Genomic DNA, 115343 nt, shown 5'->3' on the forward strand with positions numbered 1-115343 from the left:
TGGGATTGGGACTTTCAAAGCAATGAAGTTTATTTTTCAAAACATTGGAAGAAAATGCTCGGTTATGAAGAACACGAGTTGCCGAATGAATTCAGTGAATGGCGTAAACGAATACATCCTCAAGATGTCTCAAAAGTCGATTCGGAGATAAAAGAACATCTTCAAAATAAAACAGAAATTTTTGAATCTGAACATCGTTTATTGCACGCTGATGGAACATACCGTTGGATTTTGGATAGAGGAAAAGCTGTAAAGAGAGATCGACGGGGAATTGCCAAGCGCATGATTGGAACTCATATCGATATTACCGAGAGGAAAGAAATAGAAAATTTATTACATAAGCGTAACGAGGAATTGGAACGTTTGGTTGAGGAAGTAAAAGAACTTTCAATTACCGATCACTTAACGACACTGTTTAATCGGCGAAAAATGGTCGAGGAAATCAAGGAAGCCCAAAAACGATTTGAAGTACATGGGCAACCTTTCACTTTAGCGATATTGGATTTGGATCATTTCAAGAACATCAATGATCGATATGGACATACATTTGGAGACATTGCTCTTCAAACGTTTGCCAATCTCTTAAAAGGCCGAATTAGTGAACCTAATATCGTTGCTCGATGGGGTGGGGAAGAATTTATTATCCTTTTCCATAATAGCGATGGGCAGGAAACGAGAAAACAATTGCTTTCCTTACAAGATTGCTGCACAGCCGATTTGTTGAAATACCGCATGGATTCAGTCAAGTTATCATTTTCGGCGGGTGTATATGAATACACGTTTCAGCAGTCGCGAGAAAACTTATTGAGACATGCTGATCAAGCGTTATATTTGGCCAAGTCACTTGGGCGTAAACAAATTATTCTTTATAAGGAAGGACTTCCAATTGCTTAAGTGGAAGTTCTTTTTTTCTTAGCCATGCTTCAACCCATCTCATTTCGAGTGAAGACTTGCGATTGATATAGGCAGGCAAAGTCTGTAATTCCTCATTTATTAGTAGTTCCATTTCAACATAATCTTTTCTCGTTGGGTATCGATCGGCGACGGATCCTTTGGTAGTAAAGACAAAATAATAGGAACCTATCGTTCTGAAAATGAGAATCATATCTGGAAATTCATCAAAAATGGCCTTCACTTGATATCTTTTCGTATAACTCCATTGAATAAGTTTCAAAATAAGTCATCCTTTCATAATTTATTGTACAAATTTCAGAAAGGGAACACAAGTTTGCATGTGTTAAAAGTGACAATCACATTGTTGTGGTCTGACGTCTGATATGATATTACTTATTATAGAACAATTTAAATAATAGAAGGACTGAGATCATGAATCCCCATAAATCAATGACATCATTATTAATTGCCATCTTTTTAATCGCCTTAAATTTACGACCAGCTGTTACTTCAATTGGACCTTTGTTGGATACTATCCGTAACGATTTGAATCTAACGAACAGTGAAGTCAGTTTGTTAACTGCAGTACCTGTGATTTGTATGGGATTATTTGCTCCACTAGCTGTACATTGGCTCAATAAATTTGGGCAAAAAAGAGGCATTTCATTATTAATTGCTTTAATCGGTCTTCTTACCTTGGTCCGAGCATGGCTTAATGATTACGTATCTCTTCTAGTTACCGCTTTTGTAATAGGTGTAGCCATTGCAATTATCGGACCAATTCTTTCGTCGTTAATTAAAGAAAAATTCCCTACCCGAACAGCTTCCGCAATTGGCGTATATTCTCTTGGAATGGGTGCAGGTGCAACATTGAGTGCTGGTTTAACGGGTGTATTATATGTATCAATCGGTGAAGAATGGGAGTATGCACTTGCATTCTGGTCTTCCTTGGCTTTATTGGCGTACTTGGTATGGTTCGTTGCAATGAAACCTGAAAAAAATGAAGCCACAATCGAAATTGAACGGAAGCAAATCGTAACTTCATTCCGATCTCCATGGACAAATTCGAGGGCTTGGCTCATTTTATTATTCTTTGGTTTTCAAGCTTCATTATTTTTCTCATTGACTACATGGCTTGCATCAGCTGCAAGTGAATTAGGGTTTAATGTGATTGAAGCAGGATCGGTAATCAGTGTTTTGACCGTATCACAAATTGTCGCCAACATCTTTATTCCTTTGTTGCTTGAGAAATTTCCGAATCGGTCTTTCTGGATTTATTCTTCGCTCTTTATTGGAACCATCGGTATTGTCCTATTGTTAACAGGAAATGTTGCGCTGATCTGGCCGGCATCTATTCTGTTAGGCTTAACTCTTGGCGGATTGTTCCCACTTGCATTATTATTGCCTTTGGATGAAACGACGGATGCATTTGAAGCAAATGCATGGACGGCAATGGTGCAAACAGGTGGGTTTATTATGGGAGGACTTGTTCCTTTAGCAATCGGGATTTTGTACGATTGGAGTGGAACGCATCAAATGACTTACTATGTGATGCTTGTTTTGATTGTGGGAATGTTTGTGGTCACAGTCCTGTTAAATAAAGGGAATGTAAAAGCTCTTGTCAACGATAAACAATAGTTTTGATAAACAAAGCAAATAAAAAAGCCTTGCATCCGCAAGGCTAGAAATCGAATTACTTCTTCCAATTCTCTTGGATGAATTCGTCACGTCCGGACATTGCGCGATCTTCTGTGTAATGATCCGGTTCTTTTTTATAGTAATCCTGGTGATAATCTTCCGCGATATAAAACGTTTCCGCAGAACGAATTGGTGTAACGATTGGTTTAGAGAATCGCCCACTTTCTGCAAGTGCTTGTTTCGACTTATTAGCCAATTCTAGTTGTTTATCGGAATGTGTAAAAATCGCTGTTTTATAAGATTCTCCACGATCTTGGAATTGACCGCCATCATCTGTCGGGTCAATTTGCTGCCAGAAGATCTCAAGTAGTTGTTCATATGTAAAGATGGAAGGGTCAAATTGAATTTGTACCACTTCTAGATGGCCTGAATCGCCTTTTTTAACGTCTTCATAAGTAGGATTTTCGACATGTCCACCCATATATCCGGATATTACGGATTCTATTCCGTCCCATTGATCAAAGGGTTTGACCATACACCAAAAACAACCGCCTGCAAATGTAGCTCTTTCCATTTATAAAACTCCTCTCAAACGTGCATAAACCGTATTGTAGCACTTGCATCATCATGGCTCAACAACTATGATTGAGGAGATAAAAAAGCAACCTTTTTGGTCCTAAATCGTTCTATTATACGAAAGTGAAAGAAAGGGGGGAGCGTTTTGGAAGAACAAGTTCCAAATCTTCGTTCCATGAGAAAGAAAAGAAAGTTTCGGTATGGTCGATTTTTTATGACTGTATTATTTTTAGCTTTTATAGGAATCGCCATATATTCGGTCGTTCAATTCAAAGCTGGTCAAGAGCTGGCTTCCCATAAAGAAAAAAACAATGTCGAGTTTACAGGTGATCCACTTGATGTGAAAAACCCAGCCATCGAAAATATTTTAGTATTGGGTGTCGATACTCGAGGAGAGGAACAATCACGCACAGACACGATGATGCTTGTTTCGTGGAATAAAGAAACCGATGAAGTAAATGTAGTATCATTCATGCGGGATATTTATGCTCAAATTCCAGGGTACAAATCCGATAAGTTGAATACAGCTTACTACCTGGATGGCGTACAACTTGTTAAAGATACGATTTCAAGTATGTTTGGAGTACCAATCCATCATTACGCGCTCATAGATTTTAAAAGCTTTGAGTCACTGGTTGACATTGTCGCACCAAATGGTGTTGAAATAGAAGTCGAAAAGGCAATGTCAGAGAAAATAGGTGTATCACTTGAACCTGGAGTTCAGCAGTTAAATGGAAAAGAACTCTTAGGATATGCAAGGTTCCGTGCGGATGCTGAAGGCGATTTCGGCCGAGTTGCAAGACAGCAGAAAGTAATGGAAGCACTAAAGGATGAAATACTAAGTCCTACAAATTCTGTCAATTACCCAAAATTTGCAGGGGCTATTCAAGGGTATGTCCAATCTGATTATTCATCCAGCGAAGAAGTCAAACGTGTTCTAAGCCTTGCTTTTAGTGGGGGAGTAGACATTAATAAAATGACGATTCCTGTAGAACATAGTTATGATTATGGTTCTTATCCAGGGGTAGGTTCTGTCATAGAAATAAATGTTGATGAAAACAAACAGGCTTTAAGTGAATTTCTTGGGATGCGATTGCGTTGATAAATTGATTATCAACGCAATTTTCCTGTAGAATTAAATTTATCCTAATCTGTCTTAAGATTATGAGAATTCGAAAGTGGGGACATGAGATGCAACCAGAAAAACCTTCTTTTTTTTCTACTAGATTCATTCATTTTCTAGGGGGAAGGAACACACTTTTTTTAATGCTGTTGATTCTATTACTGGGTTTGATTATTTGGATCTTCGATATCGTTTCGTTTGTTTTCTATCCAATGCAAGTGCTATTAGCGAATGTTGTCTTGCCTGTCATTTTAGCAACCATCGGGTATTATCTTTTCCGGCCATTGCTGCAGCTATTGATGCGTGTGAAAATACCGAAAATATGGGGCATTCTTATTATTTTCTTGGCGTTAATCGGACTTCTTACATTATTAATTGTTTTGGTGTTTCCATTTTTGAAAACGCAGTTAACGAATTTGATTCAAGATTTCCCTGAATATTTCAAGAAACTTGTGATCGATGCGGATATGTTTTTACGGACATCTATATTTTCAAGTTATTATTTAAATCTGGAATTTGATGTAGAAAAACTAATGCAGCAACTTCCAGAAAATATTGGCAACACACTCCAAAATGCTGTTGGAGGAGTAGCGAATGGAATCGGAAAAGTAATCTCCACACTTACCGGACTAATACTGGCAATTGTGACAGTTCCATTTATCCTGTTTTACTTGCTGAAAGACGGAGAAAAGTTACCACAATATATTCTTAACTTATTACCTCCACGGATGAGAGAAGATGCACTTCAAGTCATGAAAGATGCAGACAAACAAATCAGCGCGTATATTCAAGGGCAAATTCTGGTCGCCATTTGCATTGGATGTATGGTGTTTATCGGATTTCTCATCATCGGAATGGACTATGCATTACTTTTAGGCGTCCTGGCTATGATTACGAGTGTCGTGCCATATTTAGGGCCAATTATTGCGATTATCCCGGCAGCTGTTATCGCGATCGCAACTGCACCATTTATGCTAGTGAAATTGGCTTTAGTATGGACAGTTGTACAATTAGTGGAAGGGAAGTTTATTTCTCCCCAAATTATGGGTAAATCACTACATATACATCCAATTACGATTATTTTCGTATTGTTGACGGCCGGTTCATTGTTTGGCGTTCCTGGCGTAATTTTAGGAATTCCAGGGTATGCTTTACTTAAAGTGTTAATCACGCATATGTATAAATTATTTAAGCGTAGATATAATCGACATGAAACTGAACTGGATCATCATTATGATTAAAAATTGTTTTAAGTAAAATGATAACAAGATGGGTGTAATGGTTTCGAAATGACAGGGAGGAAGAAATGATGTTGAAAAAGTTTTTGTCCACAATCGGAATTGGTACGATGAAAGTCGATACGATTGTCGACAAACCTGAAATTGCTCATGGTGAATCACTATCAGGAAAAATTTATATTGATGGTGGTCAAAGCGAACAGGTTATTGAATTTATTAAACTGGAAGTATTAATGCGAAAAGAAGGGCACCGTGAAGATAGTGATTTTGACGTAACTGAAGAGTGTGTGGCTAAACACACAATAGAAATGGTTGGATCAGTCAAATCAAAAGAAACCCGTATGGTACCTTTTGAAATGATGCCGGATGAAAGATGGGAATCCACTGATGAAACCGCAAAACTGTATTTACGAACATCTATACATATTATTAATGCTGTGGATGTAAGGGACGAAGACGAAATTGTATACGGTAAGGATTTAGTGTAAAAATTGGAACCATTCCTTATAAATGAGGAGTGGTTTTTCTTTTGGCTTATAGTTGCGAATTGCAACAATATTCACTCATAATTATTTGCTTATTACAAGTATTGTTGTATTGTTGTATTATGCAAGTTTAATCACTTTGATTAAGTTGCATATTGCAAATGTATTTAAAAGATAGTCTTTTCTAAGGAAACCTTAAATTATTAAATGATAAATAGAATTGTTAAGTTCAATTATTTGAAGTGTTCATTAAAAAACGAGAGAATGGGAAAGGGTAATAATATGTAGAAAGAGGAGGATTTATTAATATGAAAAACGATTTACAAGCTTGTACAACTTTACATAATGGCGTTAAAATGCCGTGGTTCGGCTTAGGCGTTTTTAAAGTGGAAGAAGGAACAGAAGTAATCGAGGCTGTGAAAACGGCAATTTCAAAAGGTTATCGCAGCATAGACACTGCAGCTGTTTATCAAAATGAAGAAGGTGTGGGTGAAGGAATTCGTCAAGGAATGAAAGCAGCCGGAATTTCACGTGAAGAATTATTTATCACATCGAAAGTGTGGAATGCAGATTTCGGATATGAATCGACTTTGGAAGCCTATGAAACAAGTCTGAAGAAATTAGGCTTAAAATATCTAGATCTTTACTTAATTCATTGGCCAGTCGAAGGGAAATATAAGGACACATGGCGTGCACTTGAAACACTTTATAAAGAAGACCGCGTAAAAGCAATCGGAGTCAGTAACTTCCATATTCATCATCTGCAGGATGTAATGAAAGACGCAACAATCGTCCCGATGGTCAACCAAGTTGAGTATCACCCTAAATTGACTCAAGAAGACCTGCGTGCGTTTTGCCAACAAAACCATATTCAATTTGAAGCCTGGTCGCCTCTTATGCAAGGTCAATTACTCGAAGAAGAAAAACTAAAAGAAATCGCTGATGCTAAAGGTAAATCCGTTGCTCAAATTATCTTGCGTTGGGATCTTCAAAATGATGTTGTGACCATTCCGAAATCAATTAATGAACATCGAATTGTTGAAAATGCATCTATTTTTGATTTTGAACTGTCAGCTGAAGAAATGGAGAAAATTTCTTCACTAAATGAAAATAAACGTGTAGGTCCAGATCCAGATAACTTTGATTTTTAATCGTACCTTTTCACACCGCTTGATAGAGTGGTGTTCAGACTAACGACAAACAAGTGGTGCAAAGGTTAAATTAATAATCAAAAGAGGCTGCTAATTTGAAATTAAATTAGCAGCCTTTTGTTTTATGTAAATATCAGGTTTTCAATAAAAAACGCTTCTTTTATTAGGTGAATTAATAACTAAATTCGAACCGTTAATCGGTTGAAATTTCTAGCAAATTTAAAAAACCACACATAGTTTTCTTGTATAAATTTATATAAGCTTAGACATATAATATTCATCGACGAATTCGCCGTCAATGTAAAGCGAATCCCTTTTTATACCTTCGATTTCGAAACCCATTTTTTTATAAAGCCCAACTCCTACTTCATTTTTAGTTATAACAGTTAATTCTAAGCGATGAATCTTCTGGTTTAGAGCCCACTCTTCTAATTCCATAAATAATTTAGTCCCAATACCCTGTCCTCTGTATTGATTTAAAATACCAATAACAATGTAGGAAGAGTATTTTGTTCTATTTGCTTGTCCACCGATAGCAAATAAGTATCCTATTAATTTGTTGTCTTCTTCAGCAACAAATATTTCTGACTTATCTTCCTGTTTTATTGATTCAATTCTTTGTCGTTGTCTTCCTGAACTTATTTCTCTTTCACCTGCTTCAAAGAGCATATAGGGAGATTCGCTTTCAACTTTACCAATTAATTTTGAAAGCTCCTCTGCATCCTTAACTTCAATTTGTCTTATTATCATTATATCTCTCTCCTTTTTTTTATTATTTTTTCTTCTTTTATTTTACACATTACACTTTATTTCATAGTGAAAATATGGAAATTTTCTAATACAATACATCGCTAAATGCGATGCTAATTATATTTATATTCTTGGGCATTCCTCAAACCACTTTTCTTTCTGCACATATCCTATAGAACATCTTGAAGTGGGGATACCCGTCTTCAAACAAAAGGATGCAAGAAAGGAGAAGAAATCTAATGGGTGTTGAACTAACAGCGTTGCATTGGATTTATGTCGTATTTATCTTCTTAATTATCGGCTTTATGGTGATGAGACGTGATACGACCATTGTAAGTATCATTGGTATTTTTCTAATTGCTATTACAGCCACCGGATCATTAAGCGGCTCAATCAGTAGTATTTTCAACAGTTTCATTTTCGCGATTACAGAATTATTACCCACCATACTGGTTATTTCCATCATTGTTGCAATGAGTAAAGTTTTAACAACGACCGGAATCAATGATGTGATGATTTCACCGTTTTCGAAACTCATTAAAACGCCTGCGCTGGCTTACTGGACCATTGGGATTTTAATGATGGTCATATCTTGGTTTTTCTGGCCGTCTCCAGCGGTAGCGTTAATGGGGGCTGTGTTGCTTCCAATCGCCCTTCGAGTGGGTTTACCTGCACTTGGGGTCGCCATGGCAATGAATCTATTTGGGCATGGTATTGCTTTATCAGGTGATTTCATTATTCAAGGGGCACCAAAACTAACTGCGGATGCTGCAGGGCTTCCAGTAGGTGATGTCATCAGCGCGAGTATTCCTCTAGTTATTGTAATGGGGCTCGTTACTACCATTACCGCTTTTTATTTCTTGAAACGGGATTTGAAATCAGGTCTATTAACGGCATCAACAGGATTAACAACCACGCTATCAGCGGAACCGACAGAACATCAATTAACGTTGCTTTCCACAGGACAAAAACGCTTCTTTGCACTCTTGATTCCTGTACTATTTGCACTTGATGTGATTGCCATGTCTATCCTTAATTTGCAGGGTGGCGATGCGACGGCTTTGATAGGCGGTACATCAGTTTTTATTCTCTTACTCATTACAATGGTCAGCCATAAAAATAAAGGTCTTGAAAAAGCTACGAGTTACTTTATCGAAGGTTTTCATTTCGGTTTTAAAGTGTTTGGGGCAGTCATTCCAATCGCCGCATTCTTCTATCTAGGCGATGCTGGATTTAATAAAATAATAGGTGAGCTATTGCCGAAGACATCTCACGGAATTGTCAATGACCTTGGAGTTGCTCTTGCTTCGCTCGTTCCGCTAAGTAAAGAAGTCGGTGCCGTTACTTTGACAATTGTTGGCGCGATAACTGGTCTCGATGGCTCAGGGTTTTCCGGCATTTCACTCGTAGGTTCGGTAGCCACTATCTTTTCTACGGCAATAGGTGCCGGAGCAGCAACTCTTACCGCACTTGGCCAAATCGCAGCAATATGGGTTGGAGGCGGTACGTTGGTTCCATGGGCACTTATTCCAGCTGCGGCCATCTGTGGTGTCGATCCATTCGAACTTGCGAGAAGAAATCTTCTGCCTGTAACAATCGGTCTCGTTGTGACAACAATCGTAGCCATGTTTTTAATATAAGAATTAGATAATTCCTAAGTCGAGCGTCGAGTCTTCTCGGCGCTTCGCTTTTGCGTGGTCTCGACTGTTTGGCTTTTCCATCAAGATTCTTTTGGGTGCTGCCCCATTTCCTCTAATAAAAATAGTCATTGTAAAATGAGGAGTCCGTATTTACTTCAGTCATACTGTGGTTTCAAATAAATGCTAAACTAGTTCATAGATATGTCAGTGACACGGAGGATTTCAAATGATTAAGAGATTGGTCATAACGGGGTACAAACAGCATGAAATTGGGGTTTTTGACGATAAACATCCAGGAGTAGGTTATATAAAGAAGGCTTTAGAAAATCGCCTGCTGGAACTGATTGACGATGGTCTGGAATGGGTGATTCTCAGTGGACAATTAGGGGTTGAAACATGGGCTGCCCAGTTGGTCATTGAGTTGAAACAATCATTCCCAGATTTAAAATATGCCATCATCACTCCTTTTCTTGAGCAAGAAAAGAATTGGAATGATAATAAAAAAGAAACGTATCAAATGATTTGTGCGAATGCAGATTTTCAAACTAGTGTGACAAAAAAACCATATGAAGGTCCATGGCAATTTATCGAAAAGAATAAATTCATCATACGGAATTCTGACGGTCTACTCATCATTTATGATGAAGAGAATGAAGGTTCTCCGAAGTTCATGAAAGAACTGGCTATGAAATATGCAGAGAAAAATGACTATCACATCATGTCAATTTCTGCAGATGATTTACAATTGGTTGCAACGGAAGAACAGCAGAACCAGTGGTCTGAATAAATAAACCTAACTTTCATAATAAAATAATTTTTCTTGTTGTCATAAATGAAATAATAGTAAACTATTTATGAGTAGACGTAATTACACGATCACATAATCGGCGGATTACGATTTGAAATAAGTAGGGGATGGTTTTCAATGGTTACAAAATTTGAGGATTTTACGTATACACGACCTGTATTCGAAGAAATTGAAGCACAGTTTAATGATGCATTGGTTCAGTTTACGACTGCTGATACAGTTGAAGCTCAAAGTGATGCGATGAAGCTAATCAACAATATAAGAAATCAGGTTGGAACGATGATGAATATTGTTTATATCAGAAATTCCATTGATACGACTGATGAATTTTATAAAACGGAACAGGATTACTTTGATGAACTAAGCCCAAAGGTAGATGATTTAGTAACAAAATATTATAAGGCACTGGTAAGCTCATCTTTTCGTAAAGAGCTAGAAGAAAAATGGGGCACTCAATTATTTGCCATTGCGGATGCGCAAATCAAATCTTTTTCTTCAGAAGTCATTCCGTTGATGCAAAAAGAGAACAAACTGTCTTCCGAATACCAACAATTGATTGCATCTGCAAAAATTCAATTTGAAAACGAAGAACGCACACTGGCACAAATGCAGCCATTTACTGAATCAACTGACCGTGATATGAGGAAACGGGCGAAGGATGCCTTCTTTAGCTTTTTCGCTGAAAATGAAGAGCAACTCGACCGTATTTATGATGATCTAGTAAAAGTCCGCACAGAAATTGCCCGTACATTAGGTTATAAAAACTTTGTGGAACTGGGTTATTATCGCATGATTCGTACAGATTATGACGCGAAAATGGTGAAAAACTTCAGGGATCAAGTCAAAGACTTTATTGTTCCTTTGGCAGGCAAATTAAAAGAACGCCAACAGGCACGTATTGGGGTTGACGAATTTAAATACTACGATGAATCAATCAATTACAAATCTGGAAATGCCACACCGAAAGGTTCTCCTGAGTGGATTATTGAAGGTGGTAAGAAGATGTATGATGAATTGTCTCCGGAAACAAGTGAATTCTTTGATTTCATGATTGATAACAACTTGATGGATCTTGTTGCGAAAAAAGGGAAAGCGAGCGGTGGATATTGTTCATATATTGAAGAATACAAAGCACCTTACATCTTCTCTAACTTCAACGGTACTTCTGGAGATATCGATGTTCTGACACATGAAGCGGGTCATGCGTTTCAAGTGTATTTGAGTCGTCATTTTGAAATTCCTGAATATAACTGGCCGACATACGAAGCATGTGAAATTCACTCGATGAGCATGGAGTTCATTACTTGGCCATGGATGGAGAATTTCTTCAAGGAAGATACAGACAAGTATAAATTCTCCCATTTAAGCGGAGCACTTGAATTCTTACCGTATGGAGTGGCCGTGGACGAATTCCAACATTTTGTTTATGAAAATCCTGATGCAACGCCAGCTGAACGCAAAAAAGCTTGGAGAGAACTCGAGGAAAAATATTTACCGCACCGTGATTATGACGGCAATGATTATTTAAACCGAGGTGGGTTCTGGCAGCGCCAAGGTCATATCTATCAAAGTCCTTTCTATTATATAGACTATACATTAGCTCAAATCTGTGCATTCCAGTTCTTTAAACGTGCGATGGAAGACCGTGATCAAGCTTGGGCTGATTACGTACATCTTTGTAAAATAGGTGGAAGTCTATCGTTTACTGGCCTTGTAAAAGAAGCCAACTTGATTTCCCCGTTTGAAGATGGTTGCGTTGAATCGGTCATCGGTCCGATTGAACAATGGTTAAACTCGATTCAAGATAAGGAACTATAAGAGCATTCAAAAAACCCGAAGATCAGGATTCTGCCTGACCTTCGGGTTTTTGTGTGCTTGAAATTTTATACTCTTCATTAATTGGAATTTTCAGAGATTTTTGTTGACTTCTTAGTAATGCCCTATTAATCTATAAACATATTACAAAATTTGTTTATATCGTTGTTAAAATGTTATGTAAATCAACATAAAGCATTCTACCGCTAAAATGGATTAAGGATTCTTTGTCTAAATTCAACATTACATTTAGGAAATAGAGCAATTTTTTTATATAGCCGTGATTAACATCTACATAATTTAATCTAATGAGCGGAATAAAAACCTTATACATAACGTGTGTTCATATATCCGTAATGTAATTGTTATGTCAGAGAATACAAACACATATATTAAACAAAGGAGGAGTTGGAATGGCGAGTTTTAACACGGTCTCTGAAGAAAATCAGTTCACGAACTTTATGCAGCGTATTGAAGCTGGAGAAAAAATCGAAGCAGATGATTGGATGCCTGAAGATTACAGACAGACATTAATCAAATTGATTTCAATGCATGGGATGAGTGAAATTATGGGGGCTCTACCAGAGAAAGAATGGGTTCCTAAAGCGCCGTCACTTTATAGAAAACTTGGCATTATGGCAAAAGTTCAGGATGAAATGGGTCATGGCCAGCTCCTCTTACGGGTAACTGAAGACTTATTAAAACCTTATGACAAAAATCGTGCAGATTTAATGCAGGATTTATTTAATGGAGATTTGAAATTTCATAATGTCTTCCATATGGAAACGAAAACGTGGGCAGATGCAGGAATTATCGGATGGCTAGTTGACGGAGCGGCGATTATCACACAGACAGACATGCTGAAGGCTTCGTACGGTCCTTACGCCAGAGCACTTCAACGTATTTGCGCTGAAGAAGTTTTCCATGCACAGCACGGTGAATCAATAATCATGGCGTTAGCAGAAGGAACTGATCAACAAAAGGCTATGATTCAAGAGGCGTTGAATAGATGGTGGGAACCTCTTCTTATGTTCTTTGGCCCAGCGAGTAAAGAAACGACGGGTTCATCCAAACAAGACTTGACGATCAAATATAAAATCCGGACAAAAACAAATGAAGAGTTCAGACAGATTTTCTTTGATAAATATATACCTCGAATAATTTCATTGGGATTGACCATACCTGATCCAACACTTCGTTACGACAAAGACAGCAATTTATGGTCGTATCAGCAACCAGACTGGAATGAATTCAAAAAAATCATAAAAAATCAGGGACAACGTTCGGAAGCGAGACTGAATTTACGTCGTCATTCTTATGAATATAATTCATGGGTCCGTGATGCACTCAGCGCAACTATCAGTTAAAGAGAGGAGTCAGGGGAAGTGAACAATGAAAAAACCTTTTATCACGAATATGAAATTTTTAGTAAACGGACGCCAAGTTCTGCATTTCAGCACCAATTCAGCTTACTGGCTCCAAATGAAGAAATGGCGCTCATTATGGCACAGGAAAACTTTATGCGCCGTGAACCAGTTGCCGACATTTGGATTGTCAATCGCAAGCATATCAAACGAATGAATGCTGAGGAAAAATTGACGCTCGGCCGACTTGAAAATAAAGAGTACCGCACGACAAAAGGGTACGGATATTTAAAAAAGAAATGGCGTCAATATGAACAGGAAATGTTGGATGAAAAAGAAATCCTGTCTTGGGGAGGCGAGAGAAAGTGAATGATTCTGTAATGAGCTCGGAATATACAGAAGCGGTAAAAAATTTATTATTCCAGTTAGCAGACGATGACTTCATGTACTCTTTTCGTGGCTCTGAATGGCTAGGTCTCGCTCCTCATATTGAAGCGGACATTGCTTACTCTTCCATCAGCCAGGACACGATGGGGCATGCTGCGATGTATTATACCCTTTTAGAAAATCTTGGAGCAGGAAAAGCAGATGACCTCGCTCATTGCCGCCCTGCTTCGGAGAGAAAAAACAGTATTTTGACCGAGCGGGTGAACGGTAGCGGATACTACTTGGATACTCCTCATTATGACTGGGCATATGCCGTGACAAGAAGTTATTTCTATACACAGGCCAAAAAGGTGAAGATCGATTCTTTATGTGAGAGCACCTATAAGCCACTGGCGGAAGTAGCTGTAAAGCTGAGGATGGAACTTTATTATCACCGATTGCACTGGGAAACCTGGTTCAAACAATTGATGAGTTCCACTGATGTGGCTAAAAAGAAAATGAATGAAGCGATTGACCTTGTAATGGCAGATTTCGGTGATGTTTTTTCTTATGGCCAACAAAAGGTAGCGATTGAAAGTAATGGTCTAATCGGCAGTGAAGAAGCATTGAAACAAAAATGGGAAATGAGCATCGAACCTTTGATGACTTCATTGCAAATGCAAATGCCTAAAATTCCAGATCAACCAGTCAAAAACGGAAGAAAAGGTGAACATACAAAAGATCTGGACGAAGGGTTAACCACTCTTTCAGAAGTTTACAAGTTCGACTCAGCGGCGGCCTGGTGATCAGGCTAGGGAAAGGAGGAGACAACATGACTGCATTAACAGAACTAACGGTCGAGATGGTGTACGAAGCATTGCTGAATGTGAAAGATCCTGAAATAAACACAGTTAGCATCTTTGATCTCGGTATGATTGGTGAAGTTACGATGAATGGAAATCATGTGAAAGTTGTTCTTCTGCCAACTTTCCTAGGTTGTCCCGCCCTTGAAATTATCAAGAAAAATACAGTAAATGCAATAAAAGAATTACCGGAAGTCACAGAGGTTGAAGTGAAATTTACCTATTATCCACCATGGACCTCTGATCGCATTACGGAAAAAGGTCACCAGAATTTAAGAGCGTTTGGAATTGCGCCACCTCCGCGTCATTTTAAAGAAGACGGAAGCTGGCATGTGGATTGCGCTTATTGTGGGTCCACCTATGTAACGATGGACAATATCTTTGGACCGACCGCCTGTCGTAGCATCCTATATTGCAAGAGTTGTAAAAACGTATTTGAGGCCATGAAACCGGTCTCTACCAACATGTAAAGTGAGGAGAAAATAATGGCTAAATTAATCGCGTTATACAAACACCCTGAAAACAAAGAGGCTTTCGATGATCATTACTTCAACGTTCATGGACCTCTGACAGCAAAAATCCCTGGTCTGCGTGAAATGAAAGTAACAAAATTCACTGGTTCACCAATGGGTGGAGAAAGCAAGTATTACCTTATGTGCGAAATGATCTACGATGACATGGAATCAATGCAACTAGGAATGCGTTCTGCTGAAGGAAAAGCGTCCGGCAAAGACCTCATGGGGTTTGCAGGGAATCTAGTAACGTTAATGATTGGTGAAGATGCGTAATGAACGCGTATGAATTCATTGAAACTTCCATTGAAGACAGCGTGGCGTTAATCGGACTGAATCGTCCCCGTCAATTGAATTCCCTGAACCGAAAAATGGTCAGAGAACTGGTCGAGGCAATGGAAAGTTTCGATCGGGATGACCAAGTGCGAGTTATCGTGTTGGCGGGTAAGGGCCGAGCGTTCTCTGCTGGAGCGGACATTGATGAAATGACGAATGATGATTCAATCAGCCTGGAACTCTTGAATCAATTTGCTGACTGGGATCGGTTGGCTCTTATTAAAAAGCCTATCATTGGCGCGGTAAAAGGATTTGTTTTCGGTGGAGGATTCGAACTAGCGCTGTGTTGCGATGTTCTGATTACTGCCAGTGGAACAGAGTTCTCGTTCCCGGAAGTGGGTCTTGGTGTCATGCCTGGCGCAGGTGGCACGCAGCGCTTGACTAAACTTGCCGGACGCACGAAAGCTTTAGAATGGCTATGGACAGGCGAGCGCATTTCTGCGGAAGCGGCACTTAAATATGGTGTGATTAACAAGATTGTCGCACCGGAACTACTGATGGAAGAGTGTATGAAGTTCGCAAACACTCTTGCCAAGCAGCCGCCTCTTTCCTTACGTCTGATCAAAGATTCGGTAAACAAGGCGGTTGATGCTTCTTTATCAGAAGGCATGCAGTATGAACGTAAAAACTTCTATTTGTTGTTTTCAACTCAAGACCAAAAAGAAGGAATGAATGCGTTTATTGAAAAAAGAAAACCGGATTATAAAGGGAAATAAGGAGTGTGTTGAATGTTTGAGACGATCCGTTACGACGTCAAAGACGGTATTGCATGGCTCTACTTAAATAGACCTGAAAGTTTGAATGCATTCGTCGCTCAAATGAATCGTGAAGTAAAAGAAGCTATCAAAGCTGCGTCCAATGATGAACACGTTCGTTGCATCGTTATTACAGGCGAGGGACGGGCATTTTGTTCGGGACAAGATTTATCGGAAGTCGATGAAAAGATGGATCACGGCCAAGTATTGCGTGACCATTACGGTCCCATGATTAAGCAAATCAGGCAGTGTGAAAAACCAATTATTGCTGCTGTGAATGGGGTAGCGGCGGGAGCCGGGTTCAGCCTTGCACTTGCTTGCGATTTCAGACTGGTATCGGAACGTGCAAGTTTTATCAATGCATTCATCCATGTCGGTCTAATTCCGGACTCAGGAAATCTATATTATTTAACACGCCTAGTGGGGGAAGCGAAGGCTTTAGAACTTTCGATATTGGGTGAGAAAGTGAAAGCTGAAGATGCACTAAATATGGGGCTGGCTACACAGCTCATTTCAGCAGAAAGCTGGGAAGAGGATGTATCTGCTTTTGCAAAACGTATTGCTAATTTACCGACAAAAGCAATCGGATTGATTAAACGTTACTTGAAGGCGATCCCAGAAAACACCTTTGAAGATTACCTTGAACAAGAAGCTCAAGGTCAGCGGATAGCAGGTCTTACAAAAGATCATCGTGAAGGCGTTAAATCATTTATGGAAAAACGAAAACCTGTCTTTTCAGGACAATAGGGGGATTATCACATGGCTACAATCCGAGAAAACGAACTTGAAAAAGAATCGATGAAACGTGATTTTTATCATTTAATTATTAATGGTGAAAAAGTGAAGAGTAGTACAGGCGACACGATCAAAACATTTAATCCAGCAACTGGTGAACTGATAGCGGAAGTGGCAAAAGCTTCTAAAGAAGATGCTGAAAAGGCTGTTGAAGCGGCACGCAATGCTTTTGATCACGGAAAATGGAAGCTTTTCCCCATTGGTCGACGTGCACAAGTACTGAATAAAATCGCTGCCATTATGCGATCTCGTTTCAATGAATTAGTGGAAATTGAAATGTTGGATACTGGTAAAGCGCTTCATGCAGCCCAAGGTCAAGTGTCGCAAGCAATCGAAGATTTCGAGTTTTATGCTGGCGCAATCGTTGGGCATCGTGGAACTGTCAACAACGTGCCGGGACAATTCCACAACTATACGGAGAAAGAGCCTGTTGGAGTTTGTGCACAAATTATTCCTTGGAACTATCCATTAATGATGGCGGCATGGAAAATCGCACCTGCGATTGCTGTAGGATGTTCAGTAATTGTTAAGCCTGCATCACTCACACCACTGACGGCAATCATCCTGGGAGAGATTTGTCTAGAAGCAGGAGTTCCTGCGGGTGTCGTGAACGTGATTCCAGGTTCGGGATCGGAAGTCGGAAACTTCTTAGTGGAGCATCCGCGAGTAAATAAAGTTGCATTTACCGGTTCTACACCAATCGGAAAAGACATTATGGGCAAAGCATCTGACACGTTAAAACGTGTGACACTGGAGCTTGGAGGGAAATCACCTAGTCTTGTATTCGAAGATGCAGATATCGATGCGGCAGTCGATGGTTCGTTATTTGGTATCTTCTATAATTCAGGCCAGTCATGTGAGGCGCGTTCCCGTCTTTACGTCCATGAAGATATTTACGATGAATTTATGAGCAAGTTTGTGGAAAAAGCAAAAAAATTACAGATGGGCAATCCATTTGATAAAGGTACACATGTTGGAGCTATTATTGATCAAGGTCAACTAGACACGATTGATGGGTACGTCCAATCCGCGAAAAAAGATGGTGCTGAAATTCTAGTTGGTGGTAACGCCGCAAAACCTGAAGGGTTTGAAAATGGGTTCTGGTATGAGCCGACAATCATAGCTAACGTCACTCATGACATGAAAGCAGTAACAGATGAAATTTTCGGACCAGTCGTTGTAGTCATGAAATTTAAAGATGAAAAAGAAGCAATCCGACTAGCTAACGATACAGAATTCGGATTAGGTTCAGCCGTCTGGTCAAAAGATGGGGCTCGTGCGACACGCGTTGCCAATCAGATTCAAGCGGGAATCGTTATGGTCAATTGCCCGTTTTCCGCATTCCCGGGAACACCTTTCGGAGGGTATAAGCAATCTGGCTTCGGACGAGAATTATGCATCGAAACGCTGGATCTTTATACAGAAACGAAAAGTATTCTATCCTACTACGGAAGTCGTCCTTTGAATCCGTTCGGTCTATAAGAAAAGCAGAAAGCGATTCGTTTCCTTTGCTTTCAACTGAGGGACTGGCGCTTGAAGCTTCCTATAGAATCATTAAAAACTAAGGTAGATAATCTTTTACTTTCTGACTCGTATAAGAATCCATAAATGACGGACAGGGAGTTATACAACCCCCTGTCCGTATTCTTTCAGCTCAAAAGGAGGAATATTACGTGATAAACCGTATTGTTGTTGTCGGTTCAGGTTTGATGGGCAGAGGAATTGCTTATGTCGGCGCAGTTGGTGGTTTTAATGTAACGGTAGTCGACATACATGAAACGGCCTTGGAAAATGCAAGAAATGAGATTGAACGCATGTTCGAAAAAGGTGTTTCCATCGGTAAAATATCTTCTGATCAGGCTACGCAAGCACTAGGTAACTTAAGCTATATCCCAGAGTTATCCAAAGCAGCTTGTAATGCTGATTTAATAATAGAAGCTGTACCTGAAGAACTAACCATAAAAAAACGAGTGTTTGAAACGATGGAAGAACATGCATCTGCTCATTGTTATTTTGCAACAAATACATCAACGATGAGTCCGACAGAAATTGCTTCTTTTGCAAAACGTCCTGAAAGAACGATTGCGATGCATTTTTTCAATCCTGTACATAAAATGCCACTTGTGGAAATTGTCCGCGGCTTGGAAACGAGTGACGAAACGGCCGAAGTAATCAAAGAAGTAGCAAGGAAGATGGGGAAAGAAACGGTCGTCATCAATGAATTCCCTGGTTTTGTTACTAGTAGAATCAGCGCCCTCGTTGGCAACGAAGCATTTTTCATGCTACAAGAAGGGCTTGGTACACCTGAAGAAATAGATAAAGCGATTAAACTTGGCTTGAACTATCCTATGGGCCCTTTCGAACTTGTAGATTTGGTGGGACTCGACACACGCCTTAACAACTTAAACTATTTACATTCAAAACTAGGGGAGAAGTACCGCCCTGCGCCTCTCCTTGAACAATATGTCAAAGCAGGACGTCTTGGTCGAAAAACGGGTAAAGGTGTTTACGACTATACAATAGAAGAAGAGTGGGTCAAGAAATGAGAGAAGTCGTTATAGTAGATGCTGTTAGAACACCTATCGGTAGATATAACGGTGCATTAAAAGATGTACGCCCGGATGATTTAGGTGCGGTCGTGATCAAGGCACTTATTGAGCGAAATCCAGCTGTGATCGCTTCAGAAATCGAAGAAGTTGTTTTAGGAAATGCCAATCAGGCAGGAGAAGATAACCGCAACGTGGCCCGTATGTCCGCATTGCTGGCGGGACTGCCGGTTGAAGTGGCAGGGACAACCATTAATCGTCTTTGTGGTTCCGGGCTTGATGCAGTTATGTACGCGGCCAGAGCTATTGCAGTAGGTGACGGTGATATTTACATTGCGGGCGGAACGGAAAGCATGACTCGTGCACCACTTGTCATGGCCAAACCATCTCAGGCATTTCCTAGAGGCAACATGGAAATGATGGATACAACAATTGGCTGGCGTTTTACAAACAGCAAGCTAAAAGAAATGTACGGCACGGATTCTATGCCTGAAACAGCTGAAAATGTGGCCCGACAGTACAATATTTCGCGTGAAAGTCAGGATCTGTTTGCTTTTGAAAGTCAACGACGTGCTAAAAAAGCGTTGGAAGAAAACCGGTTTGCTGATGAAATTGTGCCGGTAGTTTATATGGACCGAAAAGGAAATGAAGTAATTGTGGTTCAGGATGAGCATCCTAGACCTGATACTACATTGGAGAAACTCAAGCAGCTGAAACCGATTTTTAAAGATGGCACAGTTACGGCAGGGAATGCATCAGGTGTCAATGACGGTTCGTCAGCTTTGTTGCTGATGAGTGCAGAAAAAGCGAAGGAATTGAACTTGCAACCTCTGGCTAAATATGTGGCAGGGGCTACAGCGGGTCTTGAACCAAATGTAATGGGACTAGGTCCGATTTACGCCTCCCAAAAAGTATTGGCACGAACTGGGATGACCATAACGGAAATCGGCCTGGTTGAACTGAATGAAGCTTTTGCTTCTCAATCAATTGAGTGTATACGTCAATTAGAATTGGATGATAAAAAAGTGAATGTCAATGGTGGCGCTATCGCTTTTGGACATCCACTCGGTGCAAGTGGAGCTCGAATATTGACCACACTTTTATATGAAATGAAAAAACAGAACGTTCAATATGGTCTAGCTACTATGTGTATTGGAGTTGGGCAAGGAATTGCTGCGATTATTGAAAATGTAACGGAATAAGACCACAAATATGGCTGTCCCTCCAGAAATGATTCTGTAAACGAATTATTGCGGGAGTTGGACAGCTTTTAATGAAGGAGAGTACGTATGTCAACGATTCTGTATAGAAAAAATAATCATATCGGCTATGTAACGATAAACAGAGAACAAGCTTTAAATTGCTTTAACTTCGAAACACTCCGGGAACTACAGTCAGTAACAGATTCAATTTCTCTAGATCCAGATGTGCGAGTTGTCATTTTTACAGGAGCTGGAGAGAAAGCATTCAGTGCTGGAGCGGATTTAAAAGAACGTAAAACACTGACAGAAACGGAAGTCCGGAGAAATGTGAAAGCCATTCGAGACGTATTTAACAGCATCGCAAATCTACCTCAGCCGACGATTGCTGCAGTGAATGGCTATGCGTTCGGTGGTGGATTTGAATTATTGATTGCTTGTGATTTTTCGATTGCAGCGCAAGATGTACAGATGGGATTGACTGAAACCAGCTGGGCAATAATTCCTGGAGCAGGAGGAACTCAACGTCTTCCTAGAATTGTTGGAGAAATGAAAGCGAAGGAATTGATATTCACCGCAAGAAAGTTCTCCGCACAAGAAGGCGTCAACCTTGGCATTGTATTAAAAGTGGTAGAGAAAGAACAGTTGCTTGAAACATGCGAGCAACTTGCTTACGACATGATGAAAAATGGACCCGTTGCGATTAAGCAGGCAAAATATGCCATTACGAACGGAATGAACACGGACTTGCAAACTGGACTGGCTATTGAATCAAAAGCATACGAATTGGTCATTCCAACTTCTGATCGAATGGAAGCTTTAAACGCATTCAGTGAAAAGAGGAGCCCGGTATTCTCGGGGAATTAATTTTCATTTTCTTAATATAACGATATAATGAAATACAGCATATAGACTGAAATATGTAAAAGAGCATAAAAAGAAAGAGTGAAATACATTGGCAAACACACAATCCATGATTTTTACAATATATGGTGATTACATTCGGCATTACGGAAATAAAATATGGATTGGCAGTTTAATTCGACTTTTAAAAGAATTCGGGCATAACGAACAATCTGTTCGTGTAGCGGTTTCCCGAATGATGAAGCAAGGATGGATTGAGTCTGAAAAAAAGGGCAATAAAAGTTATTACTTTTTAACCCCACGTGGAGAAGCCCGTATGGAGGAAGCTGCAGTCCGGATTTTCAAGTTAACCCCAGATGACTGGGACGGAAAATGGCGTATGCTGATGTATACGATTCCTGAAGAAAAAAGACAAATTCGCGATGAACTACGTAAAGAACTTTTATGGAGTGGCTTTGGCAGCTTTTCAAATGGTTGTTGGATTTCACCGAACAATCTTGAAAAAGAAGTAAACCTGCTTATTGAAAAGTATGAAATTCAATCCTATGCAGATTTTTTCATCTCTTCATATAAAGGACCTCAAGCTGACAAATCACTCGTCGAAAAAAGCTGGCCTCTCCAAGAGATCGAAGCTAAATATCAGGAGTTCATTGCTACTTACAGCAAGCAATTTATTGTCCATCAAAGCATGATGAACAAAGGTCAAATGACAGACGCGGAATGTTTTGTTGAGCGGACCAAGCTCGTGCATGAATACCGGAAATTCCTTTTTGCGGATCCAGGATTACCGAAAGAATTGCTACCGGAAATTTGGAATGGACATCATGCAGCGCTCTTATTCGAGCAATACTATAAACTGCTCGCTCAATCGGCAAGTCAGTTTTTCGAAGAGGTATTCCAGGAAGACAATGACATGCAGTGGAAAGATAAAGAATATGATGCTGATGATCATCCATTAATGAGTGAATGAATATTTAACATTTGAACATAGCATTAATATGTAATAGAATGTGACCAACAAATTTTAAAATAATTTGTTGGTCATTTTTTTGTTCAAAATAACGTACTCACTAGCAAAACTTTTCTCAACATTTAACAGCTTCCTTCACTATTGATATCAAGAAATTCACAGACGTTTTTTACGTATTGCGCCTTTGGATACGTGTTGTATAAGGTACTGGACATACGTATAGGATCTCCAAAAAAGTACCGTTCGTACTGAATTTGTCTAGTGCCAAATGAACTCATTGTTAAATCCCAAGCCAATCGGAATATCTTTATACGCTCTTCTGCAGTTCTGTCTGAACCTTGAAGATAGTGGTTAATATCAGAGCCAATTAAAGAATTAATTGCTTTTTCAGTGGGCAAAGTCACCATACCGCTTGCACCGATTATTTGGATGATTTCACAATATCGTGGATATATGTTAGGGAAAATATTACTGGCAATTTGAAGAGGAGGTAAATGTGGACGCATCGTACAGAATTCATCTAATTCGCTGTTTTGCTCAGATTTCTCAAGAAGAGCCTTCATTGTTTCAAGTCCAATGATAAATTCTGATAGCTTTTCATGAATATGCTGATACTCGCCCACATCAATGGTCTCCACAAGAAGTTGAGCAATCCCTAACATGAATTCGGATTTAACAATTTGTCTGGTTATGGTTTGATGTAAGGCAAAACAATGAAAGGAACTTTTTAAAAGGAAGTTGACCGATGCTTCTATATTTCCATAATAGAATACACGGTTCCAAGGGACTAAAACATTATCAAAGACAACTAGAGAATCCATTTCTTCGAATCGTGAACTAAGTGGATGATTAAAAGTGGAATCGCCACCAACAAAAGATTCCCTGCAGATAAATTTTAACCCTGGAGTATCGGAAGGAATCGAGAAAGCATATGCTTCATCCTCTTCTAAGAAAAAATTCGGTGTACTAAAAACGAGGACTTCATCCGTTAAACCTCCTTGAGTAGCAAGTAGACGTGCACCTTTTATGACTAACCCTTGCTCGTTGTTATCGATGACTTTGGCTGCAATTGGTTCCTTTGAGGAATGATAATTAAATAAAGAACGGTTCACTTGAGGGGTTACAAATGTGTGAGTGAATGTTAGGTCTTTACTCATGGCTAATTCATATATAGATTGAATGTTCTCGGGAAAACACTTTTCTTTTCCTTTTAAAAATGAAGCAGAAGAAGCAAAAGCCATGATCACTGAGTTGATATAATCTGGACTTCTCCCCATCATCCCTTTGGTCTGTCTTGCCCAATGTTCCATCATTTTTCTTTTCTTCACTAAATCTTCTTTTGTTTTAGGTTGTAAATATGAAAGACCTGTTGGTTTATTGGTATCAGGTGAAATAAACGTCAATTCATTTGTAACACTGGGATCCAATTGCAGGTCGTACAAAGATGCTTTTGTCTCGAGAATACCTTTAAAAGCAGGATGCTTTGAAATCTTTCCAGTGATCTTTTCTCCATCGAACCATATTTCGCTTTTCAATTGGTCTAAACGGTTAATTAATTCCTTTCCATTAACTGCTCCCATTATTTCACTCCTATTGGTCAGTCCAAAATGAAATCAATTTATTATATTCATCTGCCCAGTTTGTGGTGTTTTTATTTGCAATTGTAATAATAGAACCTTTTCCTTTTATTTTTTTCTATGTTAAAGGAAAAAGTTGATTCATCGTAAAATGGTATGGTGACAACTACCCTAAATCTGATTTAATTATTTTCTCCCTAACTGGATATATATGTTAAAATAAGGGTGAGTTTGTGAAGATTTACACTTAAACTAACGGTGTTAGTTGAAGAAGAGGTACTTGCAATTAAGGGAGTTGAAGTTAAAGAATGAATAGTAAAATTAACATACAAAAACAGTTTTATAAAATTTATAAAGGACAGATTAGTATTTCAGAATTTGAAGAATGGCTTTATAAAACACAAGAAATTGAAAGTATTTTTGGCAATGATTTTTACTTCAGCTTACTTGATTTGGATTATCGAAATAAGAATATAAAAATTGAATTAGAGAAACTTATTGAAATGAAAATTCCATTTGATGAATTTGAACAGACACGGATTATTTCACTTTTGGAAAATATTAAATATGAAAAAGATGACATAGTAGAGATATTGGAACAATTATACGATGATTATTGTAGCGGATACTCATTTCTCCGATATTTAGGGCTTACCTATATTACTGGAATTGATGAACTTCCTAAGCTACAACAAAAAGATGAATGGGATAAAAAAGAATTTGATAGTAAAAGAGAAATACTAAATAGTATTAAACCTAAGATTATAAATGAAGCTATGCGGTTATTGTCTTTTTTTCAAGAAGGACTACTAAAGATAATTGAGGTCAATGATTATAGTGATTATCGAAAAGAAGAAGAAAAAATAGAACTTAATAATATTGAAAGAATGTATAAATGAAAAATCCTTATTGTGTTAAACGGGTGCTTTAATTGAACAAGAAAAAGAAAGCTAACGTCTGAGAAAAGACATTAGCTTTCGGTATTTATAGGTATGCTTTGCATGTACCGCTTTAACGCAAATAATCCGCCAATCTAGAAATGCCCAAAACTCTTGACATATAAGGGTTTTGGGCATTTTTCTTTAGGTGTTAAAGTTAATGGAAGAAGGATATTTCCTGTTTTAAGCGAATTAGAATTTCAAACAAACTTTACACGAATACAGGTATTGAAAATAACAGGAACATAGGAGGTATCAGATATGAAGATCAATAGAATAGATCATGTGAGTATAAACGTAAATGATCTTTCAGAGGCTAAAGCGTTTTTTCTTAATTTAGGACTTGAAGTGCGAGCGGAATGGGAATTGGCTGGTGAACAGTTGGATAGAATAGTTGGGCTTAATGATGTTAAAACGGCATGTGTAGGATTGGGGATGCCAGATGGTCAGACATGGATAGAGCTAGTCAAATTTTATACGCCATCAGATGAAAAAGATATTCAGCTACCTTTTGCAAATACGCTGGGTATCCGACATATTTGCTTTGCTGTTGAAGATATTGAAGCTATTGTTGCAAAATTGAAAAAGAGGGGTACGGAAATCTTTAGTGAGATACAGCAATATGAAGAAAGTTATAAGTTATGCTACGTTCGTGGTCCAGAAGGTATTATTTTAGAATTGGCGGAGAAACTCAGATAATATTGAATAGACTTTAAATAATTTAGATTTCAAACTTTTATGAAACTTAAAATGGCAATAAGTTGCTTGTAATTTTTGTATCGTCATCCAAGCAGGGATAGGTAATCCTTTGTCAGCGTGTTGAAAGTTTTATTTTCAATAAAAGAAAAAGCACCGCAAATACGGTGCTGAAAAAATGATTAACTAGTGTTTTGGGACATGCAACATGGACCTTTTGGGGACCTGATTGTGTTATTTATTCGTTATCAGCATTTTGAAGAATCTCTCGGTAATCGTATCCTTTTTGAACATACGTATCAATGGAGAGTTGAATAATTGCAAAATCTTTATCATTCAATTCTCTTACCACTTTTCCTGGTGATCCAACAACGAGGGAACGTGGTGGGATTTTTTTGCCTGGTGGAATTAACGTATTGGCACCAATGATGCATTCTTCTCCAATTTCAGCATGATCGAGAATAGTGGAACCCATCCCAATAATCGAGCGTCTTCCAACCTTGCAGCCGTGTAAAATAACATTATGGCCAACGGTTACTTCATCTTCAACCATGACTGGCGCATCTTCATATAAATGAATCGTTGAATTGTCCTGAATACTGCATCTTTTTCCAATCGAAATAAGTCCTTCATCTCCACGCAAGACTGCATTGAACCAAATGGTCGATTCTTCTCCTACTTGAACTTCACCGATTAGTTTAGCTCCAGGTGCCAAGAAAACGGTTTTAGCCAGTTCAGGCGTTTTCCCTTTAAAAGGAATGATCAAAATAATACCCCCCAATACAAATTAACGCAATTGTCTTTCAACTAGTATTACTATAACATATTCTAGTAGAGGTGAATGAAAAATGAAATATGTTTGTGAGATGTTACAAATTGATTACCCAATTATTCAGGGTGGGATGGGGAATATCAGTAATGCCCAGTTAACTTCCGCAGTTTCTGAAGCAGGAGGTTTAGGTACAATCGGTTGCGGTACGATGACACCTGATGAAGTGGAACAAATCATTCTTCAAACGAAGAAACTGACCGATAAGAATTTTGCGATTAACATCGCCATTAATGTCTCTCCATATACAAAAGAACTTATTGATCTTGTCATCAAATATCGTATTCCGATCGTTTCCCTGTCAGCAGGTAACCCTGTTCCTTTTATTTCGACTTTACATGAAAATGGCGTAAAAGTGATTGTACTTGTAGCATCAGTAAAACATGCTCAAAAAGCGGAGGCTGCTGGGGCAGATATTCTCGTTGCGGAAGGTTTCGAAGCAGCTGGAATCAACTCCAATCTTGAATTGACGACATTTTCGCTTATCCCTCAAATCGTGAAGAATGTCAAACTGCCAGTGATTGCTGCTGGGGGGATCGGTGACGGAAAAGGACTGGCTGCGGCACTTATGTTAGGTGCAAGTGGTGTACAAATCGGTACACGGTTAATTGCCACAAAAGAAGCGCCGTTCCATGACAATTATAAGCAAAGCTTAGTGAATGCCAGTGATACTGAAACCATCATCGTAGGGCGTAGCGTTGGAATGTTAAGAAGAATGTTGAAGACACCCTATTCAATGAAACTGGAAGAGAATGAAAGGGAAGGTATGACGCTTGTTCAATACGGTGAAATGACAACAGAAAAGCAACACGTCAAAGGTGCTATCGAAGGTGACCTGGAAAATGGATTTATTAGTAGTGGACAGATCGCAGGATTAATCGATGAGATTCCGAGTGTCAAAGACTTGTTTAAAACGATGATAAATGATGCCAATCTACAAATGAGCAAAACTTCGCGCGAGCTTGAATTATTAATGAATAAATGAATAGATTATACGATTCATTTTTTTCAGAACAAATTAGTAGGAACGAGACTTTTTAGACAAGAGCCCCTTTCAAGTTAATCAACTTGGATGGGCTCTTTCTTTATGGGTAATTATCTACTTCATGAGCAACTTTCGCGTGGTTAAAAAAGTAGTTTTAAATTAAGTTTCTATTAATTCCAAAAATAAAGAGTTTTCCGATTATTGTGTTGACTATAATATTACGTTTTGATAATATTACGTTGAAATAGTGTTATACGATGAAACGCGTCATACACTATATGAGTGAAATGAAATTAAATGTACACATAAATATATTATGTAATCTAAATGGAAATCGTTTCATCTTTAACATAAAAAACACTTGAATTTTATGTGATTCCTAAGGGGGATTGATGGATGGAAATACTAAAAAATATCCCATCGACTGGCGATTTTGAGTTGTTTGAAAGAATGGCAGAGCATGAACAAGTAGTCTTTTGTAATGACCCATCAACTGGTCTAAGGGCAATCATTGCCATACATAATACGACAGTTGGACCCGCGTTGGGTGGCTGCCGTATGCATCCGTATGGAAGTGTGAAAGAGGCACTCGAAGACGCCTTACGATTGTCCAAAGGAATGAGTTATAAATGTGCGGCTGCCGACGTGGATTTCGGTGGAGGAAAAGCCGTGATTATTGGGGATCCAAAATTAGATAAATCACAAGAGTTGTTTCGGGCATTCGGCCAATTTGTTAATTCATTAAACGGCAGATTTTATACAGGAACCGATATGGGCACTACTATGGAAGATTTTATACAGGCTTCAAAAGAGACCCCTTACATTGTAGGGCTCCCAGCGGCATATGGAGGAGGAGGCGATTCTTCTGTACCAACTGCAGCAGGAGTTCTTTATGGAATTAAAGCAACAAATCAAAGACTTTTTGGCAAACCTGATTTGGGCGGAGTTACTTACGCCATTCAAGGGCTTGGAAAAGTGGGAGCAAAAGTAGCCGTTGGGTTACTGGAAGAAGGAGCTCATCTTTTTGTGACTGATATCAGTAATGAAAGCCTGAGAACAATAGAAGAAATCGCTGCCACTACACCGGGATCCGTAAAGGTTGTGGCAAGTGATGAGATCTATTCGCAGGAAGCGGATATTTTTGTACCATGCGCTCTTGGAGGAATCATCAATGACCAGACAATTAATCAGTTCAAAGTGAAAGCAATTGCAGGATCTGCAAATAATCAACTTTTACATGACACTCATGGCAAAAAGCTTCAGCAAAAAGGGATTCTGTACGCGCCGGATTATATTATCAATTCCGGTGGGTTAATTCAGGTAGCTGATGAATTATATGGAATTAACCATGCAAGAGTTCTTGCCAAAACAAAACATATTTATGATGCCATTTTGGAAGTATATGAGATGGCGATGAAGAATGGCATATCAACAATGGAAGCCGCTAATAAGATATGTGAGAAAAGAATCGGTTACAAAGGGAATCGCAATAGTTTTTTCACAGTTGCAAGTAAACCTAAATGGTCATTCCGTTGAAATCAACCTCGTTTTGTAAGCGTTTTCATATTTAGCCTGGTTATATGAATCTTTTGCGTTAGTAGAAACTTTTTTCTATTAATCTGCAATTTGATTCATATCATATACATAAACTAAATGGTAAGTGGGAGATAGAATATGAAACTGGGATTGGCGTTAGGCAGAGAAGAATCAATCAAAATTACAGTGACAGAGGACATGTATGCCGCCTTTGAAGGGGAAGTTATACATCCTGTCTATTCAACAGTAGCGATGACCTATCATATGGAATGGGTTTCCAGGAAAATCATTCTGCCTTTTTTAGAAGAACATGAAGAGGGAATGGGTGCATCCGTCCAATTGAAACATATTGCGGCATCCCCTCTTGGGTCAGTGGTTTCCTTAACAGCTACTGTGATTGAGCTACGTGACAATTTTGTAAAGACAAAAGTGACCGCACAAAATCATTTAGGTGTCATTGGAAAAGGTGAAGTAGTGCAAGTAATTCTTTCAAAAGAATCCATAGCAAATAAGTTAAAACAAGCGTCTATCTTTAGTTAACCGATCTCAAGGAGGCCTTTCGAATGAAACTGGCAGAAAGAACATCAATGGCAAAAGAATTTGAACTCTTCGATAAAATGAGTGGGCATGAACAAGTGGTCTTTTGTAATGATCCATCCACGGGCTTGCGTGCCATCATTGCAATTCATAATACAACGCTTGGCCCAGCACTTGGAGGATGTCGGATGCAGCCATACAACAGTATGGATGAGGCTCTAGAAGATGTTCTTCGTCTTTCAAAAGGAATGACATATAAATGTGCAGCAGCTGATGTGGATTTTGGAGGCGGAAAAGCCGTTATTATCGGGGATCCGAAAACAGATAAGTCACCTGAACTGTTCCGTGCGTTCGGTCAATTTGTCAATTCGTTAGGTGGCCGTTTTTATACAGGAACAGATATGGGCACAGCAATGGATGATTTCATTCACGCTTCAAAAGAAACCAATTTCATCAACGGACTCCCTGTTGAATATGGTGGAGGCGGCGATTCTTCCATCCCAACAGCTGCAGGTGTCCTGTATGGCATAAAAGCAACCAATCGCATGCTCTTTGGAAATGATGAATTGGGTGGACATTCCTATGCCATTCAAGGTCTGGGGAAAGTAGGGTTCAAAGTTGCAAGCGGTCTTCTTGAAGCGGGTGCAGACATTTTCGTGACAGATATTCATCAAGAAAGCTTGTTGGCTATTGAAGCAGTAGCTTCAAAGACAGCAGGAAAAGTGACCATTATTGCAAAAGAAGATATTTACTCACAAGCTGCGGACCTTTTTGTTCCATGTGCATTTGGTGGAATCATCAATGACAATACAATTGCTCAATTTAAAGTGAAAGCCATTGTCGGTGCTGCTAACAATCAGCTGTTAAATGACACACACGGTAAAATGTTGCACGAAAAAGGGATATTATACGCCCCTGATTATATCGTCAATTCCGGTGGTCTGATTCAAGTGGCCGATGAATTATACGGTATTAATCATGAACGTGTACTTGCCAAAACAAAACATATTTACGATGCACTTTTAGAAGTATTCAATGAAGCAAGCATAAGCGGTAAAACAACAGAAGAATCCGCAAATCAGATGTGTGAAAAGCGAATTGCGGAAAGAGCGAAACGAAACAACTTCTATACAGCACCTGCGAAACCAAAGTGGTCCATACGCAACCTATCCTGAATGGAGGCAAGTTAAGTGGAACAAAACTATCCAATTAAACGAATAATAGATGATAAAGGTGTTCTGATTGATGCGAGTTATGAACAGACGATTAATGAAAATCTTGTAAAAGATTTGTATTACAACATGCTGCGGATTCGTACCTATGACAGGAAATCAATTAACTTGCAACGTCAGGGGCGACTGGGTACATACGCTCCTTTTGAAGGACAGGAAGCAGCGCAGGTAGGCAGTGCATTGGCACTTGAGGATAATGACTGGGTCTTCCCAACGTATCGTGACCACGGCGCGACCCTGACATTCGGCAAAAGTATGACCAGAACCTTCTTGTACTGGAACGGAAGAGTCGAAGGATGTGTACCACCTGAAGGAAGAAATATTTTCCCACCGGCTGTGCCAATCGCAACCCAACTGCCTCATGCTGCAGGAGCAGCGTGGGCTGAAAAACTGAGAGGCACAAAAAATGCGTCCATTGCTTATTTCGGCGATGGTGCCACATCGGAAGGTGACTTCCATGAAGGTCTAAATTTTGCTAGCGTTTTCAAGGTTCCGGTAGTCTTTTTCAATCAGAATAACGGCTATGCAATTTCAGTGCCAATGGAAAAACAAATGAATTCAAAGACGATTGCACAAAAATCAGTTGCATATGGTATGCCGGGGATCAGAATTGACGGAAATGACTGTCTAGCCGTCTACTTTGAAACGAAAAAAGCATTTGATCGTGCGCGTAATGGTGATGGACCGACTTTAATTGAAGCTGTTACATGGCGTAAAGGTGCCCATACGACGGCTGATGATCCTTCAAAATATCGTCCGGCAGAACAAGGTCAGCATATTGTAGATCCTATGGAACGTATGGAACTATTCATGAAGAATTATGGTTACTGGGACGAACAGTGGATTGAAGAAATGAAAGAAAAAACCATGAATGAAGTAGAAACGGCAGTAGATGAAATGGAAAACTACCCTGCACCAAACGTAGAAGATGTTTTCGATCATGTGTACGCTGTTATGCCTGATCAACTCGCTGAACAGAAAGAATCATATCTTGCACATTTAGAGAGGCGGTGACAGGATGACGAAAATGAAAGAGTCAAATCATGAAGAGGTAATGACAACCCAGATGACGATGATCCAGGCAATCAATGACGGCATGCGCTTATTGCTCGAAGAAGATGATCGTACCATTATCCTGGGTGAAGACATCGGGAAAAATGGGGGCGTCTTCCGTGCGACAGAAGGACTTCAGGAAAAGTTTGGCGCCGACAGAGTAGTGGATACTCCTTTGGCAGAATCCGGAATCATCGGAACATCTATTGGGCTGGCTGTAAATGGATTCAGACCGATCGCGGAAATCCAGTTTCTTGGATTTATTTATCCTGCATATGAACAAATCATGACTCATGTATCCCGTATTCGGATGCGTTCAATGTCCCGCTTTACTGTTCCTATGGTCATTAGAGCCCCATACGGAGCGGGTATTCGTGCACCTGAAATTCATTCTGATAGTACTGAAACGCTATTCACGCATATGCCGGGCATAAAAGTTGTCTGTCCATCAAATCCATACGATGCAAAAGGTTTGTTAATTGCTGCGATGGAAGATCCAGACCCCGTGCTAGTACTCGAAACAATGAAAAACTATCGTTCGCAAAGAGAAGAAGTCCCCATTGGAAAATATACAGTGGAAATTGGCAAAGGAAACATTGTCCGTGAAGGGTCGGATGTCACTTTGATTGCCTGGGGAGCCATGATTGCAATCGCTGAAAAAGCGGCAGGTCAGGCAGAGAAACAAGGCATCAGTTGTGAAATTATTGACCTTCGTACACTTTATCCGATTGATCGTGACATTATTGCGAAGTCCGTCCAAAAGACGACCAGAGCGGTTATTATTCACGAAGCGCATCATACCGGTGGGCTAGGTAATGATATTGTGTCGATCATCAATGACTCTTCGTTCCTATACTTACGTGCTCCGATTGAAAGAGTGACGGGCTTTGATGTTCCTGTTCCTTTCTTTACTTTGGAAGAACATTATCTTCCTACGCCGGCCCGTGTTGTTGAAGGGATTGAAAAAGTGGTTCATTTTTAAGGGGGAAGTGCAATGCTCGAAGTAAAACTACATGATATTGGTGAAGGGATGACAGAAGGAGAAATCATCCATTACCTGGTCAAGGTTGGTGATTCGGTAAAAACGGATCAACCTCTTGTGGAAGTACAGACAGACAAAATGGTTGCAGAACTTACTTCTCCCTGCTCAGGAGTCGTTAAAAAAATCATTATCGATGCCGGTGAAACCGTTCGAGTCGGAACCAGCCTGATTTACATAGAAGCGGATGAATCCTTAAAAATAGAACAAAAAACATCCTCTGAAATGAAACAGGACGTAAAAAAACAAGCGTTTTCGCCAGTGATGCTTAAGGAAAAAAATATGACGATGACCTTCAACCGAGTTCTAGCAGCACCTTTCACACGAAAAATCGCACGTGACAACAATATCAATATTGAAGATGTTCCCGCTTCTGATCCATCTGGAAGAGTGACAGAAGAAGATGTTTACCGATTCCTAAAAGGTCAGCAGACAGAAACACCAAAAGAGACCGTAGTGGCGGTTTCGAAAGAAGCAATTAACCAGGAAACACCGGACGAAATTCCGTTTAAAGGAATACGTAAAAAGATTGCTGAAAAAATGACGAAATCATTGTTTACGATTCCGCATGTTACTCATTTTGACGAAGTAAACATGACGAACTTATTTAAAATGAGAGAAGAATTGAAAGCCTCTGGTGAATCAGTCAGTGTATCTGCTTTCCTCATTAAAGCTTTAGTCATTTCATTGAAGGACTTCCCGATCTTTAATGCCGAGCTTGATGAAGAAAACAGTCGGATCCTTCTTAAGAAAAATTATCATATCGGCATTGCAACAAATACGGATAGCGGGTTGATTGTTCCAGTGCTACACGACGCGGATAAGAAATCAATCAAAAGTATCCATGCAGAAGTCAAAGGGTTAACGGAGAGAGCAATCGCCGGGAAACTTCAGCCTTTTGAAATGCAGAACAGTACATTTACTGTGAGTAACGTAGGGCCTTTAGGCAGCACAGGTGCTACACCAATTATTAATTATCCTGAAACGGCATTGATTGCTTTCCATAAAACGAAGAAACAGCCAATCGTTAATGAACGGGATGAAATTGTCATCGGTCATATCATGACCCTGTCCATGGCATTTGATCACCGAGTTGCAGATGGTGCAACCGCAGTGGCGTTTACCAACCGCTTTGCAAGTCTTATTGAACACCCACATAAACTGATGATGGAGATGATATAGATGGTTGTCGGTGAAATCAGTCAACAACGAAATCTCATCATTATTGGCGGAGGGCCAGGCGGATACTCGGCTGCCATTCGTGGTGCCCAGCTTGGTCTTTCAGTCACATTAATTGAACAGGGTGAAATGGGCGGAGTGTGTCTGAATAAAGGATGTATTCCGTCCAAAATCTTTACCCACGCTGCGGCAAAAAGAGCAGATACTGCTCATTTGAACGAACTGGGAATTGAATCTGGCGGTATTACATTCAATTATCACAAGCTTTTAAGTTATAAAGACAAGACCATCAACGGGCTTAGAACCGGTGTGGAAAGTATTTGTAAGAATAATAAAATCGAAGTGATTCAGGGGAAAGCTACTTTCCTCGGAGCGGAAAAAATCGGCGTGGAAAATGGGCACCAGTTCGATATTTTTAAATTCGATCAGGCGATTATTGCAACCGGAAGTAGTCCGATTCTTCCTTCTTATATTAAAGAAAAAGGCAACCGGATTCTCTTGTCACACGAAATATTTGAACTTGAAGAAATGCCTGAACATTTGGTGGTTTCAGGTCAGGACTATATTGCTCTGGAAGTTGCTTCTAGTTTCGCAGCACTCGGTGCCAAAGTAAGCATTCTCCTTGAAGACAAAGCGAGTTTTGATTTTGATGAGTCCATCCATAAAGAAATGATGCGACTATTTAAACGCAGCAAAATAAATGTCTATAAAGAAGCTCAACTAATTTCCACTAATGAGAGTGAAAGTGATATCTCGATCACTTTTAAAAACGATAAAAACGTCGAAGAGACAATTCAAGGAACCCACCTATTCGTAACTGGATTGCGTAAACCGAATGTAGATTCACTTGGCATCGGCCGCATTGGGCTTGCACAAACGAACGAAGGTTTTATCCATGTCGACGCCTATATGCGGACATCGAGTCCATCCATTTTTGCGATTGGTGACGTAACAGAAGGACCTTTGCTAGCGATCAAAGCCATAAAACAAGGAAAAGCTGCGGTTGAAGCGATTGCAGGGCATAAACCTGAAGTAGACATTACGTTTATGCCAGTTGTTGCACATACCATCCCACCAGCCGTTTCAGTAGGTCTTACTGAACAAAATGCACTCGACTTTGGACTCAAGGTTCGAGTCAGTCAGTACCCTCTCGGTGGCAATGGGTATGCTTCCATTACCGGGAAAAAAGATGGCTTTATTAAAGTCATTTCCGATCCAGCAACTGAAATTATCAGTGGAATTCATATGATGGGCGAAGGGGCAATCGAAATGTCTGGTTCTTTTGTTCAGTTGATGGAAATGGCCGCAAAAGAAGAGGATGTAAAATTCCCAATGTATGCACATCCAGGGTTAGGTGAGGGGCTGTTAGAAGCTGTGGAAGGATTGATCGGACAGGCCATCCATGCCCCGCCTGCCAAAAAGAAAGATTTATCCATCATCTGATTCTAGATACAATTTTTCACAGTAGCATTCGTTCCTTTGGTTTCAAGTTTGAAAATAAAACTAATCTTGTAGGGGGAATTGTAATGAAGAGTGGATTGAAAAAAATGGGAGTCGTTCTTCTCAGTTCTGCATTGCTTTTAGGGGCATGTGGCGATGGAGAAAAGACGAATTCATCAGGTGAAGATAAGACATTTAAAATCGGTGTAACACAAATCGTAGAGCACCCTTCCTTAAACGCAGCTTATGATGGCTTTAAAAAAGCGTTGGAAGACGCAGGAATTGAAGCAGAGTATGATGTGCAAATTGCACAGGGTGATGCTAGTGCCAGCAAAACTATTGCAGCCAATCTTGTAAGTTCAAAAGTAGATTTAATTTTTGCAAATTCAACTCCAAGTGCACAGTCAGCTTTAAGTGAAACAACCGAAATTCCGATTGTCTTCACGTCAGTAACAGATGCAGTAGGGGCTGAGCTTGTAGAATCAATGGAGAAACCTGGCGGCAATGTAACCGGTACAATCGATAGTCATCCAGACGCAATTTCTAATACGATGAAATTCCTGAAAGAGGAATTAGGTGCCAAAAAAGTCGGAATGGTATTCAACGCTGGAGAACAAAACTCACGTTCCCAAGTGGATGCAGTTAAGGCCATGTTGAAAGATATGGATATGACGGTTGTAGAAGCATCGGTTGCAACGTCAGCAGATGTAAAACAAGCAACAGAATCTTTGATTGGCAAAGTTGACTCTTTATACATCATTACAGATAACACAGTGGTATCTGCTCTTGAATCTGTTGTGGCAGTAGCAAATGAAAATAAATTACCTATGATGGTCGGTGAATTTGACTCTGTGAAACGTGGTGGTTTAGCTGCATACGGATTTGAATACTATGATATCGGTTACGAAGCTGGTCAAAAAGCCGTTAAGATTCTTAAAGGTGAAAGTAAACCCGGCGATCTACCTGTAGATATTCCACAAAAATTAAAGTTCATCATGAACAAAGATACAGCATCTACAATCGGACTTGAGATAAAAGACGAGTGGAAAGCTGAATTCAGCAAATAAATCAGGAGGTGATTCTACATGTTTTTTGCAGTATTTGGCTCTGTAGAGCAAGGAATCATCTATGCAATCATGGCACTTGGTGTATATATATCATTTCGTGTTTTGGATTTTCCGGATTTAACAGTTGACGGAAGCTTTGTAACTGGAGCTGCGGTTGCTGCCACGATGATTATCTTAGGATATCATCCAATGGTGGCAACGGCGCTTGCCGTCATTATCGGTTTTCTTGCAGGTTGTGTGACGGGTCTTTTACATACGAAAGGGAAAATCAATGCACTACTATCCGGGATTTTGATGATGATTGCGTTGTATTCCATCAATCTTCGAATAATGGGACTGACCTCGGAGAATTCCATTGGTCGTCCGAATATTCCTTTACTGAATGCTGAATCAATTTTTACTCAATTCCTGTCTTTTTGGGGTTCTTTAGGAATCGATTCCGCAGTGAATAATTTCTTCAGCATGCTGGGGGTACAGTATTTACCAGCTACTTGGGGCATTATGTTCCTAATGACGCTTATCGTTTTGTTTATTAAATTAGTGGTTGATTGGTTCTTGAAAACTGAAGTTGGCTTGGCGATCAGAGCGACCGGAGATAATAAGAGAATGATTCGGAGCCTATCTGCCAATACGGACACGCTTATAGTTGTCGGGCTTGGTTTTTCCAATGCTTTGGTTGCATTCTCAGGTGCACTGATTGCTCAATACGGGAAGTTTGCCGATATTGGGTTGGGAATCGGAATGATTATTATCGGACTGGCTTCGGTCATTATCGGAGAAGCGATATTCGGGACAAAAACTATTGTTCGCACAACATTTGCTGTTATTGCAGGAGCCATCATATACCGGATTGTACTTGGTATGGCACTGAGAGTGGACTTCCTTGATACAGGAGATATGAAATTGATTACAGCAGTTATTGTTATTTGTGCTTTGATTCTCCCTCAATACATTGAAAAGCGGAGAGAGAGAAGTAGAAAAGCCAAACGTCATGCGGAACGTTTAGTACAGTATCATTCGCTTTCAAAAGGAGGAGCTACCGTTGCTGAAACTCGTCCAGATTAACAAATTGTTCAATGAAGCCACACCTGATGAAAAAATCGCTTTGGATCAAATTAATCTTCATTTAAATCCAGGTGATTTCATGACAGTGATTGGAAGTAATGGTGCAGGAAAATCAACGATGTTGAATATGATTTCAGGCGCGCTGTCCCCTGATTTTGGTGAGATTGAAATCGCCAACAATAATGTTACAAAATTACCCGAATATAAACGTTCCCAGATGATTGGTCGGGTATTTCAAGATCCGATGGCTGGTACAGCCCCTTCGATGACCATCGAGGAGAATCTGGCTATGGCCTATTCACGCAATAAGAAACGTGTATTAAGAATTGGTGTAGACAGAAAACGCAGGGAGTTATTCCGAGCATCTCTTGAAACACTACATTTAAACCTCGAAAACCGATTGAATGCGAAAGTGGGTTTGCTTTCCGGTGGTGAAAGGCAGGCTCTTTCTCTTTTGATGGCAACCTTTACACAACCATCGATTCTGCTTCTGGATGAACATACAGCTGCACTGGATCCATCCCGTGCGGAACTGATTACCAAATTAACAAAACAGCTGATTGAAAAAGATCAGCTCACCACGTTGATGATTACGCATAATATGCAGCAAGCATTGGATTTAGGAAACAGGCTGATCATGATGGACAAAGGACAAATCATCTTAGAATTTAATGCGGAAGAGAAAAAGAAATTGACCATACCGAAACTCATGGATGAATTCCAGCGAATTCGTGGCGAAAAACTAAACAGCGATAAAGCTTTATTGTCTGTTTAATTATTAGTTTTCTCGAAGAATCATATTTTACTAATATTCAATTTATAAATCTTATAGTTATTGAACCGATCGATAAAAAGTTTAATAACTTAAGGAGTGGTATGAATGATGAATGCAAAATTCAAACGAACAGATTCAAGGGAATTTATTTCTACAGTTGTAAGTACAGAAACAAACTCAATCAAACTTGAAGACAATGAGATAAATATAAGCGATATTCCGTTGGACAATCCAGTAACCGGAACGGTATACGGCACATTATTAAACTTTCATGGTGCCCTTGAGCGTTTAGGTGATTCTGTCAATGACAAACCCTATCTAGCGCCACCAGTTGCACCTGTTCTCTATATTAAACCTGCAAATACATTCAATCGATACGGGGCCGGCATACCGGTTCCAGAAAACGAATCACATCTTGAAATGGGGGCGGCACTCGGGATTGTCATCGGCAAGACCGCGGTGGGGTTAACGCAAGAAACAGCCATGGATTATGTAGCAGGTTATTCGATTGTTAATGATGTGAGCGTTCCGCATGCAACCTTTTTCCGACCAGCAGTGCAACATAAATGCCGCGATGGATTTTGTCCAATCGGCCCGTGGATTATTGATCGGGATGAGTTGAAAAATCCGGATGATGTAACCATCCGCGTATACATCAATGATGAGTTGAAACAGGAAAATTCAACAAACAACCTAATCCGACCGGTTGCCCGTCTACTTGTGGATGTGACTGAATTCATGACACTAAGTCCAGGCGATGTCTTGCTCGTAGGGGTACCAGAAGATGCACCACTTGCAACAACCGGAGATAAAGTCCGGATTGAGATAGAGGGCGTCGGCAGTCTGGAAAATGTACTCGTTGACGAAAAATCTTTCAGCCGGGGGTGGACGCAATGAGAAAAGCGCGGATATCCTTTGGAGGCGCCATTCATGAAGCTATTGAATGGGAAGGCCGACTGAAGTTGGATGATGGACGGATTGTTGAAGAACGTGAAGTGGAGTGGTTAACGCCAATCATTCCGCGGACGGTATTTGCTTTGGGGCTTAACTACGCTGATCATGCAGCAGAACTGGCATTTGATGCACCAACGGAACCACTTGTTTTCCTGAAAGGTCCAAATACATTAATTGGTCATCATGGGTTTACTCGTCGCCCGGGTGACGTCACGTACATGCATTATGAATGCGAATTGGCCGTCATTATCGGCAAGAGAGCTCGACATGTAAAAAAAGAAGAGGCTTACCAATATGTAAAAGGCTATAGTGTCGCGAACGACTATGCCATCCGGGATTATCTCGAAAACTACTACCGCCCTAATTTGCGTGTCAAAAACCGTGATACGTGTACACCATTTGGTCCATGGCTCGTCGATGCGAACGAAGTAGCTAATCCGATGAATCTGAAGTTAACAACACATGTCAATGACAAGCTCGTACAAGAAGGAACGACAGCAGATATGATCTTTGATATCCCGACGCTGATCGAATATTTTAGCAGCTTTATGACATTGAGTGAAAATGATGTCATTCTAACAGGTACACCAAAAGGATCCGTCGATACAGCTGTAGGTGATGTAGTCGTGACGGAAATTGAGGGAGTCGGTCGGCTCGTTAATACCATTATCGGAGATGAGTCCTTTCTGAACCGGTAACTTGGACAGGAGGAAATCTACTTGCCGCATTTTACAGTAGAGTATACAGACAACATAAAAAATGAAATGAATATCGACAAGCTCTTCGAGGAAGTCCATAAAGTATTGATCGCCAGGGGCTCGGTTTTCCCAATAGGGGGAATTCGCTCTAGAGCGATTCAATTAACAGAGTACAGGATTGCGGACGGGGCAGAAGACGATGCATTTGTCCATGCTGTGCTAAAAATAGGGGCAGGACGGTCGGCAGAAATCAAAAAAGAAGCTTGTGATGCGCTGTTTGACGTGTTAAAGAATCATTTTTCAGAACTCATGTCCAACCGCTACCTGGCATTGTCAATGGAACTAATGGAGTTTAGTGAAGCTGGCACATATAAGCAAAACAATATCCACTCACGATTTAAAAAGAATTAAATCGGTTTATGTAGAGGGAACTTTCCACTTGATCGTTTTGTGGTTAACTATTGTGAGTCCTTGCGTTATTTTAATTCTGAAAATTTAGAACCTTTGGTACTTTTCGATGGATAATACATGAAAGAACTTGAAATATAGGAGGGAATTACATGGGGGCACGTACAGGAAAAGAATATATCGACGGCATTAAAAAACGGAATTCGGAAGTATGGATTCACGGGGAGAAAGTAGAAGACGTAACAACGCACCCTGCCTTTAAGAATGTAGTGGAAAGCGTTGCGGGTCTGTATGATCTGCAACATGAAAAGCCAGAGAAAATGCTCTATACTTCACCAACCTCAGGCAAGAAAGTGGGACTCTCCTTCATTGCTCCGAAAACAAAAGAAGATTTAATTAAAAGACGTGAAATGCACTCGGAATGGGCTGGTTTTTCCGGCGGTATGATGGGTCGTTCTCCCGACTATTTAAATACGAGCATTATGGCTTTTGGTACTGCCAGTGAATTTTTCGCACAAGAAGGAGGCAGTAAACAATTTGCCAAAAATGCCAGAGACTATTATGAATACGCTCGTGAAAATGATATCAGTTTGACACATACATTAATCCATCCACAAGTGAACCGATCGACGTTGACCCAATCGGACCAAAAAGACCCTACCCTCTCTGCCCGTATCACGAAAAAGACGCCAGACGGAATTATTGTGAACGGATGCCGTCTGTTAGCTACTTTAGGCGGGATCACGGATGAGCTTGTCGTTTTCCCTTCTACGATTAACCGAACACCAGGAACAACGGACGATCCATATGCATTCGCCTTTGCCATTCCAAATAATACAGCGGGACTTAAATTCTTATCCCGTGAATCTTTCGATTATGGTAAGAGCAAATGGGATCACCCACTTGGTGCCCGATTTGACGAAAGTGATGCCATCATCTCTTTTGAAGATGTTTTTGTCCCATGGGAAAGAGTATTCGTAAGCGAAAACACAAATATTTGTAATCGCACGTATACAGAAACGAATGCGGTCATACATATGACGCATCAAGTCATCGCCAAGAACACAGTAAAAACAGAGTTCATTCTCGGTGTGGTCGTCAATATGATGGAAGCAATCGGAATCGACCAATTCATGCACGTAAAAGAAAAGGCGAGCGAAATCATGGTCATTCTCGAAGTGATGCGTTCTCATCTTTACCGTGCTGAACATAATGCCAAGATTGACCAATATGGCAATATGACACCAGACTTCGAACCGTTGAACGCGGCGCGAAACTGGTACCCGAAAATGTATCAGCGTATGAATGAAATCATCAAAATTTTAGGCGCATCTGGTCTGATGGCATTGCCGACGGAAGCAGACTTCAGCAACACGGATGTCGGTACGTTAGTACATCGATACACTCAAGGAGCCAACATTAACGGTGAGGAAAAAGTTCAACTATTCCGTTTGGCCTGGGATATTTCAATCAGTGCATTCGGTAACCGTCAAGCCCTTTATGAATACTATTTCTTCGGAGATCCAGTACGTATGTCCAATGCTTATTACGATCAATTCGATAAACAACCATATAAAAACATGGTGAACGACTTCCTGAACCGCGCGAAAAAAGAAGCGGGCATTTTAACCTGATCAAGTAATAAATACTCGAAAAGTTAGTGGAAGGGAGATTGGAATATGCACAACGGAGAACATGAAGTGGATGATCGACTGTTTCGCAATGCGATGGGCAGTTTCGCTACGGGGGTAACAGTCATCACAACCGAAGTTTCTGGAGAAGTCCACGGCATGACCGCAAACGCGTTTATGTCGATATCTTTAAACCCGAAGCTTATTGCTGTCAGCATTGGAGAACGCGCTAGAATGCTGCAACACATAAAAGAAGCAAAACAATTCGCTGTTAATATCCTGACGTCCAATCAAGTAAATGAATCAAAACAATTTTCAGGTCAGCTTAATCTAGAGGAAGAAATAACGTTCTCTTCTTTTAAAGGAGTTCCTATTCTGCCAAATTCACTAGCGGTTGTAACGTGTCAACTGCATAGCGAATATGTAGCAGGTGATCATACGATTTTTATCGGGCAAGTTACGGGCGTCAAACTGGAACAACATGACCCGTTACTTTACAGCCAAGGTAAATACCGTGAACTGAAAGAACTTCAGGACTAACATTCACTAACTTTAATCCCTTAAAGGAGTAGATAACATTGGCATACGAAGAAGCAAAAAGAAAATTAAGAGGGTCCATTTGTCCGGTTGTTACCCCGTTTACAGAAGACGGTGCAATTGATGAAAAAGCATTTGTTGAGCTTATTAACTGGCAAATTGTAAGTGGCAGTCACGGAATTTCTGTTACTGGAACAAGTGGAGAACCAAGCTCACTGACAATGGAAGAGCGAAAAAGAGTGATGGCCCTTGCAAAAGAAACGATTGATGGCCGTGTCTTTTTCGCACCTGGAACAGGGTCGACAAACCATGATGAAACGATGGAACTGACAAAATACGCTGAAGAGATCGGTGCCGACGCAGCGATGGTCATTGTACCTTATTACAATAGACCAAACCAGGAAGCCCTTTACCAGCACTTTAAAACAGTCGCTGATTCAGTGTCTACCCCAATTATTATCTATAATATTCCCGGTCGTTCGGCCGTCAATATGGAAGTAAGCACAATGAAGCGTTTAGCTGAAGATTGCCCGAATATCGTCGGTGTCAAAGAAGCAAATAAAGACTTCGAGCATGTCAATCGTGTATTGCTAAATTGCGGTAGAGACTTCCTGTTGTATTCAGGAATTGAACTACTTTGCTACCCGATGCTTGCGATTGGCGGCGCAGGATTCATCAGCGCTACTGCAAACGTTGAGCCGGTTAAAGTGGCGGAACTATATAATGCATGGGAAGCTGGCGACGTGGCAAGGTGTCAGGATTTACACTTTGAATTAATGCCATTGAACGACGTGTTATTCAAAGATACGAACCCAGGCCCCGCTAAAGTAGCGCTTGGAATGATGGGCAAAATCAATCCGATGCTTCGACTGCCTTTAGGATTCCCTTCCGAGGCACTGAAAAAAGAAGTGCGTGAGACGCTTATCGATCTTGGTAAACTTCCGAAAGAAGCGGCTGTAAATTAAGAACTTCGTTGATAAACACAACAAACTTAAGAATATAGGTGATTAGTATGGTATCTTCCCGCGAAAAAGTGGCGTTAAAACATGAGACGCAAGACAATATCCTCCTCTATATCAATGGGGAATTCACTTCTGCTGCAGGAAACAAAACGATCATTAATATGAACCCATTTACCAATGAACGAATCAATGAAGTAGCTGAAGGACAAGCAGAAGACATCAATAAAGCGGTAGCTGCTGCACGTGAAGCGTTTGACCATGGTCCTTGGAAAACAATGAAAATTACGAAAAGAATGGAATACATTTATCGAATTGCGGACCTGATCGATGAAGAAGTCGAGCGAATCGCTTACTTAGAAGCGCTCGATACGGGACTTCCAATCAGTCAGACTAAAAAAATGGTTGGCCGCGCTTCAGAAAACTTCCGATTCTACGCACGCATGGTGGAAAGCCGCCTTGTCGGCGATGCCTATCAAGTGGATGATGAATTTATTAACTATACAATCAACACGCCTGTTGGGGTTGCTGGGTTAATCACTCCATGGAATGCACCATTTATGCTTGAAACGTGGAAAGTGGCACCTGCTCTGGCAACTGGCAATACTGTTGTGTTGAAGCCAGCTGAACTGTCGCCACTATCGGCGAACTTGTTAGCTGAAATCATTCATAAAGCAAATTTGCCAAAAGGTGTCTTCAATGTGGTTCATGGTTACGGTGAAACGGCAGGAGATGCACTCGTTAAGCATCCAGATGTTCAACTTATTTCATTTACCGGGGAAACGAAAACGGGATCTACCATCATTAAAAATAGTGCAGATACACTTAAAAGCTGTTCCATGGAACTTGGCGGGAAGTCACCGATCATTGTGTTTGACGATGCAGACTTCGACCGAGCAATGGATGCCTGTGTATGGGGCATTTATTCCTTCAATGGAGAAAGATGTACAGCGAACTCCCGCTTGTTTGTTCAGGAATCAATCAAAGATGAATTTGTTGATGCGCTGAAAAAACGTGTAGCGAAAATCAAGGTGGGGGACCCGCTGGAATCTGCCACAGAAGTAGGACCATTAATTGATAAAGGGCATTATCAAAAAGTGAAAAGCTATTTGGATATTGCCAAAGAGGAAGGCGCAGAAGTGATTACCGCTGATATTCCGGAAGAAATGGCCAAAGGGAATTTTGTGGCTCCGACACTCCTACTTAATGCAGAGAATCATATGCGAATTGCACAGGAAGAAATTTTCGGACCAGTTTTGACGGTCATGACCTTTAAAGATGAAGAAGAAGCGATAAAACTTGCAAACGATATCAATTATGGACTGGCAGGTTATGTCTGGACAAATGATATTAAACGTGGTCACCGCGTAGCGCATAAAGTGGAAGCCGGGATGTTATGGGTCAACGCTCAAAATGTAAGGGATTTACGCACTCCTTTCGGTGGATCAAAGTATTCAGGAATTGGCCGTGAAGGCGGACATTATGGATTCGAATTTTATACCGAACAGAAAATTATTCATGTTTCCATAGCGGATCATCATATTCAACAGTTCGGAAAATAACAGCAGGTGGTGAACACAATGGATTTTTCAATCATTCGTATTGCTAGAACGGTTCTGCATGTAACGAATTTACAAGCATCCCGAGAATTTTATGTCGATGGTTTAGGCATGATTGAAACCGAATGTGATGACCAGCATATCTTTTTAAGAGGACTGGAAGAACACGCTCATCATAGTTTGGTTTTGAAAAAAGCACAAAAAGCGACGGTGGAAGTACTGAGTTACAAAGTAGCAAAAGAACAGGACCTCGATGAAATTGAAAAGCTTTTTGCTTCCAAAGGTTTGAAAACAAAATGGATGCCTTCAGGAACTCAACATGCTATGGGAAGAACACTTCGTGTGCATGATAACTCGGGAATTCCGCTTGAGTTTTTCGCGGAAATGACAACTGTCAACCGCATGCTTCAACGATATGACCTGTACCGTGGAGCGAAAATTCAACGGATTGACCACGTCAATTGTGCAGTACCAGATGTTCAAAAAGCATATGATTTCTATGTTGAGAATTTAGGCTTCTCGTGTTCGGAATATACCGAAACTGAAAAAGGAGACTTGTGGGCGGCCTGGCTTTATCGTAAGCCAACCGTTCATGATCATGCCTTCATGAGTGGCCCGGGACCAAAACTCCATCACTTTGCGTACTCCCTATCAGACCGCTTAAGCATTCTTGACTGTTGTGACGTTCTCGCAAGTATGGGCTATGCACAATCCATTGAACGTGGTCCAGGCCGACATGGATTATCCAATGCATTCTTCCTGTATTTACGGGATCCGGATGGCCATCGCATTGAACTTTATACTGGTGATTACTTAACAACAGATCCGGATTTGAAGCCTAAACGCTGGGATTTAAATGATCCTCTTCGCCAAACATTTTGGGGACATGAAGCGCCAGACCGCTGGTTCAATGAAACAAGTTCGTTTATTGACATAGAGACGGGAGAAGAAATCATTTATCAAGAACCGTTACTAGAACAAAGAAAACCGAAAATCATGGTTTAAGAGAATGAAGATTGAAGAGTTGGCGAAGTCCTTTTTTAAAGGATTTCGCCTTTTTCTTTTTCTCCTGATATACAATAGATTGTGAGAATCTTTTTTATATGAAACCAATGGGAATGACAACCGTATAAGTATTGATAAGTTTTTGAAAGGATGGATGAACAAGTGAATACTTCACTTGAATACCGTTTGTATGACCGTACCAGCTCATATAAACCTTTGTTTCACTATGAAGAAATCGATTTACATCAAGTTCTTGCACGTAGAGAATGCGATTTTTACGTAAAAGAAGGAACCGTCTATAAACAGACTTCCTCTGCCATAGAAGGAGATTGGCATGTGATTTATGTAGAAAAGCACGAAGAAGGCGAAAAGGAAAAAGAAGAATTCAACCTGAACAATACGTTGAAATTGGAAATGCGGAGATTTAATGAAAGAGAAAACTATCCGCTGCTACAAACACTGGAATTCGAACACCATATCGACATTCTTTCTCGAATCGGTTCTGTTTACCATTACATCAATGGTCAGGAATGGGAAAAAGATTCCGCGGAAATAGATGAGGATCGTCGTGTCTACGTTCTTTACCTAATGGAGACCGGATATAAAATGGAGGGAATCAACACATGAATAAGACAAAAAAATTGATGGCAGGCGTAGCGACGTCGGTTATGGCTTTAGGGATGACCGGATGCGGACAAAATGAATATGAACCATCCAATTCGTCATTGCCAGCCGAACCTACTGAATACGATTGTGATGACTGGGAATGGGATGAAAATGAAGCAACCTACTATTGTGACGATAGCAGATCCTCACATTTTGGTGCCTATTATCTCTTCGGCACCATGTTCAATAACAAATCAGCGTTAAGGAAATCACCAAATTATACAAGTAACTTCAACAACTACAATAACGCACAAAGCGGCAGTGGCTATAAGTCGGGGATCGGCAGTGGCTCCAAAGGAGGATTTGGCGGGTGATTGACCCACAATTTCAACTGGAAAGACAGAAAGTATATGAACAAGTTCCATACTTTTTTCCAGATTTATATGAAGTGGAATATGCTCTACTGGACATAAAGAAACATTCTTTAGCTGAAATAAAAGATATCCGGAAAGCAGCGGAACAAGTCGGAGCTGTTTTCAGAAAAGTTGTACCACTTTTAAGAGAACTGGATGACGAAACCCTGCTACAGCTTGGTATTCCGACTGAAGCACTGGCGTATTGTCGTCTTAAATTAATACCCCAGGATACCATTATTGGTCGCCTTGATTTTGTTGTTTCAGACTCTGGCATCAAGTTGATGGAATTCAATTCCGACACGCCGACGTTCATTAAAGAAGCATTCCAGGCGAACGCCTTCGTATGTAATTACTATGGGGTTGAAAATCCCAATGAAACATGTGTGGACTTGTTACGTAAGGAAATGAGAAAAGCGGTAGCCGCTTCCTGGAATCATTTAAACCGTGCAGGTACGCCTAAGATCGTCTTCACGTCTCATGGCGACAATATAGAAGATTTGTGGACCACACGTTTCTTACAGGAACACCTCGATTTGCCATCGGAATACGTCAGTCTGGACCAGCTTCAAATTTTGACAGAACCAGTCGAGGAGAATGGGGTCATCACTGATTCAGGTCTTTTTACACCCAGTGGCGAACGGATAGATATTTTATACCGTCAAACTTATCCAATCGAACATTTGGTAAATGATAAAGAACCCATGACCGACGAAAACATTGGGCAGGAACTAATCAAACTCATTATTGAGAACAAAGTGATGGTTCTCAATCCACCTTCTGCTTTTTTGTTGCAGTCAAAAGCCGTCCAGGCACTTATTTGGGGGCTGCATGAGGAAAATCAATACTTCACAGCTGAAGAACAGCAAGTGATTGGACAATACTTTTTACCAACCTATTTGGAGCCGGATAAATTTTTAACTATGAATATGCCCTATGTCCGAAAGCCTGCATTTGGACGCGAAGGTGATACGGTAGAAATATTTAACGGAGCGGGCGAAACCATCGACGAGGAGCCCCAAAAGACGTACGTCGATAATCTACCGGTCTATCAAGCTTTTTATCCATTGCCAGAAACGGAAGTACAGACGACTTTAGGCACAAAACAAGTCCATATGATGTATGGCTGCTTTTTACTAAACGATCAAGCGGGAGCGATTGGGATACGTGCAGGTAGGGCAATAACGAATAACTTATCTTATTTTTTACCGATAGGCATAGAAGAGAAATTGAAGGGATGATCATGATGATGGAATACATTACAGGAGAAACTGTTGGGAACTTTTTAGCACACTTTGGTGTTGGCGTTTTGCTCATGCTTTTAGGACTGACCGTCTTTGCATTTACGACCAAGTTTTCTGAAGTCAAGCTGATTAAAGAAGGCAACATTGCAGTAGCGTTGAAGTTGTGGGGGAAAGCAATCGGTCTTGGCATTGTCATTTATACCGTATGGGCGGGAAGTGTGAATTTGCTTGATGCCTTTATTTGGGGTCTTGTCGGAATTGCGACTCAAGTACTTGCTTACTGGATTGTGGAATATGGACTCACGCCAAATACCACCAACCTGGCCAAAGAAGTGGAAAATGGAAATTTAGCTGTAGGATTTAGTTTGTTTTCGATTTCGATCGTTGTCGGATTACTTGTTGCAGCAAGTCTAACATACTAACATATACCCTTTGAACTTTAAAACAGTTCAGAGGGTTTTTTTATGAATTTTTCTGACTTAAATCTATAGAACTAAAAAAATATATTTATTTTTTATTGAATACAAAAATAGCAGGATTTTTGTCCCACTATTCAGAATATAATATTTTATAAGATAAATGAATACAAATTCACTTTTCTTTAGAGAGAGTACACATTTTGATAACGGGGGTTATGTATGAACGGGTTTCGTATGTTAGGAATGGAGCTGTCAAAGCTTAAAGAGCAAAGAGGGGTTTTATTCTCATTGATTGGAGTATTACTAATTCCAATCGTGTACGTCGCGGTTTTATTGTCCTCTACATGGGGACCGTATGACTATTTAAACAATTTACCGGTTGCGTTCGTAAATAAAGATCAAGGCGCTGTGTCTGGAGAAAATCCAATTAATGTTGGAGATGATTTAGTTGCTGATTTAAAGAAAAGCAACACCCTTGGATGGGACTTTGTCTCATCTGAAGAAGCTCAAAAAGGATTGAAAAGTCAGGATTACTACATGGTAATTGAAATTCCAGAAGACTTTTCAAAAAAAGTCACAACTGTATTGGATGCAAATCCACAAGTACCTGAGTTGCATTACATTCAAAATGAAGGACTCAACTTCATGGCGGCACAAGTGACTAGAAGTGCTACCGAAAAAATCAGAGAGCAACTCGGCAATAAAATTACTGAAACGTATACGCGGACTCTTTTTTCAAAATTTGGTGATATTACAACTGGCTTTTCGTCAGGAGCAGACGGTTCACAAAAGATTTTCGAAGGAACGACTTCGTTATCAGATGGGACAAGCCTTTTATTAAAATCGTTAACTGATAAAACAGAGGACATTCAGAAACTGGCAAACGGTGCACAATCAGCTGAGAGTGGGGCAGGGCAATTATTGAGCTCTATTCGCGGTGGGTCGGGCGACATCAACAAATTGGCTGCGGGTTCTAAAAGCTTGGCGCAAGGCGTGGATGAACTGAAAGCAGGTTCGACTAAAGTACTTGGCGGTTTGAAAGCAGCCAATACAGGAAGCTCCAGTTTGACGACTGGTTTAGAATCTAAATTAGTCCCTGGCAGTGAGCAAATTGCCAACGGGATGACAAAAGTTACTGAAACGACGAAACAATTATCTGCTGGATCTCAAGGGTTGACGGCGGGATTGAAAGCCTTTTTAGCCAAACATCCTGAGCTTTCAACGGATACTGAATTTATGACCCTTGTTGGAACAAGTGATGCCATTAGTAAGGGAATGGTTCAATTTGATAAAGAAGTACAACCGTTAAAAACAGGAGCTGCTGAACTAGCAGGCGGAATCAAACAAGCTGCGGCTGGATCCCAACAAGTGAATAATGGTTTGTCTCAATTAGTGGCAGGGCAAACGGCAGCAACTGCTGGCATAGACAAATTACAAGCTGGGGCAAATCAAGTTGCAAATGGAAACGCTTCCGTAGCGTCTTCATGGGCTAAATTAAGTCACGCTGTTTCCAGCCTCCAAGATGGACTTTCTCAAATTAGTACTGGAAATAGTACGGTAGCGTCTGGGTGGGAATCTATGACACTAGGTGTAACTACTCTAGACAATGGGGCAAAACAACTTCAATCCGGAAGTAAGGAACTGTCGAGTGGACTTGCTGGTGGAGCGAATGAAATTTCTCAAATTCAAGTAACGGATGCCAATATTGCGATGTTTTCAAATCCGGTTGCTTTAAGCGGCGAAACGGTAAACGGGCTGAAATTCTATCGTGATTCTACGGCACCATACATTCTTTCACTTGCCTTATTCGTTGGAATTTTAATTTTATCTTTTGTAGTAGATTTCAAAAAACCAGTTATCATGCCAGGTTCAGCCTTCAGCTGGTATGCAAGTAAATTAATGAAGCTGTCTATATTCGCTACAGCACAAGGGCTGCTAGTTTCCTTATTTGCATTATTCTTCTTGAATCTTCAAGTAGAAAGCGTAGCTTCATTTATTTTATTTTCCGTTTTCACAAGCCTAACTTTCATGGCCATTGTGTTCTTCTTGGTAACAGTTGGAGGTAACGTGGGACGATTTGTAGCCCTTGCCTTCTTGGTATTGCAATTATCAACGACAGGTTCTAACTTGCCGATTCCTATGTTGCCAGAGAATCTACAAGCACTTAGCCAATTCTTGCCTTTGACGTATTCAAATGCGGGCTTCAAGTCCATCATTTCATTAGGGGATACTAGTTTCTTATTGGCAAATGTATTCGTACTTGCCATGTTCCTGATTGGGTTTGCTGTCTTAACGCTAGTAGTATTCCAGTTCTTCTATAAGAAGGGGCATGCGCAAGTAGAGGTATCGGCTTAATAAGAGCCTGAATGACTGAGTCATGAAAAGCATAAAATTTATAGAAGCACAGCCATGGCTGTGCTTCTATTTATGTGAATTAAGTTGCCATAAAATCAGAAAGTGAGGAGTATAGGGTGAATCAACAATCAGTAATCACGGAGGAATTTACAAGAATACCCTTTATCGAAAAAGAAGTAGAAATTAATGGCGTTGCTAAAATCTTTGGAACGATTACCGTTCCTTCGACTCCAAATGAAAATGAAAAGTTTCCTGCTGTTTTATTCATTTCAGGTTCTGGACCACTTGACCGGAATGGAAACGGGCCAAAAGGCAAATACAAGTTCAATTTATATAAAGAACTGGCCGAATTTATAGGTGGAATGGGTTTTGTCACTTTTCGATATGACAAGCGGGGCACCGGCAGTAGTAAAGAGACATTGCTAGTCAGTGGATTATGGGATTTTGTTGCGGATGCGGAGTGTAGCTATACATACCTTCAACAACATTCGAATGTTGATCCAGAACGAATCATAGTTCTTGGTCATAGTGAAGGAACAATTATTGGAACAGCACTTTCTGAGCGACAGAAACTTGGAGGATTAATGCTTTTAGCAGGTGGGGTTGCGAACCTTGATGAATATTTAAAACATCAAAGGAAGTTAGCCTATCAAGAACTCAAGAATTCGAAAGGCATCAAAGGTTTACTTATGAGAATGCTCGTAATTGAAGAAAAAGAAGAAAAGAAAGTAGAAAAACTGATGCAAAAAATGGGTGAATCGAATCGAGATGTTTATAAAGCAATGTTCCTGTTTAAACAGCCTGCTAAATGGCTTAGAGAACATTATAGTTATGACCCCCGAAAGGCATTAAGGCAAGTGACATGTCCAGTTCTGGCCATTCAAGGGGACAAAGATCCTTTGGTTGATAACATTCATCTAAATGAACTATCTTCTCTTGTCCAAGGAACGTCAGATATTCATATCATCAAAGATATGGAACATGGTCTGCGTATTCAAAAAGAAGATAAATCAATATTAAAAGTTAAGAAATTGAATAAATCAATACAGAGCCGTCCCTTAAGTCCTGATGGATTAAATGCGATCTCACACTGGCTCATCTCTAATTATAAATAAATCACTTGGTACGACTGAAAAGATGATACAATTTGTCCTAGACGAACCAAAGGAAAATACAAGATAGAACAAATGTTCCTTCGAGGAAAAATTGGCATTTTATGAGCAATATACAACTTTGAAACGGTCTCGATAGGAGGGTGAACCATGCAAAACCAGACGGAAACAATGATTGAAATAAAGAATTTAGTCAAGAAATATGGGAGTTTTTCAGCTGTCAATGGTATTGGTTTCTCCGTGAATAAAGGGGAGATTTTCGGACTTCTCGGACCAAATGGCGCAGGGAAATCGACCACTTTAGAAATGATGGTTGGCCTGAGAAAACCTGATGCGGGATCAGCCATTATCGGAGGATTTGATATCGCAAAAGACTTATTAAAAGTGAAAGAAGTCATCGGCATCCAACTCCAATCAACCACATTGTTTGAATTACTTACTGTTGAAGAAATTTTAAAGTTGTATGCAAGTTTTTATCAAAAAAACGTCTCGATTCCCGAGTTGATCGAGGATATGGTATTAACTGAAAAAACAAAGAGTCGTATTAAGACTCTATCCGGTGGTCAAAAACAACGTCTGGCTATCGCGCTTGCTCTCGTTCATGATCCATGGATACTGTTTTTGGATGAACCGACAACCGGACTTGATCCTCAGGCTAGAAGAACGCTGTGGGACATCGTATTGAAATTAAAAGAAAAAGGAAAAACCACTGTTTTAACCACGCATTACATGGATGAAGCGCAAGTTCTTTGTGACCGAATTGCCATTATGGATCAGGGAAATCTGATTGCTTTAGATACACCTGCTGGTCTCATTAAAGATTTAGAGTCTGATAGTGCAGTAGAATTTCAATATGAAGGGCATTTACAGACGCAAGAGCTTGATTCGCTTAATGGAGTGAAGCAAGTTGGAAAGCATAAGGATACCTACGTACTGTATACTGATAATCTGCAGGAGAGCTTGATTAACTTAATACAATATACAACTGAAAAACAGATCCAATTGACCAATTTACAGACCAGAACTTCAACCTTGGAAGATGTGTTTATCCATATGACAGGAAGGAGTCTGAGAGAAGAATGAAAGCTTATTGGCAATTAACGCTATCGCAATTACGGATATTTCTTCGCAACCGCCAAGTTCTTTTCTGGACGCTTGCATTTCCAATTTTCCTCATGATCATGCTCGGTTCTTTTTTAGGAGACGGCAATGGGGTATCTATCTCGATCGGTGTAGTGGATCAGGATCAAACATCTCTTTCAAAAGAGTTTTCAAAAACGCTCGGAAAAATTGAAACTGTTAATCTAGATCTAATTGACAGTAAAGAGAAAGCACTTGGGCAAGTGAAAAAAGGCAATCTTCAACTCGTCGTTGTCATTCCTCAAGGGTATGAGACACAAATGACGGACACTTCAAATAAAACGCCATTTGAACTACCGTTATATTACAACGAAACCGACATCGCAGTTTCGCAAATCGGTTTAACGATTGTCAATAGTGTCGTCGATGGGATTAGTAAGGAAAAAGCAAATTACACGCCAGTTATTGTGACTCATGCAAATGGTGTTGAAGCCTTGGACTTAAAATATATTGATTTTTTGGTTCCAGGAATTCTAGCCATGATGATCATGAGCAACAATATGAATGGTGTAGCAGGTCAGATTGCTGCGTGGAGAGAGCGCGGGATTTTACGTAGAATGCAAGGAACCACGTTAAAAGCTTCCACTTTTATTGCTGCTCAGATTACAGCAAGATTACTGTTGAACGGAATGCAAGCAATGATCGTATTAGGAGTGGCCCACCTTATTTACGGAACCCAAGTTAATGGGTCTTGGCTGAGTTTGATTACATTCGTTATTTTAGGAACACTTGCCTTTATGGCAATAGGCTTCATCATTGCAGGAGTGGCTAAAACACCTGAAAGTGCAGGACCAATTGCAGGCTTCTTATCGTTCCCTATGTTGTTTTTAGGGGGGGTATTTTTCCCGATTCGAGACATGCCTGAGTTCCTTCAGCCGATTGTTAATGTTTTACCAATTTCTCATTTAAGCCATGCATTACGGGAAACAATGAATGTCGGGACTTCTTTTATGGACCTTGGTTCTGATGCGCTAATTTTGGGCTGTTGGTTAGTAGGAGCGTTTATCATGGCGAGTTACACATTTAAGTGGGAATAAGAATTCAAGAAAATGAAGGAGATAAAAATGAAAAGTCAAGATTACAAAACGCATGTAAAAATAGACCCGCTTTATCACTATGTATTATTGTTTCTACTATTAGCAACTTTGGTCATATCAATACTAAATATAGTTCGCTCATTTAATGCAGGTGAAAACATCTTGCAATCTGTTTTATTGTTACTAATGGTCGTGTGTATTATTATTGTTGCCATTCTGGTTAGACTGAATCCGTTAAAAAACCAAGATCGAACCATTCGAGCAGAAGAAAATCTGCGTCATTTTGTTTTAACAGGTAAATTACTAGATTCAAATCTGACTAAAGGTCAAATTATTGCTTTGCGTTTTGCCGGTGAACAAGAGTTTCCAACTCTTTGTGAACGTGCAGTCAAAGAAAATCTTTCCCCAGATGATATTAAGAAAGCGATTGTTTCATGGAAAGCAGACCATCATCGAATTTAGAAATGAAATGAACCCCCGTTGAATGAATCAACGGGGGTTACCTATAGACTTTTAAATTTAATTTTCTTGGTTAGGAGTTATTACAACTCACTCATGCCGTAATTAAACTGCCACTCAATTCCAAACTTGTCTCTAAGGCTTCCGTAACATTTGCTCCAGAATGTTTCTTGAAGCTCCATGCCTACAGTTCCGCCTGTTTTCAACTGATTAAACAGTGATTTGATTTCATCCAAATCCTCACTGACGATAGCGAGGCTAATGTTATTTCCTTCAACATAAGGCATTCCAGGGAATGTATCAGAAAACATAACGAGACTACCACACATATTTAAACGCGTGTGCATAATACGATTTTTAGCATCTTCCGGTAATGGATACTCTTCACTTGGTGGCATTTCACCAAACGTCATGATCTTCGGTTGTTCAGTTTTAAATACCTCTGCATAATATTCTACTGCTTCTCGACAATTCCCATTAAAATTCAGATAAACTTCAATAGCCATTCCTTTCACTCCTCAACATTTGTTTGAGTATTTCGAAATTACTAAAACACTATTGAAAGTATACCATTTTAAATCTTAACCAAATCAAAAACTTGGTCTCTTACACACAAAAGGCATGTAATTCCTAATCGGAAATTACATGCCTTTTGTGTGCTAAAAACATTAATCTGAAACACTTAAACTTTTCACATAAGATACTACTTCCTCAGAGGTAGATAGTGAGAGAATTGTTTCGATATGACTTTCCATCTGCGATTTAGACAGCTTACTGATTTGAGAGCGTGCTTTTAATATGGATGATGCACTCATGGAAAACTCATCCAGACCCATTCCGAGAAGGATAGGAATCGCAATTTCGTCTCCAGCCATTTCGCCACACATGCCCGTCCATTTACCTTCTTTGTGAGACGCATCAATGACGTTTTTCACTAGACGTAAGATAGCCGGATTAAAAGGCTGGTACAAGTAAGAAACACGTTCATTCATGCGATCAGCAGCCAGTGTGTATTGAATTAAGTCATTTGTGCCAATCGAGAAGAAGTCGACTTCTTTGGCGAAAACGTCCGCCATAACAGCAGTTGAAGGAATTTCAACCATAATGCCAACTTCGATTGATTTACTAACTTCAACACCTTGCTCTTCAAGCTTCGCTTTTTCTTCGAGGAACAGTGCTTTTGCCTGACGGAATTCTTCAAGCGTTGCAATCATAGGGAACATGATCTTCAAATTGCCGTGAACACTTGCACGAAGTAACGCACGCAGTTGTGTTCTGAACATATCTTTCATTTCCAGACACAAGCGGATCGCCCGTAATCCCAAGAAAGGATTTAATTCCTTCGGCAATTGTAAGTAGGAAAGCTCTTTGTCGCCACCAATATCCAGTGTGCGAACAACTGTTGGCTTTCCGTTCATTTGTTTCAGAACAGAAGCGTATGCTTCCGTCTGTTCATCTTCAGTCGGAAATTGGCTACGTCCCATATACAAAAATTCCGTCCGGTATAAACCAATGGCTTCGCCACCATGATCAATCACACCGACTACATCCGTAGGTGTCCCAATATTGGCTCCAAGTTCTACATGGTGTCCGTCAGCAGTGATGGTCGCTTCATTTTTCAATCGTGCCCATTCGGACTTTTGCTGTTTGTAGTTCGCTTTTTTCTCTTCATATTGCGCAATTGTTTCAGTATCTGGATTTACAACAATATTGCCATCCAGTCCGTCTACAATCACCAGTGAGCCGTTTTCAATCGAAGACATCACGGTTTTTGCGCCAACAACCGCAGGAATTTCAAGAGTTCTTGCAAGAATGGCTGAATGTGACGTGCGTCCTCCGATATCTGTGATGAACCCTTTTACAAATTGAGGATTCAATTGAACGGTATCTGAAGGCGTCAAATCTTCTGCGATAATAATGACTTCGTCAGCAATCATGCTGGGATTTTGAATGGATACACCTAGGAGATGCGCCAAAACCCTTTTCGTAACATCACGAATGTCCGATGCACGTTCCTTCATATAGTCATTATCCATAGATTCAAATAGACTGATGAACATATTTGATGTTTCCTGTAATGCAAATTCAGCATTGACCTTTTCCGATTTGATCTTATCGGTTATTGGTCCAAGTAATTCTGGATCACTCAAGACAAGAAGGTGTGCACTGAAAATTGCTGCTTCTTCATCGCTGATTTGTTTCGATGTTTGCTCTTTAATGGTTTCAAGTTCTGATTTCGATTGAGTGATCGCTGAGTCAAAACGAGCTAACTCGGCCTCAATATCAACAATCGCTGTTTTTTCAACATTCAATTCCGGATTTTCAAGTCTGAAAGCTTTGGCAATGGCAATCCCATTTGACGCTGCAATTCCGGATAGAGAGAAGTTCATCAGTTACCGATTCCTTCATTTTTCATGATGTCATCGATTTTTGCCATTGCAGCTTCTTCATCTTCACCATCCGCAGAGATTTTAATAGTAGCTCCAGAAGGTACACCTAAAGACATAACGCCTAAGATCGATTTTAAGTTTACTTTTTTGTCGTTGAATTCAAGTGAAATATCTGATGTGAAAGCAGCTGAAGCACCCACTAAAACGGATGTTGGGCGGGCATGAAGACCTTCGCCACCTGTAATGTTATATTGTTTTTCAATCATCTTAAATTCCTCCTAAATAATTTGACTACTTACTAGAATCACAACAATCAACTTGTGAGCGTTTTTGATTGTGTATGACTGATTATGATTGATTTTGAAAACGATTTCAAGTATTATCATTTCAAACGCATGAAGAAGTAGGTGAGTCGATGTTAACAACCGAACGTTACAACTTGATTTTAAGAATGTTAACGCAAAAACAGACAATTAAAATTCAAGAAATAGTAGAAGCAACATCCGCTTCAGAATCAACCATTCGCAGAGATTTAACGGAGCTTGAAAAGCTCGGCAAACTTGTGCGAATTTTCGGTGGTGCAACAGTTCCGAGCCGCCATGCCAATGAACCAAGCGTGATTGATAAATCTTCCAAAAACCTTCAAGAAAAAAGCCAGCTTGCGAAATATGCTGCCTCAGTTATTCAAGACGGACAGTGTATTTATTTGGATGCAGGTACGACCATTCATCATATGATTCCTTTTCTACAAGATAAGAATGTCATTGTCGTCACCAATGGGTTGACACATATGGAATTACTAAATGAACTTGGCATCCGAACATATATGACAGGAGGTTATATGAAACGCCTAACGGGGGCACTAGTAGGTACCCAAGCCATTCAATCATTAGGAACTTACCGCTTTGATTTATGTTTCCTCGGAGTGAACGGTATTCATGCTACTCACGGATATACAACTCCTGATCCAGAAGAAGCGGCCGTTAAGTACTTAGCAAGTGGCCTTGCTCAAAAAACATATGTTGTCGCGGATCACACAAAAGTGAATACAGTCAGTTTTGCCAAAATCATGGATATTCATGATGCGGAACTGATCGTCAATGAAATTGATTATGAAACATTAGAAGTACTAACAAAAATGACGGACGTAAAGGTGGTATCCTCATGATTTATACTTGCACAATTACCCCATCCATCGATTACACAACGTATTTGCCTGATTTTAAAGAAGGGAAGCTCAATCGTTCAGACGAAGTGTATTTTTATCCAGGTGGAAAAGGCATCAACGTTTCCCGTGTGTTGAAACGTCTAAAAGTGGAGAGCACAGCTATTGCATTCGCAGGTGGCTTTACCGGTACATACATAGAGCAATTTCTAAATAACGAAGGCATCAAGACAGATTTCATTTCTACTGAAGAAATCACACGTATTAATGTCAAAATTAAATCAACTGTGGAAACGGAATTAAATGGACCAGGTCCGAATTTGTTGGATGAGCACATGCAAATCTTATTGAAAAAGGTTCGACAAATGAAGGCAGGAGATTGGTTTGTCCTTGCCGGTAGATTAACAGATTCCGTCCCGACATCATTTTTCGAGGAAATCGCTATGCATTGGCATACTAATGGAATCCATTTCGTTTTGGATACGTCTGGTTCTGCTTTAAAAGAGCTGGTGCGCATAAAGCCACTCTTAATTAAACCGAATTTAGAAGAATTAGGGGAACTGTTTGAAACCGAGATTACATCGACTCAAGAAGCTGTTAAATATGCCCGGAACCTCGTGGACCAAGGCGTAGAACATGTCATTGTCTCGATGGGTGCCGAAGGAGCACTATTAGTCACAAAAGATTTGACAATTAAAGCAACGGTCCCTACTAAGCAAGTGGTCAATACAGTTGGATCAGGTGATTCCCTTGTATCCGGTTTTATCGCATCCTATCTGACAGAGCAAGATGCTGCAAAAGCATTCCGATACGGAGTCGCTAGTGGCAGTGCAACTGCTTTTCGATCTGATTTATGTGAAAAAGAAGATGTTGAAGCTTTACTCAATCAAGTAATCCTTAATCCACTATTCGAACAGGATGTGAAGAAATGAAAATTACACAATTATTGACTAAAGATACGATCATCTTAGATCTTGATGCGCAATCGAAAACGGCTGTCTTGACTGAATTGATTGGACAACTAGATCAGGCTGGTAAATTAATAGATAAGAAGAAGTTTACAGATGACATAATGGCACGAGAGACACAAAGTACAACGGGCATTGGAGACGGCATTGCTATTCCACATGCCAAATCAAGTGCAGTTCAAGTACCTGCCATTGCCTTTGGCAGATCTTTAAAAGGGATAGACTATGAATCTCTGGACGGTCAGCCTGCACATCTATTCTTTATGATTGCGGCAAGTGAAGGAGCGAATAATAATCATCTCGATGCGCTTTCGAGACTCGCTACGTTTTTGATGGATGCAAACTTCCGAAACCAAATTCTAGCAGCAACCTCGATTGAGGAAGTCTTACGGGCAGTCTCAGACAAAGAAGCCGAAGGGGATCAACCTAAAGATAAGTTCATAGTTGAAAAGACTAATAGTGGAGCTAGTCCATCGAAAAAAATTCTTGCCGTTACAGCTTGTCCTACTGGTATTGCCCATACGTATATGGCTGCCGAGAAACTGAATGAGCGTGCGAAACAGTTAGGAATTTCCCTAAAAGTAGAAACAAACGGCTCAAGTGGCGTTAAAAACAGATTGACGGATGCTGACATAGCAGAAGCTGATGCCATTATCGTTGCAGCTGACACCAAGGTGGAAATGGCACGATTTAATGGGAAACCTGTTATCCAAACAAAAGTCGGCAAGGCGATTCACGAAACAGATCACTTGCTCAACCGTGCGATTTCAGACGACGCACCAATTTATCAACATGAATCGTCGAAAGAAGAAACCTCAAATTCAGAATCGAAAAATGGCTTCTACAAACACTTGATGAATGGCGTATCTAATATGTTGCCATTTGTCGTGGGTGGCGGCATATTAATTGCGCTATCATTTTTCTGGGGTATCAATTCAAGTAATCCTGACAGTCCGGAATACAATGCTTTTGCAGCCATGTTGAATACCATCGGTGGAGGAAACGCATTCTTCCTGATGGTTCCAGTATTGGCCGGTTTTATCGCTTCTAGTATTGCGGATCGACCAGGATTTGCTCCAGGTATGGTAGGTGGATTAATTGCCATTACGGTCACAGGTGTAGAAGGCGCAAGCGGCGGATCTGGATTCCTGGGTGGGATTATCGCCGGCTTCCTTGCAGGTTACGTGACATTGTTCGTAAAGAAAATGTTCTCACGTTTGCCGGATGCACTTGAAGGTTTAAAACCGGTATTATTTTTCCCGGTATTTAGTATCGCGATCACGGGAATCATCATGATGCTGGTTAACCCACAATTAACAAAAGTTTATACAGGTATTTCTTCTTTCTTGGAAGGACTTGGTGGCACGAATGCTGTTCTTGTAGGACTACTATTAGGGGCGATGATGGCTATTGATATGGGCGGACCGATCAATAAAGCCGCTTATACATTCGGTATTGCTATGCTCGACGCTGAAAACTTTGCCTATATCGCAACGGTCATGGGAGCGGGAATGGTACCGCCACTAGGAATGGCATTAACAACGACACTATTCAAAAATCGTTTCACTAAACCGGAACGAGAAGCTGGCAAGACGGCGTACGTTTTAGGGGCATGCTTCATTACGGAAGGTGTCATTCCGTTTGCTGCAGCTGATCCAGGACGCGTTATTCCTGCTGCTGTTGCAGGAGCGGCAGTAACAGGTGGATTGACGATGCTGTTCGATATCGCTTTACGTGCTCCACACGGGGGCATATTCGTTATGGGACTTGTAGATGGTGGCATAATCAATGTCTTGCTCTATGCGCTTGCGATTCTAGCAGGAGCGTTTGTGACAGCAATGGTAGCTGGTCTATTGAAGAAAAAAATCGCATAATGAGAACATTTTATTGAACAGGAAAGAGATTCTAAATCTCTTTCCTGTTTTTTTGTTTTCTGGAAAATGAAGGAGTTACCAATCTGCTCATCGAACAATTGTAAAAGGACAAAAAGAGGGGAATGTGTTCAATGGGAGATGAAGTATTGAAAGATTTATATGGTTCATATGAAATTCCACGTGAAATCCATCAATTGTTCCAACTGGAAGAAGAGTTTGCGAAAAATGGCCTTTCACTTGCTCAAATTGGTTTTCAACCAATCAACCAATTCGATTCTTATGCGATTACGCCTCCAGATTTAATTGCGTTTGCTAGCACTGGCGGTGATGGAATTCATTTCGGGTTTTTGACTGATTTTCATTCCGTATCTAACCTAAATGAAGCCCCAATTGTATGTGTAACGCCAACCAATGATCAGCGGATTCGTTACATGGCACGGAATCTTCGGGAGTTTTTAGATTTGGCTTTTTCCGTACTTTATGTGGAGATGTTGGAAACCATATGGACTTTTGAAAATGAACAACAAGTTCAAGAACTGGCAACAGAATTCGGAAAAGATACGCCAAGAAAATGGAGAAAAGATCGAGAGCGTATTCTTACCCGTTGTCGTGAAGTTTTTGGGACAAAGAAAGTGGATGTAGTCAGTTATTTACATGAAGTGAAAAAAGAACGGGCAGCGTCCATCCGAATGCCCACTTTGGATGGACTCGGTGTGGCGAATCGAAATTTGGAAACGACTTCAAGACAGAACTTTACTTTTTCTGAAGAACGAACGTGTGATGAAAAGGAAATGAAACGAATGCGTCTATTTATGAGTCAAGCCAATGAAGTAGAAAAGCTGGCATTCATTCGTGATGCAAATTATTGGTACATCGTGACGTCTGGTTATGATGAAGCGGTCTGGGAATTGATACAGGAATTGTTGACTTCAATGGGGCTGAATGATGAGGCAGAGCGAGTTTCAGAAAGGTGCTAATCATTAATGAAACTTGTCGCTCATTTAGAACGTATCTACATTTAAATTGCTTTTACTTAACTAAATAAGGTTTGTTTATTCAAATAAAAGTTGAAAGGAGTAATAATTTATAGACATCTGGAACATATGAAGGTAAGAATAAAGTGTGTCTTGAGAGAAAATATCATTACAGGGGTGCTTTTTATGAAAAAGGGTTATATCGTATTAATTACATTAGTGATGGAATCATTTTTACTTTGGTTATTTTCAATTCTCCTTGGTTGGACTTTCATTGATACAATCTTCTTAGGTGGACTCTTAATTCTTGGAGGTGCTTGGTTCTATCATTTTAATATTACTCCAAGAAATAGCGAATATGATGTTTCTTTAGAAAATAAAAACACTCAAAATGCGGAAGCTATAAAACCATTTTTATTTATAATGTCACCGATTACTTGGGGTCTTTCAATATTTGCAGTGGGTAGTTCTTTTATAACGATTATCAAATATTACCCATTTTATTAATAAAATTTGTTCAAATAGCAGTTAAATAACTATTTTTTTGAAATACCAAAAAATAGGTCCTTCTATTTGTTCTTGCGCCAACTGTTTAGATAAAGGTTTGTAACTGTAATTTTCAACGATTCTTCTTTATCCAGGATGTTGGCTTCGTTCTCAGATACATCCTTCGGGCCGATATAAAACCCAAATTCATCGCCGTCTCTAAAATTGATTCCACTTGTAGCTGTAGCTGAAGGGTAATATTCATAGGACTTTCCATCAATTTCAGTAGATACTTTTGCTGACATTTCGGAAGTAAATGCATTTTCATTAATCACGGCATGATGAATTCCAGAGATTAGTGAAGCTCCACTCTGCGAATACGTTCCACTTGATCTGAAAATAATTTCATAAACGCCATCATGATCAGACGTTCGAATGTGGGTCACATAAATGCGGTGAGTGCCATCATTGTACAAGTCTTTGCCAACATTGCTTTCCAAATTGGTGAGATCTACGGTTAATGAGTAGGTTCCTTTGACAGTGTGGCTTTTCTCAACATGATATCTATTCGTGTCGCCAACAATAAACGGCATGCCTGTTGTCCACGTACCGAGTAGACCTGATAACCATAGAAACAAAAAGCTGCTAACCAAAACGCTTGCTGGCAGTAGAGATTTACTTTTACTGATTTTCATTAATTTACCGCCCTTCAAACTCCTATTTAAGTGTACGCAGGAGAATACTGGAAGTTTTCGTTGTTTTGGAATTAACGCTTATTTATAAAATACTCTTGACTAAATATTTTAACAATTGTATTATTAAGAAAATTTTACCATAAAACAAACTCTGTGATTAAGAGTATTAAGGAATATTTATTGCTCAGAGAGCTGTCGGTCGGTGAAAGACAGTCAATGAATTCCCCAACTCGCTTATGAGAGGTTAGGCTGATTAGTAGGTCTGAACGGGTCACTTCCGTAATAAAGTCTTAAGAAGGTTTGTTCAATTTGCAAACCAATAAGAGTGGTACCACGAAGGGTAAACCTGTCGTCTCTTTTGAGCGATGGGTTTTTTTGCGTCTAAAAAAAGGGAAGGAAAGATGAGGATGATAATCAGAGAAGCTAATGTTGTGGATGCAGAAGGTATCGCGAGAGTGCATGTGGATTGCTGGAGAACTACTTATAAAGACATCATTCCTGAAGAATTTTTGAATAACCTTTTTTATGAAAATCGCACCAAAATATGGGCTCAAAATATTTCAAATGAACATAATTACGTGTTTGTAGCTGAACGGGACGGGAAAATCGTTGGTTTTACTGATGCCGGAAAAGAAATGTCAGGACAATATCCAGGTTACCTGGCTGATATTACGACACTTTATATCCTGAAAGAATTTCAGGGATTAGGTATTGCGAAGCAACTATTGCAACAGGTCTTTATGAAACTTAAGGAAAACAATATGACATCAGCACTTGTATGGGTATTGGAAGATAATCTCTCAAGACATTTCTACGAAGCAATGGGTGCTAACGTCATTGAAAAACAGAAAGACATTACCATTGGCGGTAAACAGTTAAATTTAATGGGGTATGGTTGGAGAAATATATAAGAGATAAAAAAGGGGTTTTGATGATGACTAAAATTATTGAGTATTATTCTAAATTTGATGAATGGGGAAGACTAGACCGGGAGCCTTTAGAGTTTCAGATTAATTGGCATTTCATTCGAAAATATATGCCGGCAACTGGCAGTGTGTTGGATAACGGAGCGGGTCCAGGTAAATACGCCATGAGATTGGCTGATCAAGGATATAACGTCACATTGACTGATCTTGTGCCTAAACTGGTTGAAGTTGCGCAAGAAAAAGCAAAAGAAATGGACTTAGATACACAATTTAAAGGTTTTCACGTAGCCGACGCCAGGGATTTGTCTGTTTTGGCTGATGAGCAGTTTGATGCTGCGCTTGCGCTTGGACCTATGTACCATTTGCAAAAAGAGGATGACCGACAAAAAGCGATTCAGGAACTGTACCGCGTGACCAAACAAGAAGGTATTGTGTTTGTTGCATTTATGCCCAGAATCAAACATGTGTTGGCATCTTTGATGAATCCTAGGAATTGGAGTCCAAACGATAAGATGGATTCCATTGCGGAGTTCATGAAGACAGGTGAGTTTAATCATAGCGATGATGGCAGGTTTACAGGAGCATATTACTTTAATGTAGAGGAAATTAAACCATTTATGGAGTCCCAAGGGTTTGAGACGTTGGATTTGATTGGGTCGACCAATATCGGAACGCTTTTGACGAATGAACAATGGGATTATTGGAGAAATCGTGGAGAAGAAGAGTTTTATCAGTTAATGGAGCTTTTGAAAGAGACAGCTAGCAATCCACATGTGTTAGGCATTTCATCTCATATGCTTTTTATAGGGAAGAAGAAATAGCGAACACAAAATTTGAGGAAATCGCGTTTTAAAAAAGGTTCCATTTGCTCCTCTGACTACGAACATACGTATGTTATAATGACAAGGTAATAGAATAGGTACTCAAGGGTGGTTGGCTCACTCCCGTTTGAAAGGGGGTGGTGCCATGTCAGTATTTGAAGCATTAATGTTTGCATTATCGTTCGCAGCATTGATTGTATCAATCCTGTCTTTCAACCATAAAAAATAACCCATCCTTGAGTTAGCGCTCAGATGGGTTATTCCTACCATTTTGTTGCCGATCCCCTTGAAGGGAACCTGCTATTACGTCGATCGTTGGTGTTAGCGCACCAGCGATCTTTTTTATTGTACTCATATCTTACAATCAGTATACCAATATCTGTTCTGTGTATCAAATACTGAATCGCTAAAAATCGTCATTTCGTCAAACATGGACTTTTGTAAAATGAAATTACAATTTTAAATGCCAAAATGGACGCACAAGAACATTTGTTTGTATAATGGTTTTAAAGACATCTATCTGTAGTCTTTCAGTAGAAGGGAGCAGAAGGGAGCAATAGCAATGCCTCGACATCCTGGAATAACTGATGAAATCATAATTAAACTGTACAAAAGTGACATGTCTTTCAAAGAAATGAACACGATTGTCGGACTTTCTGATCGCGCAATTCGTAATGTTCTATACAAACATGGAATACCCATGAATAGAGAACAGTATTCAGGTCAACCAAGAAAACATCAAGTGAACGAGCATTTCTTTAAGGAATGGACGCATGAAATGGCATGGATACTTGGTTTATTGGTTACGGATGGACACATTCATAATTCACTTCATAGTATTTTTTTCACTCAGAAAGATGAACGTATCCTGAGACTGATCGCCAACTATATGGAAACTGATTATGCACTAACGCCATTTGGAAAAACTAAAACCGCAGCAACATTAATCATAAATTCAAAAGTAATGAAACAAGATCTAGAATCACTCGGAATTTCTGCAAAGAAATCATTAAATGTGTCTTTTCCAAAGGTGCCAGAAGGTTTTTTATCCTCATTTGTGCGTGGCGTTATTGATGGCGATGGCTGGGTTGGCCACGAAGGATACCAAGTGAATGTTACAACCGGTAGTTTAGCGTTTGCAGAAGGATTATTAGAAGTATTTCGATCCTGGAGCTTAAACTCGGATATAAGTTCTATCACCAGCCAAAAGAATCATCCGATTTACCGTATTTGGGTCCGTGGAAAAACAAGTGTTCAGAAACTTTCTGACATAATTTACAAAGATGCTGATTCAGAAAACTTTCATATTTACAAAAGAGTCTATATGACACAACATACAGATAATCCTTATTTAGTGGTTGATACTAGAAAGATTCCGATGTGGAAAATTGTCGAAGGTAAAATCATTCATACAAAACATACCAACAGAATTTCCTTCAGAACAAATATTAGCCAATCAATGTTGGAAACTTTGAAACAGTTAGCAACTAAACACAATTCACATGTAAATCATTTAATCGAATGTGGATTAAAAAATGTACTGATACGAAAACAAATTGCTTTAGACAATAACACTAAACCTTTAGATCGAGTTCAGTATAAGACAACGTATGACCAGCAATTATTAAACGATGTAAAAGAGTTTGCAAAAAATCAAAATGTATTTATTAATGATGTAATTGAGTACAGTGTGCAGTTTATCGATATTGATTGATAAAAAGAGGAGTCTCAGGGAGAAATGAGAACTCCTTTTTGTTTGAAATAATTTTTAGTTTACATAATATAAATTATAGGAAGCTGTGTCTCATGAACCAAGTATACTTGTAACAGTGAGACAAAAGAGAAAAATTGGCTAAAAATCACTTTAAATTAAACTGAACGATTGTTTACACGATCTAAACGTAAAAATAAAGCTCAGTTCTTAATGAACCAAGCTTTCAGCTTCCAAATTATCTAGCTGGTGGAATTGGCAGTGTTCCTTCTTCAACATGACTATCGTTGTATTCCATTTGATCCGTATCATAAACATGTTTTTCGAATGTGTATGTTCCGTCACCATTAACTTTAACTGACATAATTTCTTCTCTTACGCCTAGATCTTCAATTACTGGCGTAACAACATTATCCTTAATACTCAGTTCATACAGTTTCCCGCCAACTGTTACCATGCCATGTGAAGCACCAATAATAACAAATAATCGATTTTCATCTATCCACTCAATCTTTTTAGGTGTAAATTGACCGAAATAGTTATCTTTTAGTGCGTAAATGGTTGTTTCACTTGTTGCAAGGTTTTCTATAACTAGCACTGCTTCTCCTTCTTCACCACCAGTTTCACCTTTCCCGTTTATCGTTGCTTTTAGTGAGTTATCAGGAGATATTTTCCACCCCGAATGAAAATCAGTTACATAATTTGTCACGATTGTTGCCTTAAAATGAGATGGTGTTTGTTCTGGCGGAGAATAAGCTGTAATCTGTTCAGTGGCTATATACACTTCATATTCACCGCTGTCTCTATTTAATTCAGCACTTTCCCACTTCACCATCCCATAGTCTTTTACATAGTATTTTCTAATCCGTGAATCATCATATGCATTCTCTAAAATGAGCACATTTGAAAAGCTTTCATAGGAAGTTGTTACTTGACCTGAAGTATCAATTACAGTCCAATCTCCAAATTGATCACCCGTGTTGAATGGAGCTTTTATAACAATCTGTATGGGGAGCAATTTATTAAGCTCATCAACCGATATATATGATGGGTCGGTACCATCAATCATTTCATCGTAAACTAATTCAATCTGGTCCCCGTTTATGCGGTAAATATGCTTTGTAGTTCCACCATCATTAGTAAGGATTTGTTGAACATAAAAATCATTTAACCAAACTGTTTGTATGTTTAAACCCCCATTTTCAAATCCCCCGATAAAATCAACTTCTGCCTCGTGTGGGAAAAAGTATTGTTTCAACAGTTCGTAGTATTCACCTTTTTCCAGTACAATTGGTTCGGCATCTTCTTCAATTGGAGATACGATTTCTTGAGGCTCTGGTTCATTCATTTGTCGGGGATCTTCGTTCAATACGGATGGAATTAAATTCATCCCAAGTGCCAGGACTCCAATGATGGCCGCTATGGTGGCATAATAGCCCCAATGTACTTTCTTGATGACATCAGGTTGCTGATTCTTTTTCAAGTTTACTTGTTGTTGTACACGAGCCGAACGTGCCGTTGTATCTCCTATTTTGGCACTCAACTGCTGTTTTATATCATTCATGGAAAAGCACCTCCCATTGAATAGTGTATTTTAATTGATTCTTTAAAAGGGCTCTCGACTTTTTCAATCTGGTTTTCACCGTATTATCCGAAATAGATAACAGTTGAGCTACTTCCAGTACGGATAACTCCTCGAAATAATAATATATAATCACTTCGCGGTATTTTAAAGGTAACTGTAAAATTGCATCAGCAAGCTCTAATTTCTCATCTTCCTCAATCGTTCTGTCCCGATTTTTCTTTGTTTGATTCGAAAAGCTGTTTGTTATTAATTGTTTACGATAACGCCAGCTTTTTAAATAATCTTTGCATTTATTGATCGTCATCTTTGCTAGATATGTCTTCAAAGACGAGCGTTCTTCAAATTGCTCGAACTTTTGATAATAGGCTAAAAACACATCTTGGACAATATCTTCAGCAGCTGGCCAATCTTTTATATATAAATAGGCAAGCCTTAATAAGTAATCGGTATGTTCCTGCATAATCCGTTGAAATTTCTGTTCTGACAAAAAACTGTTCACCCACATCCCCCTTCCCTTCCTTTTACTAATAGACGATTACTCCTTACAGGACGTTTTCAAAATATGTAAATTAATTTATATTTCAGTCAAGTTGTTTAATTGTACATGAAAAGTATCTTTTAACGGTCGGTTTTTCGCAAAATAATACTTTGAAAAAGTAAAAAACCGCAGAAAATACAATTTCTGCGGTTTGATCATTTGTATCCAATTTGATGTTGCGTTTCTTCATTTGAATCAAGAAAACCGTTGTCATTGACAGGCTAAGAACCCCAAATACTACAACCATCCATTTTATAAACCGATTAGATCTAAAAGGGCGCCAGTCGCCAGTAGTACGACTTGGAAAATCACACTTCAAGTATGTTTCGGAACGAGAAAAATCTGCCGTGAAACGCTTTTGGCATCTGTTTTTGGAATATGGTCATGGCTGTTGGGAAGAAACTCATAACAGCAAAGCCAAATACCGCAAATGCTGTTACCGACAATACTGGACTTGCTGCAAATATTAAGATTAATTCTGCTACACCAATGACGAATGCAAAGAAAAATAATATCGTACTGGTACTCCATTATTATAGATCCGTTTCAGCAACTATTACATTTAACTCAACCATCGCAAACGGCTTATCAAAAGGCTGCCAAACATAGCGGCAGCCTTTACATGTAATGAGAAATCCACAAGAACTTCAATTGTCTCAATAATGTTCGTTATGATCTTTTGTTTTTAAAAGTAATCTGAGGTTCAGATGGCTGTGGATCATTTTTCTTAAGGAATTCCTCTAAATCAGCTAAATAATCCGTATTGATGAAATCGACGTTGGCCTCCAACAACTCTTTCCAAAGAGCTTCTCGTGCAGGCGTAGGCAGATCTGGTGTAGCCCAAAAGCGAACTTTCTGACCATTTGCATGTGCGGTGGTAACAATCGAATTCAATTTCTCACGTTCAACTTGTGGCATCGGTCCAACACCCAACCAAGTGAAATGCTTTGTCCAGTTATCACTTAAAACCGGGATAAATTCACTTGAAGCACCAGAATTAAGGTCGCTCATCCGACCATCATATGCAGCATAGCGTACGGTCTGGTTTTCCATATAAGTCCGTGGCCGATTTCCGGAAATATAAACAGTGATTGCGCCAGGCTTAACTCCTGAAGGGGCGAATTTTGTAAGCATACGCTCATACTCGCGGAGTTGCTTATCGATAGCAAGGTAGGTAGCCTCATCCTCCGATTTAATATCGATCCAAAGAATAAACTCATGATCGTAGTCCTTATAAACTGCTCCATCATTCTCTTGAACTTTGGTCATTAATGGATCAAGATAAAGTGATTTTAATGTACGATCAGTTTGAACCTTATCCTTATCATGCGCGACAAGAAGCTCTCCGTTAACAAGCCATACATCGGCCTCAACACTTGTAAAACCGTGCTCTAGTGCATTATATAGTGGAAGAGTATGCTCGTAATCATTATGAGCATGTGCTCTTGCGAGAGGTAAAACATTCTGTTGATCAGATTGTACGTTATCGTCTTTAGCAGAGGCAAAATCACCTGAAAAAGAGATCATATAAACAGGTAAGATAAACAAAACCAGCCATTTTTTCATAGATTCACTACCTCTCATTTTTTCATATCTTATACTAAAGTTAAAAAGACAGCCCACACTATGAGTTCCTCATATTTTTATATTTGGCATCAAATTGTCCATCATGAAAATTATTTTTTACTGACGTTTGTTTCATACACTAGCAAAGAGGATTGATCATCGTCTGGTACAGCGTACATTTTTAGTCCCTGTTTTGTATTTTCAAGAAATACTGGATTTCGTGTCACAACATGTCCATGAGGAGAATAGAGAGTAATTGGCAGTTCATGAATCGTATCCATTGTTTTCATATCCAGTAAGGCTAGTCCGCCCAGTTCGTATTTAGCGGTGGAAGATCCTTGCTGTGGCAATTCAGTAATACCGCTGCATATCATGTTATCTTTTCCTGCATTCTCGCAATCTTGATAATCGATAAAGTGGCTAGGATTGTTTGATTTACGGAGTATTTTTCCTTTTTCATTAAACTCATAAAACGTCCTCGAACCCCAGCTAACAGCTTTTAGGTTTCCTTGTTTTCCATCACGAAGTATTCCACCAATGTGGTCATTTGTACGGAACATTTCCTGGGAATTCATTTCTTTTGGATTTACTTTATATATGATTGACTTGCTGTTTGGACGATACTCTGCAACAGATACCCAGATTGATTTACCATCATAAGCAATCCCTCCAGGATGGTACATATTACCTTCGCCAAGCTTTATATCCTTTAAGAGCTTTCCATCTTTGTTAAATACAAATAAGTGTCCGATGCCCTTACCAGGTGTACGATCGTAACCATTATGAGGCTGATCATATTTTACAGGTTTTTCAATGATTTCTACAGAAGACATGTAATACAACTCTCCGATTTTCGTCATTCCTTGTGGATGAAACGTGTTAAACTGCAAATCAACTTTCTCTTTTTCTTCCCATTTATTATTGCGAGTAAGTTGTTGAAATTCCCCTACCAGTTGTTTACTTTCTTTACCGAAATCAAGAGATTCAGGATATGCAAACGCTGTTGTTGTTACCGTTCCGATGGTTAAAGCCGTAACTAGTGAAAAAATCACTTTTTTCATCATCCATCCTCCTCATTATCAAGTGGTTAAAAAAGTATTATGTCATTAAAGCAGTAGTAAAATTGTTTCGTCAACATGATGTTTACCTTTACCTAAAGGTGCTTTTACATTAATTGAATCTCATTATAGTTGCGGGCTCAATCCTTCAGGATTCACTTGGTTGCCCCCTTTGTTATATATGTCCTCTTTACCTTACTAAAGAAATATTAAGTGTGAGTAATTTTTGTATTAGATAATTGTAATTGTTCGATTACAAAAAGGTTACCTCTTTGAAAAAATAGCCATCCTTTCGAAAATCATCACTTCAGTTAAATTAGAAGTATGGCAAATTTGATTATACACTTGTTTTATTTGTTATAAATTGGTAACACTTTAATGAACATAGTATTAATAATCAAGCCTAGTTATGGGATTACATGTTCTGGTTTCCAATTTTTTTGTGATTGTTATTTTAGTTATAATGGCGTCAGCTGGTAAGAAAGGAATGGCTGGAATTAGTTTAATGACCGTGATAAGTATTTTGGGACCATCCTCTCTTGTGGATGCTCATTTTCTTTACTGTGCAGTTGTGGGCTTTGTTCGTCGTTACTTTTTTCCAAAGAGACCGTTGGAGAAAGTTCGAAAAACATTATGTTCCCACTAAAAAGGAGTCACTACATTCCCACTTAACTAAATGTCATCATATTTATTCTTTATTTTTTGTAATGACGTAGAAATTCTAGATGAAATCTAGGATTGTGGAATTAGCATATTTTTTGAGATTAGCAGGCGATTTCTAGCTACTTTCATTAAAGCAATCAAATAGAAAAGCAGGTAAAGAAAAACGCAACGTTTTTCTCTACCTGCTTTTATTTTAGGAACTATTTAGACAGTGACTTCATCATTTACATCCAGTTTGATGCTACGTTTCTTCATTTGAATTAAGAAAACTGTTGTCAGTGACAGACTGAGAGCCCCAAATACAACAACCATCCATTGTAAACCGATTAAATCCAAAAGTGCGCCAGTCGCCAATAGTACGACTTGGAAAATCACACGTTCCAGCATGTTTCGGAACGAGAAAAATCTGCCGTGAAACGCTTTTGGCATCTGTTTTTGGAAGATGGTCATGGCTGTTGGGAAGAAACTCCCGACAGCAAAGCCAAATACCGCAAATGCGGTTACCGACAATACTGGACTTGCTGCAAATATTAAGATCAATTCTGCTACACCGATGACGAATGCAAAGAAAAATAATATCGTACTGGTACTCCATTTATTTGCAATGTATTTTACCACAACCGTACCCAACATGAATGCAATACCTTCCGCTGCATAAATTGCCCCTTTGATGGACGAAGAGTCCTGCAACTCACTGATGTTAATGACCAGCAAGTTAAACGAGCCAATGAACAACAAAGGGATTAATGTCATGACCAATGTCATCATGACCGCTGGATAGGATTTTAAAATCGGGAACACTTCCATGAATCCGCCTTTACCAGGTGTTGTGACTTTTACTTTTGCCTCTTTTTCCTGACCCTCATCAATACGTAGCATATAAGTAAAAATCAATAAACCCGCATAAGCGATGATGGACATATAGTACAGCGATTCTAGAGACCAATAAACCAATACAACACCAGCAAGCGCGGTACCTATGACACGAGCCATTGTGGCGACATTCATATGCCAGCCATTCATTTGCAACAACTGATCGTCTTTAACTACTAACGGAATGGTTGCCTGCAAGGCTGGGAAATAGAATGCTGCCGACAATTGAATACTGATCATAAAGGCAACCATCCACCAGATAGAGCCTGTTCCGATCGCAATTAGCATAAAGCTTACACTGATCATGCGTCCAAATCCAGAAATCAAGAGAACTGTTTTTTTCTTCGATTGATCAATAATTTTACCTGCAAGTGGCCCAGCTAGAATTCCAGCTAGTAAACCGATTGCCATAATGACTGATTTTAGGAAATCGGAAGGAATTCGTTCTTGCATAAACTCCAGATTTCCGATGATTCCGGTCCAAAGTCCAAGACCCGCAATCATTTCCCCTACTAAAATAATCCAAACGTTACGATTCTTCCACATATCTGCCCCTGTATACAACAAAGGAAGCCATTACAGCTTCCTTGTTGTACCCCTTCTATTTCTTGCTATCTTCTTTTTTCTTTAATGCTTTCCATAATCTCACGACAGCCCCGTCTTTGTCTGTATCAACTACAAACGAGCCATTGGAGTAACGATCTGACACACGAATCGGTTTCGTTTCAACAACTTCACGAACACCTTTTGCCGTCTCGATAATCACTTGTTCATTATCTTCTACGTAGAATACTCCGCTCACGCGGTGAGCATTCGATTTTAATTCGCGTAACACAACAATTCCTCGTTTTGCACGAGAGCCTTGTTCAAATTCTTTTAAAGCCATTTTCTTGACGGCACCACGATGTGTCACGAGGAATAAATCTCCGCGCGCATCAGCTGGAATAATCGTTGCATTTGCTACAAGATCGCCATCTTTCAAGTTAATTCCTTTAACTCCACCAGTTTTCACACCAGTAACAGGAACTTCCTGCATATTGAATCGTACTGCATAGCCGTTATGTGTGACGATGAAGACATCTTCGGTTTCCGTCACGAGATCAATATACATAACCTGGTCGCCTTTTTTCAAATTCATCGTATTCAAAGCACGAGAATAACGCTGGACTTGATATTCAGCAAGTGTGGAACGTTTGATCTGACCCAGTTTTGAAACGGCTAATACATAGCGGTTTTCATCAAAGTTTTCGATTGGAATAGCTTTGATGATTGTTTCGTTTGAATCAAGTGACACGATACTCGATATATGCTGACCAAGGTCTTTCCAGCGGATATCAGGCAATTCATGAATCGGCTGATAAATGTAATTACCTAAGCTTGTGAACAGCAGCAAGTGATGCTGCGTATTCATCATCGACTCAAATAACAGATAATCCGATTCTTTCATGATGAAATCTTTGCCGTTAGAAGCACTGTATGAACGCGTACTTGTGCGTTTTACATAGCCGTCTTTTGTTACGGTAACCATCACTTCTTCACTTGGAATCAAAACATCGAGCGTTAATTTAATTTCTTCGATTTGGTCTTCAATAACGGATCTTCTTGGCTCCGAGAATTGCTTGCGAATGGCTTGCAATTCTTTTTGGATGACTTTCGTCAATTTAGATTCGTTATTTAAAATGGCCATCAATTCACTGATTGTTTTTTGCAGTTCAGCTTCTTCATTTCTCAAATCCGTAATATCGGTGTTTGTTAAACGATAAAGTTGAAGAGAAACAATGGCTTCAGCTTGCGCTTCAGTGAATGCAAAAGCACGTATTAAATTATTTTTCGCATCGCGTTTATCCTGAGATGCACGGATGGTTTTGATGACTTCATCCAGAATGGACAGAGCTTTCATCAAACCTTCAACGATATGGATGCGATCTTTTGCTTTTTGTAAATCATATGCTGAACGTCTGGTTACTACGTCTTTTTGATGCTCGATATAAGCATCTAATAGTAAAGGAAGTGTCATCATCGTCGGACGACGGTTATGAATCGCGATCATATTGAAATTGTAAGCAATTTGCAAATCGGTGTTTTTAAACAGGAACTGTAAAATACCTTTTGCATCAACATCTTTTTTCAATTCAATGACGATCCTTAAACCTGTGCGGTCGGATTCATCACGAACATCGGCAATACCATCCAGGCGTTTATCAAGGCGTTGTTCATCTATTTTTTTGATTAAAATCGCTTTATTGATTTCAAAAGGAATTTCGGTAATAACAATTTGTTCTTTACCGCCTTTTAATGGTTCAATTTCTGCTTTCGAGCGAACAACAATTTTCCCTTTTCCGGTTTGGTAAGCTTTTCGGATTCCATCGACACCTTGAATGATGCCTCCAGTTGGAAAATCAGGACCTTTTAGAACCGTCATTAATTCATCGACGGTAACTTCTGGGTTATCCATTCTCATTAACACGGCATCAAGCACTTCGTGCAATGCATGAGGGGGCATGTCCGTAGCGTAACCGGCAGAAATCCCGGTTGCACCGTTTACAAGTAAATTAGGGAAACGAGCTGGCAGTACTGTAGGTTCCAACTCTGAATCATCAAAGTTTTGTACTAAGTCAACCGTGTGCTTATTAATATCACGAAGCATTTCTCCCGCAATTGCAGACAAACGTGCTTCTGTGTAACGCATTGCAGCTGGCGGGTCACCATCGACAGAACCATTATTCCCGTGCATTTCAATCAACATGTGACGAACTTTCCAGTCCTGACTCATTCGAACCATCGCTTCATAAACTGAACTATCACCATGTGGATGATAGTTACCGATTACATTACCGACAGTTTTTGCTGATTTACGGAACGGTTTCTCGTTAGTATTACCTTCGTGGAACATCGCATATAAAATACGTCGTTGTACAGGCTTCAGACCGTCACGAGCATCTGGCAGTGCACGATCTTGAATAATGTACTTACTATAACGGCCAAACCGGTCGCCGATGACTTCTTCTAATGGTAAATCTTGATAACGTTCGGTTTGTGTCATTCTGAATCCTCCTCAGCATGGATGAGTTCGTTCTCTAAAATATTGCTGTCTTCATCCAAACCAAAATTAACATTACTTTCAATCCATCGTCTTCTCGGTTCAACTTTGTCACCCATCAATGTCGTGATGCGTCTTTCTGCACGTGCATCATCATCAATTTCTACGCGAATTAATGTTCTTGTATCGGGGTTCATGGTTGTTTCCCATAATTGGGTGGCATTCATTTCACCAAGACCTTTATAACGTTGGATCATATAGCCTTTACCGATTTTACGGATGGCTGCATCCAGTTCTTTTTCAGTCCATGCATACTGCAGAACTTCTTTCTTCCCGACACCGCGGTAAACTTTATAAAGCGGTGGCAAAGCAATATATACTTTTCCTGCTTCAATCAATGGCTTCATATAACGGTAGAAGAACGTCAGAAGCAATACTTGAATATGTGCTCCATCCGTATCGGCATCTGTCATAATGACGATTTTGTCATACGCTATATCCGGAACAGAAAAATCAGCGCCGACTCCCCCACCAATTGCGTGGATGATCGTCGAGATTTCTTCGTTTTTCATGATGTCTGCAAGTTTAGCTTTTTCAGTATTAATAACTTTTCCTCGAAGAGGTAAAATCGCTTGGAAACTGCGGTCTCGTCCTTGTTTCGCAGAACCACCGGCAGAGTCACCCTCTACTAGATATAATTCATTTTTCGCTGCATTACGAGATTGTGCTGGAGTCAGCTTCCCAGATAAAATTGAAGCAGATTTCTTCGATTTTTTGCCGTTACGCGCATCTTCACGGGCACGACGAGCGGCTTCACGGGCTTGCTGTGCACGAATCGCTTTACGCACAAGTGAGGCACTTAATTCAGCATTTTCTTCAAGAACGTACAACAATTTCTCTGATACGACTGCATCAACTGCTGCACGGGCTTCACTCGTACCTAACTTACCTTTCGTCTGCCCTTCAAATTGAAGAATAGCTTCAGGAATTCGCACAGACACGATTGCTGCAATCCCTTCACGAATGTCTGCTCCGTCCAAGTTCTTATCTTTTTCTTTCAGCAAACTGGTTTTACGTGCATATTCGTTAAATACCCGTGTCAAAGCAGACTTCGCACCAGTCTCATGCGTACCGCCGTCACGTGTACGGACATTATTAACAAATGACAAAATTGTTTCAGAGTAGCCATCATTAAACTGGAAAGCAAACTCCACTTCGATCTCATCTTGTGTACCTTCTACATAGGCAACTGGGTGTAATACATCTTTTTCTTCATTCAAATAACTGACGAATGCTTCGATTCCTGTCTCGAAAAAGAACACGTCATTGGTGCCATTACGCAAATCATTCAGTTCGATTTTGAGCCCTTTTAATAGAAAAGCAGACTCTCTTAAACGTTCACATAATGTTTCATAATTGTATTTTGTGACCGAAAAAATGGTTGGATCAGGCAAGAAATGAATGGATGTTCCCGATTCTTTCGTAGTGCCGATTTGTTCAAGAGTTGTAACGGGGTGTCCACCATTTTCAAAACGCTGGCGATATTTTTTGCCATCGCGGTGGATTGTAACTTCCAAAAACGTAGATAACGCATTTACTACCGATGCACCTACTCCGTGAAGACCACCACTTGTTTTGTAGCCACCTTGTCCAAATTTACCGCCTGCATGCAGAATGGTAAAAATAACTTCGGGCGTTGGTTTTCCAGTTTTGTGCATTCCAGTAGGCATACCGCGTCCATAGTCGCGAATGCTGATACTTTGATCTTCATGTATATTGACAACGATATGATCACCAAATCCAGCAAGTGCTTCATCGACTGCATTGTCGACAATTTCATACACTAAATGGTGCAAGCCTCTAGCGTCCGTAGAACCAATATACATTCCTGGACGTTTTCGAACCGCTTCCAGTCCTTCGAGTACTTGAATTGCATCGTCGTTATAAGCTGATATTGATTGATTTTTTGCCAAATCGTTCTCCTCCAAAAAACAAACAGATGTTTTCATTGTATAGAATGAAAGCCACCTTTGCAATGAGTCTCGTGCTATATTCCATGATCGACTCGTAATTTCATAGGGGAAATGAAAGTTCTCAGAAAGCGTTGTGACAGGTTGTGACACATGATAAACTAATTGTAGATATTAAGAGTTCGTACTAATTTATCAAAGGAGCACTTTATGAATACTGTTATCGCTATTTTACTAGCTTATTTGCTAGGCTCTATTCCATCCGCGTTATGGATCGGAAAACTTTTTTACAATACGGATATCCGCCAGCACGGCAGTGGAAATTTAGGTGGAACGAATACTTTTCGGACTTTAGGTCTGAAAGCCGGATTAGTTGTATCGATTTTGGACATCTTAAAAGGAACAGCAGCTACTTGTCTACCATTTATTCCTTTCTTTGCAGATACAGGCATTCACCCGTTGTTTTTAGGCGTTTTAGCTGTGGTTGGTCATATGTATCCTATCTTTGCAAACTTCAAAGGAGGCAAAGCTGTAGCCACGTCTGGCGGTATATTGTTAGGTTATCACTGGCCGATTTTTGTTTTAATGCTACTGTCTTTCTTCATTGTCTTGAAATTATCAAAAATGGTCTCTCTGACGTCAATGGTGCTCGGAGTGATTGCTCTGCTATATACGGTCATCTATAACATTTTCTTTGAAACAGATATTCCTTTGTTGGTCGTGATTATTTTGCTTACGTCATTCATTCTTTACCGTCACCGTGCCAATATCGCCCGGATTAAAGCGGGAACCGAGCCAAAAGTGAAGTGGATATAATACAATAAGATTAGACCACGAAAGGTTGGTGTCCCATGAACATCGTGATTTCTCAAGAAGCAATGCAATGGTTTAAAGAAGATATGGAAGCAAAAAGCGGCGAATATATTCGATTTTACGCCCGCTACGGTGGTTCCAGTTCGCTACATGAAGGCTTTTCGCTCGGTGTAACGAAAGAACAACCGCTGGACCTTGCCATTGAGTTAGTGGAAGATGATATTCACTTTTACATTGAAGACCGAGATATTTGGTATTTTGACGGACATGATTTACATGTGAATGTTGATCCCAAACGAAAAGAGCTTACATATTCATACGAGAAATAAAACAAAGCAGACGGTTTTTAATACGTCTGCTTTGTCTTATTCTTCATACAACCTTTCGCTAGAGCTCTCTGAAATTCGTTTCATCGCCTTCTTCTTTGTCCTTTCTCCTGATTTCCTCTTTCTCTATTTTTTAAATTAGGTTTTTCAACATCTGATCAACCAAATCCAATTGTTTTTTTTCCTCTTTTTTTATTTTTTCTAATGCTTTTAACCTGGGATCCTTCTTTGAAAACCATTTATATTTTTCCCTCACTTTTCCTCTCCTTTGAGCATCTCTTTTTTTATAAAATTCGATTGACTTTGTTGATAAGGGGTTTCATTGTAAATACTTTGTTTCCTAAACGGACATTTAGATGTGAAGGTTGCCCCTATACCTATTGATATGAGAAATAAACAAAAAATCCACTAAGAGTGTAAACTCCTAGTGGATTTTCTAATTAGCAAACCGTTGCAAATGATTCAGCATATTTTCTTTGCGTAAAATCGCTTCCTGATGATGTCCGAATAAATCAAAATGCGGATATGCTTCCTTGTAATCGATCCATTCGGGCTTCAGGCCATATTGCTTTCCCCACTTGATTAAACGTTCAACGTCCGCACAGCCGACTTTCGTAACGGTTTTGCAACCCGGAAATCGATCATCCAACCAGTAGTGGGTCAGAAATGCAATTTCACCTCTGCTGACCGCTTCTTTCCAAGCAATCAACTCATGACGTTTCAAGCCGAAAGCCATCAGCTCTTCACCTTGGCGATTTCTGCATATGTAGCGTCCCACTCCGCATTCACTTTTTTAAGTGATACGGGTCGGAATGTTTCTTTTTTTACCAATACATGTTCTGACTTCGCTGTTGCTGCTACCGTACCGTCAGCATGTAAAATCTCATAACCATAAGTCGTACGAAGTTTTCCGTGAGACTCGACCCACGTGCGAACAGTCGCTTTCTGACCATATTTCATTGACGCTTTATATTGGATAGATAAATCCGTCACTGGAGATAAATAGCCTTCACTTTCCAATCCGGCATAAGTGTAGCCTAAATCTTCAATCAGATTCGTTCTGCCGATTTCCATCCATACCAAATAGTTCGCGTGATAAACAACACCCATTTGATCGGTTTCGGCATAACGAATTTCAATTTCTTTTTCACTAACAAACATGTTGCTCACCTCTTGCACCATTATACAAAATTGAGCAAGAAAAAGCAGTTACCCGACATTCAAGTTAGACAGTTGTTTCTTATCAATTTTCCCAACATGCGTTTTCGGCAGCTCAGGTAATACCACAAATTTTTTGGGGATTTTATAGCCTCCTAAAAAGCTGTCGGCAATGGCCGGTCAATAGATTTTCTTCAAAATCAACAGTGTCACTTAATGAAATAAATGCTGTAACGACTTCCCCCCCATTTCCCATCTGGCAAGCCAATAACAGCCGCTTCCCTGAGGGTACGATGCGTGAGAAGACAATGTTTGAGGCATATAGTTAACGGTGCAATACTTTTCCTTCAACCCCCAGCTTGCGATCGTATTCTTCGCATTCCAGTTAACGTTGTCATAGGACAGTAAGACTCCTTTCGGTTTCCCAGTCGTACCTCCTGTAAAATCATCCACGGTTCATCTACTGAGACACATTGGATATCCTCTTGAACAAATAAACAAAGAGCACTTGAGGAAAGCATTTCCCGTTTCAGGACTTTCTTGACCCTTAAGGAAGATGCCATACTGCCGTATGAATCGTCCGTTATGAGAATCGATGGTTCACAAATAGCTAGAATATCCGTAAGTCCATGTTGGCTTAATCTGAATAAGAAAGGGGTCAGTTCGATTAACTGACCCCTTTCTTATGTTTCATCAATGCTTCTTCAGCTAAAGTACTAGCTGCCCACACTTACTTTTAAAAAATTGTATTAGTTAGACAAAATTAAAACCCAAAAATCAACAATAGCTCCTCGATAACCTAACCCATATAAACACTGTCGCATGTGCCGGGTTTTGGTTCATAATAACAATGTTGTTTATATTGACCGGCAAAAGGTTGATCATACCATGTTGGAGGACATGGCGCATAAGGATTAAAGTACCAAAGCGCATATTTCCCTGGATGTTGTCTCCAATTAGTTAAATTCTGTTTTGCTAATCTTTTTTCAGATTCTCTCGCTCTTTGATAAAATAGATTCCCTTTTTGAACAGCTTCAAAAGAATAATTTCCTCCTTGCACCTGAAAAATGGCATCATTAATTGTACGTACATCCTTAAAATCTAAACAATCTGCTACAACACGATTAACAATTACATTTCCAACATATAACATTCCTTGTTTTCCTTCACCTTCTGCTTCTGCTCTCATCATCCTTGCCATTAAATCAACATCTGAACTTCGGTAATTTACTCTTGGCATTTTTTCACCCCAAAATAATTTATGACAACCTTCCTGCATTAATGTCATTTCTATAGCTATATTCAACGTTCCTGTAAAACGGTAGGATTTTCTTGGGTTCTAATGTGTTTGAACTAACCCAAGTTCCAACAAATACCGATAAAATCTACAAATTCCCTTTTATGTTTCACTTTCTCAAATTAAGGAAAAAGATTATAAAGGAGTGAGCCATTATGAGCATAGAAAAATATACGTGCAAAAACTTTCCTGCTACTGGAGTTTTGTGGATTCCAAAAAAGCTTCAAGTACTATTGGGGTTGCAAACAGCTAGAAGAGTAGATATCGCCTATGAGGAAAAAATGATATTCATTCGAAAAGAAAATCCGAAGTCCTCACACAATAAACGACTAATCTCTGATAACGGCTACATCAAAATTCCAAAGGAAATTATCGACATTGCCAACATTACCTCGGAGGATGAGTACTGCCTGTATGTTGATGAACCCAATAGACAGATGGTAATAACAATTTGATGTGCCGATTCAAAAAAAGTCGAGCTTGCTTGTCTCTTTCACCAAGTTTTTCAAGGCTTCAAATTCACGGAGCATCATCTAATGGCAATTCACCACACAAATAAAGACCATCAATTCGCAAAAAAAATTGATGGTCTTTATTTGTGTCCTTGAGAAGTCGAGTCCTTTCCTACTACACATTTGATTAGCTAAATATCCCCACAATAAAAAGGCTGCCCATAAGGACAGCCTTCAAAAATCTTAGTTTTTCAGTTTGTCACGCAATACCATTGGTAAGATACCGCCATGACGGTAGTAATCAACTTCAACTTCTGAATCGAAACGTGCTAACACGTCGAATTCTTTAACAGAACCGTCAGCTGATTTAGCCGTTACTTTCAGGATATCACGAGGTTTCACGCCTTCAGCAATGTTTACGCTGATTTCTTCTTTACCAGTCAAGCCAAGTGTTTCAGCACTTTGACCTGGTAAGTATTGAAGTGGTAAAACACCCATCATTACTAAGTTAGAACGGTGAATACGCTCGTAGCTTTCAGCAATGACAGTTTTGATGCCAAGTAAGTTCGTACCTTTAGCTGCCCAGTCACGTGAAGATCCCATACCGTAATCTTTACCTGCTAATACAACTAAGCCAGTGCCGTCTTCTTGGTATTTCATTGCTGCATCATAGATTGCCATGATTTCGCCGTTTGGCCAGTAAGTAGTAAATCCACCTTCTGTACCTGCAGCAATTTGGTTACGGATACGGATGTTTGCAAACGTACCACGCATCATTACTTCATGGCTACCACGACGAGAACCATAAGAGTTAAAGTCGCGTACTTCCACACCGCGTTCGCGCAAGTATTTACCTGCAGGTGTATCTTTACCAATCGCACCAGCTGGTGAAATGTGGTCAGTTGTAATAGAATCACCGAATTTCGCTACTACACGAAGTCCAGCAAGCGTTTGGATATCGCTAGGTTCTTTCGTTAAGCCTTCGAAATAAGGAGGGTTTTGGATGTACGTAGATTCTTCATCAAATGTGTACAATGAATCATTTGAAGTTTCAATCGCATTCCAACGCTCGTTTTCACTGAAAACGCGCTCATATTCTTTACGGAATAATTCAGGTGTAACTGTTTGAAGAAGTACTGCTTTCACTTCTTCAGTTGATGGCCAAATATCAGCAAAGAATACATCGTTGCCATCTTTGTCTTGACCAAGTGCTTCATTTTGAAGATCAATATCAACCGTACCTGCAAGTGCATAAGCAACAACAAGTGGTGGTGAAGCTAAATAGTTCGCTTTCACTAATGGATGAATACGGCCTTCGAAGTTACGGTTACCTGAAAGTACAGAAGTAACAAGTAAATCGTTTTCAATGATGCCTTTTTCAATTTCAGGAAGCATTGGGCCCGAGTTACCGATACATGTTGTACAGCCATAACCAACTAAGTCAAATCCTACATCAGCCAATGGTTGTAATAGACCAGCGTCACGTAAGTAACCTGTTACAACTTTAGAACCTGGTGCAAGTGAAGTTTTCACGTAAGCTGGTGGACGTAAGCCTTTTTCAGCTGCTTTTTTAGCAACAAGACCTGCACCCAACATTACGAATGGGTTTGAAGTATTCGTACAAGATGTGATGGCAGCAATACCGATAGCACCTGTAGGAATCGTTACTTCAGAACCATCTGCCATTGTTACAGTAGCAGACTTCTTGAATTCTTTTTTAGATAAACCGAATCCTTGGTTGCCTTGAGGAGCAACAACCGCTTTGTTGAATTCAGATTTCATTTCAGACAATGGAATCAAATCTTGTGGACGTTTTGGTCCAGACATATTTGGTTCGATTGTAGATAAGTCTAATTCTACAACGTCTGTGTAGAATGGATCTTCATTATCCGCAGTGAAGAACATTCCGTTAGCAGTTAAATATTCTTTAACAACTTGGATGTGATCAGCGTCACGGCTTGTTAAACGCATGTAATCAAGTGCTTCTTCATCAACTGGGAAGAAACCACAAGTTGCGCCGTACTCAGGAGCCATGTTGGCAATTGTTGCACGGTCAGCTAATGGAAGGTTAGTTACGCCAGCTCCGAAGAACTCAACAAATTTCCCTACTACACCTTTTTTACGAAGTACTTCTGTTACTTTTAGAGCTAAGTCAGTAGCAGTTGTTCCGTTTGGAAGGTCACCAGTCAATTTAACACCGATTACTTCAGGAATTGGGAAGTATGAAGGTTGACCAAGCATACCCGCTTCCGCTTCGATACCGCCAACGCCCCAACCTAATACACCGATACCGTTGATCATGGTTGTATGTGAGTCAGTACCTACTAATGTATCTGGATACGTTTCGTATGTACCATCTTCGTTTTCTACTGCATGCACTACGTTTGCCAAGTACTCTAAGTTTACTTGGTGAACGATACCTGTTGCCGGTGGTACAGCACGGTAATTGTCATATGCTTTTTGAGCCCAGCTTAGGAACTGGTAACGCTCTGCATTACGTTCGAATTCAAGTTCCATGTTGATGCGAAGTGCGTCATCTGTACCGTATTTGTCTACTTGTACAGAGTGGTCAATTACTAAATCAACTGGAATTGCCGGATTGATTTTATCAGGGTCCCCACCCATTTCAGCCATAGCTGAACGTAGTGCTGCTAAGTCAACTACTACTGGAACTCCAGTGAAATCTTGAAGAATGACACGTGAAGGCTTGAAAGGTACTTCAGCTTCAGGGTCAACATCTTTACCCCATTTTGCCAATTTTTCTACGTGGTCATCTTTGATGACATATCCGTCATGTTGGCGCAGTACGGACTCAAGCAATACTTTAATTGAATAAGGAAGGCGGGAAACATTTGCGATCCCTGCCTCTTCTAACGCCGCTAGACGGTAATAATTATACGTTTTACCGTTTAAATCGAAAGAAGTACGGCTATTATGCAAGTTACTTTTTGCCATGTCTTTTCCTCCTTTAATCTTATGAAAAGGCTCTCAACTATTGGTAGCGACTTTTCTCCATTTCCTATCATAACGTAGTCTAGTTTATAAGTAAATTACATTAAAATTATAGGATGTGATAAGTAACACTTATGACCTTATAGCTTTTCAATCGTTTTTTTCAATTGTTTTAAATGACGTTTTTCATGCAGGCCAACAAAAGGAAACCATTGAATTAATGGGACTTGACCAAAAATCGGATGTTTAAATGATTTCTCCTTAAAATTAGTCTTAGTACTGGACTCATACACATCTAATAAGAAGAGACGTGACTCATGAAGTTCTTTTTGCATCTCCATTTTTGTTTTATAGTCTTCTGTCGGCGTTGTATAACCGGGCGCTTCTACTTTAATTAAGCGATTCGTCGAAAGGCCGATTGGTTTTTTTCTGGCCTTGGGACTGTCTGGGTTTTTTAGTTCCCTTGCAATATTAGTTGCGATAACGGTTTCCATGCGTACTAGATGTTCAAAAATTTGTTTTGGCGACCATCCGTCATTTGCAGGTTTTTGGTTAAACTGTTCGTCAGTCAAACCTTCTACCGTTTGAAACAATTCTTTCCGTATATCATTGTTGTCTTCTAAAAACATTTATATCTCTCCTTTAATTAAGTGAAAAATCGTTTACGTTGTTGGGGGGATGGCAGTAAACACGATTCGTTATTACGAACAATTCGATGTCTATGTTTTGCCACAAGACGGTACAAGGCATCTCGAGAAAATTTCGGAAACATTTTTAGCATGGTACCCAAATGATACGGAGACTTAAGATAGGATGACAAAGCGATCACTGCATCCGATTCCACTAATACGTCTTTTCCCTGAAGAACCACGATTGAATCAATTGTTTGTAAAAATGGATGTTCTTTAATTATTTGGCTTGCAAAATCACTTTGTAATGGTGCAAAACAAACGGTTTCGTCACGCTCATTATGAAGAATAAATTGGACTGACTGCTGACAAAAACCGCAGCTGCCATCATACAAAAGTATTGGATTGGAAAGATCCATAAAATTCACCTTTTCTTCTTATATTACTTGAATCGACTTAAAATCTAAAATCTAACGTTTTCAATGGCCTTTTGATATGCGACAATGATTTATTGTAGAAAGGACGATTGATTGATGAATACAACAATACAAAAGCTGACCCCGACGAATGATCCTTGGGAAGCCTATTTAGATATGGAAAAACACGGCAAGCTGACACTTTCGAACATCGAGTTTACGACTACCACGCTATGCAATATGCGTTGTGCACATTGTGCTGTTGGCTATACCCTTCAGACAAAAGATCCAACTGCACTGCCTTTTGATCTTCTACGTCAGCGGTTGGATGAAATTCCGCACCTACAAACCCTCAGCATTACAGGTGGAGAACCGATGTTATCAAAAAAATCGGTCACGAATTATGTACTTCCTCTATTAAAATACGCTCATGAGCGAGGAGTTCGCACACAAATAAATTCGAATCTAACGCTTGATTCTGAGCGATATATGATGATTGCTCCTTATTTGGACGTCCTACATATTTCTCATAACTGGGGAACGGTCGACGAATTTGTGGAAACCGGATTTGCCGTTATGGAACGCAAACCAACATATGAACAACGAGCAAAACTCTTCAATCGCATGATTGAAAACAGTCGGATGTTATCTGAAGCTGGCGTCATGGTTTCAGCTGAAACGATGTTGAATAAGAAAACATTGCCTTACTTAGAACACATTCATCGCCAAGTAGTTGAAGAAATGAAATGTGCGCGACACGAAATACACCCTATGTACCCATCAGATTTTGCGAGCAGTTTGACTTCATTGACGTTAGAGGAAACACGACAAGCCATTGATCATTTACTCGATGTACGCGATCAAAACACATGGATGCTTTTCGGCACTTTGCCATTTTACCCTTGCAGTGCAAGTGAAGAAGACCGTCATCTTCAGCAAAGATTGAGAGAAGAAAAGAATGTGACAGTCCGTAATGATCCCGACGGTCGTTCAAGATTAAATATCAATATCTTCTCAGGTGAAGTTATTGTTACCGACTTCGGGGATGCACCTGTGCTTGGTAATATGAAAAGTGACTCATTGCCAAGCATTTTTGAAAAATGGTTGGACTCGCCTCTTGCAAAAGAATTGAACTGTCATTGTCCAGCAGTAAAATGTCTCGGACCGAATGTACTAGTGAAAAACATGTATTATAAAAACCATTCATTTATCAGCGACTCCGTCAAATAACAAAAGCAGCCGATTTTGGCTGCTTTTTCAATTGAAATGCTTTAGTGCTTCCCTTTTGCTAAGAGGTTTCAATTCATGCTTTTTAACAAATTGTTGAACAAATGGTGGATTGGTTTTTGCATATTCACGTAACACCCAACCAATCGCTTTTTGAATGAAGAATTCATTTGATTTTGCATGATTTAAGATAATTTCTTCAAGCAGATTTTCGTTTGTCTCATTTTTATATTTTAATTGATGAAGGATTGCGGAGCGATTTAACCACATGTTTTCTGAATCCGACCATGTCCTCATGATTTTTTCGCCTTCGATGCGATCTTTTTTTATTATAGTACCTACAATAGTAGGTGCAATCGAGTCCACACTGTCCCACCACGATTTTTCCGTAACGAGTTTCTCAATGAACGACAAATCCTTAATTGTTAACGCTTTAATTTTTTTATTCAGTAATGCTATGGCTAAATATTGATATTCTCTCTCTGGGTACTTATAAATTTCCCAAACCTCATCAAAGATCTGATCATTACCTGGAATGTCATGTTCAGCAAAATAAGATTTTAACGCTTCGTTTCGTGCTGGGCTTTTAATACCGAGAAAAGGAAAATGGTTTTTCATATATGCTTCCATCGGTGATGCCAATTCTTCATTGCGAAGTCTTTCAAAAACTTGAATATATGTATGACGATTCCATGTTTTCTTCAATAGTAAAACTCCTGACTACTTTTAAGTATTTGTTCGCAAAAAAAATTGTGGATAGGCAAGCTATCCACAATGGATTACATAAATTCAATGAAATCAAATGCAAGATTGAAGATAAAAATCGTGTGAAACACTGCAAACCAAATTCCCTGTTTGTTAAGTTTTTTCATGATGATTTTATCCACCTCAATCACTCCTTTATTAAATTATACGCTTTTTATTTTCATTTCACAAAACCTTTTTAAGAATTTTCCGTCAATTAATACGGTGAAAATTTCGGATTTTAAGAACAAAATACATACTTTTTTGGTTTATGGTCAGACTATTGATTAGCGCTGAAGTTTTTATTATATGCATACAAAATCAATATGGTCCCAACGCTTTTTGTTTTAAAGATGTTATGAAATTGTTATGAGCTTAAAAATATTTTCAAAAAGTGGTTTGAATTGTTTCGTTTGAGGATATCTAATAACTAGCAACACAAATTAAACTTTATCGAACAGGAGATGGAAAACATGGAATTTATTTTATACCTTATTATCGGTGGTATCATTGGTTGGTTAGCAGGACTTATTTTAGGTAAAGACGTACCAGGCGGAATTATTGGTAACATCATTGCAGGTATCATCGGTGCATGGATTGGCGGCATGTTATTCAGCTTCGGACCAGCAGTTGCCGGTATTCAAATCATTCCAGCATTGATTGGTGCAATTATTTTAATCTTCATCGTAAGCATGATTATGAAAGCTTTACGCAAAGCATAATTTATAGAAAGAGCCGTTCAAATGAACGGCTCTTTCTTATTGTTCAGAAGAAGCTGCTTGTCCTTTTGACCCCTGCTCTTCTTCATATTTATTATAATAATATAAGACATCTTCTACATATTCATCACTACGATTATACATGTAAATGGCATTTTCAAGATCCCCAGTGGACGCTCCGTTACTTGCCAAATAATGCGCTGCACTAAATACTGCGTCATCGAGTTGATATGGATCTGCTTTACCATCTTGATTGGCGTCAATACCATATCCACCATATTTGGCAATAATATCTGGATTCGTTTTGTCATCCTCTGAAATATTCCCTTTTCCTTGACCTGAACAACTAGGATGCTGCCAACCAACAAAGGTACATGGCATAAACTGCATATGTCCTTCTGCCCCTACTGGGGACAAAAGAGGATCCATCGTTGAAAATTTCGTTTCAATGCGATGATGTGCGGCTAACAAAGTCCATGGAATTTCATATTCTTTTGCAGCTTCCTGGTAAATCGGTATATATTCTTCCGGAATATCTATATCCATCATCTTTTTAGGAGCATCTTGTAGCGTTTCAGTTAAGGTATGAACGATTGGAATTCTTTGTAGATCTCCCCAGTACACACTCGTTAAAACAAACAGAGTCATTGTAATAGGAACCATAAGTATGATTAACAATCCTCTTGTAACTGCAGACAATCGTTTCGTATTCTTTCGTTTTTTCATACATTCGCATCCCGTTTTTTTCATTATTTTATCACAGATGTACATACAACGTCACTTCATTTCAGTATGTACCATATCTTTCTATCTTCTCTACTTATCAAAAATACGAAAATTTACAATATATTTTCCTTTTAGTAGACTGAAAGAAAGGAGTGACGTAAAAATGTGGCAAGACTTTAAGAAATTCGCTTTAAAAGGAAATGTGATGGACTTGGCTGTCGCTGTCGTAATAGGTGCAGCTTTCAGTAAAATTGTTTCTTCCCTCGTTACAGATATTATTAGTCCGCTGATGGGTATTTTAATGGGTGGAATTGATTTTACTGGATTAGTTGTTGAAGTGGGCAAGGAAAAGCTCATGATTGGAAACTTTATTCAATCCATTGTGGACTTTGTCATTGTTGCCTTTGCCATCTTTATGGTCATCCGCATAATGATGAAATTCCAGCGTAAAAAAGAAGCGGTTGTTGAAGAAGGTCCAGCAATCGATGCGAAAGAAGCATTGCTTACTGAAATTCGCGACTTATTGAAAAACCAAAAAAATGATCAGTAACAAATCAATCAGTAATTTTATATATTGGTGATGCCAATTAAATTCATTCAAATGAAAAGGCAATAACATATTTAAAATATTAAATATGTTATCGCCTTTTTTGATATCTAATTGTACTAATATATTTGGTATTAGAAGATGGAAGCTTACCCATTGCTTGATTCGAATTTGATTGTTCTTACTCCTTTCAAAGAACCTCTTCTTATAAGAAGGAATTGAAAATCAGTTGTAGAATACCTAATAAAAAGAAGGAGGACACAACTTTGAATGAAAATCAGAAATTGTTAATGAATGAACTTGTGCAAGGGCAAGAAATCACCAAAGATAATTCTGATGAGATGATAGTTGAGATATTAAATGATTCATGGTATGAAGCTTCGGTTGGTTATGATCCTAAATTTCTTGGTGATGATTATGAGGTTCCACATCCAACATTCCAATGTGATGAACAGGATATTGCCACTCTAAAAGACGGAAGCAAGGTGCTTCATTACACTCATTTTTCGATAGTCATGAGTAAGTCACGCCGTTTAGCATATTATACGGTGGTAAATATTAATGGAAACCAATTGAGAAATATTCAACGTAATGATAAATGGTATCTGGATCCTCGTATCGAAATAGAATACCAATGTGGTCCTGATTTATATAAAAATAATCCACTTGATCGAGGACATCTAGTCCGCCGCAGTGATCCTAATTGGGGAGATGCAGCGGAAAAGGCGAATAAGGATACATTCCATTTCACAAATTGTGCTCCCCAACATAGCGATTTAAATCAAAAAATCTGGTTGGATCTTGAGGATTATATTTTAAATAATGCTGAAAACTGGAATTTGAAGGTGACAGTGTTTACTGGACCAGTTTTTAGGGAGGATGACATTGTTTACAGAGGAGTTAAAATACCTTCAGAGTTTTGGAAAATCGCTATTATGGTTAAGGAAGATGGTAACCTTTCTGCAACTGCTTATATGCAGACGCAAAAAGATCTTATTGAGAGTTTGGAATTTACCTACGGTGAATATAAAACTTATCAAGTTCCAATATCAAGAATCGAAACAATTACTGGTCTAAATTTTGGGTGTTTACGTAATCACGACCCAATTAATCCATTAGAATCACATGTGATTGAGGTACCAGATGATATAAAATTATAGAATTAACCTTTATTAATTAATCCAACTAAACAACCGTTAGTCGAGCACCCTTATACAGTATCCAGGAAAAATAACACGAAAACTAAAATAGGATAGTCAGTCCCCATAGAGGACTGACTATCCTATAAAAAAATATCTGTATTAAAATTTTACTTTCCTTGTTCAATTAAAGCTTCCATGTCTGTTGCAATCTCTTCTTTTGGCACATCTTGAAAGCCATTATAGCTTTTTACAACAACGCCGTTTTGATCAACTAAGTAGAAGCTTTGTCCATGGACTACTTGTGTTGAAGTAGGATCAGCTTTGACGAGAGATTTAAATGATTGTCTTGCAAACTGCTCAATATAAACAGGGTCATATCCCGAAAGCAATTCCCACTTGGCTTCGTCTGGTGGGTTAAATTTTGCTAGATAATCTGTTAAGATTTCAGGCGTATCTACATTTGGATCTACGCTGAATGCTACGATTTTATAATCTTCCACACCTAATTTGATTAATTCATCCTGCACCATCGTCATATTCATTGTCATAGGCGGACACACGGTTTCACAATTGGTGAAAATAAATGTTGCCAACCATACTTTACCTTTTAAATTTTCTAATGATACCTCTTCCCCACGTTGTGATTCGTGAGAAAAGGACTCAACTTCCCAATCCGTTTCTGCTTTAAACTTATTCGAGTTACATCCTGCCAAAATGATTGCGCTCAATGTTATGAATGTAAATGCTCTTGCTAATTTCTTCATGGACTCTCCCCACTTTCGCTCCTTTTCATCTTATCGAATGGAATTTACGAATTCAAGGGAGGAGTATCCAGGGATTCCGACGAATTTGTGTCTATGCATTTTTTAATGACAACAACGCTTCGTGTATGAGTTGAAGTTTTGTTTCTACTCTATGCATCAAATAAAAAGACACGAAGATCGGAAAACCAACTTCTTGAATTAACTTCAGCCATTGCTCCATAATTTAGCCTCCTATTCGTAATGAAAGGCCGCCCCTGTTTGCGGGCAGCCTTGTAATTTGTTATACCAGATCTGTTACATTTCGTTCGATCAATCGGGCATTAAATGCACTGGCAAGACCAAATCCATCTACTTCAAAAACCGCACTGGCAATAAGAGCTTGCATGCCCGTTTCTACTTCCTGTGCCGTTACATTCGCACGTGGATCATCCACGGAAACGGATAGTTTTTTGCCTCCCGCTGTTTCAAATTGCATTTCTAATACTTGTGCCATTTGTTAGTTCCCCCTCTTCATTAGTTTTGGATGTTACCAGTTTCAATTTTCTCTGCAGCGATAATCGGGAACGATGAAAAGCTAGATAAAATACTCGTCAATTCCGATAATTGCTCCGGTGTTGCTGTCTGTTTTACATTGCGGTACGTTTTCGCTTTTTTGATCATTTTTCCATCCTGAGTAAGTCCTGCATCATACGTTAAACGTACAACCGCTTCTTTAAAATCGACGTTTGCCATGTTGTATCACCTCCTTTCACTCATTACATAGAGAGAAAATATGAAAAAGGATACATAGGGCGTGTTTTTTTTGCTATAACCTTCTATAATAGAAGAATCGTGTATAAGAGGTGAGAATGTTGGGCTTAGATGGTTGGTTTTTATGGTTTATTGTATTTTGGGTATTTGTGCTTGCCGGCCTGTTTGCCATTGGTGGCTATTTTATGTTCCGCAAATTTTTAAAAGTGTTACCAAAAGATGATGGGAAATCTGTCCTTGACTGGGAAGAACATTATGTTCAAGAGTCTCTACACTTATGGGGAGATCAGGCGAAGCTTATGTTGAATGAACTGGTCACACCAGTTCCGGAATTATTCCGACCAGTTGCTAAACAAAAAATTGCGGGAAAAGTGGGTCAGATTGCGTTAGAGGAAAAAGCAAAATCCATCGAACATGATCATATAATTCGAGGTTATATTCAAGCAACACCGAAGCGGGATCATAAATTCCTACGTAAAAAGCTAGAGTCGATGGAAATTGATATGACTCCTTATGAACATTTGTTTTAGAATCCTATAAGAAAAAAGCCGACCTATGAAGTAAAGGTCGGCTTTTCTATGTGATGATTAGTGATTTTCTTTTCAAGATTCCTATATTGAATCAGCATCGCAATGCGCCAAGGTACAATCATTCCAAATGCGAGAATCCAGAACATTCCGCTTAACTCGCCAACATGAATGGTTGAGCTTAATATGACTTTTGCAATTAACCTCACAATCAACAAACCAATTAATATAAAAATGAATGCTTTTGATTGCTTCAAATAAATATCGTTATTTTTCACTTCAAATTTGGATGTCCAAATTAATACCAATGAAAAAAGTACACCTACACCTAGTGCCTCGGCAATTTGCATGGGCGGAACACGAAAATACTCAAAGACAAACATCAACGCCCCGGTAGACATGAATAATGGCGGCAAAATAATTTTCTTTGCACTGACCGGTCTTTTAGCAGATTTAGCGCGCACCGTCATCACAATTGTGCCCATGACCACTGCCATGATGGTTGAACCAATAATTAGCCATTGCGAAGGAATTTGTTTTAACAGTTCAAACATTGGATTCCTCCCATTTCTGTAATTCTTGTAGTTTTTCCAAAACTTCTTGTACAGCTACGAACCTAGCATACCGTATGTACTCTTTGCCTTGTAACATCAAAATGACAACAGGTGCTGTGAATAAACTGAGTTGCCCTGCAAGCTCAGGGACCTCTGCTGCATTTACGACATAAAACGGAATCGACACACTACTTTGGAGTACATCGATTTGCGGATATAAACCTTCACATACCGAGCAGTTCGTCGTTTTTACAAACAGCAATAGGTGTATTTCGCGTTGAACGACTTCCTGCCATTGTTCATAAGTAGTTATGGATTTCATCATCAACAACTCCTCTGCCTCATTTTATTTATTCTACCTGTTAAAACCCTTGGAAGTCACCAAAAATCGGACTCAACATACGGATAATAAATGTCATTCCGTCAAAGAATAATAAAATCCCGACTGCAATCATGATATAACCGCCAATTTTGACGATTTTCGCATTATGTTTTCGAATCCATCCAAGTCTCGTTATGAATAAAGACAGGAGGAAAAACGGAATAGCGAATCCAAGAACATAAGCAAGCATATACCACACGCCTGAACCTGGGTTATCTGCAGCTAATATAAACACAGAAGCCAAGATCGGGCCTGTACATGGTTGCCAACCAGCTGCAAAAGCCATGCCGATTATCACAGTACCAAAATAACCGGAGGGTCTATTTTTAAATTGAATTCTTCGCTCTTTCATTAAAAACTCAGGTTTGAAAACGCCAACAACAAGTAAACCAAATAACACGATGAAAATGGCTCCAACTTGGCGAATTAAATCTTGATTCTGCTGGAAAAACGTATAGAACAAACTTGTGCTAAACCCTAGCGCAATAAATATACTGGAAAAACCAAGTAGGAAAAATAACGTATGCAACATTCCGCGTCTTTGCAAAATGCCTCGTTCCGTTTTCAGTTCATCCAACGTCATACCAGTAATATAAGAAAGAAATGCTGGATATAAAGGCAGAGTACACGGCGAGATGAAACTTAAAAAACCGGCTCCAAATGCCAATAATAAATTGATATCAGTCGTCATCAAAGTCGCTCCTTTTCAGTACTCCTAACATCGTATCAAATAATCAGTCAAATGACGTCAATATTGCTTGTGACATTTTTTTGTCCAAGTAAAAATGCTGGGTAGTTGTTAACATTCTTTAAATCCAGCTCTTAATAGTTGTTATTTCTAACTAGTGTAATTTATTTACAGATACCAGTCTTGAATAACTCTTAACTGGAATATCTTTAAATTAGTCAGTCTTTATAGTCTTTATTGAAAAATTGGAAGAAACTTAGGAGGATTAATTCTGAAAGCAATTGTGTGTTACAAATATGGTTCACCTGATGTTCTTGAAATGTCAGAGGTGGAAAAACCCACCCCCGAGGACAATCAAGTACTTGTTAAAGTTCATGCAGCATCCGTGAACTATGGTAACCTGGTTCTTTTGAGAGGAGAACCGTTCTTAGCCCGCTTTGCTTTCGGACTACTAAAACCTAAATACACCATACCTGGCGGTGACATAGCGGGTCGAGTTGAAGCAGTCGGGAAAGATGTTAAACAGTTTCTACCTGGCGATGAGGTATTCGGAGATTTATCAGGTTGTGGATGGTCTGGATTGGCCGAATATGTAGCTGTTCCTGAAAATGCGTTAGCCACAAAGCCAGCCAATATTTCCTTTGTGGAAGCTGCTGCTGTACCTATGGCGGGAGTCACAGCCTTACAGGGACTTCGGGATAAAGGCAAAATTCAGCCAGGACAAAAAGTATTGATTAATGGTGCCTCTGGTGGCGTGGGGACTTTCGCAGTACAGATTGCCAAATCATTCGGGGCTGATGTTACTGCTGTGTGCAGTACGAGAAATTTGGGTATTGTACAATCGATTGGAGCAGACCATGTCATTGACTATACAAAGGAAGATTTCACAAAAAAAGCGGAGCGTTATGACCTGATTCTTGCTGTTAACGGATATCAACCCATTTCTGCATATAAGCGTGCATTAAATCCCCATGGAAATTATGTTGTGGTCGGAGGTGCAGGTGCACAACTTACTCAAGCAATGTTTCTAGGACCTTGGCATTCATTTATCAGCAATAAAAAAATGGGGAACATGTTACAAAGAGCAAACCAAAAAGATCTGATTTATATGAAAGAACTACTTGAGGCCGGCAAAGTAAAACCAGTGATTGATAGATGTTATAAGTTCAGTGCAGTACCTGATGCTTTCAGGTATTTTGAAGAAGGTCACGCTCAAGGGAAAATTGTCATCACTGTGTGAAAAAGTTGTTGAAATAATATAGTAGCGAAAAAGCTAGAAAAGATTAATTTAATGAAAATATAAGAACGCACATTTTAGATTTTTATGAAATGTGCGTTCTCTTACATTCCAGGGATATTGGCGATGGCTTGAGTCAGTAACATTACTTTGCTTGTATAAAAATACTGATTAAGACAACTGTGCCATAAAACTCGATTTGAAAAATTAACTTCTTTTTAGTTCAGCAACAAACCGATAGAATATCAAATAAGTGCTTTAAACAAGGAATTTGATAATGTATGAAACGATTATTCTGTCGGTTGCAGTTTCCAATACTACAGAGATATGGATAGAATGAATTTAAACAAATGACTCATCCTATAAAAAAGGAGATGAGCTCAATTTTGCGAAAAACTTTTATTGCACTTGGACTTATTATGACATCCAATGCAACACTTACACATATTCCGTCAATTGCTCATGCAGAAGGAGAAATTCCAGCCTACGCTAAGTGGGGACAGCTCGCGGTTTTAGAGACAAAATCTAAATATCCTGATGCTGATATTATTGACTACTTGCACGAAGGCAGAGAAACTAAAGAAGATTCAACAATTGAAAAATTTAAGCTATGGTTAAAAGATGGGAACAAAGAATTTGGTGTTTTCGTAAGGATTGAATTTAAAACCGATACCGAAGAAGTTGTTAATATTGAATTTCAAGAAACGGATAGATAAGTCATAATGTTTGAAGTCCGACATATGTATTGGCAAAACATATATTTCATTAATAAAGAGCAATGACTATTTCAAGTCGTTGCTCTTTTTACCTACTCCATACGTCGGGTCAATAGTGCACTCGGCTGAAATTCAATTGATTTTGCTTGATACATTTTGTCCCGATCTTCATAAACAATTACAAGTTGACCAATAAAGCCAGCTGGAGATATTTGAGCTGGAATTGTTGCAGTAAGTTGTTGGTCTTTTACTTCGTATTTAATAATACTGCCAAACCCAATATCTTCAAATAAATTTTCAGGTTGCACATCTAAAGGAGTGATATCAACTTTATATTCTTTGTCACCTACTCTTAATTCGGCTTCTTCAGTCGATAGCTTGGTTTTTACATTTTTATAGATAATAGCCATAGGATCGTCAACAAGTACGTTAGCCAATCCATTCGTATATCCATAAACATAAACTTCTTGAAGTAATGCACCAGTACCATAACCGAGCGTTAAAATTATTATTAGCTCTTTCTTCTGGTCTTTGTTAATATCTTCGTAAAAAATTTTCGGGGCATACGTAGGATTAGTGACGTTCATCCAAAAAGGTCTGGAATAAGTTTCACCTTTGAAATCGATTTTAAAATCTCGATATTGGCTATCCAAACCCTCCATTTTTTTTGCATACAAGGTAATATTCTCTTCAGTTGACTTTGCGACAATTTCATATCCTTGAAAGGATACTTTCTCCCTAATTCCAGGCATCTTTGCTTCAGAAGAAATATATGAACTCTCCAGTATTTCATCCTTATTAGATGCATCACTGAAGAGCGTTATCTCTTCAGAATGTAAAGATAAAGAAAACACTCCGAAAACAATAAATATTATTAATATCCATCCATTTTTCATTTTCATCACCACGGTTAGCTTTCCCGTTATAATGAGTTTTATCCCATCTTAACTATCCTACATAGTGATTAACCGTCTTACTAATACTCCTTGTCTTAAAAATTCAAGAGTATAGTAGTTAATAAAAGTGATGACCGGAATAAATACTAAAACTAAAATACCCAAGCTACAACATGTAATATATGTCACTGCAAAATCAAGTTAAACTTCACATAATGATGCTTGCTTTTCTGTAAGCTCTACTTCGAAGCCTAAATCTTGCAACATTAAATAGTCTTTATTCTCCGCTTGACCTTCTGTCGTTAAATAGTCGCCGACGAAAATACTGTTTGCTGCATATAGACCCAATGGTTGGAGTGAACCAAGATTCACCTCGCGACCACCCGAAATACGAATCTCTTTTGTTGGATTCATAAAACGGAAAAGTGCCAATACCTTCAAGCAATAGCGCGGGTTCAGTTCGTTTGTACCTTCCAGTTTTGTACCATCAATGGCATGCAGGAAATTTACTGGTATCGAGTCCGCATCTAAGCGGCGAAGTGCACGCGTTATATCAACTACATCTTCCATCGTTTCTTTCATACCAACGATTGCGCCTGAACATGGAGAGATACCATGTTTTTTTACAATTTCTACCGTATTCACACGATCTGCATATGTATGTGAAGTCGTGATGTAATCGTGATGGCGTTCAGATGTATTTAAGTTGTGATTATAGCGATCTACACCAGCATTTTTCAGCTGCTCGGCTTGTTCTTCTCTTAATAGTCCTAAGCAAGCACATACTTTCAATCCGTATTTTACTTTAATTTCTTCTACTGCCTCACTGACAACATTTACGTCTCTACGTGTTGGACCACGGCCACTTGCAACGATACAAAATGTACCGATTTGATTTTCAAATGCATGCTTAGCACCTGCCAATATCTCTTCTTTGGATATAAACGGATATTTTTCGATTGGTGCAGTTGATCTTGACGATTGTGAACAATAACCGCAGTCCTCTGGGCAATAGCCACTTTTTGCATTCATAATCATATTTAATTTCACTTTTTTCCCGTAATAATGCTTCCGGATTGTAAAAGCACCATGCAGTAAGGGTAGCAGTTCATCATCTTCTGTTGTTAAAATTGCCAATGCCTCTTCATTTGTTATTTCTTTACCGTCAATGACTTCCTGAGCTAATGTTTGCCAGTTCATTTTGTGTGCCTCTTTTCGTAGAATGTATTGTTTTCAATAATGGATATATACGAACTTGTTGTGTCCTGATAATAAAAGCGACATTTATCAATAATTTCACTCGTTTTTACAGGTTTTGTAAGGTATTACTCTATGTCCCTGCATTTGGAGATGACGCATGAATACTGTTGTGATAAACGTTATTCCAACATATGTATCAGTACCTACCACAAAATGTTGTAATGTAATTCCCTCATTTACCAATTATCTTAAAAAGATTAATCTAAAAAACATTTGTGTTAACCTATTTGATAAATAGGTTAACACAAATGTTTTTGACTTAAAAGGTTTATGAAATAATTGAATCGAATTACATAAAACGTACTTATAAAAAATCATTGGAAAACAGAGTAATGACGATTTTTCAAATAACGAAGGAGCGAATACCCAATTATTTAACCGAAAGGTAATTCAACTTTTGCAATCGAAAAAGCGATTTTTGAGTTTATATTTTCTACTAAGCTGTAGGCTACTGAAGGGGTTTTATCAGAAGTACTCTTTAAATATAAAAATGTCTATCAAATCTAATTAATTTGATAGACATTTTTCATCGTTTTAGTTTTTAACCGCTTCTTCCACGATACCGTTCTGAAGCAAGTACATTTTGTGATAAAGCCCTTTGCTGGCAAGTAATTGCTGGTGATTGCCCCGTTCGACAACCTCTCCTTGATGAAGAACCAAAATCAGCTCTGCATCTTGAATCGTACTCAATCGGTGTGCAATTGCAATCGTAGTTCGTCCTTGACGCATTTTTTCAAGACTAGATTGGATCGCCACTTCAGTTTCCGTATCAATGTTAGCAGTTGCCTCATCCAAGACTAAAATCTTTGGATCCGTTGCCATTGTACGTGCGAATGCAACGAGCTGTCGTTGTCCACTCGAGAAAGTTGAGCCTCGTTCGGTCACTTTTTGCTTATAGCCTTCAGGTAACTGATTAATAAAGCCATCAGCTTGAACAAACTCAGCTGCAGCTCGGACTTCTTCGTCTGTCATATGTTGATTATGCAAACGGATATTGCTTTCAATGTCCCCGAAGAACAAGAACGGATCTTGCAGCACGAGACCCATTTTATCTCGTAATTCCTGAGCCTTGAAAGCCTTAACAGATTGACCATCTATCAAGATATCACCTTGTTCGAATTCATAAAAACGCATTAATAAATTGATGATGGAACTTTTCCCACTACCTGTATGACCGACAAGAGCTACCGTTTCCCCAGGGTTTGCAGTAAACGATATATTTTTCAATACATCTGTTTGTCCATCGTAAGAAAATGTCACATTTTGGAATTCAATTTTCCCTGCATCAATTCGTGCATCCGTATTCGTCTGATTTGGTACTAGTTCCTCTTCATCTAGCAATTTGAAAACCCGAGATGCAGCAACAATTGCTTGCTGGAAAATGGATAGCCGTTGCATGACTTGGTTAATCGGTTCAAAGAATCGGTCGATATACGTCACGAATGCGTAAATCACACCCACTTCGATTGTATTGCTGAAAGAAGTAACCCCGAAATAGCTCAGCAACATAATAAGTGCAAGTGCATACACCAGATCGATCGCGGGACGCAGTAACAAACTATCCATTTTGATGTTGCGCTTGCCAGCTTTCCAGTGCTGTTCATTGATGTCATTGAATTCATCTTTCAATCGCGGTTCTTGTCGGAAAGCCTGAATCATGGACATTCCTTGAAGTGATTCCGCCAGTTTTGCATTCAATTGGCTCAAACGTTCACGCAAATCTTGGTAAAACACTGAGCTGTATCGACGGTATGTTTTGATAATCATAAATAAAATCGGTAATAGCAATAAGGTAACGAGCGCCAACTTGACATTCAGAATAAACATCGCGATATAGACACCGACCACTAAAAACCCACTTTGCAAGAAACCAACCAAGACACTGACGAACATATCTTTAATGGCTTCCGTATCATTCGTTACACGAGATACAATGCTACCGGCAGGCGTTTTATCAAAATAACGCATCCCGAGGTTCTGTACTTTCGTAAAGACATCAATACGCATCTGCTGAATAATTTTCAGTGCAATCTCCTGGAATTTCAGCAGCTGGAAATAGCTGATGAAAACATTAGAGATTTGAATGAATAAATACGCACCCGCAAGGCCCACTAATGGTCCCGTTGGAAAGTTTTGAACGGTCAAATAATCATCAATGAACGTTTTGATTAAGATCGGTCCAACAACATCTCCGATTACGGTAAGTCCAAGGAGGAACAAGGCAAATGTAATGACCTTTTTATGTGGTTTCAAATAAGAAATGAGCCTTCTTAAGATAATGCCTTGATCTTTTCCGGTTAGTTTTGGCTGTTCTTCCATTACACCTCACCTCCCATTTCAACTAGTGCTTCTAATTGTTGTAACTGATACATTTCATAGTACCGTCCTTTTCGTTCCATGAGTTCTTCATGGGAACCTTTTTCAACAATTGTCCCTTCATGAAGCACAATAATCTGATGTGCATGTTGAATCGCGCTTAATCGGTGTGCTGTGATAATCGTTGTTTCATCAGTACGTGTTGCTTTCAGTGACTCAAGAATCGCTTCTTCTGTCCGTGCGTCAACGGCAGATAACGAATCGTCCAAAATTAACAATTCTGGTTTCATCATCAATGCACGAGCAATCGAAATCCGCTGCTTCTGTCCACCTGATAACGATACGCCTCGTTCACCGACGATGGTTTCATAACCATTTGTGAATTTTAGAATGTCCTCATGAATGTGTGCGAGTTGAGCAGCTTCATACACTTCTTCGATTGGAGCACTAGTATTCGCAAAGGCTATATTTCCAGCAACCGTCGTTGAAAACAAGAAATGATCCTGCGGTACATAACCAATAGCTGAACGAAGTCGTTCTTTTTTATAAGTATTGATTGAATGACCTCCGTATGTAATACACCCGTCATAGCCTTCAAATTCACGTAATAACAGCTTCAAGATCGCCGTTTTCCCTGATCCTGTCTTACCGACAATGCCTAACGTTTCCCCACGTTTCAATGTGAAGTGAACATTTTTCAGGGCAGCACGTTCATCTTCCGGGAACTTAAATTCATCAATATGAACTTCCAGGTTGCCTTGCGCTTTTACATCCAGTGCTTGCTCTGCATCATCAATATCAATTGGTTCAGCAAGCAATGCGCGAATCCGGTCGTAAGATGCACGTCCACGTTCAACAATATTGAATAGCCAACCAAAAGCAAGCATTGGCCAGACAAGTAATCCAAGATACGCTGTAAATGCGATTAAGTCTCCGATCGACATTTCTCCAGCAACAATAAATCGCGCACCGAACACAATAGATAAGAAAAACGATGCACCGACTATTGCCGAAATTGTAGGATCAAACAGTGAATCCACTTTCGCAACATGAATATTCTTTTCCACCACGTCATCCGATAACTGGACAAAGTCTTGAATGTCTTCTTTTTCCTGTCCAAATGTTTTGATGACTTTGATTCCCGAAATACTTTCTTGTGCTTTATCATTCAAGTTTGAGAACGCTTCCTGCGCAAAGTGGAAACGGTTGTGCAGCATTTTCCCATAGTAATTTGTCAAATACGCCATAATTGGCATAGGAATTAATGCAATAAGCGTTAACTTCCAATTGATTGTAATCGCCATCGCTGCAATAACAAATCCGCCAGTAGTGAGTGAATCCACCAGCGTCAAGACACCCGCTCCTGCTGTTTGTTGAACGGCTGATAAATCATTGGTCGCATGTGCCATTAAATCGCCAACACGACGCTTTTGATAAAAACGTGGTGACATGCGCGTAAAATGTTGGAATAAACGTTCGCGCAATTGGCGGGCAAGTAAAATTGCCGAGCCAAAAATCATCATGCGCCAGTAATAACGAATGATATACATGGCTAGAGCGGCTCCTGCCAGTAACATCAGCCACTTCACAAGCGCTTCGCCTGTCAAAGTGCCCAATCGAATTTCATCGACGACATACCCTATTATTTTAGGTGGCAGCAGTTGCAAAAACGCAACGACCATCAGCATCAAGATACCGACGATATACTGTTTCTTTCTCTCTTTAAAAAACCACCCTAAGTCTAAAAATACTTTCACGCAGTAATCCCCCGATTCTTTTTTACAGACTTTACTAGTTTAGCAAATGTTCCGAATTTAGAGAAGATACTAATTGGTAATTATTCGGAGTGAAAATTAGTTTATAGAAACAATCAAAGCTTTTGTTAGCTAAAAAATGCAGAATGCCATTTATTCCATCGTCTCGTTTCTGTCGTTTCAAATGACATTCTACATATTGTCTATCCCTGACCTGGTATGCCTAACTAAGTCGTAACTTCACTATTCATTCGGCCTTATGTCCACCGATTAATTTGGAACGAGCTCTTGCTGTGCCGGCATCCGTGTAGGAAACGGCACGCAGTAAAGCGGCCGAACCATATTTGCTGCGAATGTGATCCATAGCAGAACCAAGCTTTCGCTTGCGCCACTTTTCTGCTTCAAACAAGCTGAGCTGCATCGAATGCTCCGGCTCCATATTCGATAAAGTGACGGACAAACGTCGGACGGGACGGTCATCAAAATGTTCATCCAGCAGCTTTACACACATCTTGTAAATTTTCATTGTGTCGTTTGTGGCTTCTTCCATCGAACGGGAACGATGGAACCCGCCGCCAAAAGCATCTTTACTGTACTCCGCACCGAGGTGAACGGTACGCCCGACTTTTCCCGCTTCCCGCGCACGTCTCGCCACGTCTTCCGTCATTTCAAGGACAACTGCGAGAATGTCTTCTTTTTTCCGGTAATCACGAAATAGAATTTGCCCTTTTCCGTAACTGACTTGGCCTTCGATAAGAGGTGCTCCAAGATCCGATAAATCAATCCCCCAGGCATGATGATACAGTTGGTTTCCCATTACCCCGAATTTCGCTTCAAGTGTCGACAACTTCGTTTTCGCGAGATCCCCGACGGAAAAAATCCCCATGGCATTCAAGTTTTTTTCCATTCGCGGTCCGATTCCCCACATTTCGCGAAGAGGCGATACCGGCCATAACTTTGTTGGGACATCCTCATAAGTCCAGCGAGCGAATCCTGTTTTTTTAGCATCCAAATCAAGCGCCAACTTCGACATCAACATATTCGGACCCATGCCCATCGCAGATGGCAATTGAAACTGCTCCAGTAAATCGTCCTGAATGCGCTGAATGGTTTGCTCGACAGGTCCCCATAATCGTTCCGTTCCAGCCAAATCGATAAAACTTTCGTCCACGCTGTAAACATGAATCGCTTCTTTCGGCACATACTCACTAAGCAAACGCGTAATTTCCATAGACACCCGCACAAAAAAGCCCATTTTCGGTTCAATCAGCCGAATGTCTGGGTGATCCGGGATTTCAAATAAGCGAGTTCCTGTCTTCACACCAAATTCTTTTTTTAATGGTGGGGAAGCCGCTAACACGACGCTTCCCTTCTGTTGCTGATTCCCAATAATCGCAATCGGGGTTTTCATCACGTCAAGTCCTTCATCCGCTGCCGCACAGCTTGCATAAAAACTCCGCATATCGAGACAAACGATTTTCCGATCGGGATATTGTTCATACATGATGTTCTCCTCCTCAAAAACGAACAAATGTTCTTTTACTCTTTATTGAATTATACCCCGAACGAATGTTCTTAATCAATGGATGGAAAATATTTTCATTTTGAGGTGAGGAAACTTTCAGGTTGAAGGAATGGCACTCCAGGTAGACAGAATGGGAATCTAGGTAGACAGAATGGGAATCTAGGTAGACAGAACAGTTGTCCAGGTAGACACAATAGCACTCCAGGTTGCACAAAATTAAGAAACCCAAAAATTCCCCAAAGAAAAAATCGTTCGAAAGAGATCGAACACTTTAAATTAGTCTTTCAACTGGGCACGGGGAAGTCCTTATTATTATTTCTCCTAAAGGATGTAATATAAAAAAGAGTTCAAGCCAAAGACTTGAACTCCTCCATTTGTGTCTACTCATACTATAATCGTGGGTCTACAGGATCTGACTCCATTGCCAATGTTGCAAGTACACATTCATGTACTCTTTCAATTGATTCACCATTTTTATACCTTTTAATGCCTTCTACTCCTAGCGAGAATTCCTTAAGAGCAAGTTTTTGTTTTTTTCCTGTATTCCTATTTTTAAGACGTTCCAGGTTACTCGGTAGCAAATAATCCATCCCATAGATAATATTGAGATACTTTCTTCCCCTTACTTTTATTGCGGGTTGAAGCAGCTTCCCTTTATTCCTAGCAATGAAGAACTCCGGTTTGATTACAATTCCTTCGTGTCCCTCACTTGTTATGTCCTGCCACCAATGAATGACTTCTTCTTCACTTGCCTCATCCATAATGATTTTGTATTCCGTTTCCATAAACAGGCTGGATATCCTTGCAAATTGTCGATTCATTTCCATATGCCATGTGTGGGGATGGTCAAAGAATGTCTGGTTGCTATGAGCAAGAACATGGAATGGCGCAATCCTAATGGAATTCACGTCCTCTATTTCCCAGCAGTATTTTTGGAAAACTTCTTTAAATGTATAGGCGTTTTCAAGCTTTTGCTCGTATTCTTCCAACCAGTCTTTTAAAGCTTCATTCCCTTTAACAGCGGATTCAATCTTTTCCTTCAGCTTCATTCGATCTAGTATCGCATTTTCCGAAACATGCGCGTATTGGCTACTGATCAACTCTTTTGCTTTCAAGTTCCAAGGCATGATTTCAGCATCCAGTAATAAATAGTCAGTACCATACTTTTCAAAATAGCCGTTTTCATGCAAATTCCGATTGATCCGACCAACTATTTGTTCCTCAATAGCGATATCAAAAAATCGTCTACCTGTTCTTGTATAGATAACTCCCAGTGAATCTATGCCCGTATGTTTTTTGGAGGATTCTGTATCTTTAAACAAGAAAAGAATTGCACGGCTTCCCATATGTTTCTTTTCAGCAACCAACGTTTGAATCCCCTGGCTCCTGTAATAGTCGATTGCTTCTTTAGGATGCTCCAGGAAACCATCTAAAGCAGATGGTTTTGGGGTTGGGCTCATGGTTGGTGGGATGTAGATTAATTGTTCAATTGGTATCGTGAAATGAGATACCGTATCAATTGCAGGTTTTACGATTTCCTGATGTATTTTAACTTCTCCTAATTCTTCTGTAAGCACGGAATAGCCATTGATGAACTTGCCGATATTCGGCGGATTCAAGCGGTTTTTCTCCCATTCTTTTAATGGATTGTCAGGAGTTCCAGAGTAGTCTTCCTTTGCTTTTACGGAGAAGAATTCTCTTTCGGGATATCGATAAGCAGTCAATGAACCCCCAAACACCACACCTTGATCGATGTTAATCGTGTTATTGATCAGAAGAGGGGTAGGCTTGGGATCATGTCCCCAAACAATCAGGGAACTTTTCTTATGCGAGATAAACCAATCTTTACGGACTGGCTTATCATCAAATCCATCCGTATCTCCATATCGGCAAAAGTCACTTATTGCTTCAGATTGCTTACCAATGAATTCATCCTTTATCCCGGCATGAGTACAAATCAGGGTCTGGATTCCGTTCTTCGTAAATACATAATGGGAGGGAGCTCGAAGAAGAAACTCCTTAAGCACCAGTTTTATCTCTTCTGTTTTTTCGCTTCCAAATTCCATTTCAAATGCCCTGTATTCTTCTTCCACCTTTTCGTCTCCATGGTTCAAGGTGACATCTCTTCCATCCAGCCACCTTGCAATTTTCCAGCCATGATTGCTGTCAATCATATAGGCTAGGTTTTGCTCAACGTGTTCATGGACAAAAAGCATGGTTTTAAGTGATTGGGGTCCTCTACTCATGACATCGCCAATGGAAACGAATTTTCGGCCTTGCGGATGAAGAAAAAGACCTTTTTCATTCTTTTCATAGCCCAATTGATTCAGCAAGCAAATCATTTCGTCAAAGCAGCCGTGTATATCTCCGATTATGTCGATTCCATTCTGAATATCTTTTTCTATAGGATTTTTAGATCTAATGAATTCCAGATTATCGAATTCTTTAATCATATAAACGGACCTGTATCCTTCTTTTTTCAGGTAATTCTTTTCCCTTTTGAATGTCTGAAACTGTTGTTTAATGCGTTTTTTTCCACGAGGATTTTCTCTTCCTGTATCCCGTGAAAGCAAGTCCTCTTCTGCTATATCAAAAACAATTGACAAAATAGGGACATTGTTTTTCCGGGCCAATGCAATGTATCGTTTTCTGTCATCCGGATGAAGATGAGTTGCATCCACAAAGGTCAGTTTGTTCAACCTTGCCCTAGCATCAATAACTGTATCCATCATTGAGAAAGCTTCCCTGGAGATGGTCTGGTATTCATCCATCAAATTGTCTGCTTCATCTTTCGGTCTGTCCCGCCAGTCAATGAATTCTATATCACTTACCAAAACCCGAAAGTCATCTGAACTTATGACCTCTGATGGAAGAATCTCATTTTTTTCAATCATGCTTTTCAACAATGTGGATTTACCGCTATTGGATGGGCCAACCAGCAACACTATTCCTGCATGTGGTAATCTGATTTGCATAGTTAGTCCTCCTTTCTTTTGAAAATGCACATTTGTGTTGGGAAACCGTGAGAAGCATGCTCCTCGCCAATTCCATCAAACTGAAGTTCATAGTCATTGCTGTGGTTCCGCTCTGTGCACCATTGACGGAATTCCGCTCTAGTCCATTCAAACCGATGGTCATTGTGACGAAGATGTTCTTCCATATCGTATAGCTCATTGTATTCTCTATTTGGAGTAGTGATAATTAAGGCAGGTGGCTGATAGTCATCTAGCAACGTATCCATCGCCTTCGGCAAACGGGTTTCGTCTATATGCTCGATTACCTCGCACAAAATGATGACATCCTTGTCCTTCAATCTTTCATCATAGTAAAAAAGAGAACCCCAAAGTAATTCCGGGATTACAAATTTCTCTTTATTCTTCACTTTATTGAATCGTTCCAATGCTTTAAGTGAGGCAGCTTCCGACGGTTCCACTGCCAGGATTTCTGTTATGCCTTCCACAAAACCAAGTTGCACTGAAAGTTTGCCTTCACCTGAACCGAAGTCAATGACACTTCTAGGTTTCATTTGGCTTACGGTATTAACAATTTTTTCATAGCGTAACTCATTTAAGCGAACCTTTTTCACCGGTTCTACCTTTTTCTCATCTTTACTCGAATTTTCCACTAAGCTATAAATTTCTTTAAACCTGAGAGCTTGGCGATAAATCAGGTCACGCAACGGATGCTGATCTAGCCATCCTTCCCCATACCTCTCCAGTTTTTCAATTTCTTTTTCATCAATGAAATAATGCTTGTAGTTATCGATGACAGGAATCAATACAAACAGATGCCTTAATCCTTCTTGCAGCGTCTTCATACCTTTTATAGAAAGATATCTAGCAGAACTCTTGGTTTTAATGGGAAATGAGTATTCAATTTCTGGACGGTTAATTGTTACTTCATATCCTATCGGTTCAAATAAATTCATTAATTTTTCATCTGATAGAGAAGAAACCACTGGTCCAAACTCAAAATTAAAAGAAAAAGGATGATTTACCCACATTAAATGTTCTTCCTTTGGCTGCCCATTCAATGCCGTCCCTAGAGCAGACCTGATAAACGAACAAAAGATGCTGCTTACTGCAAACTCCCGATCGTTTATGTAGTGTGTAATGTCATATGAATTTGAATTGTTTTTTACCAATTCAATTGGATCTGGCGTGACAAAAATCGTCACTTCCAACTCTGTCTCTGTAAACTTACTATAAAATAGCCTTACGAGATGGCCTTTGTGATTTCTCTCATAAAGGTTGTTTGGATTCTTTGACAATAAATATGATATTGCTTGAACGTTGTCACCTGATGCTTGAATTGATAGTTGCATTCGGTATGCTCCTCTCTTACAAAGAAACCCTAAAAGTATTGAAGTAAATATATCACATCATTCATTAATTAACTCGTGCATTCTTAATGACTTTAATGCCTGATTTTTAATATCGTTCTTTGATGGCATTTTTAGCACACTTAACAATACCAATACATACTTAAACTTGATTCTTAGTTCAATAAGAAAAGGGCTGCCGAAGCAACCCAATGATTTTTAACTCAAACAGCTTGTGAGATGAATAAGAATCCATCTAAATGATTTGATTTTAGGATTATCATTTAACTTTCAATTGACGGTACCTGCCAAAGCTCACAACCCATAATATAAGGCCAGTGAGACCAAGGACCAAGAGACCTTTTTGGAAAGTGTATCGGTTATCGACTAGGAGCACACGATTCTCCTGTGTGAGAATACGGTGGAAATCTAGATACTGGAATGGATTCCATGGGGATGTGCCGACCATTGTCCCGACGAACAATACGCTACCCGTGAGTAGGAAGGTTGCTCCCGCATGTCGAATCCATAATGAAAGGAAGAAATAGACTGTATAGATGAAGAATACCATCAAAAGTGTCATCCATAGAGCCTGGATAAAGTAATCGCTAAGCGAGATGAAATGAAACGTGTCATAGTCCCCATTAGGTACAGGCGTTCGGTTGCCAAAGGCACTTGGATCTGGACCGTCATAGACCAACACTGGGTATGCCAGACTTCCGATGCCCCGGTCTAGTATACTAAGTAGAAGCGGAACCGTGGAGATGATACCTGTAAAAAGGATCGTATGAATCAGGCCGACCAGATATTTTGCGATAAACACCCGTCCCTTAGAGACCGGGAGTACCTGGAAAAAGTGCAGCCCTCTTTTTTTCCGCATGCTCTCACTCGATACGCTATTCCCAAACAGGAAGGCTCCGAGAAGAATCGTAATCGGGATTAAAAAGTATTGTGTGAATTGATATAAAATGTTCCATCCTACCGTCCCATACCGTTCCGTCTTTTGTTCCCATTGTGCAGCAGAAAACCCTGTGAATTTATTATATAGAGTAGGCTTGAGACTATATAAAAAGACATCCTGGGCTGGCGGTATCAGTCCTTTCTCAAGCAGTTGCTGTTTCTCTTCATAAGATGCGCGAAGAGTGAAGTGGTCGACACGCTGTTCCTCAATGCTGACTTGAGCCTCCATAGGATTTTCAACTACCATCTGCAACCCATCAAGATCCGCTGAGTAAATATAATCCCAGTCGCCGCTATCATAAGCGATTTTTAAGTCCTCATATTTCTTTATACTCATACCAAAACGGTCCGCCATGAAGGCCTGTTCGTCAGCAGTCGCTGTGTCTCCCGCCTGTTTTGCCTTTACTGCCGCAGCATCTGCCTCGGCTGCCCACTGACGGAATTGGTCGATACGATTTTGAATCAGATTCTGATTCGTCGCTTCCATATCACGAGCCGCCTCTTTGTTGAACAAATAGAGTGCGCTGATGGCAAAGATACAGATAAATATGGCAATCCAGGTGCCTTTCCGTTTCCAGATTTTTTTCACTTCAAAACGAAATGTGTGCATCTTACACACCTCTCTTTCGATTGATTGAAAGTGTCCCAATTACTAGAAGGACTATAGAAAATAGAAGGAGGAGATAGATTCTCCATTGTGTTGAATACTGATCAAGCAAAGTTTGTTGAACTTGCAGTGCAGATAACGGATTCCATTGGAAAGGTTCTCCATTAATCACGAGCAAAGCTCCTCCTGCCACCACCAGTATGGCAATCAAATAACTGAGCAGCGTAGACCGGAACGTATAGCCGATGAACCAGCCAAAAGTCAGTACCAAAATAAGAGCCATTCCTCCTAGAACCAGTCCATTCTGTATCACATCTGAAATCTGAATCCAGTTCCCTCCCACTTCTGCGAACGGATAAGCTGACTGGTTCTCCAAAGCATCTGTGAACTGTGACGCAAGGATATAGGCAGAGACTGTGACGACTGCCAGCCACATCACCCCTGCGATCAGGAAACTGCCGAGTTTGATGAGCATATAGCGCGCTCGTGAAATCGGTAAGGTATAAACGAGTCGAACATTCTTCTCCTCATATTCTCCTGTCACTGATGACAAGAGGATGAGCAAAAGGGCCAAAAATCCAAACCCCGTCAATGCATAGGACAGGACCAGCTGTGTAAAGAGGAGTGGTTGAATTGTCAACTTTAAATCCTCTTTCGGCAACCCTTTCCGAATCAACTCGTCATTGAGTCGGGTCACTTGGTCCATCTCTGTTTCACTCAAATAAAATGTTCCGCCAAGAGCCTTAAATTGTTTGGCCGTTTGGTAGAGCGTATTCTCCATCGTCAATTCGTCCATGGTCTTCTGAGATTGGATAGCATCGACCACCTCATTTATTTGCACATAAACCATACTGCCAACCTGCACTTGTTCCTCAAGCTCAGGAGAAGGATTGTCTTCTAATACTTTTCTGTTCCCCTCCAGCTCCATCGAAACATCTCGTGCAAACTTACTGAAGTAGGTAATTTTCTCCGCCCGGACACTTTCTTGCTGCCAGACGTTGCGGACAAATAGAAGAGTGACTGCAGTTATCGAGAAAACAAGAAAATAGAGAAACAGCTTTGAGCGGAATAGTTTTTTAAACTCAAATAACAGCAAACTCATACTCCAACCTCAACTTTATGAAAGATCTCTTCATATAGTGTTTCAGAACCGCTCGTCACTTTATCCATGTCTAGGACCGTTAATCCGTTTTCATGTAGCAAAGCCAAAATCGAAGCCAGATGATCCGTTTTCGTCTCAACATGTATTAATCCTTTATCGAACCATGTGTTCTCTCCATATTCTTTTATCAGTTCAAACGCCCGTTCGCTATTTGCAACCCTTAGACGGTAGACGATTCGCTCGTGTTCAGTCGTATCCACGAGTGTCAACTTTGCATCCTTTAGGAATAGGATCTTGTTCGTGACTTTATCTACCTCAGCTAGGTTGTGTGACGACAATATTATTGTAGCTCCATTACTTGCAAGCTCGCCTAATATCTTTCTCATTAAAATTGCACTTGACGGATCCAGGCCATTAAGGGGCTCATCAAGCAAAATCACTTTTGGTTGAGGTAAGATGGCCATGGCCAAGAGGAGGTGCTGTTTCATCCCTAATGAATAGTCGCCTACCTTTTTCTTGAGATAGCTCTCCATTCCTACATACATGGCCACTTCCTGAATTCCTTTTTTCGGCAGCTTATGTACGTCTCGTATATATTTCAGATGGTCATATCCGGTCAGATAGTCAAAAAGGACGCTATTATCCTGCAAATACGCTAACTCTTTAAACACTTTCGGATTTTGATTCGACTTCCCCATGATGCTAATGCTTCCGGCATTAGGTCGAAGAAGGTTTGTAATACAATTCAAAAGCGTCGTCTTCCCCACCCCATTCGGTCCAACGAGCGCCCATATTCCTGGTTCTGCAATTTCCAAATCAATGCTATCCAATACAAGTTGATTTTTGTACTTCTTCGTCAATCCTTTCAATACCAGTCTCTCAAATGTCTCTCCCATAAATCTTCCCCCTCGTATAACAAATCACTAATTTAGAATATATTACCATTGTGTCTTATTGTTTTCAGAAAGACAAGAAAATTTTGACATATAGATATATTCCAAAGAGGAATCTTTAATAATACGTATTTTATGGGAGGATATTGTTTTTAATGGTAACAACGAAAAACACCAATCCGAGGAATGGTGTTTTTTTGGTGTACCTTTGAACTTGCGCATCCATTGCATTATCTCCCGTTAGCCACCCATGCATCACAATACCAGCGCTGCACCACAGAGGATGAAAATATGTGCAGAACGGGTGGCTAGGAGATGAAGGTCGATGAACTATGGTGCCACAGAGCCCTCCCGTTAGTCTGACTCCAACAACCACGGTGTATCACAGAATGTCGCGCCATTAATGGGTAGCACTCATGGGAGATTAATCCTACTCAGGTTGTTGCACTAGCCAATCACCCTATAATTTTTTACTAGGGGGAGGATTTTTAGTTGTGATGTGTTTACGAACACATCTCGATCATATTTACTCGAAAAGTTATAACCAAGAAAGCTCATGCAATTTTCCCAAAGAGACCATTCTTTTCTTACAGAATGGGAAAACCTATAATAGATGTAACGAATTTTCCGGAGGAGAGTGACAACAATTGACTATAATAGAAAGAAAAGCAAATTCTAAAAAAATTGCAAATTGGTCGCTCGGCATAATGGGAATGGGTTTCTTGGCTACCATGCCGATTAATGATTCTATAACTGGAAAGTTGTTGCAGGGAGGATTTGAAGCAGGTCTTATAGGAGGCTTAGCCGATTGGTTTGCAGTAACAGCGTTATTTAGACATCCACTCAATATAAAGATCCCCCACACGGCACTCTTACCTAAAAACCGCGAACGAATCATTCAAACAATTTTACACGTATTAGAAAATGAATGGCTCACGAAAGAAAGTATAGTTAATAAAATTAACCACATTCAAATTGCCCATTTGCTATTAGAAAAATTAGAAATGGGACTTCAAAGTCAAGAAATGAAAAGGCAGCTTCAAAAAGTCACTATTTATCTAGCTAGTAATATGGATTTAAACCTACTCAAACCTCAATTGGAAACGTGGGCAAAAGATCTTATGAAGGACATCAAAACAGAATACGTGGTCCAAAAAGCCATTGATAAAGCATTAAAAAATCAAATCGATGAAAAGTTATATACAATGTCCCTTAAAGTGGTAGATAGCAAATTGTCTGACAAAAAGACTAAAGATGAAATTACTAAAGTAATCATAAACGCAATTGAAAAAAATTCAGAGAACAAAATTTTTGGATTTGCCTTAAAATCTTTTAAGACTATGGTCAGTGGAAAAATGGCAGATATCATCGATGTATCGATCACCGAGCTTTTAAAAGACTTAAATAGCGAAACCAGTGAAAACCGAAAAAAAATCATTGGTTATATCCGAACCGAAATGGAGCAAGTTAAAAACAACGAGTCCGTTATTCAACAAATCGAAACCATTAAACAGAGTACTGTAAATGAATATGATATGAAGCCATTATTTGAAACGCTAAATAAACGTATCCAAAACCTTTTGTTGGCTTACGTTCTACAAGAAAATTTCATAGAGGACATACTCTCTCCAATTATTAAAAAAGGAATTGCCAAATTGAAAGAACATCCGACCGCCATATCGAAATTAGACGCGTGGATAAAAGTGGAAATTCTTAATATTATCGAAAAAAATCACCAAAAAATCGGGCAATTAGTGAAAGATAATTTGGATAAAATGACAAACGATGAAATTACAGTCTTACTTGAAAACAAGATAGGAAACGACATCACTTGGATCCGTGTGAATGGGGCATTATGCGGCAGCTTAATTGGACTAGCCCTAACTGGAATCAAACTAATCACAGGATAAATTCTGCCCCAAATCCTGCGTTAGTCCTTCTTTCCATAATAAATATCTAAACAATAAAAGTTCACAAACCTTGTATTTCTTTAAATGGTCTGGTATTTGGGCAAAATTATTCTATAGAATCTGGAATATTTTATTTAACTATTCTTCTTTATGTTTGCATTCAAAACTGTATAATTCTTTTCAGTTTGTTACAGAACGCATTTTCCTTTACTTTCCAATCATTTTTCATTACTTTTAACTTACTTAACAATAAGAGGATGATACCGTGAAAATAAATATGGTCAAAATCATTACAATTCTTTCAGTAGTTGCAACTGTTATGTGGGTTGGAGGTTTATTTTTAACGATAGATGATCAATTTTTCAAGAACCCTACTCCTCCCGCACCAACTGCTTCTGCCCTTTCGTCAGGAGCAAATCAAACAAAGGGCATCTCAATCGTTGCTCTAGGGGATTCATTAACCCGGGGAACTGGAGATTCAACAGGAAAAGGATATGTTCAATACATGTTGGACGAATTGAAATCAAACACGAAACAAAAAGTGGAATTATCGAATTT

At 39.5% G+C, this 115343-nt stretch carries 115 protein-coding genes and 1 other annotated feature (2 of these 116 running past the window's edge); of the genes, 72 read left to right on the plus strand and 43 right to left on the minus strand.

Annotation, left to right across the window (positions count from 1 at the left end):
- On the plus strand, positions 1-894 hold the 3' portion of the coding sequence (locus ACQKEV_RS08180) for a sensor domain-containing diguanylate cyclase (RefSeq protein WP_427446061.1). The gene continues 465 nt to the left of window position 1, outside the view; only the last 894 of its 1359 coding nucleotides appear in the window; its start codon lies beyond the left edge, outside the window; it ends in the stop codon at positions 892-894.
- Here the strand turns inward: ACQKEV_RS08180 and ACQKEV_RS08185 are convergent.
- A complete protein-coding gene (locus tag ACQKEV_RS08185) occupies positions 860-1174 on the minus strand; it encodes a hypothetical protein (protein ID WP_427446059.1) in 315 nt (104 codons plus the stop codon). The two genes, ACQKEV_RS08180 and ACQKEV_RS08185, sit on opposite strands and share 35 nt — an antisense overlap.
- 152 nt (positions 1175-1326) lie before the next feature.
- Between ACQKEV_RS08185 and ACQKEV_RS08190 the strand changes: the two genes are divergently transcribed.
- On the plus strand, positions 1327-2532 hold the full coding sequence (locus tag ACQKEV_RS08190; RefSeq protein WP_427446057.1) for a CynX/NimT family MFS transporter: 1206 nt from the start codon (positions 1327-1329) through the stop codon (positions 2530-2532).
- A gap of 55 nt (positions 2533-2587) precedes the next feature.
- On the opposite strand, the gene msrA is transcribed toward ACQKEV_RS08190, so the two are convergent.
- A complete protein-coding gene (msrA, locus tag ACQKEV_RS08195) occupies positions 2588-3106 on the minus strand; it encodes a peptide-methionine (S)-S-oxide reductase MsrA (RefSeq protein ID WP_427446055.1) in 519 nt (172 codons plus the stop codon).
- 147 nt (positions 3107-3253) lie between these two features.
- On the opposite strand from msrA, the gene ACQKEV_RS08200 reads away from it, so the two are divergent.
- The 4 genes from ACQKEV_RS08200 (at position 3254) to ACQKEV_RS08215 (ending at position 7105) form a co-directional block, all read left to right on the plus strand.
- Positions 3254-4210 carry an LCP family protein gene (locus ACQKEV_RS08200; protein ID WP_427446053.1) on the plus strand — a complete coding sequence of 319 codons (957 nt, stop codon included), beginning with the start codon at positions 3254-3256 and terminating at the stop codon, positions 4208-4210.
- 89 nt (positions 4211-4299) lie between these two features.
- Positions 4300-5472, plus strand: a complete 1173-nt coding sequence (locus ACQKEV_RS08205; RefSeq protein WP_427446051.1) for an AI-2E family transporter — start codon at positions 4300-4302, stop codon at positions 5470-5472.
- A 68-nt stretch (positions 5473-5540) separates the two neighbouring features.
- The gene (locus ACQKEV_RS08210) at positions 5541-5957 is read left to right on the plus strand and encodes a sporulation protein (RefSeq protein WP_427446049.1); all 417 of its coding nucleotides are present in this window, start codon (positions 5541-5543) and stop codon (positions 5955-5957) included.
- A 305-nt stretch (positions 5958-6262) separates the two neighbouring features.
- On the plus strand, positions 6263-7105 hold the full coding sequence (locus ACQKEV_RS08215) for an aldo/keto reductase (protein WP_427446047.1): 843 nt from the start codon (positions 6263-6265) through the stop codon (positions 7103-7105).
- A 252-nt stretch (positions 7106-7357) separates the two neighbouring features.
- Here the strand turns inward: ACQKEV_RS08215 and ACQKEV_RS08220 are convergent, their stop codons facing one another.
- Positions 7358-7855, minus strand: coding sequence for an N-acetyltransferase family protein (locus ACQKEV_RS08220; protein ID WP_427446046.1), 498 nt, complete (start codon positions 7853-7855; stop codon positions 7358-7360).
- Positions 7856-8094: 239 nt separating this feature from the next.
- Between ACQKEV_RS08220 and ACQKEV_RS08225 the strand changes: the two genes are divergently transcribed.
- The 15 genes from ACQKEV_RS08225 (at position 8095) to paaX (ending at position 22688) form a co-directional block, all read left to right on the plus strand.
- A complete protein-coding gene (locus ACQKEV_RS08225) occupies positions 8095-9495 on the plus strand; it encodes a hypothetical protein (protein WP_427446044.1) in 1401 nt (466 codons plus the stop codon).
- Positions 9496-9721: 226 nt separating this feature from the next.
- Positions 9722-10282 carry an SLOG family protein gene (locus tag ACQKEV_RS08230; protein ID WP_427446041.1) on the plus strand — a complete coding sequence of 187 codons (561 nt, stop codon included), beginning with the start codon at positions 9722-9724 and terminating at the stop codon, positions 10280-10282.
- A gap of 138 nt (positions 10283-10420) precedes the next feature.
- Positions 10421-12121 carry a M3 family oligoendopeptidase gene (locus tag ACQKEV_RS08235; protein ID WP_427446039.1) on the plus strand — a complete coding sequence of 567 codons (1701 nt, stop codon included), beginning with the start codon at positions 10421-10423 and terminating at the stop codon, positions 12119-12121.
- Positions 12122-12531: 410 nt separating this feature from the next.
- Positions 12532-13485: a 1,2-phenylacetyl-CoA epoxidase subunit PaaA gene (gene paaA, locus ACQKEV_RS08240; RefSeq protein WP_427446037.1), complete on the plus strand. Its 954-nt coding sequence runs from the start codon at positions 12532-12534 to the stop codon at positions 13483-13485.
- A gap of 18 nt (positions 13486-13503) precedes the next feature.
- Entirely contained in the window at positions 13504-13851 is a 348-nt protein-coding gene (gene paaB, locus ACQKEV_RS08245) for a 1,2-phenylacetyl-CoA epoxidase subunit PaaB (protein ID WP_427446036.1), read from the plus strand.
- An 11-nt stretch (positions 13852-13862) separates the two neighbouring features.
- Entirely contained in the window at positions 13863-14654 is a 792-nt protein-coding gene (gene paaC / locus ACQKEV_RS08250) for a 1,2-phenylacetyl-CoA epoxidase subunit PaaC (RefSeq protein ID WP_427446252.1), read from the plus strand.
- A 26-nt stretch (positions 14655-14680) separates the two neighbouring features.
- On the plus strand, positions 14681-15181 hold the full coding sequence (gene paaD / locus ACQKEV_RS08255; protein WP_427446034.1) for a 1,2-phenylacetyl-CoA epoxidase subunit PaaD: 501 nt from the start codon (positions 14681-14683) through the stop codon (positions 15179-15181).
- Between the two features lie 15 nt (positions 15182-15196).
- Positions 15197-15499: an EthD family reductase gene (locus ACQKEV_RS08260; protein ID WP_427446032.1), complete on the plus strand. Its 303-nt coding sequence runs from the start codon at positions 15197-15199 to the stop codon at positions 15497-15499.
- On the plus strand, positions 15499-16275 hold the full coding sequence (locus ACQKEV_RS08265) for an enoyl-CoA hydratase/isomerase family protein (RefSeq protein WP_427446031.1): 777 nt from the start codon (positions 15499-15501) through the stop codon (positions 16273-16275). The genes ACQKEV_RS08260 and ACQKEV_RS08265 overlap by 1 nt, the downstream gene beginning before the upstream one ends.
- A 12-nt stretch (positions 16276-16287) precedes the next feature.
- Positions 16288-17061 carry an enoyl-CoA hydratase-related protein gene (locus ACQKEV_RS08270; RefSeq protein WP_427446029.1) on the plus strand — a complete coding sequence of 258 codons (774 nt, stop codon included), beginning with the start codon at positions 16288-16290 and terminating at the stop codon, positions 17059-17061.
- 12 nt (positions 17062-17073) lie between these two features.
- Positions 17074-18591 (plus strand): aldehyde dehydrogenase family protein, encoded by a 1518-nt coding sequence (locus tag ACQKEV_RS08275; RefSeq protein WP_427446026.1) that lies wholly within the window; start codon positions 17074-17076, stop codon positions 18589-18591.
- A gap of 191 nt (positions 18592-18782) precedes the next feature.
- A complete protein-coding gene (locus ACQKEV_RS08280; protein WP_427446025.1) occupies positions 18783-19655 on the plus strand; it encodes a 3-hydroxyacyl-CoA dehydrogenase in 873 nt (290 codons plus the stop codon).
- Entirely contained in the window at positions 19652-20857 is a 1206-nt protein-coding gene (locus tag ACQKEV_RS08285; protein ID WP_427446023.1) for an acetyl-CoA C-acyltransferase, read from the plus strand. The genes ACQKEV_RS08280 and ACQKEV_RS08285 overlap by 4 nt, the downstream gene beginning before the upstream one ends.
- Before the next feature lie 87 nt (positions 20858-20944).
- Positions 20945-21721 carry an enoyl-CoA hydratase-related protein gene (locus ACQKEV_RS08290; RefSeq protein ID WP_427446022.1) on the plus strand — a complete coding sequence of 259 codons (777 nt, stop codon included), beginning with the start codon at positions 20945-20947 and terminating at the stop codon, positions 21719-21721.
- A gap of 106 nt (positions 21722-21827) precedes the next feature.
- Positions 21828-22688: a phenylacetic acid degradation operon negative regulatory protein PaaX gene (gene paaX / locus ACQKEV_RS08295; protein ID WP_427446250.1), complete on the plus strand. Its 861-nt coding sequence runs from the start codon at positions 21828-21830 to the stop codon at positions 22686-22688.
- 122 nt (positions 22689-22810) lie between these two features.
- Here paaX and hpaB (ACQKEV_RS08300) read toward each other — a convergent pair whose 3' ends face one another.
- Entirely contained in the window at positions 22811-24268 is a 1458-nt protein-coding gene (gene hpaB / locus ACQKEV_RS08300) for a 4-hydroxyphenylacetate 3-monooxygenase, oxygenase component (RefSeq protein WP_427446020.1), read from the minus strand.
- 305 nt (positions 24269-24573) lie between these two features.
- Between hpaB (ACQKEV_RS08300) and ACQKEV_RS08305 the strand changes: the two genes are divergently transcribed.
- Positions 24574-25164 carry a hypothetical protein gene (locus ACQKEV_RS08305; RefSeq protein ID WP_427446018.1) on the plus strand — a complete coding sequence of 197 codons (591 nt, stop codon included), beginning with the start codon at positions 24574-24576 and terminating at the stop codon, positions 25162-25164.
- A 300-nt stretch (positions 25165-25464) separates the two neighbouring features.
- Positions 25465-25902 carry a VOC family protein gene (locus ACQKEV_RS08310; protein ID WP_427446016.1) on the plus strand — a complete coding sequence of 146 codons (438 nt, stop codon included), beginning with the start codon at positions 25465-25467 and terminating at the stop codon, positions 25900-25902.
- A gap of 235 nt (positions 25903-26137) precedes the next feature.
- Here the strand turns inward: ACQKEV_RS08310 and ACQKEV_RS08315 are convergent, their stop codons facing one another.
- A complete protein-coding gene (locus ACQKEV_RS08315; protein ID WP_427446014.1) occupies positions 26138-26665 on the minus strand; it encodes a gamma carbonic anhydrase family protein in 528 nt (175 codons plus the stop codon).
- Positions 26666-26747: 82 nt separating this feature from the next.
- On the opposite strand from ACQKEV_RS08315, the gene ACQKEV_RS08320 reads away from it, so the two are divergent.
- The 28 genes from ACQKEV_RS08320 (at position 26748) to ACQKEV_RS08455 (ending at position 55175) form a co-directional block, all read left to right on the plus strand.
- Positions 26748-27713 (plus strand): NAD(P)H-dependent flavin oxidoreductase, encoded by a 966-nt coding sequence (locus ACQKEV_RS08320; RefSeq protein ID WP_427446012.1) that lies wholly within the window; start codon positions 26748-26750, stop codon positions 27711-27713.
- A gap of 396 nt (positions 27714-28109) precedes the next feature.
- Positions 28110-29249, plus strand: a complete 1140-nt coding sequence (locus ACQKEV_RS08325) for a Leu/Phe/Val dehydrogenase (RefSeq protein WP_427446010.1) — start codon at positions 28110-28112, stop codon at positions 29247-29249.
- Between the two features lie 138 nt (positions 29250-29387).
- Positions 29388-29789: a thioesterase family protein gene (locus ACQKEV_RS08330; protein WP_427446008.1), complete on the plus strand. Its 402-nt coding sequence runs from the start codon at positions 29388-29390 to the stop codon at positions 29787-29789.
- A 23-nt stretch (positions 29790-29812) separates the two neighbouring features.
- On the plus strand, positions 29813-30961 hold the full coding sequence (locus ACQKEV_RS08335; protein WP_427446006.1) for a Leu/Phe/Val dehydrogenase: 1149 nt from the start codon (positions 29813-29815) through the stop codon (positions 30959-30961).
- 15 nt (positions 30962-30976) lie between these two features.
- Positions 30977-32032: a pyruvate dehydrogenase (acetyl-transferring) E1 component subunit alpha gene (gene pdhA, locus ACQKEV_RS08340; protein ID WP_427446005.1), complete on the plus strand. Its 1056-nt coding sequence runs from the start codon at positions 30977-30979 to the stop codon at positions 32030-32032.
- 4 nt (positions 32033-32036) lie between these two features.
- Positions 32037-33053 (plus strand): alpha-ketoacid dehydrogenase subunit beta, encoded by a 1017-nt coding sequence (locus ACQKEV_RS08345; RefSeq protein WP_427446003.1) that lies wholly within the window; start codon positions 32037-32039, stop codon positions 33051-33053.
- A gap of 12 nt (positions 33054-33065) precedes the next feature.
- Complete coding sequence (locus ACQKEV_RS08350) at positions 33066-34292, plus strand: dihydrolipoamide acetyltransferase family protein (protein WP_427446001.1); 1227 nt, start codon at positions 33066-33068, stop codon at positions 34290-34292.
- Positions 34293-35732: a dihydrolipoyl dehydrogenase family protein gene (locus ACQKEV_RS08355; protein WP_427446000.1), complete on the plus strand. Its 1440-nt coding sequence runs from the start codon at positions 34293-34295 to the stop codon at positions 35730-35732.
- Between the two features lie 83 nt (positions 35733-35815).
- Complete coding sequence (locus tag ACQKEV_RS08360) at positions 35816-36796, plus strand: ABC transporter substrate-binding protein (RefSeq protein WP_427445999.1); 981 nt, start codon at positions 35816-35818, stop codon at positions 36794-36796.
- Positions 36797-36814: 18 nt separating this feature from the next.
- On the plus strand, positions 36815-37861 hold the full coding sequence (locus ACQKEV_RS08365; RefSeq protein ID WP_427445997.1) for an ABC transporter permease: 1047 nt from the start codon (positions 36815-36817) through the stop codon (positions 37859-37861).
- Positions 37839-38636: an ABC transporter ATP-binding protein gene (locus tag ACQKEV_RS08370; RefSeq protein WP_427445995.1), complete on the plus strand. Its 798-nt coding sequence runs from the start codon at positions 37839-37841 to the stop codon at positions 38634-38636. Before ACQKEV_RS08365 ends, ACQKEV_RS08370 begins: the two co-directional genes overlap by 23 nt.
- A 105-nt stretch (positions 38637-38741) precedes the next feature.
- Positions 38742-39533: a fumarylacetoacetate hydrolase family protein gene (locus ACQKEV_RS08375; RefSeq protein WP_427445993.1), complete on the plus strand. Its 792-nt coding sequence runs from the start codon at positions 38742-38744 to the stop codon at positions 39531-39533.
- Positions 39530-40288, plus strand: a complete 759-nt coding sequence (locus tag ACQKEV_RS08380; RefSeq protein WP_427445992.1) for a fumarylacetoacetate hydrolase family protein — start codon at positions 39530-39532, stop codon at positions 40286-40288. Before ACQKEV_RS08375 ends, ACQKEV_RS08380 begins: the two co-directional genes overlap by 4 nt.
- A 21-nt stretch (positions 40289-40309) precedes the next feature.
- Positions 40310-40699: a 5-carboxymethyl-2-hydroxymuconate Delta-isomerase gene (locus ACQKEV_RS08385; RefSeq protein ID WP_427445987.1), complete on the plus strand. Its 390-nt coding sequence runs from the start codon at positions 40310-40312 to the stop codon at positions 40697-40699.
- 149 nt (positions 40700-40848) lie between these two features.
- Positions 40849-42330, plus strand: coding sequence for a 4-hydroxyphenylacetate 3-monooxygenase, oxygenase component (gene hpaB, locus ACQKEV_RS08390; protein WP_427445986.1), 1482 nt, complete (start codon positions 40849-40851; stop codon positions 42328-42330).
- Positions 42331-42396: 66 nt separating this feature from the next.
- Positions 42397-42867, plus strand: a complete 471-nt coding sequence (locus ACQKEV_RS08395; protein WP_427446249.1) for a flavin reductase family protein — start codon at positions 42397-42399, stop codon at positions 42865-42867.
- A 38-nt stretch (positions 42868-42905) separates the two neighbouring features.
- The gene (hpaI, locus tag ACQKEV_RS08400) at positions 42906-43829 is read left to right on the plus strand and encodes a 2,4-dihydroxyhept-2-ene-1,7-dioic acid aldolase (RefSeq protein WP_427445985.1); all 924 of its coding nucleotides are present in this window, start codon (positions 42906-42908) and stop codon (positions 43827-43829) included.
- 47 nt (positions 43830-43876) lie between these two features.
- Positions 43877-45385: a 5-carboxymethyl-2-hydroxymuconate semialdehyde dehydrogenase gene (hpaE, locus tag ACQKEV_RS08405; protein ID WP_427445983.1), complete on the plus strand. Its 1509-nt coding sequence runs from the start codon at positions 43877-43879 to the stop codon at positions 45383-45385.
- Between the two features lie 18 nt (positions 45386-45403).
- On the plus strand, positions 45404-46387 hold the full coding sequence (gene hpaD, locus ACQKEV_RS08410; protein ID WP_427445982.1) for a 3,4-dihydroxyphenylacetate 2,3-dioxygenase: 984 nt from the start codon (positions 45404-45406) through the stop codon (positions 46385-46387).
- A gap of 162 nt (positions 46388-46549) precedes the next feature.
- Positions 46550-47014 carry a hypothetical protein gene (locus ACQKEV_RS08415; protein WP_427457820.1) on the plus strand — a complete coding sequence of 155 codons (465 nt, stop codon included), beginning with the start codon at positions 46550-46552 and terminating at the stop codon, positions 47012-47014.
- On the plus strand, positions 47011-47367 hold the full coding sequence (locus ACQKEV_RS08420) for a hypothetical protein (protein WP_427445979.1): 357 nt from the start codon (positions 47011-47013) through the stop codon (positions 47365-47367). The genes ACQKEV_RS08415 and ACQKEV_RS08420 overlap by 4 nt, the downstream gene beginning before the upstream one ends.
- Positions 47364-48647 (plus strand): glutathionylspermidine synthase family protein, encoded by a 1284-nt coding sequence (locus ACQKEV_RS08425; RefSeq protein WP_427445978.1) that lies wholly within the window; start codon positions 47364-47366, stop codon positions 48645-48647. The genes ACQKEV_RS08420 and ACQKEV_RS08425 overlap by 4 nt, the downstream gene beginning before the upstream one ends.
- Before the next feature lie 5 nt (positions 48648-48652).
- Positions 48653-49072, plus strand: a complete 420-nt coding sequence (locus ACQKEV_RS08430; RefSeq protein WP_427445976.1) for a DUF350 domain-containing protein — start codon at positions 48653-48655, stop codon at positions 49070-49072.
- A gap of 216 nt (positions 49073-49288) precedes the next feature.
- Positions 49289-51424, plus strand: a complete 2136-nt coding sequence (locus ACQKEV_RS08435) for a YhgE/Pip family protein (RefSeq protein ID WP_427445974.1) — start codon at positions 49289-49291, stop codon at positions 51422-51424.
- A 116-nt stretch (positions 51425-51540) separates the two neighbouring features.
- Positions 51541-52539, plus strand: a complete 999-nt coding sequence (locus ACQKEV_RS08440; RefSeq protein WP_427445972.1) for an alpha/beta hydrolase — start codon at positions 51541-51543, stop codon at positions 52537-52539.
- A 147-nt stretch (positions 52540-52686) separates the two neighbouring features.
- Positions 52687-53619 carry an ABC transporter ATP-binding protein gene (locus ACQKEV_RS08445; RefSeq protein WP_427445970.1) on the plus strand — a complete coding sequence of 311 codons (933 nt, stop codon included), beginning with the start codon at positions 52687-52689 and terminating at the stop codon, positions 53617-53619.
- Positions 53616-54713, plus strand: a complete 1098-nt coding sequence (locus ACQKEV_RS08450; RefSeq protein ID WP_427445969.1) for an ABC transporter permease — start codon at positions 53616-53618, stop codon at positions 54711-54713. Before ACQKEV_RS08445 ends, ACQKEV_RS08450 begins: the two co-directional genes overlap by 4 nt.
- 27 nt (positions 54714-54740) lie before the next feature.
- Positions 54741-55175 (plus strand): DUF6526 family protein, encoded by a 435-nt coding sequence (locus tag ACQKEV_RS08455; RefSeq protein WP_427445967.1) that lies wholly within the window; start codon positions 54741-54743, stop codon positions 55173-55175.
- Positions 55176-55255: 80 nt separating this feature from the next.
- Here the strand turns inward: ACQKEV_RS08455 and ACQKEV_RS08460 are convergent, their stop codons facing one another.
- The 3 genes from ACQKEV_RS08460 to ACQKEV_RS08470 all read right to left on the minus strand — a co-directional run bounded on the left by ACQKEV_RS08460 (position 55256) and on the right by ACQKEV_RS08470 (position 57828).
- Positions 55256-55678, minus strand: a complete 423-nt coding sequence (locus ACQKEV_RS08460) for a VOC family protein (protein ID WP_427445965.1) — start codon at positions 55676-55678, stop codon at positions 55256-55258.
- Between the two features lie 162 nt (positions 55679-55840).
- Entirely contained in the window at positions 55841-57562 is a 1722-nt protein-coding gene (gene ptsP / locus ACQKEV_RS08465; RefSeq protein ID WP_427445964.1) for a phosphoenolpyruvate--protein phosphotransferase, read from the minus strand.
- On the minus strand, positions 57562-57828 hold the full coding sequence (locus tag ACQKEV_RS08470; RefSeq protein WP_427445963.1) for a phosphocarrier protein HPr: 267 nt from the start codon (positions 57826-57828) through the stop codon (positions 57562-57564). The genes ptsP and ACQKEV_RS08470 overlap by 1 nt, the downstream gene beginning before the upstream one ends.
- Before the next feature lie 149 nt (positions 57829-57977).
- Between ACQKEV_RS08470 and ACQKEV_RS08475 the strand changes: the two genes are divergently transcribed.
- The 5 genes from ACQKEV_RS08475 to ACQKEV_RS08495 all read left to right on the plus strand — a co-directional run bounded on the left by ACQKEV_RS08475 (position 57978) and on the right by ACQKEV_RS08495 (position 63050).
- Positions 57978-58730, plus strand: a complete 753-nt coding sequence (locus tag ACQKEV_RS08475) for a DeoR/GlpR family DNA-binding transcription regulator (protein ID WP_427445961.1) — start codon at positions 57978-57980, stop codon at positions 58728-58730.
- Complete coding sequence (gene pfkB / locus ACQKEV_RS08480; RefSeq protein WP_427445960.1) at positions 58727-59659, plus strand: 1-phosphofructokinase; 933 nt, start codon at positions 58727-58729, stop codon at positions 59657-59659. The genes ACQKEV_RS08475 and pfkB overlap by 4 nt, the downstream gene beginning before the upstream one ends.
- Complete coding sequence (locus ACQKEV_RS08485; RefSeq protein WP_427445958.1) at positions 59656-61569, plus strand: PTS fructose transporter subunit IIABC; 1914 nt, start codon at positions 59656-59658, stop codon at positions 61567-61569. The genes pfkB and ACQKEV_RS08485 overlap by 4 nt, the downstream gene beginning before the upstream one ends.
- A gap of 131 nt (positions 61570-61700) precedes the next feature.
- Positions 61701-62546, plus strand: coding sequence for a hypothetical protein (locus ACQKEV_RS08490; RefSeq protein ID WP_427445957.1), 846 nt, complete (start codon positions 61701-61703; stop codon positions 62544-62546).
- Between the two features lie 183 nt (positions 62547-62729).
- Entirely contained in the window at positions 62730-63050 is a 321-nt protein-coding gene (locus ACQKEV_RS08495; RefSeq protein WP_427445956.1) for a hypothetical protein, read from the plus strand.
- A 62-nt stretch (positions 63051-63112) separates the two neighbouring features.
- Here the strand turns inward: ACQKEV_RS08495 and ACQKEV_RS08500 are convergent, their stop codons facing one another.
- On the minus strand, positions 63113-63724 hold the full coding sequence (locus tag ACQKEV_RS08500; protein ID WP_427445955.1) for a hypothetical protein: 612 nt from the start codon (positions 63722-63724) through the stop codon (positions 63113-63115).
- Positions 63725-63868: 144 nt separating this feature from the next.
- Positions 63869-64084: a binding site (T-box leader), on the plus strand.
- A gap of 47 nt (positions 64085-64131) precedes the next feature.
- On the opposite strand from ACQKEV_RS08500, the gene ACQKEV_RS08505 reads away from it, so the two are divergent.
- From ACQKEV_RS08505 to ACQKEV_RS08515, 3 genes are all read left to right on the plus strand, one after another.
- Entirely contained in the window at positions 64132-64635 is a 504-nt protein-coding gene (locus ACQKEV_RS08505; RefSeq protein ID WP_427445953.1) for an N-acetyltransferase family protein, read from the plus strand.
- A gap of 23 nt (positions 64636-64658) precedes the next feature.
- Positions 64659-65471, plus strand: coding sequence for a class I SAM-dependent methyltransferase (locus ACQKEV_RS08510; RefSeq protein ID WP_427445952.1), 813 nt, complete (start codon positions 64659-64661; stop codon positions 65469-65471).
- 562 nt (positions 65472-66033) lie between these two features.
- Entirely contained in the window at positions 66034-67185 is a 1152-nt protein-coding gene (locus ACQKEV_RS08515; RefSeq protein ID WP_427445950.1) for an LAGLIDADG family homing endonuclease, read from the plus strand.
- Between the two features lie 235 nt (positions 67186-67420).
- Here the strand turns inward: ACQKEV_RS08515 and ACQKEV_RS08520 are convergent, their stop codons facing one another.
- Together ACQKEV_RS08520 and ACQKEV_RS08525 are read right to left on the minus strand one after the other, a co-directional pair.
- Entirely contained in the window at positions 67421-68746 is a 1326-nt protein-coding gene (locus ACQKEV_RS08520) for a DUF4652 domain-containing protein (protein ID WP_427445949.1), read from the minus strand.
- Positions 68739-69266: a sigma-70 family RNA polymerase sigma factor gene (locus ACQKEV_RS08525; protein WP_427445948.1), complete on the minus strand. Its 528-nt coding sequence runs from the start codon at positions 69264-69266 to the stop codon at positions 68739-68741. The genes ACQKEV_RS08520 and ACQKEV_RS08525 overlap by 8 nt, the downstream gene beginning before the upstream one ends.
- 423 nt (positions 69267-69689) lie before the next feature.
- Here ACQKEV_RS08525 and ACQKEV_RS08530 point away from each other — a divergent pair, with 423 nt between their 5' ends.
- On the plus strand, positions 69690-69914 hold the full coding sequence (locus ACQKEV_RS08530) for a hypothetical protein (RefSeq protein WP_427445947.1): 225 nt from the start codon (positions 69690-69692) through the stop codon (positions 69912-69914).
- Between the two features lie 60 nt (positions 69915-69974).
- On the opposite strand, the gene ACQKEV_RS08535 is transcribed toward ACQKEV_RS08530, so the two are convergent.
- The 5 genes from ACQKEV_RS08535 to parE form a co-directional block, all read right to left on the minus strand.
- Positions 69975-70871 (minus strand): phosphatidylinositol-specific phospholipase C/glycerophosphodiester phosphodiesterase family protein, encoded by an 897-nt coding sequence (locus ACQKEV_RS08535; protein WP_427445945.1) that lies wholly within the window; start codon positions 70869-70871, stop codon positions 69975-69977.
- A gap of 110 nt (positions 70872-70981) precedes the next feature.
- Complete coding sequence (locus tag ACQKEV_RS08540) at positions 70982-71932, minus strand: DUF6454 family protein (RefSeq protein ID WP_427445943.1); 951 nt, start codon at positions 71930-71932, stop codon at positions 70982-70984.
- 864 nt (positions 71933-72796) lie between these two features.
- Positions 72797-74011 (minus strand): MFS transporter, encoded by a 1215-nt coding sequence (locus ACQKEV_RS08545; RefSeq protein WP_427445941.1) that lies wholly within the window; start codon positions 74009-74011, stop codon positions 72797-72799.
- Positions 74012-74066: 55 nt separating this feature from the next.
- Entirely contained in the window at positions 74067-76508 is a 2442-nt protein-coding gene (gene parC, locus ACQKEV_RS08550; protein ID WP_427445940.1) for a DNA topoisomerase IV subunit A, read from the minus strand.
- Complete coding sequence (gene parE / locus ACQKEV_RS08555) at positions 76505-78478, minus strand: DNA topoisomerase IV subunit B (RefSeq protein ID WP_427445938.1); 1974 nt, start codon at positions 78476-78478, stop codon at positions 76505-76507. The genes parC and parE overlap by 4 nt, the downstream gene beginning before the upstream one ends.
- A gap of 207 nt (positions 78479-78685) precedes the next feature.
- Here parE and plsY point away from each other — a divergent pair, with 207 nt between their 5' ends.
- Together plsY and ACQKEV_RS08565 are read left to right on the plus strand one after the other, a co-directional pair.
- A complete protein-coding gene (gene plsY / locus ACQKEV_RS08560) occupies positions 78686-79291 on the plus strand; it encodes a glycerol-3-phosphate 1-O-acyltransferase PlsY (protein WP_427445937.1) in 606 nt (201 codons plus the stop codon).
- 35 nt (positions 79292-79326) lie between these two features.
- Positions 79327-79617: a HesB/YadR/YfhF family protein gene (locus tag ACQKEV_RS08565; protein WP_427445936.1), complete on the plus strand. Its 291-nt coding sequence runs from the start codon at positions 79327-79329 to the stop codon at positions 79615-79617.
- Positions 79618-79747: 130 nt separating this feature from the next.
- On the opposite strand, the gene ACQKEV_RS08570 is transcribed toward ACQKEV_RS08565, so the two are convergent.
- The 5 genes from ACQKEV_RS08570 to ACQKEV_RS08590 all read right to left on the minus strand — a co-directional run bounded on the left by ACQKEV_RS08570 (position 79748) and on the right by ACQKEV_RS08590 (position 82012).
- A complete protein-coding gene (locus tag ACQKEV_RS08570; protein WP_427445934.1) occupies positions 79748-79870 on the minus strand; it encodes a hypothetical protein in 123 nt (40 codons plus the stop codon).
- A gap of 180 nt (positions 79871-80050) precedes the next feature.
- Positions 80051-80350 (minus strand): hypothetical protein, encoded by a 300-nt coding sequence (locus ACQKEV_RS08575; protein WP_427445933.1) that lies wholly within the window; start codon positions 80348-80350, stop codon positions 80051-80053.
- Positions 80350-80775 (minus strand): acyl-CoA thioesterase, encoded by a 426-nt coding sequence (locus ACQKEV_RS08580; protein WP_016427203.1) that lies wholly within the window; start codon positions 80773-80775, stop codon positions 80350-80352. Before ACQKEV_RS08580 ends, ACQKEV_RS08575 begins: the two co-directional genes overlap by 1 nt.
- Positions 80776-80985: 210 nt before the next feature.
- The gene (locus ACQKEV_RS08585) at positions 80986-81225 is read right to left on the minus strand and encodes an AMP-binding protein (RefSeq protein ID WP_427445932.1); all 240 of its coding nucleotides are present in this window, start codon (positions 81223-81225) and stop codon (positions 80986-80988) included.
- A 346-nt stretch (positions 81226-81571) separates the two neighbouring features.
- Positions 81572-82012 carry a cell wall hydrolase gene (locus tag ACQKEV_RS08590; protein WP_427446248.1) on the minus strand — a complete coding sequence of 147 codons (441 nt, stop codon included), beginning with the start codon at positions 82010-82012 and terminating at the stop codon, positions 81572-81574.
- Between the two features lie 212 nt (positions 82013-82224).
- Here ACQKEV_RS08590 and ACQKEV_RS08595 point away from each other — a divergent pair, with 212 nt between their 5' ends.
- Positions 82225-82524, plus strand: a complete 300-nt coding sequence (locus tag ACQKEV_RS08595; RefSeq protein WP_427445931.1) for a hypothetical protein — start codon at positions 82225-82227, stop codon at positions 82522-82524.
- A gap of 240 nt (positions 82525-82764) precedes the next feature.
- Here ACQKEV_RS08595 and acnA read toward each other — a convergent pair whose 3' ends face one another.
- The 3 genes from acnA to ACQKEV_RS08610 all read right to left on the minus strand — a co-directional run bounded on the left by acnA (position 82765) and on the right by ACQKEV_RS08610 (position 86521).
- Entirely contained in the window at positions 82765-85476 is a 2712-nt protein-coding gene (gene acnA / locus ACQKEV_RS08600; protein ID WP_427445930.1) for an aconitate hydratase AcnA, read from the minus strand.
- A 137-nt stretch (positions 85477-85613) separates the two neighbouring features.
- On the minus strand, positions 85614-86102 hold the full coding sequence (locus ACQKEV_RS08605) for a DinB family protein (RefSeq protein WP_427445928.1): 489 nt from the start codon (positions 86100-86102) through the stop codon (positions 85614-85616).
- A 17-nt stretch (positions 86103-86119) separates the two neighbouring features.
- Positions 86120-86521, minus strand: a complete 402-nt coding sequence (locus ACQKEV_RS08610) for a thiol-disulfide oxidoreductase DCC family protein (protein ID WP_427445926.1) — start codon at positions 86519-86521, stop codon at positions 86120-86122.
- Positions 86522-86635: 114 nt separating this feature from the next.
- Between ACQKEV_RS08610 and yfkAB the strand changes: the two genes are divergently transcribed.
- Positions 86636-87748: a radical SAM/CxCxxxxC motif protein YfkAB gene (yfkAB, locus tag ACQKEV_RS08615; protein WP_427445924.1), complete on the plus strand. Its 1113-nt coding sequence runs from the start codon at positions 86636-86638 to the stop codon at positions 87746-87748.
- 27 nt (positions 87749-87775) lie between these two features.
- On the opposite strand, the gene ACQKEV_RS08620 is transcribed toward yfkAB, so the two are convergent.
- Positions 87776-88450, minus strand: coding sequence for a DNA alkylation repair protein (locus tag ACQKEV_RS08620; protein WP_427445922.1), 675 nt, complete (start codon positions 88448-88450; stop codon positions 87776-87778).
- Positions 88451-88962: 512 nt separating this feature from the next.
- Between ACQKEV_RS08620 and ACQKEV_RS08625 the strand changes: the two genes are divergently transcribed.
- Positions 88963-89211 carry a GlsB/YeaQ/YmgE family stress response membrane protein gene (locus ACQKEV_RS08625; protein ID WP_424472003.1) on the plus strand — a complete coding sequence of 83 codons (249 nt, stop codon included), beginning with the start codon at positions 88963-88965 and terminating at the stop codon, positions 89209-89211.
- A 36-nt stretch (positions 89212-89247) separates the two neighbouring features.
- Here the strand turns inward: ACQKEV_RS08625 and ACQKEV_RS08630 are convergent, their stop codons facing one another.
- On the minus strand, positions 89248-89934 hold the full coding sequence (locus ACQKEV_RS08630) for a lytic transglycosylase domain-containing protein (RefSeq protein WP_427445920.1): 687 nt from the start codon (positions 89932-89934) through the stop codon (positions 89248-89250).
- A gap of 163 nt (positions 89935-90097) precedes the next feature.
- On the opposite strand from ACQKEV_RS08630, the gene mscL reads away from it, so the two are divergent.
- Positions 90098-90484: a large conductance mechanosensitive channel protein MscL gene (gene mscL, locus ACQKEV_RS08635; protein ID WP_427445918.1), complete on the plus strand. Its 387-nt coding sequence runs from the start codon at positions 90098-90100 to the stop codon at positions 90482-90484.
- A gap of 263 nt (positions 90485-90747) precedes the next feature.
- Complete coding sequence (locus ACQKEV_RS08640) at positions 90748-91641, plus strand: DNA/RNA non-specific endonuclease (protein ID WP_427445916.1); 894 nt, start codon at positions 90748-90750, stop codon at positions 91639-91641.
- Positions 91642-91790: 149 nt separating this feature from the next.
- Here ACQKEV_RS08640 and ACQKEV_RS08645 read toward each other — a convergent pair whose 3' ends face one another.
- From ACQKEV_RS08645 to ACQKEV_RS08660, 4 genes are all read right to left on the minus strand, one after another.
- Entirely contained in the window at positions 91791-92387 is a 597-nt protein-coding gene (locus tag ACQKEV_RS08645) for an SCO family protein (protein ID WP_427445914.1), read from the minus strand.
- 91 nt (positions 92388-92478) lie between these two features.
- The gene (locus tag ACQKEV_RS08650) at positions 92479-92607 is read right to left on the minus strand and encodes a YvrJ family protein (protein WP_269925092.1); all 129 of its coding nucleotides are present in this window, start codon (positions 92605-92607) and stop codon (positions 92479-92481) included.
- A 60-nt stretch (positions 92608-92667) separates the two neighbouring features.
- Positions 92668-92880 carry a DUF2922 domain-containing protein gene (locus tag ACQKEV_RS08655; RefSeq protein WP_269925093.1) on the minus strand — a complete coding sequence of 71 codons (213 nt, stop codon included), beginning with the start codon at positions 92878-92880 and terminating at the stop codon, positions 92668-92670.
- A gap of 20 nt (positions 92881-92900) precedes the next feature.
- Complete coding sequence (locus ACQKEV_RS08660) at positions 92901-93119, minus strand: DUF1659 domain-containing protein (protein WP_427445911.1); 219 nt, start codon at positions 93117-93119, stop codon at positions 92901-92903.
- A 116-nt stretch (positions 93120-93235) separates the two neighbouring features.
- Here ACQKEV_RS08660 and ACQKEV_RS08665 point away from each other — a divergent pair, with 116 nt between their 5' ends.
- On the plus strand, positions 93236-93667 hold the full coding sequence (locus tag ACQKEV_RS08665; protein WP_427445909.1) for a DUF2621 domain-containing protein: 432 nt from the start codon (positions 93236-93238) through the stop codon (positions 93665-93667).
- Positions 93668-93690: 23 nt separating this feature from the next.
- On the opposite strand, the gene ACQKEV_RS08670 is transcribed toward ACQKEV_RS08665, so the two are convergent.
- From ACQKEV_RS08670 to ACQKEV_RS08680, 3 genes are read right to left on the minus strand one after another with little or no spacing between them, the layout of a single operon-like run.
- Positions 93691-94209, minus strand: a complete 519-nt coding sequence (locus ACQKEV_RS08670) for a CcdC family protein (RefSeq protein ID WP_427446246.1) — start codon at positions 94207-94209, stop codon at positions 93691-93693.
- Position 94210: 1 nt separating this feature from the next.
- On the minus strand, positions 94211-94540 hold the full coding sequence (locus ACQKEV_RS08675; RefSeq protein ID WP_427445908.1) for a thioredoxin family protein: 330 nt from the start codon (positions 94538-94540) through the stop codon (positions 94211-94213).
- A 40-nt stretch (positions 94541-94580) separates the two neighbouring features.
- Positions 94581-95291: a cytochrome c biogenesis CcdA family protein gene (locus tag ACQKEV_RS08680; RefSeq protein WP_427445906.1), complete on the minus strand. Its 711-nt coding sequence runs from the start codon at positions 95289-95291 to the stop codon at positions 94581-94583.
- A 316-nt stretch (positions 95292-95607) separates the two neighbouring features.
- Here ACQKEV_RS08680 and ACQKEV_RS08685 point away from each other — a divergent pair, with 316 nt between their 5' ends.
- Together ACQKEV_RS08685 and ACQKEV_RS08690 are read left to right on the plus strand one after the other, a co-directional pair.
- Positions 95608-96528 carry an NAD(P)-dependent alcohol dehydrogenase gene (locus ACQKEV_RS08685; protein WP_427445904.1) on the plus strand — a complete coding sequence of 307 codons (921 nt, stop codon included), beginning with the start codon at positions 95608-95610 and terminating at the stop codon, positions 96526-96528.
- 383 nt (positions 96529-96911) lie between these two features.
- Complete coding sequence (locus ACQKEV_RS08690; protein WP_427445903.1) at positions 96912-97241, plus strand: YqzG/YhdC family protein; 330 nt, start codon at positions 96912-96914, stop codon at positions 97239-97241.
- Positions 97242-97333: 92 nt separating this feature from the next.
- On the opposite strand, the gene ACQKEV_RS08695 is transcribed toward ACQKEV_RS08690, so the two are convergent.
- From ACQKEV_RS08695 to ACQKEV_RS08740, 10 genes are all read right to left on the minus strand, one after another.
- Positions 97334-98137 (minus strand): hypothetical protein, encoded by an 804-nt coding sequence (locus ACQKEV_RS08695; protein ID WP_427445901.1) that lies wholly within the window; start codon positions 98135-98137, stop codon positions 97334-97336.
- Between the two features lie 201 nt (positions 98138-98338).
- Positions 98339-99337: a biotin synthase BioB gene (bioB, locus tag ACQKEV_RS08700; protein WP_427445899.1), complete on the minus strand. Its 999-nt coding sequence runs from the start codon at positions 99335-99337 to the stop codon at positions 98339-98341.
- A gap of 594 nt (positions 99338-99931) precedes the next feature.
- Positions 99932-101716: an ABC transporter ATP-binding protein gene (locus ACQKEV_RS08705; RefSeq protein WP_427445897.1), complete on the minus strand. Its 1785-nt coding sequence runs from the start codon at positions 101714-101716 to the stop codon at positions 99932-99934.
- The gene (locus tag ACQKEV_RS08710) at positions 101716-103470 is read right to left on the minus strand and encodes an ABC transporter transmembrane domain-containing protein (protein ID WP_427445896.1); all 1755 of its coding nucleotides are present in this window, start codon (positions 103468-103470) and stop codon (positions 101716-101718) included. The genes ACQKEV_RS08705 and ACQKEV_RS08710 overlap by 1 nt, the downstream gene beginning before the upstream one ends.
- 244 nt (positions 103471-103714) lie before the next feature.
- On the minus strand, positions 103715-104971 hold the full coding sequence (locus tag ACQKEV_RS08715; RefSeq protein WP_427445894.1) for a DNA polymerase thumb domain-containing protein: 1257 nt from the start codon (positions 104969-104971) through the stop codon (positions 103715-103717).
- Between the two features lie 410 nt (positions 104972-105381).
- Positions 105382-107967 carry a polynucleotide kinase-phosphatase gene (locus ACQKEV_RS08720; protein WP_427445893.1) on the minus strand — a complete coding sequence of 862 codons (2586 nt, stop codon included), beginning with the start codon at positions 107965-107967 and terminating at the stop codon, positions 105382-105384.
- 2 nt (positions 107968-107969) lie between these two features.
- On the minus strand, positions 107970-109316 hold the full coding sequence (locus ACQKEV_RS08725) for a 3' terminal RNA ribose 2'-O-methyltransferase Hen1 (protein ID WP_427445892.1): 1347 nt from the start codon (positions 109314-109316) through the stop codon (positions 107970-107972).
- 277 nt (positions 109317-109593) lie between these two features.
- Complete coding sequence (locus tag ACQKEV_RS08730) at positions 109594-110883, minus strand: ABC transporter permease (RefSeq protein ID WP_427445891.1); 1290 nt, start codon at positions 110881-110883, stop codon at positions 109594-109596.
- Between the two features lies 1 nt (position 110884).
- Positions 110885-111982, minus strand: coding sequence for an ABC transporter permease subunit (locus tag ACQKEV_RS08735; protein WP_427445890.1), 1098 nt, complete (start codon positions 111980-111982; stop codon positions 110885-110887).
- Positions 111979-112878, minus strand: coding sequence for an ABC transporter ATP-binding protein (locus ACQKEV_RS08740; RefSeq protein ID WP_427445888.1), 900 nt, complete (start codon positions 112876-112878; stop codon positions 111979-111981). The genes ACQKEV_RS08735 and ACQKEV_RS08740 overlap by 4 nt, the downstream gene beginning before the upstream one ends.
- 644 nt (positions 112879-113522) lie before the next feature.
- Between ACQKEV_RS08740 and ACQKEV_RS08745 the strand changes: the two genes are divergently transcribed.
- Together ACQKEV_RS08745 and ACQKEV_RS08750 are read left to right on the plus strand one after the other, a co-directional pair.
- The gene (locus tag ACQKEV_RS08745) at positions 113523-114785 is read left to right on the plus strand and encodes a DUF445 domain-containing protein (protein ID WP_427445886.1); all 1263 of its coding nucleotides are present in this window, start codon (positions 113523-113525) and stop codon (positions 114783-114785) included.
- A gap of 265 nt (positions 114786-115050) precedes the next feature.
- Positions 115051-115343: the 5' end (the start) of an SGNH/GDSL hydrolase family protein gene (locus ACQKEV_RS08750; protein WP_427445884.1), read on the plus strand. It continues 511 nt past the right edge of the window; the window shows 293 of its 804 coding nt (coding positions 1-293); the start codon lies at positions 115051-115053; the stop codon falls past the right edge of the window.

It is taken from the genome of Paenisporosarcina sp. NPDC076907, from assembly GCF_050269735.1.
Classification (GTDB): Bacteria; Bacillota; Bacilli; order Bacillales_A; family Planococcaceae; genus Paenisporosarcina.

What these genes read in the sequence shown, in the direction of transcription:
- ACQKEV_RS08190 (WP_427446057.1), top strand. Translation starts at nt 1,327, where the DNA reads ATGAATCCCCATAAATCAATGACATCATTATTAATTGCCATCTTTTTA.
- msrA (WP_427446055.1), bottom strand. Translation starts at nt 3,106, where the DNA reads ATGGAAAGAGCTACATTTGCAGGCGGTTGTTTTTGGTGTATGGTCAAA.
- ACQKEV_RS08205 (WP_427446051.1), top strand. Translation starts at nt 4,300, where the DNA reads ATGCAACCAGAAAAACCTTCTTTTTTTTCTACTAGATTCATTCATTTT.
- ACQKEV_RS08210 (WP_427446049.1), top strand. Translation starts at nt 5,541, where the DNA reads ATGTTGAAAAAGTTTTTGTCCACAATCGGAATTGGTACGATGAAAGTC.
- ACQKEV_RS08215 (WP_427446047.1), top strand. Translation starts at nt 6,263, where the DNA reads ATGAAAAACGATTTACAAGCTTGTACAACTTTACATAATGGCGTTAAA.
- ACQKEV_RS08220 (WP_427446046.1), bottom strand. Translation starts at nt 7,855, where the DNA reads ATGATAATAAGACAAATTGAAGTTAAGGATGCAGAGGAGCTTTCAAAA.
- ACQKEV_RS08225 (WP_427446044.1), top strand. Translation starts at nt 8,095, where the DNA reads ATGGGTGTTGAACTAACAGCGTTGCATTGGATTTATGTCGTATTTATC.
- ACQKEV_RS08230 (WP_427446041.1), top strand. Translation starts at nt 9,722, where the DNA reads ATGATTAAGAGATTGGTCATAACGGGGTACAAACAGCATGAAATTGGG.
- ACQKEV_RS08235 (WP_427446039.1), top strand. Translation starts at nt 10,421, where the DNA reads ATGGTTACAAAATTTGAGGATTTTACGTATACACGACCTGTATTCGAA.
- paaA (WP_427446037.1), top strand. Translation starts at nt 12,532, where the DNA reads ATGGCGAGTTTTAACACGGTCTCTGAAGAAAATCAGTTCACGAACTTT.
- paaC (WP_427446252.1), top strand. Translation starts at nt 13,863, where the DNA reads ATGAGCTCGGAATATACAGAAGCGGTAAAAAATTTATTATTCCAGTTA.
- paaD (WP_427446034.1), top strand. Translation starts at nt 14,681, where the DNA reads ATGACTGCATTAACAGAACTAACGGTCGAGATGGTGTACGAAGCATTG.
- ACQKEV_RS08260 (WP_427446032.1), top strand. Translation starts at nt 15,197, where the DNA reads ATGGCTAAATTAATCGCGTTATACAAACACCCTGAAAACAAAGAGGCT.
- ACQKEV_RS08265 (WP_427446031.1), top strand. Translation starts at nt 15,499, where the DNA reads ATGAACGCGTATGAATTCATTGAAACTTCCATTGAAGACAGCGTGGCG.
- ACQKEV_RS08270 (WP_427446029.1), top strand. Translation starts at nt 16,288, where the DNA reads ATGTTTGAGACGATCCGTTACGACGTCAAAGACGGTATTGCATGGCTC.
- ACQKEV_RS08275 (WP_427446026.1), top strand. Translation starts at nt 17,074, where the DNA reads ATGGCTACAATCCGAGAAAACGAACTTGAAAAAGAATCGATGAAACGT.
- ACQKEV_RS08285 (WP_427446023.1), top strand. Translation starts at nt 19,652, where the DNA reads ATGAGAGAAGTCGTTATAGTAGATGCTGTTAGAACACCTATCGGTAGA.
- ACQKEV_RS08290 (WP_427446022.1), top strand. Translation starts at nt 20,945, where the DNA reads ATGTCAACGATTCTGTATAGAAAAAATAATCATATCGGCTATGTAACG.
- paaX (WP_427446250.1), top strand. Translation starts at nt 21,828, where the DNA reads ATGATTTTTACAATATATGGTGATTACATTCGGCATTACGGAAATAAA.
- hpaB (WP_427446020.1), bottom strand. Translation starts at nt 24,268, where the DNA reads ATGGGAGCAGTTAATGGAAAGGAATTAATTAACCGTTTAGACCAATTG.
- ACQKEV_RS08305 (WP_427446018.1), top strand. Translation starts at nt 24,574, where the DNA reads ATGAATAGTAAAATTAACATACAAAAACAGTTTTATAAAATTTATAAA.
- ACQKEV_RS08310 (WP_427446016.1), top strand. Translation starts at nt 25,465, where the DNA reads ATGAAGATCAATAGAATAGATCATGTGAGTATAAACGTAAATGATCTT.
- ACQKEV_RS08320 (WP_427446012.1), top strand. Translation starts at nt 26,748, where the DNA reads ATGAAATATGTTTGTGAGATGTTACAAATTGATTACCCAATTATTCAG.
- ACQKEV_RS08325 (WP_427446010.1), top strand. Translation starts at nt 28,110, where the DNA reads ATGGAAATACTAAAAAATATCCCATCGACTGGCGATTTTGAGTTGTTT.
- ACQKEV_RS08330 (WP_427446008.1), top strand. Translation starts at nt 29,388, where the DNA reads ATGAAACTGGGATTGGCGTTAGGCAGAGAAGAATCAATCAAAATTACA.
- ACQKEV_RS08335 (WP_427446006.1), top strand. Translation starts at nt 29,813, where the DNA reads ATGAAACTGGCAGAAAGAACATCAATGGCAAAAGAATTTGAACTCTTC.
- ACQKEV_RS08345 (WP_427446003.1), top strand. Translation starts at nt 32,037, where the DNA reads ATGACGAAAATGAAAGAGTCAAATCATGAAGAGGTAATGACAACCCAG.
- ACQKEV_RS08350 (WP_427446001.1), top strand. Translation starts at nt 33,066, where the DNA reads ATGCTCGAAGTAAAACTACATGATATTGGTGAAGGGATGACAGAAGGA.
- ACQKEV_RS08355 (WP_427446000.1), top strand. Translation starts at nt 34,293, where the DNA reads ATGGTTGTCGGTGAAATCAGTCAACAACGAAATCTCATCATTATTGGC.
- ACQKEV_RS08360 (WP_427445999.1), top strand. Translation starts at nt 35,816, where the DNA reads ATGAAGAGTGGATTGAAAAAAATGGGAGTCGTTCTTCTCAGTTCTGCA.
- ACQKEV_RS08365 (WP_427445997.1), top strand. Translation starts at nt 36,815, where the DNA reads ATGTTTTTTGCAGTATTTGGCTCTGTAGAGCAAGGAATCATCTATGCA.
- ACQKEV_RS08375 (WP_427445993.1), top strand. Translation starts at nt 38,742, where the DNA reads ATGATGAATGCAAAATTCAAACGAACAGATTCAAGGGAATTTATTTCT.
- ACQKEV_RS08380 (WP_427445992.1), top strand. Translation starts at nt 39,530, where the DNA reads ATGAGAAAAGCGCGGATATCCTTTGGAGGCGCCATTCATGAAGCTATT.
- hpaB (WP_427445986.1), top strand. Translation starts at nt 40,849, where the DNA reads ATGGGGGCACGTACAGGAAAAGAATATATCGACGGCATTAAAAAACGG.
- hpaE (WP_427445983.1), top strand. Translation starts at nt 43,877, where the DNA reads ATGGTATCTTCCCGCGAAAAAGTGGCGTTAAAACATGAGACGCAAGAC.
- hpaD (WP_427445982.1), top strand. Translation starts at nt 45,404, where the DNA reads ATGGATTTTTCAATCATTCGTATTGCTAGAACGGTTCTGCATGTAACG.
- ACQKEV_RS08420 (WP_427445979.1), top strand. Translation starts at nt 47,011, where the DNA reads ATGAATAAGACAAAAAAATTGATGGCAGGCGTAGCGACGTCGGTTATG.
- ACQKEV_RS08430 (WP_427445976.1), top strand. Translation starts at nt 48,653, where the DNA reads ATGATGGAATACATTACAGGAGAAACTGTTGGGAACTTTTTAGCACAC.
- ACQKEV_RS08435 (WP_427445974.1), top strand. Translation starts at nt 49,289, where the DNA reads ATGAACGGGTTTCGTATGTTAGGAATGGAGCTGTCAAAGCTTAAAGAG.
- ACQKEV_RS08445 (WP_427445970.1), top strand. Translation starts at nt 52,687, where the DNA reads ATGCAAAACCAGACGGAAACAATGATTGAAATAAAGAATTTAGTCAAG.
- ACQKEV_RS08450 (WP_427445969.1), top strand. Translation starts at nt 53,616, where the DNA reads ATGAAAGCTTATTGGCAATTAACGCTATCGCAATTACGGATATTTCTT.
- ACQKEV_RS08455 (WP_427445967.1), top strand. Translation starts at nt 54,741, where the DNA reads ATGAAAAGTCAAGATTACAAAACGCATGTAAAAATAGACCCGCTTTAT.
- ACQKEV_RS08460 (WP_427445965.1), bottom strand. Translation starts at nt 55,678, where the DNA reads ATGGCTATTGAAGTTTATCTGAATTTTAATGGGAATTGTCGAGAAGCA.
- ptsP (WP_427445964.1), bottom strand. Translation starts at nt 57,562, where the DNA reads ATGAACTTCTCTCTATCCGGAATTGCAGCGTCAAATGGGATTGCCATT.
- ACQKEV_RS08470 (WP_427445963.1), bottom strand. Translation starts at nt 57,828, where the DNA reads ATGATTGAAAAACAATATAACATTACAGGTGGCGAAGGTCTTCATGCC.
- ACQKEV_RS08475 (WP_427445961.1), top strand. Translation starts at nt 57,978, where the DNA reads ATGTTAACAACCGAACGTTACAACTTGATTTTAAGAATGTTAACGCAA.
- pfkB (WP_427445960.1), top strand. Translation starts at nt 58,727, where the DNA reads ATGATTTATACTTGCACAATTACCCCATCCATCGATTACACAACGTAT.
- ACQKEV_RS08485 (WP_427445958.1), top strand. Translation starts at nt 59,656, where the DNA reads ATGAAAATTACACAATTATTGACTAAAGATACGATCATCTTAGATCTT.
- ACQKEV_RS08490 (WP_427445957.1), top strand. Translation starts at nt 61,701, where the DNA reads ATGGGAGATGAAGTATTGAAAGATTTATATGGTTCATATGAAATTCCA.
- ACQKEV_RS08495 (WP_427445956.1), top strand. Translation starts at nt 62,730, where the DNA reads ATGAAAAAGGGTTATATCGTATTAATTACATTAGTGATGGAATCATTT.
- ACQKEV_RS08500 (WP_427445955.1), bottom strand. Translation starts at nt 63,724, where the DNA reads ATGAAAATCAGTAAAAGTAAATCTCTACTGCCAGCAAGCGTTTTGGTT.
- ACQKEV_RS08505 (WP_427445953.1), top strand. Translation starts at nt 64,132, where the DNA reads ATGATAATCAGAGAAGCTAATGTTGTGGATGCAGAAGGTATCGCGAGA.
- ACQKEV_RS08510 (WP_427445952.1), top strand. Translation starts at nt 64,659, where the DNA reads ATGACTAAAATTATTGAGTATTATTCTAAATTTGATGAATGGGGAAGA.
- ACQKEV_RS08515 (WP_427445950.1), top strand. Translation starts at nt 66,034, where the DNA reads ATGCCTCGACATCCTGGAATAACTGATGAAATCATAATTAAACTGTAC.
- ACQKEV_RS08520 (WP_427445949.1), bottom strand. Translation starts at nt 68,746, where the DNA reads ATGAATGATATAAAACAGCAGTTGAGTGCCAAAATAGGAGATACAACG.
- ACQKEV_RS08530 (WP_427445947.1), top strand. Translation starts at nt 69,690, where the DNA reads ATGGCTGTTGGGAAGAAACTCATAACAGCAAAGCCAAATACCGCAAAT.
- ACQKEV_RS08535 (WP_427445945.1), bottom strand. Translation starts at nt 70,871, where the DNA reads ATGAAAAAATGGCTGGTTTTGTTTATCTTACCTGTTTATATGATCTCT.
- ACQKEV_RS08540 (WP_427445943.1), bottom strand. Translation starts at nt 71,932, where the DNA reads ATGAAAAAAGTGATTTTTTCACTAGTTACGGCTTTAACCATCGGAACG.
- ACQKEV_RS08545 (WP_427445941.1), bottom strand. Translation starts at nt 74,011, where the DNA reads ATGTGGAAGAATCGTAACGTTTGGATTATTTTAGTAGGGGAAATGATT.
- parC (WP_427445940.1), bottom strand. Translation starts at nt 76,508, where the DNA reads ATGACACAAACCGAACGTTATCAAGATTTACCATTAGAAGAAGTCATC.
- plsY (WP_427445937.1), top strand. Translation starts at nt 78,686, where the DNA reads ATGAATACTGTTATCGCTATTTTACTAGCTTATTTGCTAGGCTCTATT.
- ACQKEV_RS08565 (WP_427445936.1), top strand. Translation starts at nt 79,327, where the DNA reads ATGAACATCGTGATTTCTCAAGAAGCAATGCAATGGTTTAAAGAAGAT.
- ACQKEV_RS08575 (WP_427445933.1), bottom strand. Translation starts at nt 80,350, where the DNA reads ATGGCTTTCGGCTTGAAACGTCATGAGTTGATTGCTTGGAAAGAAGCG.
- ACQKEV_RS08580 (WP_016427203.1), bottom strand. Translation starts at nt 80,775, where the DNA reads ATGTTTGTTAGTGAAAAAGAAATTGAAATTCGTTATGCCGAAACCGAT.
- ACQKEV_RS08590 (WP_427446248.1), bottom strand. Translation starts at nt 82,012, where the DNA reads ATGCCAAGAGTAAATTACCGAAGTTCAGATGTTGATTTAATGGCAAGG.
- ACQKEV_RS08595 (WP_427445931.1), top strand. Translation starts at nt 82,225, where the DNA reads ATGAGCATAGAAAAATATACGTGCAAAAACTTTCCTGCTACTGGAGTT.
- acnA (WP_427445930.1), bottom strand. Translation starts at nt 85,476, where the DNA reads ATGGCAAAAAGTAACTTGCATAATAGCCGTACTTCTTTCGATTTAAAC.
- ACQKEV_RS08605 (WP_427445928.1), bottom strand. Translation starts at nt 86,102, where the DNA reads ATGTTTTTAGAAGACAACAATGATATACGGAAAGAATTGTTTCAAACG.
- ACQKEV_RS08610 (WP_427445926.1), bottom strand. Translation starts at nt 86,521, where the DNA reads ATGGATCTTTCCAATCCAATACTTTTGTATGATGGCAGCTGCGGTTTT.
- yfkAB (WP_427445924.1), top strand. Translation starts at nt 86,636, where the DNA reads ATGAATACAACAATACAAAAGCTGACCCCGACGAATGATCCTTGGGAA.
- ACQKEV_RS08625 (WP_424472003.1), top strand. Translation starts at nt 88,963, where the DNA reads ATGGAATTTATTTTATACCTTATTATCGGTGGTATCATTGGTTGGTTA.
- ACQKEV_RS08630 (WP_427445920.1), bottom strand. Translation starts at nt 89,934, where the DNA reads ATGAAAAAACGAAAGAATACGAAACGATTGTCTGCAGTTACAAGAGGA.
- mscL (WP_427445918.1), top strand. Translation starts at nt 90,098, where the DNA reads ATGTGGCAAGACTTTAAGAAATTCGCTTTAAAAGGAAATGTGATGGAC.
- ACQKEV_RS08645 (WP_427445914.1), bottom strand. Translation starts at nt 92,387, where the DNA reads ATGAAGAAATTAGCAAGAGCATTTACATTCATAACATTGAGCGCAATC.
- ACQKEV_RS08650 (WP_269925092.1), bottom strand. Translation starts at nt 92,607, where the DNA reads ATGGAGCAATGGCTGAAGTTAATTCAAGAAGTTGGTTTTCCGATCTTC.
- ACQKEV_RS08655 (WP_269925093.1), bottom strand. Translation starts at nt 92,880, where the DNA reads ATGGCACAAGTATTAGAAATGCAATTTGAAACAGCGGGAGGCAAAAAA.
- ACQKEV_RS08660 (WP_427445911.1), bottom strand. Translation starts at nt 93,119, where the DNA reads ATGGCAAACGTCGATTTTAAAGAAGCGGTTGTACGTTTAACGTATGAT.
- ACQKEV_RS08665 (WP_427445909.1), top strand. Translation starts at nt 93,236, where the DNA reads ATGTTGGGCTTAGATGGTTGGTTTTTATGGTTTATTGTATTTTGGGTA.
- ACQKEV_RS08675 (WP_427445908.1), bottom strand. Translation starts at nt 94,540, where the DNA reads ATGAAATCCATAACTACTTATGAACAATGGCAGGAAGTCGTTCAACGC.
- ACQKEV_RS08680 (WP_427445906.1), bottom strand. Translation starts at nt 95,291, where the DNA reads ATGACGACTGATATCAATTTATTATTGGCATTTGGAGCCGGTTTTTTA.
- ACQKEV_RS08685 (WP_427445904.1), top strand. Translation starts at nt 95,608, where the DNA reads ATGTCAGAGGTGGAAAAACCCACCCCCGAGGACAATCAAGTACTTGTT.
- ACQKEV_RS08695 (WP_427445901.1), bottom strand. Translation starts at nt 98,137, where the DNA reads ATGAAAAATGGATGGATATTAATAATATTTATTGTTTTCGGAGTGTTT.
- bioB (WP_427445899.1), bottom strand. Translation starts at nt 99,337, where the DNA reads ATGAACTGGCAAACATTAGCTCAGGAAGTCATTGACGGTAAAGAAATA.
- ACQKEV_RS08705 (WP_427445897.1), bottom strand. Translation starts at nt 101,716, where the DNA reads ATGGAAGAACAGCCAAAACTAACCGGAAAAGATCAAGGCATTATCTTA.
- ACQKEV_RS08715 (WP_427445894.1), bottom strand. Translation starts at nt 104,971, where the DNA reads ATGTATGAACAATATCCCGATCGGAAAATCGTTTGTCTCGATATGCGG.
- ACQKEV_RS08720 (WP_427445893.1), bottom strand. Translation starts at nt 107,967, where the DNA reads ATGCAAATCAGATTACCACATGCAGGAATAGTGTTGCTGGTTGGCCCA.
- ACQKEV_RS08725 (WP_427445892.1), bottom strand. Translation starts at nt 109,316, where the DNA reads ATGCAACTATCAATTCAAGCATCAGGTGACAACGTTCAAGCAATATCA.
- ACQKEV_RS08730 (WP_427445891.1), bottom strand. Translation starts at nt 110,883, where the DNA reads ATGCACACATTTCGTTTTGAAGTGAAAAAAATCTGGAAACGGAAAGGC.
- ACQKEV_RS08735 (WP_427445890.1), bottom strand. Translation starts at nt 111,982, where the DNA reads ATGAGTTTGCTGTTATTTGAGTTTAAAAAACTATTCCGCTCAAAGCTG.
- ACQKEV_RS08740 (WP_427445888.1), bottom strand. Translation starts at nt 112,878, where the DNA reads ATGGGAGAGACATTTGAGAGACTGGTATTGAAAGGATTGACGAAGAAG.